102 protein-coding genes and 1 riboswitch (2 of these 103 only partly in view) are annotated in these 115,343 nt (G+C 55.7%); of the genes, 46 read left to right on the forward strand and 56 right to left on the reverse strand.

All coding sequences use genetic code 11. The features are described 5' to 3' along the window. Window positions 1–862, forward strand: the 3' end of a protein-coding gene (kefC, locus tag ACR42C_RS03460) for a glutathione-regulated potassium-efflux system protein KefC (protein WP_192981971.1). The gene continues 1,004 nt to the left of window position 1, outside the view; the window shows 862 of its 1,866 coding nt (coding positions 1,005–1,866); its start codon lies beyond the left edge, outside the window; the stop codon is at window positions 860–862. A gap of 114 nt (window positions 863–976) precedes the next feature. Continuing rightward, on the forward strand, window positions 977–1,456 hold the full coding sequence (gene folA, locus ACR42C_RS03465; protein ID WP_008502023.1) for a type 3 dihydrofolate reductase: 480 nt from the start codon (window positions 977–979) through the stop codon (window positions 1,454–1,456). A gap of 81 nt (window positions 1,457–1,537) precedes the next feature. Here folA and apaH read toward each other — a convergent pair whose 3' ends face one another. Genes apaH through lptD form a run of 6 tightly spaced genes read right to left on the reverse strand, consistent with a single transcriptional unit; the run spans window position 1,538 to window position 8,267 of the window. Then, window positions 1,538–2,386: a bis(5'-nucleosyl)-tetraphosphatase (symmetrical) ApaH gene (gene apaH / locus ACR42C_RS03470; RefSeq protein ID WP_116342444.1), complete on the reverse strand. Its 849-nt coding sequence runs from the start codon at window positions 2,384–2,386 to the stop codon at window positions 1,538–1,540. Window positions 2,387–2,390: 4 nt separating this feature from the next. After that, entirely contained in the window at window positions 2,391–2,768 is a 378-nt protein-coding gene (gene apaG, locus ACR42C_RS03475) for a Co2+/Mg2+ efflux protein ApaG (protein ID WP_014882505.1), read from the reverse strand. Window positions 2,769–2,771: 3 nt separating this feature from the next. Beyond that, the gene (rsmA, locus tag ACR42C_RS03480; protein ID WP_316379708.1) at window positions 2,772–3,593 is read right to left on the reverse strand and encodes a 16S rRNA (adenine(1518)-N(6)/adenine(1519)-N(6))-dimethyltransferase RsmA; all 822 of its coding nucleotides are present in this window, start codon (window positions 3,591–3,593) and stop codon (window positions 2,772–2,774) included. Further along, the gene (gene pdxA / locus ACR42C_RS03485) at window positions 3,590–4,576 is read right to left on the reverse strand and encodes a 4-hydroxythreonine-4-phosphate dehydrogenase PdxA (RefSeq protein ID WP_163330298.1); all 987 of its coding nucleotides are present in this window, start codon (window positions 4,574–4,576) and stop codon (window positions 3,590–3,592) included. The genes rsmA and pdxA overlap by 4 nt, the downstream gene beginning before the upstream one ends. Next, window positions 4,576–5,862, reverse strand: coding sequence for a peptidylprolyl isomerase SurA (gene surA / locus ACR42C_RS03490; protein ID WP_479984761.1), 1,287 nt, complete (start codon window positions 5,860–5,862; stop codon window positions 4,576–4,578). The genes pdxA and surA overlap by 1 nt, the downstream gene beginning before the upstream one ends. Window positions 5,863–5,915: 53 nt before the next feature. Continuing rightward, window positions 5,916–8,267: an LPS assembly protein LptD gene (gene lptD / locus ACR42C_RS03495; RefSeq protein ID WP_316379707.1), complete on the reverse strand. Its 2,352-nt coding sequence runs from the start codon at window positions 8,265–8,267 to the stop codon at window positions 5,916–5,918. Between the two features lie 239 nt (window positions 8,268–8,506). On the opposite strand from lptD, the gene djlA reads away from it, so the two are divergent. After that, window positions 8,507–9,322, forward strand: a complete 816-nt coding sequence (gene djlA, locus ACR42C_RS03500; protein WP_163330299.1) for a co-chaperone DjlA — start codon at window positions 8,507–8,509, stop codon at window positions 9,320–9,322. Window positions 9,323–9,352: 30 nt separating this feature from the next. Here djlA and rluA read toward each other — a convergent pair whose 3' ends face one another. The 6 genes from rluA to araB form a co-directional block, all read right to left on the reverse strand. After that, window positions 9,353–10,012, reverse strand: coding sequence for a bifunctional tRNA pseudouridine(32) synthase/23S rRNA pseudouridine(746) synthase RluA (gene rluA, locus ACR42C_RS03505; protein WP_192981975.1), 660 nt, complete (start codon window positions 10,010–10,012; stop codon window positions 9,353–9,355). A 12-nt stretch (window positions 10,013–10,024) separates the two neighbouring features. Continuing rightward, a complete protein-coding gene (gene rapA, locus ACR42C_RS03510; RefSeq protein WP_166710094.1) occupies window positions 10,025–12,931 on the reverse strand; it encodes an RNA polymerase-associated protein RapA in 2,907 nt (968 codons plus the stop codon). A 128-nt stretch (window positions 12,932–13,059) separates the two neighbouring features. Next, entirely contained in the window at window positions 13,060–15,417 is a 2,358-nt protein-coding gene (polB, locus tag ACR42C_RS03515) for a DNA polymerase II (protein WP_320721032.1), read from the reverse strand. 74 nt (window positions 15,418–15,491) lie between these two features. Beyond that, window positions 15,492–16,187, reverse strand: coding sequence for an L-ribulose-5-phosphate 4-epimerase (gene araD, locus ACR42C_RS03520; protein ID WP_025758012.1), 696 nt, complete (start codon window positions 16,185–16,187; stop codon window positions 15,492–15,494). A 47-nt stretch (window positions 16,188–16,234) separates the two neighbouring features. Further along, on the reverse strand, window positions 16,235–17,737 hold the full coding sequence (gene araA / locus ACR42C_RS03525) for an L-arabinose isomerase (protein WP_479985178.1): 1,503 nt from the start codon (window positions 17,735–17,737) through the stop codon (window positions 16,235–16,237). A gap of 10 nt (window positions 17,738–17,747) precedes the next feature. Then, entirely contained in the window at window positions 17,748–19,457 is a 1,710-nt protein-coding gene (gene araB / locus ACR42C_RS03530; RefSeq protein WP_395313667.1) for a ribulokinase, read from the reverse strand. A 337-nt stretch (window positions 19,458–19,794) separates the two neighbouring features. Here araB and araC point away from each other — a divergent pair, with 337 nt between their 5' ends. Beyond that, complete coding sequence (gene araC, locus ACR42C_RS03535; protein ID WP_116342460.1) at window positions 19,795–20,640, forward strand: arabinose operon transcriptional regulator AraC; 846 nt, start codon at window positions 19,795–19,797, stop codon at window positions 20,638–20,640. A 128-nt stretch (window positions 20,641–20,768) separates the two neighbouring features. Beyond that, window positions 20,769–21,536, forward strand: a complete 768-nt coding sequence (locus ACR42C_RS03540; protein ID WP_163330303.1) for a DedA family protein — start codon at window positions 20,769–20,771, stop codon at window positions 21,534–21,536. A gap of 12 nt (window positions 21,537–21,548) precedes the next feature. Here ACR42C_RS03540 and ACR42C_RS03545 read toward each other — a convergent pair whose 3' ends face one another. From ACR42C_RS03545 to sgrR, 12 genes are all read right to left on the reverse strand, one after another. Further along, on the reverse strand, window positions 21,549–22,931 hold the full coding sequence (locus ACR42C_RS03545) for a hypothetical protein (protein WP_479984762.1): 1,383 nt from the start codon (window positions 22,929–22,931) through the stop codon (window positions 21,549–21,551). After that, window positions 22,928–23,185, reverse strand: coding sequence for a PAAR domain-containing protein (locus tag ACR42C_RS03550; RefSeq protein ID WP_479984763.1), 258 nt, complete (start codon window positions 23,183–23,185; stop codon window positions 22,928–22,930). Before ACR42C_RS03550 ends, ACR42C_RS03545 begins: the two co-directional genes overlap by 4 nt. Window positions 23,186–23,202: 17 nt before the next feature. Continuing rightward, window positions 23,203–23,895 carry a T6SS immunity protein Tli3 family protein gene (locus tag ACR42C_RS03555; RefSeq protein ID WP_479984764.1) on the reverse strand — a complete coding sequence of 231 codons (693 nt, stop codon included), beginning with the start codon at window positions 23,893–23,895 and terminating at the stop codon, window positions 23,203–23,205. Window positions 23,896–23,898: 3 nt separating this feature from the next. Beyond that, on the reverse strand, window positions 23,899–24,594 hold the full coding sequence (locus ACR42C_RS03560) for a T6SS immunity protein Tli3 family protein (protein ID WP_479984765.1): 696 nt from the start codon (window positions 24,592–24,594) through the stop codon (window positions 23,899–23,901). Between the two features lie 3 nt (window positions 24,595–24,597). Continuing rightward, window positions 24,598–25,290 carry a T6SS immunity protein Tli3 family protein gene (locus ACR42C_RS03565; protein WP_479984766.1) on the reverse strand — a complete coding sequence of 231 codons (693 nt, stop codon included), beginning with the start codon at window positions 25,288–25,290 and terminating at the stop codon, window positions 24,598–24,600. A 3-nt stretch (window positions 25,291–25,293) separates the two neighbouring features. After that, window positions 25,294–25,983 carry a T6SS immunity protein Tli3 family protein gene (locus tag ACR42C_RS03570; RefSeq protein ID WP_479984767.1) on the reverse strand — a complete coding sequence of 230 codons (690 nt, stop codon included), beginning with the start codon at window positions 25,981–25,983 and terminating at the stop codon, window positions 25,294–25,296. A 23-nt stretch (window positions 25,984–26,006) separates the two neighbouring features. After that, window positions 26,007–28,187 carry a T6SS effector phospholipase Tle3 domain-containing protein gene (locus tag ACR42C_RS03575; RefSeq protein WP_479984768.1) on the reverse strand — a complete coding sequence of 727 codons (2,181 nt, stop codon included), beginning with the start codon at window positions 28,185–28,187 and terminating at the stop codon, window positions 26,007–26,009. Further along, window positions 28,187–30,697, reverse strand: a complete 2,511-nt coding sequence (locus ACR42C_RS03580) for a type VI secretion system Vgr family protein (protein ID WP_479984769.1) — start codon at window positions 30,695–30,697, stop codon at window positions 28,187–28,189. Before ACR42C_RS03580 ends, ACR42C_RS03575 begins: the two co-directional genes overlap by 1 nt. 336 nt (window positions 30,698–31,033) lie before the next feature. After that, window positions 31,034–31,735, reverse strand: a complete 702-nt coding sequence (thiQ, locus tag ACR42C_RS03585; RefSeq protein ID WP_233002950.1) for a thiamine ABC transporter ATP-binding protein ThiQ — start codon at window positions 31,733–31,735, stop codon at window positions 31,034–31,036. Beyond that, window positions 31,719–33,329, reverse strand: a complete 1,611-nt coding sequence (thiP, locus tag ACR42C_RS03590; protein ID WP_320720961.1) for a thiamine/thiamine pyrophosphate ABC transporter permease ThiP — start codon at window positions 33,327–33,329, stop codon at window positions 31,719–31,721. Before thiP ends, thiQ begins: the two co-directional genes overlap by 17 nt. Next, on the reverse strand, window positions 33,305–34,288 hold the full coding sequence (gene thiB, locus ACR42C_RS03595; RefSeq protein ID WP_479984770.1) for a thiamine ABC transporter substrate binding subunit: 984 nt from the start codon (window positions 34,286–34,288) through the stop codon (window positions 33,305–33,307). The genes thiP and thiB overlap by 25 nt, the downstream gene beginning before the upstream one ends. Before the next feature lie 31 nt (window positions 34,289–34,319). Continuing rightward, window positions 34,320–34,420, reverse strand: a riboswitch (TPP riboswitch). 36 nt (window positions 34,421–34,456) lie between these two features. Further along, window positions 34,457–36,112 (reverse strand): HTH-type transcriptional regulator SgrR, encoded by a 1,656-nt coding sequence (gene sgrR, locus ACR42C_RS03600; protein WP_163330307.1) that lies wholly within the window; start codon window positions 36,110–36,112, stop codon window positions 34,457–34,459. Window positions 36,113–36,200: 88 nt separating this feature from the next. Between sgrR and sgrT the strand changes: the two genes are divergently transcribed. Both sgrT and ACR42C_RS03610 read left to right on the forward strand, forming a co-directional pair. Next, a complete protein-coding gene (sgrT, locus tag ACR42C_RS03605; RefSeq protein WP_116342480.1) occupies window positions 36,201–36,353 on the forward strand; it encodes a glucose uptake inhibitor SgrT in 153 nt (50 codons plus the stop codon). Between the two features lie 120 nt (window positions 36,354–36,473). Then, complete coding sequence (locus ACR42C_RS03610; RefSeq protein WP_116342482.1) at window positions 36,474–37,652, forward strand: sugar efflux transporter; 1,179 nt, start codon at window positions 36,474–36,476, stop codon at window positions 37,650–37,652. A gap of 86 nt (window positions 37,653–37,738) precedes the next feature. Here ACR42C_RS03610 and leuD read toward each other — a convergent pair whose 3' ends face one another. The 5 genes from leuD to leuL form a co-directional block, all read right to left on the reverse strand. Then, window positions 37,739–38,344: a 3-isopropylmalate dehydratase small subunit gene (leuD, locus tag ACR42C_RS03615; protein WP_023345432.1), complete on the reverse strand. Its 606-nt coding sequence runs from the start codon at window positions 38,342–38,344 to the stop codon at window positions 37,739–37,741. A gap of 10 nt (window positions 38,345–38,354) precedes the next feature. Then, a complete protein-coding gene (gene leuC, locus ACR42C_RS03620; protein ID WP_163330309.1) occupies window positions 38,355–39,755 on the reverse strand; it encodes a 3-isopropylmalate dehydratase large subunit in 1,401 nt (466 codons plus the stop codon). Window positions 39,756–39,757: 2 nt separating this feature from the next. Then, window positions 39,758–40,849: a 3-isopropylmalate dehydrogenase gene (gene leuB / locus ACR42C_RS03625; RefSeq protein ID WP_163330310.1), complete on the reverse strand. Its 1,092-nt coding sequence runs from the start codon at window positions 40,847–40,849 to the stop codon at window positions 39,758–39,760. Further along, window positions 40,849–42,420 carry a 2-isopropylmalate synthase gene (gene leuA, locus ACR42C_RS03630; protein ID WP_116342492.1) on the reverse strand — a complete coding sequence of 524 codons (1,572 nt, stop codon included), beginning with the start codon at window positions 42,418–42,420 and terminating at the stop codon, window positions 40,849–40,851. Before leuA ends, leuB begins: the two co-directional genes overlap by 1 nt. Before the next feature lie 91 nt (window positions 42,421–42,511). Continuing rightward, window positions 42,512–42,598 (reverse strand): leu operon leader peptide, encoded by an 87-nt coding sequence (gene leuL, locus ACR42C_RS03635; RefSeq protein ID WP_071786497.1) that lies wholly within the window; start codon window positions 42,596–42,598, stop codon window positions 42,512–42,514. Between the two features lie 608 nt (window positions 42,599–43,206). Between leuL and leuO the strand changes: the two genes are divergently transcribed. The 23 genes from leuO to mutT all read left to right on the forward strand — a co-directional run bounded on the left by leuO (window position 43,207) and on the right by mutT (window position 70,384). Then, complete coding sequence (leuO, locus tag ACR42C_RS03640) at window positions 43,207–44,151, forward strand: transcriptional regulator LeuO (RefSeq protein ID WP_479985179.1); 945 nt, start codon at window positions 43,207–43,209, stop codon at window positions 44,149–44,151. Window positions 44,152–44,531: 380 nt separating this feature from the next. Next, window positions 44,532–46,256: an acetolactate synthase 3 large subunit gene (gene ilvI, locus ACR42C_RS03645; protein ID WP_166710107.1), complete on the forward strand. Its 1,725-nt coding sequence runs from the start codon at window positions 44,532–44,534 to the stop codon at window positions 46,254–46,256. Window position 46,257: 1 nt separating this feature from the next. After that, window positions 46,258–46,749 carry an acetolactate synthase small subunit gene (ilvN, locus tag ACR42C_RS03650; protein ID WP_045259452.1) on the forward strand — a complete coding sequence of 164 codons (492 nt, stop codon included), beginning with the start codon at window positions 46,258–46,260 and terminating at the stop codon, window positions 46,747–46,749. 179 nt (window positions 46,750–46,928) lie between these two features. Continuing rightward, the gene (gene cra, locus ACR42C_RS03655; protein WP_014168621.1) at window positions 46,929–47,936 is read left to right on the forward strand and encodes a catabolite repressor/activator; all 1,008 of its coding nucleotides are present in this window, start codon (window positions 46,929–46,931) and stop codon (window positions 47,934–47,936) included. A gap of 599 nt (window positions 47,937–48,535) precedes the next feature. Further along, a complete protein-coding gene (gene mraZ / locus ACR42C_RS03660) occupies window positions 48,536–48,994 on the forward strand; it encodes a division/cell wall cluster transcriptional repressor MraZ (RefSeq protein WP_014882537.1) in 459 nt (152 codons plus the stop codon). A gap of 2 nt (window positions 48,995–48,996) precedes the next feature. Beyond that, window positions 48,997–49,938, forward strand: coding sequence for a 16S rRNA (cytosine(1402)-N(4))-methyltransferase RsmH (gene rsmH, locus ACR42C_RS03665; RefSeq protein WP_028015503.1), 942 nt, complete (start codon window positions 48,997–48,999; stop codon window positions 49,936–49,938). After that, window positions 49,935–50,300, forward strand: coding sequence for a cell division protein FtsL (ftsL, locus tag ACR42C_RS03670; protein WP_006173860.1), 366 nt, complete (start codon window positions 49,935–49,937; stop codon window positions 50,298–50,300). Before rsmH ends, ftsL begins: the two co-directional genes overlap by 4 nt. A 15-nt stretch (window positions 50,301–50,315) precedes the next feature. Next, a complete protein-coding gene (locus ACR42C_RS03675; RefSeq protein WP_028015504.1) occupies window positions 50,316–52,082 on the forward strand; it encodes a peptidoglycan glycosyltransferase FtsI in 1,767 nt (588 codons plus the stop codon). Continuing rightward, complete coding sequence (gene murE, locus ACR42C_RS03680; RefSeq protein ID WP_163330313.1) at window positions 52,069–53,556, forward strand: UDP-N-acetylmuramoyl-L-alanyl-D-glutamate--2,6-diaminopimelate ligase; 1,488 nt, start codon at window positions 52,069–52,071, stop codon at window positions 53,554–53,556. Before ACR42C_RS03675 ends, murE begins: the two co-directional genes overlap by 14 nt. Then, window positions 53,553–54,911 carry a UDP-N-acetylmuramoyl-tripeptide--D-alanyl-D-alanine ligase gene (gene murF / locus ACR42C_RS03685; protein WP_479984771.1) on the forward strand — a complete coding sequence of 453 codons (1,359 nt, stop codon included), beginning with the start codon at window positions 53,553–53,555 and terminating at the stop codon, window positions 54,909–54,911. The genes murE and murF overlap by 4 nt, the downstream gene beginning before the upstream one ends. After that, a complete protein-coding gene (gene mraY / locus ACR42C_RS03690; protein ID WP_008501985.1) occupies window positions 54,905–55,987 on the forward strand; it encodes a phospho-N-acetylmuramoyl-pentapeptide-transferase in 1,083 nt (360 codons plus the stop codon). Before murF ends, mraY begins: the two co-directional genes overlap by 7 nt. A 2-nt stretch (window positions 55,988–55,989) precedes the next feature. Next, window positions 55,990–57,306 (forward strand): UDP-N-acetylmuramoyl-L-alanine--D-glutamate ligase, encoded by a 1,317-nt coding sequence (gene murD, locus ACR42C_RS03695; protein ID WP_479984772.1) that lies wholly within the window; start codon window positions 55,990–55,992, stop codon window positions 57,304–57,306. Beyond that, complete coding sequence (gene ftsW, locus ACR42C_RS03700; protein WP_028015508.1) at window positions 57,306–58,550, forward strand: cell division protein FtsW; 1,245 nt, start codon at window positions 57,306–57,308, stop codon at window positions 58,548–58,550. Before murD ends, ftsW begins: the two co-directional genes overlap by 1 nt. Beyond that, window positions 58,547–59,611 carry an undecaprenyldiphospho-muramoylpentapeptide beta-N-acetylglucosaminyltransferase gene (gene murG / locus ACR42C_RS03705; RefSeq protein ID WP_116342506.1) on the forward strand — a complete coding sequence of 355 codons (1,065 nt, stop codon included), beginning with the start codon at window positions 58,547–58,549 and terminating at the stop codon, window positions 59,609–59,611. Before ftsW ends, murG begins: the two co-directional genes overlap by 4 nt. Before the next feature lie 56 nt (window positions 59,612–59,667). After that, entirely contained in the window at window positions 59,668–61,143 is a 1,476-nt protein-coding gene (murC, locus tag ACR42C_RS03710; RefSeq protein ID WP_116342508.1) for a UDP-N-acetylmuramate--L-alanine ligase, read from the forward strand. Continuing rightward, window positions 61,136–62,056: a D-alanine--D-alanine ligase gene (locus tag ACR42C_RS03715; RefSeq protein ID WP_192981997.1), complete on the forward strand. Its 921-nt coding sequence runs from the start codon at window positions 61,136–61,138 to the stop codon at window positions 62,054–62,056. Before murC ends, ACR42C_RS03715 begins: the two co-directional genes overlap by 8 nt. A 1-nt stretch (window position 62,057) precedes the next feature. Next, window positions 62,058–62,900 (forward strand): cell division protein FtsQ, encoded by an 843-nt coding sequence (ftsQ, locus tag ACR42C_RS03720; protein WP_116342512.1) that lies wholly within the window; start codon window positions 62,058–62,060, stop codon window positions 62,898–62,900. After that, window positions 62,897–64,153 (forward strand): cell division protein FtsA, encoded by a 1,257-nt coding sequence (gene ftsA, locus ACR42C_RS03725; RefSeq protein ID WP_006173845.1) that lies wholly within the window; start codon window positions 62,897–62,899, stop codon window positions 64,151–64,153. Before ftsQ ends, ftsA begins: the two co-directional genes overlap by 4 nt. A 63-nt stretch (window positions 64,154–64,216) precedes the next feature. Then, window positions 64,217–65,368: a cell division protein FtsZ gene (ftsZ, locus tag ACR42C_RS03730; protein WP_008501978.1), complete on the forward strand. Its 1,152-nt coding sequence runs from the start codon at window positions 64,217–64,219 to the stop codon at window positions 65,366–65,368. Between the two features lie 101 nt (window positions 65,369–65,469). Continuing rightward, the gene (lpxC, locus tag ACR42C_RS03735; protein ID WP_061099229.1) at window positions 65,470–66,387 is read left to right on the forward strand and encodes a UDP-3-O-acyl-N-acetylglucosamine deacetylase; all 918 of its coding nucleotides are present in this window, start codon (window positions 65,470–65,472) and stop codon (window positions 66,385–66,387) included. Between the two features lie 281 nt (window positions 66,388–66,668). Next, a complete protein-coding gene (secM, locus tag ACR42C_RS03740) occupies window positions 66,669–67,172 on the forward strand; it encodes a secA translation cis-regulator SecM (protein WP_163330317.1) in 504 nt (167 codons plus the stop codon). A 57-nt stretch (window positions 67,173–67,229) separates the two neighbouring features. Further along, complete coding sequence (gene secA / locus ACR42C_RS03745) at window positions 67,230–69,935, forward strand: preprotein translocase subunit SecA (RefSeq protein ID WP_116342514.1); 2,706 nt, start codon at window positions 67,230–67,232, stop codon at window positions 69,933–69,935. Window positions 69,936–69,991: 56 nt separating this feature from the next. Beyond that, the gene (mutT, locus tag ACR42C_RS03750) at window positions 69,992–70,384 is read left to right on the forward strand and encodes an 8-oxo-dGTP diphosphatase MutT (RefSeq protein WP_479984773.1); all 393 of its coding nucleotides are present in this window, start codon (window positions 69,992–69,994) and stop codon (window positions 70,382–70,384) included. A gap of 34 nt (window positions 70,385–70,418) precedes the next feature. Here mutT and yacG read toward each other — a convergent pair whose 3' ends face one another. The 3 genes from yacG to coaE are packed head-to-tail and all read right to left on the reverse strand — an operon-like array spanning window position 70,419 to window position 71,986. Then, window positions 70,419–70,613 (reverse strand): DNA gyrase inhibitor YacG, encoded by a 195-nt coding sequence (yacG, locus tag ACR42C_RS03755; RefSeq protein ID WP_028015516.1) that lies wholly within the window; start codon window positions 70,611–70,613, stop codon window positions 70,419–70,421. 9 nt (window positions 70,614–70,622) lie between these two features. Next, window positions 70,623–71,366 (reverse strand): cell division protein ZapD, encoded by a 744-nt coding sequence (gene zapD, locus ACR42C_RS03760; RefSeq protein WP_479984774.1) that lies wholly within the window; start codon window positions 71,364–71,366, stop codon window positions 70,623–70,625. Then, on the reverse strand, window positions 71,366–71,986 hold the full coding sequence (coaE, locus tag ACR42C_RS03765) for a dephospho-CoA kinase (protein ID WP_116342518.1): 621 nt from the start codon (window positions 71,984–71,986) through the stop codon (window positions 71,366–71,368). Before coaE ends, zapD begins: the two co-directional genes overlap by 1 nt. A gap of 228 nt (window positions 71,987–72,214) precedes the next feature. Here coaE and ACR42C_RS03770 point away from each other — a divergent pair, with 228 nt between their 5' ends. Continuing rightward, window positions 72,215–73,258, forward strand: a complete 1,044-nt coding sequence (locus ACR42C_RS03770; protein WP_116342520.1) for a GMP reductase — start codon at window positions 72,215–72,217, stop codon at window positions 73,256–73,258. 41 nt (window positions 73,259–73,299) lie between these two features. On the opposite strand, the gene hofC is transcribed toward ACR42C_RS03770, so the two are convergent. The 4 genes from hofC to nadC all read right to left on the reverse strand — a co-directional run bounded on the left by hofC (window position 73,300) and on the right by nadC (window position 77,372). Next, on the reverse strand, window positions 73,300–74,484 hold the full coding sequence (gene hofC, locus ACR42C_RS03775) for a protein transport protein HofC (RefSeq protein ID WP_192982002.1): 1,185 nt from the start codon (window positions 74,482–74,484) through the stop codon (window positions 73,300–73,302). After that, window positions 74,474–75,856, reverse strand: a complete 1,383-nt coding sequence (gene gspE / locus ACR42C_RS03780; protein WP_479984775.1) for a type II secretion system protein GspE — start codon at window positions 75,854–75,856, stop codon at window positions 74,474–74,476. The genes hofC and gspE overlap by 11 nt, the downstream gene beginning before the upstream one ends. 10 nt (window positions 75,857–75,866) lie before the next feature. Continuing rightward, window positions 75,867–76,304 (reverse strand): prepilin peptidase-dependent pilin, encoded by a 438-nt coding sequence (gene ppdD, locus ACR42C_RS03785; protein WP_116342526.1) that lies wholly within the window; start codon window positions 76,302–76,304, stop codon window positions 75,867–75,869. 174 nt (window positions 76,305–76,478) lie between these two features. Next, entirely contained in the window at window positions 76,479–77,372 is an 894-nt protein-coding gene (nadC, locus tag ACR42C_RS03790) for a carboxylating nicotinate-nucleotide diphosphorylase (RefSeq protein WP_028015523.1), read from the reverse strand. Window positions 77,373–77,459: 87 nt separating this feature from the next. On the opposite strand from nadC, the gene ampD reads away from it, so the two are divergent. Both ampD and ampE read left to right on the forward strand, forming a co-directional pair. Further along, the gene (gene ampD, locus ACR42C_RS03795) at window positions 77,460–78,011 is read left to right on the forward strand and encodes a 1,6-anhydro-N-acetylmuramyl-L-alanine amidase AmpD (RefSeq protein ID WP_479984776.1); all 552 of its coding nucleotides are present in this window, start codon (window positions 77,460–77,462) and stop codon (window positions 78,009–78,011) included. Between the two features lie 9 nt (window positions 78,012–78,020). Beyond that, window positions 78,021–78,875 (forward strand): beta-lactamase regulator AmpE, encoded by an 855-nt coding sequence (gene ampE / locus ACR42C_RS03800; RefSeq protein WP_479984777.1) that lies wholly within the window; start codon window positions 78,021–78,023, stop codon window positions 78,873–78,875. Between the two features lie 18 nt (window positions 78,876–78,893). Here ampE and ACR42C_RS03805 read toward each other — a convergent pair whose 3' ends face one another. The 4 genes from ACR42C_RS03805 to ACR42C_RS03820 all read right to left on the reverse strand — a co-directional run bounded on the left by ACR42C_RS03805 (window position 78,894) and on the right by ACR42C_RS03820 (window position 83,062). Beyond that, a complete protein-coding gene (locus ACR42C_RS03805) occupies window positions 78,894–79,844 on the reverse strand; it encodes a glycoside hydrolase family 43 protein (protein ID WP_479984778.1) in 951 nt (316 codons plus the stop codon). 10 nt (window positions 79,845–79,854) lie between these two features. Then, a complete protein-coding gene (locus ACR42C_RS03810; protein ID WP_233002965.1) occupies window positions 79,855–81,252 on the reverse strand; it encodes a glycoside-pentoside-hexuronide (GPH):cation symporter in 1,398 nt (465 codons plus the stop codon). Window positions 81,253–81,417: 165 nt separating this feature from the next. After that, a complete protein-coding gene (gene aroP / locus ACR42C_RS03815) occupies window positions 81,418–82,788 on the reverse strand; it encodes an aromatic amino acid transporter AroP (protein ID WP_479984779.1) in 1,371 nt (456 codons plus the stop codon). A 46-nt stretch (window positions 82,789–82,834) separates the two neighbouring features. Then, entirely contained in the window at window positions 82,835–83,062 is a 228-nt protein-coding gene (locus ACR42C_RS03820; protein ID WP_116342538.1) for a hypothetical protein, read from the reverse strand. 263 nt (window positions 83,063–83,325) lie between these two features. Here ACR42C_RS03820 and pdhR point away from each other — a divergent pair, with 263 nt between their 5' ends. The 4 genes from pdhR (at window position 83,326) to lpdA (ending at window position 90,387) form a co-directional block, all read left to right on the forward strand. Next, window positions 83,326–84,090: a pyruvate dehydrogenase complex transcriptional repressor PdhR gene (pdhR, locus tag ACR42C_RS03825; protein ID WP_014882565.1), complete on the forward strand. Its 765-nt coding sequence runs from the start codon at window positions 83,326–83,328 to the stop codon at window positions 84,088–84,090. Between the two features lie 123 nt (window positions 84,091–84,213). Continuing rightward, entirely contained in the window at window positions 84,214–86,877 is a 2,664-nt protein-coding gene (gene aceE, locus ACR42C_RS03830; RefSeq protein WP_028015529.1) for a pyruvate dehydrogenase (acetyl-transferring), homodimeric type, read from the forward strand. 14 nt (window positions 86,878–86,891) lie between these two features. After that, entirely contained in the window at window positions 86,892–88,787 is a 1,896-nt protein-coding gene (gene aceF / locus ACR42C_RS03835) for a pyruvate dehydrogenase complex dihydrolipoyllysine-residue acetyltransferase (RefSeq protein ID WP_479984780.1), read from the forward strand. 175 nt (window positions 88,788–88,962) lie between these two features. Beyond that, the gene (lpdA, locus tag ACR42C_RS03840; RefSeq protein ID WP_023332094.1) at window positions 88,963–90,387 is read left to right on the forward strand and encodes a dihydrolipoyl dehydrogenase; all 1,425 of its coding nucleotides are present in this window, start codon (window positions 88,963–88,965) and stop codon (window positions 90,385–90,387) included. A 53-nt stretch (window positions 90,388–90,440) separates the two neighbouring features. Here lpdA and ACR42C_RS03845 read toward each other — a convergent pair whose 3' ends face one another. Continuing rightward, entirely contained in the window at window positions 90,441–91,232 is a 792-nt protein-coding gene (locus ACR42C_RS03845; protein ID WP_116342542.1) for a DUF2950 family protein, read from the reverse strand. Window positions 91,233–91,242: 10 nt separating this feature from the next. Continuing rightward, window positions 91,243–92,766, reverse strand: a complete 1,524-nt coding sequence (locus tag ACR42C_RS03850; RefSeq protein ID WP_479984781.1) for a DUF3300 domain-containing protein — start codon at window positions 92,764–92,766, stop codon at window positions 91,243–91,245. Window positions 92,767–93,450: 684 nt separating this feature from the next. Here ACR42C_RS03850 and acnB point away from each other — a divergent pair. Next, window positions 93,451–96,048: a bifunctional aconitate hydratase 2/2-methylisocitrate dehydratase gene (acnB, locus tag ACR42C_RS03855; RefSeq protein WP_163330331.1), complete on the forward strand. Its 2,598-nt coding sequence runs from the start codon at window positions 93,451–93,453 to the stop codon at window positions 96,046–96,048. Window positions 96,049–96,238: 190 nt separating this feature from the next. Continuing rightward, a complete protein-coding gene (yacL, locus tag ACR42C_RS03860; RefSeq protein ID WP_116342548.1) occupies window positions 96,239–96,601 on the forward strand; it encodes a protein YacL in 363 nt (120 codons plus the stop codon). 30 nt (window positions 96,602–96,631) lie between these two features. On the opposite strand, the gene speD is transcribed toward yacL, so the two are convergent. From speD to ACR42C_RS03875, 3 genes are all read right to left on the reverse strand, one after another. Further along, window positions 96,632–97,426, reverse strand: a complete 795-nt coding sequence (gene speD / locus ACR42C_RS03865; protein ID WP_013095609.1) for an adenosylmethionine decarboxylase — start codon at window positions 97,424–97,426, stop codon at window positions 96,632–96,634. Continuing rightward, entirely contained in the window at window positions 97,427–98,296 is an 870-nt protein-coding gene (gene speE / locus ACR42C_RS03870) for a polyamine aminopropyltransferase (protein WP_028015536.1), read from the reverse strand. It lies immediately after the preceding gene. A 115-nt stretch (window positions 98,297–98,411) separates the two neighbouring features. Next, window positions 98,412–98,759: a YacC family pilotin-like protein gene (locus ACR42C_RS03875; RefSeq protein WP_014882582.1), complete on the reverse strand. Its 348-nt coding sequence runs from the start codon at window positions 98,757–98,759 to the stop codon at window positions 98,412–98,414. Window positions 98,760–98,904: 145 nt separating this feature from the next. On the opposite strand from ACR42C_RS03875, the gene cueO reads away from it, so the two are divergent. After that, window positions 98,905–100,473 carry a multicopper oxidase CueO gene (gene cueO, locus ACR42C_RS03880; protein WP_479984782.1) on the forward strand — a complete coding sequence of 523 codons (1,569 nt, stop codon included), beginning with the start codon at window positions 98,905–98,907 and terminating at the stop codon, window positions 100,471–100,473. A gap of 90 nt (window positions 100,474–100,563) precedes the next feature. Here the strand turns inward: cueO and ACR42C_RS03885 are convergent, their stop codons facing one another. Further along, window positions 100,564–102,954, reverse strand: coding sequence for a glucose/quinate/shikimate family membrane-bound PQQ-dependent dehydrogenase (locus tag ACR42C_RS03885; protein ID WP_116342554.1), 2,391 nt, complete (start codon window positions 102,952–102,954; stop codon window positions 100,564–100,566). 208 nt (window positions 102,955–103,162) lie between these two features. Here ACR42C_RS03885 and hpt point away from each other — a divergent pair, with 208 nt between their 5' ends. Then, complete coding sequence (hpt, locus tag ACR42C_RS03890; RefSeq protein WP_014882585.1) at window positions 103,163–103,699, forward strand: hypoxanthine phosphoribosyltransferase; 537 nt, start codon at window positions 103,163–103,165, stop codon at window positions 103,697–103,699. A 65-nt stretch (window positions 103,700–103,764) separates the two neighbouring features. Here the strand turns inward: hpt and can are convergent, their stop codons facing one another. After that, window positions 103,765–104,427 (reverse strand): carbonate dehydratase, encoded by a 663-nt coding sequence (gene can / locus ACR42C_RS03895; protein ID WP_014882586.1) that lies wholly within the window; start codon window positions 104,425–104,427, stop codon window positions 103,765–103,767. A 107-nt stretch (window positions 104,428–104,534) separates the two neighbouring features. Here can and ACR42C_RS03900 point away from each other — a divergent pair, with 107 nt between their 5' ends. The 4 genes from ACR42C_RS03900 to ACR42C_RS03915 all read left to right on the forward strand — a co-directional run bounded on the left by ACR42C_RS03900 (window position 104,535) and on the right by ACR42C_RS03915 (window position 108,084). Beyond that, a complete protein-coding gene (locus tag ACR42C_RS03900) occupies window positions 104,535–105,461 on the forward strand; it encodes an ABC transporter ATP-binding protein (RefSeq protein ID WP_479984783.1) in 927 nt (308 codons plus the stop codon). Further along, window positions 105,458–106,228: an ABC transporter permease gene (locus ACR42C_RS03905; protein WP_023334536.1), complete on the forward strand. Its 771-nt coding sequence runs from the start codon at window positions 105,458–105,460 to the stop codon at window positions 106,226–106,228. Before ACR42C_RS03900 ends, ACR42C_RS03905 begins: the two co-directional genes overlap by 4 nt. Before the next feature lie 104 nt (window positions 106,229–106,332). Then, window positions 106,333–106,773: a PTS sugar transporter subunit IIA gene (locus ACR42C_RS03910; RefSeq protein ID WP_479984784.1), complete on the forward strand. Its 441-nt coding sequence runs from the start codon at window positions 106,333–106,335 to the stop codon at window positions 106,771–106,773. A gap of 63 nt (window positions 106,774–106,836) precedes the next feature. Then, complete coding sequence (locus ACR42C_RS03915; protein ID WP_320720888.1) at window positions 106,837–108,084, forward strand: polysaccharide deacetylase family protein; 1,248 nt, start codon at window positions 106,837–106,839, stop codon at window positions 108,082–108,084. 3 nt (window positions 108,085–108,087) lie between these two features. Here ACR42C_RS03915 and panD read toward each other — a convergent pair whose 3' ends face one another. The 9 genes from panD to thpR form a co-directional block, all read right to left on the reverse strand. Continuing rightward, window positions 108,088–108,468 carry an aspartate 1-decarboxylase gene (panD, locus tag ACR42C_RS03920; protein ID WP_006810068.1) on the reverse strand — a complete coding sequence of 127 codons (381 nt, stop codon included), beginning with the start codon at window positions 108,466–108,468 and terminating at the stop codon, window positions 108,088–108,090. Window positions 108,469–108,500: 32 nt separating this feature from the next. Next, window positions 108,501–109,352: a pantoate--beta-alanine ligase gene (gene panC, locus ACR42C_RS03925; protein WP_479984785.1), complete on the reverse strand. Its 852-nt coding sequence runs from the start codon at window positions 109,350–109,352 to the stop codon at window positions 108,501–108,503. An 11-nt stretch (window positions 109,353–109,363) separates the two neighbouring features. Continuing rightward, complete coding sequence (gene panB / locus ACR42C_RS03930; protein ID WP_479984786.1) at window positions 109,364–110,155, reverse strand: 3-methyl-2-oxobutanoate hydroxymethyltransferase; 792 nt, start codon at window positions 110,153–110,155, stop codon at window positions 109,364–109,366. Window positions 110,156–110,276: 121 nt separating this feature from the next. Beyond that, window positions 110,277–110,756, reverse strand: a complete 480-nt coding sequence (gene folK / locus ACR42C_RS03935) for a 2-amino-4-hydroxy-6-hydroxymethyldihydropteridine diphosphokinase (RefSeq protein ID WP_316380928.1) — start codon at window positions 110,754–110,756, stop codon at window positions 110,277–110,279. Continuing rightward, entirely contained in the window at window positions 110,753–112,150 is a 1,398-nt protein-coding gene (gene pcnB, locus ACR42C_RS03940) for a polynucleotide adenylyltransferase PcnB (protein ID WP_028015552.1), read from the reverse strand. Before pcnB ends, folK begins: the two co-directional genes overlap by 4 nt. A 42-nt stretch (window positions 112,151–112,192) precedes the next feature. Then, window positions 112,193–113,083, reverse strand: coding sequence for a tRNA glutamyl-Q(34) synthetase GluQRS (gluQRS, locus tag ACR42C_RS03945; protein WP_116342570.1), 891 nt, complete (start codon window positions 113,081–113,083; stop codon window positions 112,193–112,195). 59 nt (window positions 113,084–113,142) lie between these two features. Beyond that, entirely contained in the window at window positions 113,143–113,598 is a 456-nt protein-coding gene (dksA, locus tag ACR42C_RS03950) for an RNA polymerase-binding protein DksA (protein ID WP_013095632.1), read from the reverse strand. 176 nt (window positions 113,599–113,774) lie between these two features. Further along, the gene (gene sfsA / locus ACR42C_RS03955) at window positions 113,775–114,479 is read right to left on the reverse strand and encodes a DNA/RNA nuclease SfsA (protein ID WP_116342572.1); all 705 of its coding nucleotides are present in this window, start codon (window positions 114,477–114,479) and stop codon (window positions 113,775–113,777) included. After that, window positions 114,469–115,023 (reverse strand): RNA 2',3'-cyclic phosphodiesterase, encoded by a 555-nt coding sequence (thpR, locus tag ACR42C_RS03960; protein ID WP_479984787.1) that lies wholly within the window; start codon window positions 115,021–115,023, stop codon window positions 114,469–114,471. The genes sfsA and thpR overlap by 11 nt, the downstream gene beginning before the upstream one ends. A 74-nt stretch (window positions 115,024–115,097) precedes the next feature. Here thpR and hrpB point away from each other — a divergent pair, with 74 nt between their 5' ends. Next, window positions 115,098–115,343, forward strand: partial view of an ATP-dependent helicase HrpB gene (gene hrpB / locus ACR42C_RS03965; protein WP_479984788.1) — the start only. It continues 2,184 nt past the right edge of the window; the window shows 246 of its 2,430 coding nt (coding positions 1–246); its start codon is at window positions 115,098–115,100; its stop codon lies off the right edge, out of view.

A 115,343-nucleotide genomic window follows, 5' to 3' on the forward strand; every position in this document is an offset into this window, starting at 1 on the left:
AAGCGAATTTGCGTTCGTGGTGTTTGGCGCCGCGCAGATGGCAAACGTGCTCGATCCCGAGTGGGCGAAAGCGTTGACGCTGGCGGTCGCGCTGTCGATGGCGGCGACGCCTGTTCTGCTGGTGGTTCTGACGCGCCTTGAAAAATCGGGTAGCGAGCAGGAGCGCGAAGCCGACGAGATCGACGAGGAGCAGCCGCGCGTTATCATCGCCGGATTTGGCCGCTACGGGCAGATCGTGGGGCGTTTACTGCTGTCGAGCGGGGTGAAGATGGTCATCCTCGATCACGACCCCGACCATGTTGATACCCTGCGTAAATTTGATATGAAGGTGTTTTACGGCGATGCGACCCGCGTCGACTTGCTGGAATCCGCCGGGGCGGCAAAAGCAGAGGTGTTGATTAACGCCATTGACGATCCGGAGACCAGCATGCAGATGGTGGAGCTGGTAAAAGAGCATTTCCCTGCGCTGACGATAATTTCCCGCGCGCGCGATGTGGATCATTACATCCGGCTGCGGCAGGCAGGGGTTGAGGCGCCGGAACGTGAGACATTCGAAGGCGCGCTGAAGTCCGGCCGGATGGCGCTGGAAAATCTGGGGCTCGGCGCGTATGAGGCGCGCGAACGTGCGGATCTGTTCCGCCGCTTTAACACCGGGATGGTGGAAGAGATGGCGGCGATGGCAGGCAGCACGGCTACGGAGCGTGCAGCGGTGTTTAAACGCACCAGCGCGATGCTGACGGAAATCATTAACGAGGACCGCAATCACCTGTCGCTGATCCAGCGTCACGGCTGGCAGGGCACGGAAGAGGGCAAGCATACCGGCGATCCGGCTGACGAGCCCGAGAGTAAACCTTCCGCGTGAAGTGGAGTTGCCAGCAATAATAAAAAATTTCTGTATCTTTACTCTGCCGCCAGTCGACGAAAGATTAAGCTTTCCGTATAGTGGCGGCAATTTTTTGCATCCGGGAAATTTTCAATGATCAGTCTGATTGCAGCGCTGGCGGTGGACCGCGTTATCGGTATGGAAAATGCCATGCCGTGGAACCTGCCTGCCGATCTCGCATGGTTTAAACGTACTACGTTAAACAAGCCGGTAGTGATGGGCCGCCTGACCTGGGAGTCGATTGGTCGTCCATTGCCGGGCCGTAAGAATATCGTTATCAGCAGCCAGCCGGGCACTGACGATCGCGTCGAATGGGTAAAATCAGTAGACGAGGCGATTGCTGCATGCGGCAATGCCGAAGAGATCATGGTGATCGGTGGCGGTCGTGTGTATGAACAGTTCCTGCCAAAAGCGCAGAAGCTGTATCTGACCCACATTGATGCAGAAGTGGAAGGGGATACCCATTTCCCGGATTACGATCCGGACGAATGGGAATCTGTGTTCAGCGAATTCCACGACGCCGATGCGCAGAACTCCCACAGCTACTGCTTCGAGATTCTGGAGCGTCGTTAAGTGATTTTCCTACCCCTCTCCCCTCTTCCCAAAGGGGAGAGGGGACTGTTCGGTGCGGTCTTTTGGGGAGGGAGGCAATAGTCAGGAGGCAACGGCCTCACTTTCCCCTAAGTCCAGCTGTCGGTTGGACGGCTGCACAAAGTAAGCTTTATCTTCCCAGCGTAAGCAGGTTAACTCTCCGCCCCAGCAGCATCCGGTATCCAGACCGTAGATCCCGTCCGGCGTGCCTTTTCCTTCCAGCGCAGCCCAGTGACCAAATACCACGCTATACTCGCTTGTCACCGGTCCAGGAATAGCAAACCACGGTTTGAGCGGGGCAGGCGCGCTTTCCGGTGTCTCTTTGGAATACATGTCCAGCTGCCCGTTCGGGAAGCAGAAACGCATGCGGGTGAACGCATTGGTGATAAAGCGCAGGCGGGCCAGACCGCTGAGATCCTCGCTCCAGTGGTTCGGCATATCGCCGTACATGGCATCAAGGAAGAAAGGGTACGAGTCGCTCGCCAGCACCGCCTCTACGTCACGTGCGCAGGTTTTCGCTGTCTCAAGATCCCATTGTGGCGTGATCCCGGCATGGGCCATGACCAGCTTTTTCTCCTCGTCGACCTGAAGTAAGGGCTGACGGCGCAGCCAGTTAATCAGTTCGTCCGCGTCTGGCGCATCCAGCAGGGGAGAGAGGCGATCTTTAGGTTTGTTGCGGCTGATCCCGGCAAATACGGCCAGCAGGTGAAGATCGTGATTGCCCAGCACCATGCGAACGCTGTCGCCCAGCGATTTGACGAAACGTAAAACCTCAAGCGATCCCGGGCCGCGCGCGACTAAATCGCCCGTCAGCCAGAGCGTGTCCTGTCCTGGCGTAAAGTCGACCTGTTTTAACAATGCGATCAGTTCATCGTAGCAACCGTGAACGTCGCCAATCAGATATGTAGACATTAGATTAATGAATGAGTGTGGTTACGGCGAGACGGAACACAGGAATAGCAACGCGGAACACGTTGCCATCGACGTCGACCATTTCGTAATGGCCTTGCATGGTACCCAGCGGCGTTTCAATCACCGCGCCGCTGGTGTACTGGTACTCTTCGCCAGGGGCGATGTGGGGCTGCTCACCGACCACGCCTTCACCCTGAACTTCAATTTCGCGGCCATTGCCGTTAGTGATAAGCCAGTAGCGCCCGCGCAGCTGCACGGGCATCCGCCCCAGATTGCGAATGGTCACGGTGTAGGCAAAGACAAAACGCTCTTCATCCGGCGAGGATTGCGATTCAACATAGACGCTTTGTACATGGACACATACGCGGGGCGAATCAATCATGGCTTAACTCTCCTTCGGCGGCGCATTTTCGCTGATGTAATTAGCCAGCTTGCAGTACTGCTCTACGGAAATGTTTTCCGCACGCATTGCCGGGTCGATCCCCAGCTCTGCTAACACCTCAACGGTAAACGAATTGCTCAGGCTGTTACGGATCGTTTTACGGCGCTGGTTGAACGCTTCTGTTGTGATGCGGCTGAGTACGCGCAGATCTTTAACCGGATAAGGTTTTATTTTGTGCGGCACCAGGCGCACAACCGCAGAATCTACTTTCGGCGGTGGCGTGAACGCGGACGGCGGTACTTCGAGTACCGGGATCACGTTGCAGTAATATTGTGCCATCACGCTTAAACGACCATACGCTTTACTGTTCGGCCCTGCAACCAGACGGTTAACAACCTCTTTTTGCAACATGAAGTGCATGTCGGCAATGGCATCAGTATAGCTAAAGAGGTGGAACATTAGCGGCGTGGAGATGTTATACGGCAGGTTGCCGAACACGCGCAGCGGCTGGCCCATTTTTTCCGACAGTTCGCCAAAGTTCATGGTCATGGCATCCTGCTGGTAGATGGTCAGCTTTGGTCCGAGGAACGGGTGCGTTTGCAGGCGTGCGGCCAGGTCGCGGTCCAGTTCGATAACGGTCAGCTCGTCGAGGCGTTCGCCTACCGGCTCGGTCAGCGCGGCAAGACCCGGGCCGATTTCGACCATAGCCTGACCTTTCTGCGGATTAATAGCAGACACGATGCTGTCGATCACGAACTGATCGTTGAGAAAGTTTTGCCCGAAGCGTTTACGGGCTAAGTGGCCCTGATGGACTCGATTAGTCATTGAGTATTAACAATCATTTTGATGGCGAGATTAAGCGCCGTAATAAAACTGCCGACATCCGCTTTCCCCTGGCCTGCCAGATCCAGCGCAGTGCCGTGGTCAACGGATGTTCGAATAAAGGGTAAACCGAGGGTGATATTCACCCCGCGGCCAAAGCCCTGGTATTTTAGCACGGGCAGGCCCTGATCGTGGTACATCGCGAGCACGGCGTCGGCATTATCCAGGTATTTCGGCTGGAAAAGGGTGTCCGCAGGCAGCGGTCCACTGAGATTCATCCCCTTCGCCCGCATTTCGTTGAGCACCGGAATAATGGTGTCGATCTCTTCGGTGCCCATGTGCCCGCCTTCTCCGGCGTGCGGGTTCAGACCGCAGACCAGCACGTGGGGCTGCGGGATCCCAAATTTTGTCTGCAGATCATGGTGCAAAATCCCGATGATCTCGCGCAGGAGTTCAGGGGTGATCGCATCAGGAATGGCTTTGATCGGCAGATGGGTTGTCACCAGCGCAACGCGCATCGCTTCGGTCGCCAGCATCATCACCACTTTCGGGCTGTGCGAGCGCTCTTCGAAGAACTCCGTATGCCCGGTAAACGGTATGCCCGCTTCGTTGATGACGCCTTTGTGGACGGGGCCGGTGATCAGAGCGGCAAATTCGCCCTTCAGGCAACCGTCGCAGGCGCGAGCAAGGGTGTCAACGACGTAATGGCCGTTTTCCGTGCTGAGCTGGCCTGGAACAACGGGTGTACGAAGGGGGACAGAGAGCAGCGTGAGCGTACCGGCCTGCTGTGGTGCGGGCTGTTGGCCTTCATCGTAAGGGATGAGCGTTAGAGGCAGACCGAGCAGCTTCGCCCGGTCTTGTAACAGTGTTGCATCAGCGCAGACAACCAGTTCTACCGGCCAGCTGCGCTGGGCGAGCTGGACAACGAGGTCAGGCCCAATCCCGGCGGGTTCGCCGGGCGTGATAACAACACGATGCTGTTTCATTAGTTGCTCAGCACTTTCACATAAGCACTGGCGCGTTGTTCCTGCATCCAGGTTGCCGCTTCTTCAGAGAATTTACGGTTAAACAGCATACGGTAGGCTCTGTCTTTCTGCGCCGCATCCGTTTTGTCCACGTTGCGTGTGTCCATCAGTTCGATCAGATGCCAGCCAAATGAAGAGTGAACCGGGGCGCTGAGCTGACCCTTATTCAGCTTCATCAGTGCATCGCGGAAGGCAGGATCGTAAATGTCCGCTGCCGCCCAGCCCAGATCGCCGCCCTGGTTCGCAGAGCCAGGATCCTGAGAGAACTCCTTCGCTGCATTGGCAAACGAGGTTTTACCGCTCTTAATGTCCGCGGCAATCTGCTCCAGCTTCGCACGCGCCTGATCGTCAGTCATAATCGGTGACGGCTTCAGCAGAATGTGGCGAGCGTGAACTTCAGTCACGGAGATGTTCTGGCTCTGACCGCGCAGATCGTTCACTTTCAGAATGTGGAAGCCCACGCCTGAACGGATTGGACCCACAATATCGCCTTTCTTCGCCGTGCTCAGCGCCTGAGCAAAGATGGAAGGCAGCTCCTGAATACGTCCCCAGCCCATCTGGCCGCCTTTCAGCGCCTGCTGGTCAGCGGAGTAGGTGATAGCCAGCTTGCCAAAGTCGCTGCCGTTACGCGCCTGGTCGACAATAGAACGTGCCTGACTTTCTGCTTCCGCAGCCTGATCGGACGTTGGGTTCTCTGGCAGTGGGATCAGAATGTGGCTCAGGTTCAGCTCTGTGCTCGCATCGTTCTGGTTGCCCACCTGCTTTGCCAGCGCGTCCACTTCCTGCGGCAGGATCGTGACGCGGCGGCGCACTTCGTTGTTACGCACTTCCGAAATCAGCATCTCTTTACGGATCTGGTTGCGGTAGGTGGCGTAGCTGATACCGTCATAAGCCAGACGACTGCGCATCTGGTCTGGCGTCATGTTGTTCTGCTTTGCAATGTTAGCGATGGCCTGATCGAGCTGCTCGTCAGTCACCTTCACGCCCATTTTCTGACCCATCTGCAGGATAATCTGATCCATGATCAGACGCTCCAGGATCTGATGGCGCAGCGTAGCATCATCCGGAAGCTGCTGGCCTGCTTCGCCCGAATTGAGCTTCACGGATTTCATCAGACCGTCAACGTCACTTTCGAGCACGACGCCGTTGTTAACGACAACCGCGACCTTATCAACAACCTGGGGGGCCGCGAAGCTGGTATTCGCAACCATAGCGACACCGAGCAGCAGCGTTTTCCAGTTCTTCATACTTTTTCCATTTCAATTAACCGCAAAGCGGATTACGTTGTAAATCAAGCACATTACAAAGAGCTACTGTACGGCAGAATGTTCGAACGTAGCATCTGATGCGTGCCAAGGCCGTAGTTGGAACTCAGGCCGCGCAGTTCGACATTAAAGCCAATCACGTTATCGTATTTGCCCTGATTGTTTTCACTGTCCCAGCCGTTAAGCTTACGCTCGTAACCGACGCGCAGCGCGTAACAGCAGGAGTTATATTGCAGACCCACCATCTGGTCCGCTGGCTTATTCGCGTTAGTGTCAAAGTAGTAAGCGCCTACGATTGACCAGCGGTCGGCGATAGGCCAGCTTGCTGCGCCACCCACCTGCGAGATGCCGTCTTTATACTGTTCATTGCCAGCATAGGAAGGCAATGTTGCCTGAATATATTCCGGGCTGGCGTAACGATACGTCAACTGCATCATCCGGTCTTCATCGCGGCGGTACTCAATAGCCGCGCTACTTGTGGCGATATTATCGAGGCGAGTGTCATACTGCACGCCGCCACGCAGACCCCAGCGGTCAGTCATGCGCCAGTAAGTATCACCCGCCCAAACCAGCGATCCCGTTTTGTTGTCTTTCTCCCAGTTAATGTTGTCATCACCGGTACGTGACTCGGTGAAATAGTAGATTTGACCAACAGAAACGTTAAAACGTTCAACGGCGGCATCATCATAAACGCGCGTAGTGACGCCTGTCGTTAACTGGTTAGCGGATGCGATACGGTCCAGACCGCCATAAGTACGGTCACGGAACAGGCCGCTGTAGTCAGACTGCAGTAAAGAAGAGTCGTAGTTCTGGATATTGCTCTGATCGCGATACGGCACGTACAAATACTGCATACGCGGTTCAAGCGTCTGGGTATAACCATCCGCCAGCAGGCCCATATCACGTTCGAAGATCAACTTGCCGTCCATTTTGAACTGTGGGAGCGTTCGGTTTACCGACTCTTCCAGATGCGCATTTCGGGTGGCATTGTAATTATCAACATTTTTTTGTTGATAGTGAGTCGCCATCAGCTTGGCTTCGGTATTCAGGCTTGCCCAGTCGTTAGACCACGGCAGATTGATCGTCGGCTCAAGGTGAAGACGCGTGGCTTCCGGCATATCCGAATCCGTGTTCACGAAATGTACTGCCTGAGCGTAAACCCGGGTGTCGAATGGACCTACGTTATTCTGATACCAGTTAACGTCCAGCTGCGGCTCTGCGCCATAGGTAGGCGTGGACTGGTCAGAGAATACCTGGAACTGCTTGGTTGAGACGGTGGCATCAAAGTTCTGCACCGCGTAGCCAACGCTGAACTTCTGCGTGGCATAGCCATCCGTGCTCGAACCGTATTTGGACGAGAAATCGTTAAAATAAGATGAGTCGCTAACTTTGGTGTAGTCAATATTAAAGCGCCACACCTGATCCATCACCCCGGCATGCTGCCAGTAGAATAACCAGCGGTGTTTATCACCTTCCGTTGGATGCTCATCCTGGAACACTTTATCTGACGGCAGATAATCCAACTCCATCAGGCCAGCCCCGGCCTGAGTCAGATAGCGGAACTCATTCTCCCACATGATGTTGCCGCGCTTGTGGATATAGTGCGGCGTGATCGTGGCGTCCATGTTGGGCGCGATGTTCCAGTAATACGGCAGGTAGAACTCAAAGTAATTCGAGGTGCTGTATTTGGCATTGGGGATCAGGAAACCTGAGCGACGCTTGTCACCCACGGGAAGCTGCAGGTAAGGGCTGTAGAAAACCGGAACTGGGCCGAGCTTAAAGCGGGCGTTCCAGATTTCCGCGACCTGTTCTTCACGGTCATGGATAACTTCGCTCCCGACCACGCTCCAGGTATTTGAACCCGGCAGACAGGATGTAAAGGAGCCATTCTCCAGAATCGTATAGCGGTTTTCACCGCGCTGCTTCATCAGGTCCGCTTTACCGCGTCCCTGGCGACCCACCATCTGGTAATCACCTTCCCAGACGTTAGTGTCTTTGGTATTCAGGTTTGACCAGGCTTTCGGACCTTTCAGGATGACCTGATTATCGTCATAGTGCACATTACCCAGCGCATCCACCGTTCGTACCGGCTCGGCCGCGCCTTCCGGCTGCTTCTGGTGCAACTGCACTTCATCCGCCTGCAGGCGGCTATTGCCCTGGTTAATATCCACATTACCCGTAAACGTGGCATTGTCAGGATAAGTACCTTTGGAGCTATCGGCAGTAATGGTTACCGGCAAGCTATTTGTATCGCCCTCCACCAGTGGGCGATTATAACTTGGGACGCCAAGCATACACTGCGAGGCGAGATCGGCCGCCAGCCCCTGTTGACTGTAAAGGGCGGAGCCAATCATTGTGGCCAGGAGGGTGGGGATACGTTTTTTCATACGTTATATTTTATTGTTCCGTCATCAGTGGCTACGGCTTACAAACGCTCAGAGACTATCTTACTCATCTGCGCAGTACCAGCGTTAATCCTGCCCGTTTGCGTGCCAGAGTGTTAGGCTCGCTATCGAATGAAGAGTATGATAAAGCAAATTATAGGCGATGTCCTTCAATTGACCGTGACTTGAACACAGTGATGATGACGTTGCGTCGGCCAGGAATATGACTATCCGGGGAGTATATGCAGTATTGGGGTAAAATAATCGGCGTTGCGTTCGCCATCATCATGGGTGCCGGGTTCTGGGGGATTGTGCTTGGGCTTATTATCGGCCACATGTTTGATAAGGCGCGCAGCCGCAAAATGGCCTGGTTTGCCAATCAGCGCGAGCGTCAGTCACTCTTTTTCTCCACCACCTTTGAGGTTATGGGGCACTTAACCAAATCCAAAGGGCGTGTCACAGAAGCCGATATTCAGATTGCCAGCGTATTCATGGATCGCATGAATCTGCACGGTGAATCTCGTGTGGCTGCGCAAAATGCGTTTCGCATCGGTAAATCCGATAACTATCCGCTGCGTGAAAAGATGCGCCAGTTCCGCAGCATCTGCTTCGGACGTTTTGATTTAATTCGGATGTTTCTGGAAATCCAAATCCAGGCGGCATTTGCCGACGGTTCACTTCACCCTAATGAACGTGATGTGCTGTACGTCATTGCGGAAGAGCTGGGCATCTCCCGTATGCAGTTTGACCAGTTCCTGCGCATGATGCAGGGCGGGGCACAGTTTGGCGGCGGCTATCACCAGCAGTCGTCCGGTGGCGGCTGGCAGCAGGCGCAGCGTGGCCCGACGCTGGAAGATGCCTGCAACGTGCTTGGCGTGAAGCCCACGGACGATCAAACCACAATTAAACGTGCCTACCGTAAGCTGATGAGTGAACACCACCCGGACAAACTGGTCGCGAAAGGCTTACCGCCGGAAATGATGGAGATGGCGAAGCAAAAAGCGCAGGAAATCCAGAAAGCGTACGAGCTGATTAAAGAGAAGAAAGGTTTCAAATAAGCAAAAGCCCGACAGCGTCGGGCTTTTTTTTCAGAAGTCCACCGGGGCTTTAAACGTCATCGCGTTACCGAAGGCCGGGTGGGTGATGGTGAGCGTCTGCGCGTGCAGTTGCAGACGTGGCGCTAACGCCAGCGCTTCCGGCGGGGCGTAAAACCGGTCGCCCAGAATCGGATGACCCAGCGCAAGCATATGCACGCGCAGCTGGTGCGAACGTCCGGTAATCGGCTTAAGCAGGACGCGCGCGGTATTATCCGGCGCGTACTCCAGCACTTCATATTCGGTCTGCGCGGCCTTGCCGGTTTCATAACACACCTTCTGCTTTGGCCGGTTCGGCCAGTCGCATATCAGCGGCAAATCCACCAGCCCTTCCGACTGCGCCGGATGGCCCCAGACGCGGGCGACATACTGCTTTTTCGGCTCGCGCTCGCGGAACTGGCGCTTCAACTCACGCTCCGCCGCTTTATTCAGCGCCACCACAATCACGCCGCTGGTGGCCATATCCAGGCGATGGACGGACTCTGCCTGCGGAAAATCGCGCTGAATGCGCGTCATCACGCTGTCCTTGTGCTCGTCCAGGCGCCCCGGCACGGACAACAGGCCGCTCGGCTTGTTGACCACCATGATGTGTTCATCCTGATACAGAATGACCAGCCAGGGATCCTGCGGCGGATTATACGGCTCCATCACCATCTTGCGCTCCGTTTACTGATGCGTCACAACGATAAGACGCAGGGCATCCAGGCGCCAGCCCGCCTGATTCAGGCTTTCCAGCACCTGCTGACGGTTGCTTTCAATCGCCGCCAGCTCGTCGTCACGGATGTTCGGATTGACCGCTTTTAACGCTTCCAGACGGGACAGCTCGGCAGACAGTTTCTCGTCGGCTTCATTGCGCGCAGCGTCAATCAGTTCTCGGGCCGCTTTTTCAATCTGGGTTTCGCCCTGCTGAAGAATAGCGTGCACGTCCTGCTGCACCGCATTGACCAGCTTGCTGCCGGTATGGCGGTTCACCGCGCTCAGCTGACGGTTAAAGCTTTCGAACTCAACCTGTCCTGCGAGATTCGTACCGTTTTTATCCAGCAGCAGACGCACCGGCGTTGGCGGCAGGAAGCGGTTGAGCTGCAGCTGTTTCGGCGCCTGCGCTTCCACAACGTAGATCAGCTCCAGCAGCAGCGTGCCTACGGGCAGCGCCTTGTTTTTCAACAGGGAGATGGTGCTGCTGCCGGTATCGCCGGAGAGGATCAGATCCAGCCCGTTGCGGATCAGCGGGTGCTCCCAGGTAATGAACTGCGCATCTTCGCGGGACAGCGCCACATCACGCTCGAAGGTGATGGTACAGCCGTCTTCCGGCAGGCCCGGGAAATCCGGGACCAGCATGTGGTCTGACGGGGTAAGGACAATCAGATTCTCGCCACGATCGTCCTGGTTAATCCCGACGATGTCGAAGAGGTTCATGGAGAAGCTAATCAGACTAGTGTCGTCATCCTGTTCTTCAATGCTCTCAGCCAGCGCCTGTGCTTTTTCACCGCCGTTGGAGTGGATCTCCAGCAGGCGGTCGCGGCCCTGCTCAAGCTGCGCTTTCAGCGCGTCGTGCTGCTCGCGGCAGGACTTGATCAGATCGTCAAAGCCGTCGGTGTTTTCCGGCGCGGCCAGGAAGCCAATCAGATCGCCGTGCACCCGATCGTAAATGGTGCGGCCGGTTGGACAGGTATGTTCAAACGCATCCAGACCTTCGTGGAACCAGCGCACCAGCACGGACTGGGCGGTTTTTTCCAGATATGGGACGTGGATCTGAATATCATGCGCCTGACCAATACGATCCAGGCGGCCGATACGCTGCTCCAGCAGATCCGGGTTGAACGGCAGATCGAACATCACCAGATTGCTGGCGAACTGGAAGTTACGGCCTTCGGAGCCGATTTCAGAGCACAGCATCACCTGGGCGCCGCTGTCCTCTTCGCCAAACCAGGCCGCCGCGCGGTCGCGCTCGACGATGGACATCCCTTCGTGGAACACGGCGGCGCGAATGCCTTCGCGCTCGCGCAGGACCTGCTCCAGCTGCAGCGCGGTGGCCGCTTTGGCGCAGATCACCAGCACTTTCTGGGAGCGGTGCGCGGTCAGGTAGCCCATCAGCCACTCTACGCGCGGATCGAAGTTCCACCAGGTGCCGGTATCGCCTTCAAATTCCTGGTAAATCTGTTCCGGGTAGAGCATATCGCGGGCGCGCTCTTCCTGGGTTTTGCGCGCGCCCATAATGCCGGAGACTTTAATCGCCGTTTGATACTGGGTTGGCAGCGGCAGCTTGATGGTGTGCAGCTCGCGTTTCGGGAACCCTTTCACGCCGTTACGGGTGTTACGGAACAGCACGCGGCTGGTGCCGTGGCGGTCCATCAGCATGTCGATCAGCTCTTTGCGCGCGGATTCCGCGTTCTCGCTGTCGCTGTTCGCGGCCTGCAGCAGCGGTTCAATATCCTGCTCGCCAATCAGATCGCTCAGGGTGTTGAGCTCGTCGTTTGAGAGACGTTTTCCCGCCAGCAGCAGCGCGACGGCATCCGCAACCGGACGGTAGTTATTCTGCTCTTCCACAAACTGCGCGAAGTCGTGGAAACGGTTTGGATCGAGCAGGCGCAAGCGGGCGAAGTGGCTTTCCAGACCGAGCTGCTCCGGCGTTGCGGTCAGCAGCAGGACGCCGGGCACGCGCTCGGCAAGCTGTTCAATCGCCATATATTCGCGGCTCGGCGCGTCTTCGCTCCAGACCAGATGGTGCGCTTCATCGACCACCATCAGATCCCACTCGGCGTCACACAGGTGTTCAAGACGCTGCTTGCTGCGGCGCACGAAGTCCAGGGAGCAGATCACCAGCTGTTCGGTTTCAAACGGATTGTCGGCATCGTGCTGCGCTTCGGCATAGCGCTCGTCGTCGAACAGGGAGAAGCGCAGGTTAAAGCGGCGCAGCATCTCGACCAGCCACTGGTGCTGCAGGGTTTCTGGCACCACGATCAGCACGCGCTCGGCTGCGCCGGAAAGCAGCTGTTGATGCAGGATCATGCCAGCTTCAATGGTTTTACCCAGGCCCACTTCATCAGCCAGTAGCACGCGCGGCGCGTGGCGACGGCCCACGTCATGGGCGATATTCAGCTGGTGGGGGATCAGGCTGGTGCGCTGGCCGCGCAGGCCGCTCCACGGCATACGGTACTGCTCGCTCTGGAACTTGCGCGCGCGGTAGCGCAGGGAGAAACGATCCATGCGGTCAATTTGCCCGGCAAACAGGCGGTCCTGCGGCTTACTGAACACCAGTTTGCTGTCGAGCAGCACTTCACGCAGGATGACATTCGTCTCGTCGGTATCAAGACGCGTCCCGATGTAGGCGAGCAGTCCATTCTCTTCTTTTACGTCTTCAACCTTCAGTTGCCAGCCGTCGTGGCTGGTCACGGTGTCACCCGGATTAAACATCACGCGGGTTACAGGGGAGTCATTGCGGGCGTACAGGCGGTTTTCACCGGTGGCAGGGAAGAGGAGGGTAACCATGCGCGCATCAACGGCAACGACGGTTCCTAATCCAAGTTCGCTTTCTGTATCGCTGATCCAGCGTTGACCAAGTGTAAAAGGCATAGTTGTTCGGCTCTAATCTTTAATTGCAGGCAATAGTTCGACCCCCGTCAAAAAAGACGGTCATCGAAAAATGGGTCCGGGAATGGAAAGGGCGCTATGGTACTGGATGGCAGCCATTTCGTCACGCGTCAAAATAGGCCAAGTTGCCCTGTCACTAGTGTAGCAAAATCGTCGTCAATGAAGGGCAAAATTCCGTCGGCGACGGGCTGAAGCTGACGCGTAAGATAGTGATCGTAATCGAGCGGAGACTGCTGGTAATCAACGGGTTCCGGGCCGTTAATCGTCCAGACGTACTTAATGGTACCCCGATTTTGATACTGTGGCGCACGTCCGCGGCGCACGTTTTCTTCATCCGCCAGACGCGCGGCGCGCACGTGTGGAGGAACGTTACGCTGGTACTCCGCCAGCGGGCGGCGCAGGCGTTTGCGGTAGACCAGCTGGTTATCCAGTTCGCCCGCCATCAGGCTGGCGATGGTTTCACGCACGTAATCCTGATACGGCTCGTTGCGAAACACCCGCAGGTAAAGGGTTTGCTGAAACTGCTGTGCCAGCGGCGTCCAGTCGGTGCGCACCGTTTCCAGGCCTTTAAAGACCATACGCTGCTTATCTCCTTCCTGAATCAGCCCGGCGTAGCGCTTCTTGCTGCCCTGATCGGTACCGCGAATGGTGGGCATTAAAAAGCGGGCAAAATGGGTTTCAAATTCCAGTTCTAATGCGCTGGTTAACCGCTCTTTTTGCAAATGTTCCTGCCACCAGGCGTTCACGAAAGCGACCAGTTCTTTGCCGATTCGCGAGGCATCCTCTTCTGTACGTGCGCTCTTAAGCCACACAAAGGTGGAATCCGTGTCGCCGTAGATAACGTCATAGCCCCGCGATTCAATCAGCGCTTTGGTCTGGCGCATGATGTCGTGCCCGCGCATAGTGATGGACGAGGCCAGACGGGGATCAAAGAAGCGGCAGGCGCTGGTCCCCAGCACGCCGTAAAAGGCGTTCATAATGATTTTCAGCGCCTGCGAGAGCGGCTTGTTGCCGTGGCGCTTGGCCTCATCGCGGCCGTGCCAGATGTTCCCCACGATTTCAGGCAGGCAGTGCTTTTCCCGCGAGAAACGGGCGCCGAGGAAACCGTCGGTGCTGTGGGCGTCGTCCGGCTGCGCCATGCCTTCTACCAGCCCGACGGGATCGATCAGGAAGGTGCGGATAATCGACGGGTAGAGGCTTTTGTAGTCCAGCACCAGAACCGAGTCATACAGTCCAGGCCGGGAGTCCATCACGTAGCCGCCGGGGCTGGCCTGCGGCGGCACGTCTCCGAGGTTGGGCGCAACATAGCCCGCACGGTGCATTCGTGGGAAATAGAGGTGGCTAAAGGCCGCTACCGAGCCGCCGTGCCTGTCTGCCGCCAGGCCGTTTACCGTCGCCCGCTCCAGCAGGAACGGCATGATCTCGGTTTTATGGAAAATCTGCGTCACCAGCTCGCAGTCTTTCAGGTTATAGGTAGCGAGCGCGGGTTTGTCTTCGTTGAAGCGCCGGTCGATCTCGTCCATGCGGTCCCACGGATTGTCGATGGATTTGCCTTCACCGAGCAATTCCTGCGCTACCGCTTCCAGAGAGAAGGAGGAGAAATTCCAGAAAGCGGATTTCAGCGCCTCGATGCCGTCGATAATCAGTCGACCGTTGGCCTGCGCAAAGAACACGCCGTTCTTAAAGCCGTGCTCGCGCCACTCCAGCTCCGTATTTCCGCGCCCGAGCATCAGCGGGATGCGATACCGCTCGGCGTGTTTTTGCAGCACGCGCAGGTCAAACTGCACCACGTTCCAGCCGATCAGCACGTCCGGGTCGTGCTCGGCAAACCACTGGTTAAGTTTCTCCAGCAGCTGCGGGCGGCTGCTGACGTACTCAAGCTGAAAATCCAGCGCGGACGCATCGCCGTTCGGCGGCCCGAGCATATACACAACCCGCTGCCCGCAGCCTTCAAGACCGATGCAGTACAGTTCGCCATGACGGGTGGTTTCTATATCCAGGGAGACCCACTTCAGCGGTGGACGATAATGCGGATTCGGCTTCAGGCGAGCGTTGATGAGGGTGCCGTTTTGCTCTGCGCCGTCTACCCAGACGGGCGCGGTTATAAACCGCTCCATCAGAAAGCGTTCCGGCGGGCGGATATCCGCTTCGTAGAGCGTCACGCCCGCTTCGCGCAGCAGCTTTTCATAGCGCATCAGCTGACGATGGGCGCGGCAGTAAAGGCCGTAAACCGGCTGGCGGTGGAAATCTTTCAGTTCAAGCGGGGTAATGCGCCAGCCGCTTTCGTCGCGCAGCAGCTGCTTCACCTTTTCGACGTGCGTTTCAGGGATAAATGCCACGGACTCCTGCGGCGGCAGCGCAACGTGCAGCGGGCCGTTGTCCGTCGCCAGCCAGAACGCGACCTCGGTGCCCTGAGGGGTATCCCGCCAGTGTCGGGTCAGTAAAAAGCCTTGTTGCGCCTGTGCCACGCCGCTATCCCATAAAACAAAACCAGGCCTGATTATAGCCTGGTTGAATGTTTTATGCTGGAGATATATACAGTTTATTGTCCGTAATAGGCCTTCGCGCCGTGCTTGCGCAGGTAGTGTTTATCCAGCAGGGTTTGCTGCATATCCGGCAGCTGCGGCGCGAGCTGGCGACAGAAGATCCCCATATAGGCCACCTCTTCGAGCACGATCGCGTTATGCACCGCATCTTCCGCGTTTTTACCCCAGGCAAACGGGCCGTGGGAGTGCACCAGCACGCCGGGCATCTGTGCCGCGTCGATTCCCTGTTTTTCGAAGGTTTCGACAATTACGTTACCCGTTTCCCACTCGTACTCACCGTTGATCTCTGCATCGGTCATCAGACGCGTGCAGGGAATGGTGCCGTAAAAGTAGTCCGCGTGGGTGGTGCCGGTCGCCGGGATCGACTGGCCCGCCTGCGCCCAGATGGTCGCGTGACGAGAATGGGTATGCACAATGCCGCCGATGGTCGGGAATGACCGGTACAGCAGGCGGTGAGTGGGCGTATCGGATGACGGTTTTTTGTTACCTTCCACCACTTCACCCGTCTCGATGCTGACCACCACCATATCGTCCGCGGTCATCACCGTGTAATCCACGCCGGAAGGCTTGATCACGAACACGCCTTTTTCCCGGTCAACGGCGCTGACGTTGCCCCAGGTCAGGGTCACCAGGTTATGTTTCGGCAGCGCCAGGTTGGCTTCGAGCACCTGACGTTTGAGATCGTCTAACATTGTTGTCTCCCTGCCCGGTGGGCGTAGCGCCACCGGGCATTCCGTACTTAGCGTTTTGAACCGTAATAGACTTCGTTCCAGCGCAGCGCGTCCTTAAAGGCAGGCAGGCGGGTATCGTTATCAATGACGGTCAGCTCGATATCGTGCAGCTCGGCGAACTGACGCATGTCGTTCAGATCCAGCGCGTGGCTGAACACCGTGTGGTGCGCGCCGCCGGCCAGGATCCACGCCTCTGACGCGGTCGGCAGGTCCGGCTGCGCTTTCCACAGGGCGTTGGCGACAGGCAGTTTCGGCAGCGAATGTGGCGTTTCAACCGCATCGACGCAGTTCACCAGCAGGCGGAAACGATCGCCCAGATCGATCAGGCTGGCGTTGATGGCCGGGCTGGTGCGGGTGTTGAAGATCAGACGCGCCGGATCGGCTTTGCCGCCGATGCCGAGATACTGCACGTCGAGGATCGGTTTCTCTTCGACGGCGATAGAAGGGCACACTTCCAGCATGTGGGAGCCGAGCACCAGGTCGTTGCCGTTTTCGAAGTGGTAGGTGTAGTCCTCCATAAAGGAGGTGCCGCCCTGCAGACCGGTCGACATCACCTTCATGATGCGAAGCAGAGCGGCAGTTTTCCAGTCGCCTTCGCCTGCAAAGCCGTAGCCCTGCTGCATCAGACGTTGTACCGCCAGGCCCGGCAGCTGTTTCAGGCCGTGAAGGTCTTCAAAAGTGGTAGTAAAAGCGTGGAAGTCGCCCTGTTCCAGGAAGCGCTTCATGCCCAGCTCAATGCGCGCTGCATCCAGCACGTTCTGGCGCTTGTCGCCGTTGATTTGTGCCGCAGGGGTCAGGCGGTAGCTGCTTTCGTATTCATCCACCAGCGCGCTCACGTCGCCATCGCTAATGTCGTTTACCACCTGCACCAGGTCGCCCACTGCCCAGGTATTTACGGAGAAGCCGAATTTAATCTGCGCAGCGACTTTATCGCCGTCGGTGACCGCCACTTCACGCATGTTGTCGCCGAAACGCACCACTTTCAGGTGGCGGGTATCCTGCTTAGAGACCGCCTGTCGCATCCAGGAGCCGATACGTTGTTGCGCCTTGCCATCCTGCCAGTGGCCGGTGACCACCGCGTGCTGCTGGCGCATGCGCGCGCCGATGAAGCCAAACTCACGGCCGCCGTGCGCGGTCTGGTTCAGGTTCATGAAGTCCATGTCGATGCTGTCCCACGGCAGGGAGGCATTGAACTGGGTATGGAACTGCAGCAGCGGTTTGTTGAGGATAGACAGACCGTTGATCCACATTTTGGCCGGAGAGAAGGTATGCAGCCACACCACCAGACCTGCGCATTTATCGTCGTAGTTCGCGTCGCGGCAGATGTGGGTAATTTCGTCCGGCGTGGTGCCCAGCGGTTTCAGTACCAGTTTGCACGGTAGTTTGGCTTCCGCGTTCAGCGCATTAACCACGTGCTCCGCGTGTTTCGTCACCTGCTGCAGCGCTTCCGGTCCGTACAGATGCTGGCTGCCAATCACAAACCACACTTCATAGTTATTAAAAATGGTCATCATCGTGTCCTTAATGGGTCAGGGTTGCCGTAGTGTCCGCGGTGCTTTTGGCCGGGGCGGCGACAGGGAGATAGTGAAGTTCGGCGCTTTTTGCCCATTGCTGGTAGCGCTGATAAAGCTGTTCAAAGCGTTGTGCCTGCCGGGCACGCGGCTGGAGCGTGTTTTCGACGGCGCTCGCCATATGCCGCTGTGCGGCCGGGATATCGGAATGCACGCCTGCGGCCACGGCAGCGAAAATCGCCGCGCCCAGCGCGCAGCACTGATCGGAAGCCACAATCTGCAGCGGACGGTTCAGCACGTCGCAGCAGGCCTGCATAATCACCGGGTTTTTACGGGCGATGCCGCCCAGCGCCATCACGTTGTTCACGTCGATGCCCTGCTCGGTGAAGCACTCCATAATGGCGCGGGCACCGAAGGCCGTTGCGGCAATCAGGCCGCCGAACAGCGCTGGAGCGTCGGTCGCCAGGTTGAGATCGGTAATCACTCCTTTCAGACGCTGGTTGGCAAACGGCGTGCGGCGACCGTTAAACCAGTCCAGCACCACCGGGAGGTGATCGAGAGACGGATTTTTGGCCCAGGCTTCGGTGAGCTGCGGCAGGAGCTGCTTTTTGCTGTCGGCAATCTGGGTTTTCAGCTCTGGATGCGCCGCTGCCAGCTGGTCCAGAGGCCAGCCCAGCACGCGGCCAAACCAGGCGTAAATATCGCCAAACGCGGACTGACCGGCTTCCAGGCCGATAAAGTCCGGCACCACGCTGCCGTCAACCTGGCCGCAGATGCCTTTCACCGCGCGGTCGCCGACGCTGGCTTTATCTGCCGTCAGAATGTCGCAGGTCGAAGTACCGATAACTTTTACCAGGGTGTTGGGCTGCGCGCCCGCGCCCACGGCGCCCATATGACAGTCAAACGCGCCGCCGGAGATGGTCACGTTCTGCGGCAGGCCGAGACGCGTCGCCCACTCTTCACAAAGCGTGCCGACCGGAATATCGGCGGTGAAGGTGTCGGTAAACAGCGGGTATTTGAGATTCTTGTTGATGATTGGGTCGAGTTCATCAAAGAACGCGGCCGGAGGCAGGCCGCCCCAGCTTTCATGCCACAGGGATTTATGCCCGGCGCTGCAACGCCCGCGGCGAATATCCTGTGGCCGGGTGGTGCCGGAGAGCAGGGCAGGCACCCAGTCGCACAACTCAATCCAGGACGCTGCGGCCTGCGCAACGGTTGCGTCGGCGCGGGTGACGTGGAGGATTTTGGCCCAGAACCATTCGCTGGAGTAAATCCCGCCGATGTAGCGCGAGTAGTCTGTTTTACCCGGCTGATGGCACAGGCGCGTGATGGCTTCGGCCTCTTCCACGGCAGTATGGTCTTTCCACAGCACGAACATGGCGTTCGGGTTGTCGGCAAACTCCGGGCGCAGTGCCAGCACGCGGCCTTCGGCATCCACCGGGGCAGGCGTGGAGCCGGTGCTGTCGACGCCAATCCCCACGACCTCGGCCCGCTGGGCGTCCGTCAGTTCGGCCAGTACGGTTTTGATTGCCGCTTCCATCGACTCAATGTAGTCCCGCGGGTGATGACGGAACTGGTTGTTCGCCGCATCGCAGTAGCGCCCTTCCTGCCAGCGCGGGTACCACTCAACGCTGGTTGCTATCTCCTGGCCGGACGTACAGTCCACTGCCAGCGCGCGAACCGAGTCGCTGCCAAAATCGAGGCCAATTGCAATTGCCATGGTGTTGCTCCATCCAAAAAACAGGTATGGAAGAACATTAGAGACTGGGGGCGAAAATCGTCAGGCAGGATCCGCTAATCTTATGGACTAAATTGCTGTTACGACGGAAAGTGTGACGCCGTGCAAATATTCAATGTGGACATTTCTGCCGCACTTATAGACACTTTTGTTACTGCTTATCTGCCTGTACTGGCGGAGAAATCAGGGGGAAAGGCTGAAACATGGCGGACGTAAAAGAGGCGTGATGCTTTTTGGATCTTTTCGCAGGCCATTTTTATACTGCTTTTAGTGATATGGACAATTGGTTTCCTTCAGGACCCTTGGGAGAACTGAATCTATGGCCGAAACGCAAAACGATCCCCTGTTGCCGGGATACTCGTTTAACGCGCACCTTGTGGCGGGACTGACCCCTATCGAGGCTGAGGGATATCTCGATTTTTACGTCGACCGACCGCTCGGGATGAAAGGGTATATTCTCAACCTGACCGTGCGGGGGGAAGGGATCATCAAGAACGGTGACCAGCAGTTTGTCTGCCGTCCCGGCGATATCCTGCTGTTCCCGCCGGGAGAGATCCACCACTACGGGCGTCATCCGGATGCTAAAGAGTGGTATCACCAGTGGGTCTATTTCCGCCCGCGCGCCTACTGGCAGGAGTGGCTTTCGTGGCCGGCTATTTTTGCGCATACCGGCTTTTATCGCCCGGATGAGGTTCATCTGGCGCAGTTTCGCGAACTGTTCGCGCAGATTATTGAGGCGGGGCAGGCCGGCGGGCGCTATGCCGAACTGCTGGCGATAAACCTGCTTGAGCAGGTGCTGCTGCGCCGCATGGAGGCCATCAACGAATCGCTTAACCCACCGCTGGATAACCGCGTCCGCGACGCCTGCCAGTACATTAGCGACCATCTGGCCGACAGCCAGTTTGATATCGCCAGCGTCGCCCAACACGTCTGTCTGTCGCCGTCGCGGCTGTCGCATCTGTTCCGCCAGCAGCTGGGCGTCAGCGTTCTGAGCTGGCGTGAGGATCAGCGCATCAGTCAGGCGAAGCTGCTGCTCAGCACCACCCGAATGCCGATTGCTACCGTTGGGCGCAACGTGGGATTTGAAGATCAGCTCTATTTCTCTCGCGTGTTTAAGAAATGCACCGGCGCGAGCCCGAGCGAATTCCGCGCGGGATGTGAATAAACGGTAAAAAAAGATAAACAAGCAGGTGAATGCGGAAAGCAACCTGTAAACTATTCAGACAATTGTTGCCTTGACGCGGTGCGGGGCGCTAAGCAGAATCGCTGATTCGTTTTCTGACCGGAATAGTTATGCAGGCATTGCTGGAACACTTTATTACCCAGTCCGTTATGTACTCGCTCATCGCCGTGGCGCTGGTGGCGTTTCTGGAATCGCTGGCGCTTGTTGGGTTGATCCTGCCCGGAACCGTGATGATGGCGGGGCTTGGCGCGCTGATCGGCAGCGGCGAGGTTAATTTCTGGCAGGCGTGGCTGGCCGGGATTATCGGTTGCCTGATGGGGGACTGGATCTCCTTCTGGCTGGGCTGGCGCTTTAAGAAGCCGCTGCACCGCTGGTCTTTTATGAAAAAGAACAAAGCGCTGCTGGATAAAACCGAGCATGCCCTGCATCAGCACAGCATGTTTACCATTCTGGTAGGCCGCTTCGTTGGGCCAACGCGTCCGCTGGTGCCGATGGTGGCGGGGATGTTGGACCTGCCGGTCGCGAAGTTCGTGGTGCCGAACATCATCGGCTGCGTCTTCTGGCCGCCGTTTTACTTCCTGCCGGGGATCCTCGCCGGCGCGGCGATTGATATCCCTGACGGCATGCAAAGCGGTGAGTTTAAGTGGCTGCTGCTGGGCACGGCTGTGCTGCTGTGGCTGGCGGCCTGGCTCTGCTGGCGGCTATGGCGCAGCGCGAAAGCCAGCGTCGATCGCCTGACGCGCTATCTTCCGCGCTCTCGTCTTTTGTGGCTGGCCCCGCTGACGCTGGGCGTTGCGGTGGTGGCCCTGGTGGTGCTGATTCGTCACCCGCTGATGCCGGTGTACGGCGAGATTCTGTTGAAGGTGGTAAGCCGTTAATCTGTTTCCGCTCTAGAACCCCATATCTCTGTAAGCCCGGTTTGAGCTGGTGATAGACAGGAAAGCGCCTGTCACCGCTGGAACCAGAACAGAGAGTATTATGCTTGCCGCTAATACCAGTATGGAAGGCATCTCACCGGGCTTATTTGTTATCATCATAATGAAAAATAACGAGAATAATAAAAATAGCCCCGTCATTACCCCATTAACAAAAGGAAGCAGCCAAACGTCCCATCGGCAGATTTCGGGTACATGAGCTTCCTGCGAGGAAAGGGCGGTGACGGAGAATTTATTCATTGCTGAATTCGCCACCAGCTGAGTTCCCTGCGCATACTTTACCGCATCGGCAGCAAGCGCCAGCGCCAGCCATCTGTACCCCTCGCTCTTTTCCCCGAGCGAGGATTCCATTTCCAGCCTTTCCATAACAGCGTTTTTAGCATCCAACGCCTGCATCAAAGGATATTTTTCCGTACGGGATAATCCGCTGTACCAGAGCGCTTTTGGGGCCGTCACAGGGCCAACATCCAGATAAACCGGCATCGTTTCTTCTACGTCCGTGATCTTACTCATCGGTTGGTACAGATAAACCGGCTTCTCTCCCTCTGTATGCACGTATTGGTTAGTGAAGAGAAAAGCGCAGGCGTTTTCCATTCGCTTACTGTCACCGTCTTCACCATGCATATCGACGACGATCAGCAGCCTGTTAACGATGAATTTGTCGCTTGCCGCTATCCAGTCCCCGATGAGCGAGTAGTCAGGGCACTCGCTGATAAACTGAATTTTGCCGCCGTGCGCACTGTGTAACTTCAGATTTTCCAGCGCTCGTCTCAGATCCTCAACACAGTTCGCATCGCCCCCGCGAACCCAGACGTATGTATCCCTTCGCTGATACGCACTCATTTTGAGCTTATCGGCCATCGGCGCGAGCAGGCGCGAAAAGACGGCTTCGTCCGGAGTCTGGTCAAACGCTTCGGTTGCCTCAATTTTTAGCGGCGTTTTGGGCGCCAGCGGAAACTCACCTTCAAGCTTTAGCATATTCAGCGCCAGTTGATCGACCGGAGAGAGGGCCGACCAGGCTGCTATGGTGATGTTCTGACGCGCAAAACGTTTAAGCCTGATAGCCCTCTCTTTTGCAATATATTTGCGAGTTTCTGCATAGTTTACAGAGGTACTTATTATCATTTTCAGCGCAAATACCAGACACGTTACCAGGCTGAGCGGTAGCAGTACGGACGGCAAGAAAAAAAAGAGCGTCACATGTTTATTCTGAGGCCAGGTAAAAATCTCAAGAATGATCCCCATGACAACAGCGACGATATACACAGCAACGATCGCTAACGTCGGCATTTTTACGTCAGCATCTTTCTGCTTCGAATATAACCACCACTCCATCATATAGCCCCCCCCGTTGACAGCGTTGTTCTTATTTCACACCCGCACGCCGCTTTACACCGGTCGACAACCACGCCTCGTCCGAGCATCGTCCAGCGTGGATGGCACTCTGTAATCGGGTATTTCCCTTTGTGCAGCAGGCATTCAACGATGTCATCTTTTAGCGCCACGGGTTTACCCATGAAATTGGCCCCTGAAGCTGAAGTCACTTTTCCACCGTTCGCCAGCGGATCGTCTAAGCGAATTACGCCGTTCATTGTTTATCCTTAGTCGTTTATCGCGCATCCATGTCACAGCGCATATGGTCCCAACCGGTGTAGTTTTTCACTTCAGGGACCTTATCGGGTTGGTCTTCCCAATTAGTCTGCAATGACTGTACGGTGTCCTTGAGGCCTTGCTTCGTCATATAAACCATTCCCCACGACCAGCCACCCGTTCCTGCTGTAATATCGCCCTGCACCCCATCCTGAAGTTCGTAATGAATACCCTTACCACCGGGCAATAGACGGGGGTCATCAAACGGCCTGGAAGACATATAAAGGCGGTGCTTTGTCTGCAGAAAGCCCTGGTCATTCACTACTGTGAAAGAAAGAATGTCGTCATAGGGAGGTGCATTGTCTCCATTAGGTTCATTTTCGCCGGGCGAGAATGAGGACGGGTACCAGGTTTTGCCATAATCCTTTGATACCATAGAGCCAGGGGAATGCCATGTCGGAATCGCTATATAGCGCTCCGACGGATGGACGTATTTTTTAGTAAAAATACGATAGAACTGACTGACCGCCTCTGAATGAATCCCCCGCTGCGTATCGGTGTACCAGAGCTCGCCTTCACAGTCCCAGCCTTTCAGTTCCAGATAACGATGGTCATCAAAACGATAGACTACCTGCGTCGGCGGCTCTTTCGCCTGACAGCCTGAAGCCATCAGTACAGCAGCAACAGCCATGCCTGAGCATAATGCTTTCATCAGTTAGCGCCCCGCATCCATGTCACATTGCATATGGTCCCAGCCGGTGTAACCTTTCACTTCAGGGACCTTATCGGGTAAATTTTGATAATTGGATTCACGCCTGACGACTTTTCCCTTCAGCCATCCTTTTGTGAAATACACCATCCCCCATTTCCAGCCAGGTGCATCTGAAGTTATTTCGTCCACCTCACCATTTTCAAGCTGGTACTTAATTCCAGAACCACCTGGCAATACGCGCGGATCGTCAAATGGTCTGGATGACATATAAAGGCGATGCTTTGTCAGTAGAAAGCCCTGATCGTTTATTACCGTCAGAGAAAGCACCTCATCATAAGCTGGTGAGGAATCACCATTCGGCTCGTTTTCTCCGGGAGAAAACTGCGCTAACTGCCAGGTCTTTCCGAAATCTTTTGATACGGTAAAGGCACCACCACCCCATGATGTGAGGACAATATATCGCTCTGAAGGGTGAATAAATTTTTTGGTAAAAATGCGATAAAATTGTGAATACGGCTGCGAATGAATCCCCCGCTGCGTATCGGTGTACCAGAGCTCACCTTCACAGTCCCAGCCTTTCAGTTCCAGATAACGATGGTCATCAAAGCGGTAAACCACCTGCGTCGGCGGCTCATTGGCCTGACAGCCTGAAGCCATCAGTACAGCAGCAACAGCCATGCCTGAGCATAATGCTTTCATCAGTTAGCGCCCCGCATCCATGTCACATTGCATGTGGTCCCAGCCGGTGTAACCTTTCACTTCAGGGACCTTATCGGGTAAATTCTGATAATTGGTATGGAATTTTGCCGTATCGTTCTCCAGTGCCTCCTTAGTGATGTAATCGAGCCCCCACGCAGGCCCTGGTGATTGTGGTTTAATTCTGTGAGTTACGCCTTCAACTACATAATTAATTCCTGGCCCACCAGTTGCCAGGCGTGGGTCATCAAACGGCCTGGAGGACATATAAAGGCGGTGCTTTGTCTGCAGAAAGCCCTGGTCATTCACCACTGTGAAAGAAACAACATCATCTCGCGGAGGTGAGTTCATTCCATCCGGTTCGTTTCCTCCGGGAGAGAATTGTGCAACCTGCCACGTTTTCCCGTAGTCCTTAGAGACACGAAAACCACCGACTCCCCAGCCTGTAATAGCGATGTATCGTTCTGAGGGATGGACAAACTTTTTAGTAAATATTCTGTAAAACTGGCTTACAGGTTCAGAATGAATCCCCCGCTGCGTATCGGTGTACCAGAGCTCGCCTTCACAGTCCCAGCCCTTCAGTTCGAGATAACGATGGTCATCGAAACGATAGACCACCTGCGTCGGCGGCTCGTTGGCCTGACAGCCTGAAGCCATCAGTACAGCAGCGGCAGCCATGCCTGAGCATAATGCTTTCATTGGTTAGCGCCCCGCATCCATGTCACATTGCATATGGTCCCAGCCGGTGTAACCTTTCACTTCAGGGACCTTATCGGGTAAATTCTGATAATTGGTATGGAATTTTGCCGTATCGTTCTCCAGTGCCTCTTTAGTGATGTAATCGAGCCCCCACGCAGGCCCTGGTGATTGTGGTTTAATTCTGTGAGTTACGCCTTCAACTACATAATTAATTCCTGGCCCACCAGTTGCCAGGCGTGGGTCATCAAACGGTCGGGATGACATATAAAGCCGGCGCTTTGTCAGCAGAAAGCCTTGATCGTTTATTACCGTCAGAGATAGCACCTCATCATAAGCTGGTGAGGAATCACCATTCGGCTCGTTTTCTCCGGGAGAAAACTGCGCTAACTGCCAGGTCTTTCCGAAATCTTTTGATACGGTAAAGGCACCACCACCCCATGATGTGAGGACAATATATCGCTCTGAAGGGTGAATAAATTTTTTGGTAAAAATGCGATAAAATTGTGAATACGGCTGCGAATGAATCCCCCGCTGCGTATCGGTGTACCAGAGTTCGCCTTCACAGTCCCAGCCTTTCAGTTCCAGATAACGATGGTCATCAAAACGATAGACTACCTGCGTCGGCGGCTCATTGGCCTGACAGCCTGAAGCCATCAGTATTACAGCCAAGGCTGTACCTATTCTATTTTTCATTTCCCTTTACTTCCCTGTTTTGTTCAATAAGGGCGAAGATCGAGCGCCGATATCTGATTTTGTAATCCCAGTTCACGGTCACTTTTTGCTTTGGGCATATCCCATTGCAAATTTGCGACTTCCTGGTTACCAGCTGCCAAATCTCGCGATGGCTTTACCGTCGTGGCATTCTGAAATTCATTTACCACCCCAAACTGCCCTGTCGGTAAAATGTCATTTGGCTTATTCATAAATTTTTTTGTGGCATCGACATTCAGTCGACCTGAACGATAGTATTCTCTTGCCAGCAGATTATTGTTCAGCGGATCCCGCCAGTCCGCACGGTGCAGTAGGTCTTCCCAGAATTTGCCTGCCTTATAATCAAAGGACCGGCACTGGCCGATGGCCAGGTCAAAAGCCATCGCATGGGACGGGGCATATTCACTCATCACGATTGACGAGTGCTGGCTGTAACTTACCGGGTCGGACTTCGCCCATTCCTTTTCCAGCTCTTCGCGCGGGCGAAGCCAGGTTAATGTCACGGTCGGAAAATCCTTTGAACCTGCCACCACGCCGTTAATCACCTGGACACCGCGCTCATAGCTTTCCATTTTCAGCTCATCGGGCGTCAAGACATGGCCGGGATGCCAGCTTAGGCTTTGGTATCTGCTAACACCGTATGTGGCGCTTTGCGTCCGTTTGATGGCGTAGGCTTTTGCTGAGTAGGAAATATAGGCGTCCGGGCTGTCCGGATCGATGGAGGCGGTATACGGCTTATCTCTCGTTTTTGGATCGTCGCCTTTATAATTATTTGCCCCCTGCAATGTGAATATAAACTTCACCGGTAGCTCTTCACCGTTCACCATCACGTCATGCGCGGTGTAAGAGGCGTTACCGACTGAACCGTAATCCGCATCACCCGTTCTCACGGGCGGCAGGCTAAACGGTTTCCCGTCCGGCGTCGTTCCCACCTCTCCATGTTGATAAAATACCCGCTGATACAGGTTTGGAATATGGCTGGCAATATCTTCAGGAATACCGCGCCAGCCGAACCCCTGTATGTTCTTGAGGGAGACCGTGCCGTCATTCGGACAAAAATAGTTATAGACCCGGCCGTTATTATCACGTCTGTATCTTGTATCCGTCCTTAACGGGTTGTCGGACGGTTTACGCAGCGTGCAGGCCGCTTCCATTGCCAGAATATCGGCTTCTGTTATCTCACCGCCGTTGTAATGCGTCGCCATCAGTGCGCAAAAGTTCTTAAACGTCTGCACCCGCGCATCGGATGTCTGATGATGACCCGGTTGAATATCTTCAGCCAGCCGACTTTCGAGCGAGTAAGGGGAGTGATTGAGAATGACGCAGTTAACCGGTTCATATCCCGCCTGCTTTACCAGCATGTTTGCCAGCATGGTGATAATCGTCCCCTGACTGTGGGCCACGATATTTATGACATCATTTTCTGTTACCGGCTCACGCCGGATTGTGAGGATCAAATCCGCCAGGCGCTGTGCGGCAAAGAACTGGTAAATCCGGTGAGGATTAGAAAAAATAGGATGGGTAAAATCACCATCATTCGCATGCAATGTTATAATCCCTGCTGCGGACGTTGCTAAACCCCCCGCGCCTGGCCCCAGCATATCCGGAATATTGGTTGTCGCATTCGCAAAGGTGCCGCCGCCCTTGGCATAGTTCACATCAAGCGCGTTACCAAAATTGTCGTTCTGGTATTTAAACGCCCCCTGGCCGTCATTACCCAAATCCGCTTTTTTCTTCGCATCATCCTCCTGGTAAGCGTCGAACGGCAGATGTGCCTCCGCCTTGAGCTTGCTGACTTCATTGCGATAGCGCTGCTGATCTGCGCGGTATTCTTCATGCGTTACGGGCTTATAGCCCCAGTAAAACGGGATAACCGGCGAGCGGCCCGGCGCCGCGATTTTCTTTTGCGCTTCTTCATTGTGCGTCATGATGAAGTGATTCCATTCATGCGCGTACATATCTGTCCGGTTAAGCCGTTTATTTAACCCGGCGATAATGCCTTTCTCCTGATTCTGATAGGCTTCACCCACATCGTTTACCCCATGAACCAGAATCACGATCCCCGGCATCGGACGAGGAATGCCCACCCTGCATGTCTGCGCCGTCAGGCTTAATGATTTGGGGACGGGGATATCGTTCTCAGAGACCACGCGCGGGCAATACGGGCTTTTCTTCTCATCAGCCATCAGAGTACCTCCAGTTTGTACGAATCAAGGTCGGCCGCATCCAGCAGCGGGGAACAGCCATTGCTGTCGGTCACGCCTTCAATCATTTGGCCCGCCGAGCTTTTAAGGCGGAACGCGCGGTTAGCGAGGATCTGCTCCGGGTCGTCAGACGCATGCAGCTGATAGCGCTGTGCAAACGCGCCCTTGTTAAATGCAGGCGGTTGCGTTTGCACGCTTTCCGCCCCTTTATAGGCAAAATTCGGCGCTTTAATGTCCACGCCGGTTGGCGAGAAAATTTCAACCAGCCCGCTGGGACTAATACGGATGCCACCACCACCGCATACCAGCTGTATTCCCTGCTTCGCACTGCCGTTAATTTTGCCTGCCGTGCTCGTGACGGTGAAATCATCCTGAGAAAGCATGTGCAGGGCTCCGCGCTGCGCCTCCGTTTTGATATCACCGGCACTGGCAATCAGCTGTATGCCAAGTTTGCGGGCGAACAGAGAGAGCCTTTCCCCTACGGCCAGCGAGAACTTTTTCACCACGTTTACGCTGCCGTTGCGGCCAGCGGTTGCAATCAGATCCTGACCTGCCGAAAGCTGCAGGCTTTGCGGCGTGACGTGGGCCTGTCCTTCTCCGGCATAGGTCAGCAGGCCGGCGCCCGAAAGCTTATTCAGCGTCTTAAGCAGGGCATTTTGTCGTTCGGTATCCACCTCATCGGCACCGGCCGTCATTGCGCACTGCTGCAGCGTTATGGCCAGCGAGAGTGCTTTTTCGAGCTGCGCGATGGCCGCCGTCATATCCAGCTGTTGTCCCTGGGCGCGCGGTTGCGCTTCAGTGCTAATCATTACGCCTTTTGCCGCTCGCAGCGCCATCCAGTCATCTGTTCGCGCTTCAAGACCTTCCCCGCGTGGCTTTCCTTCCGCATCGACAAGATGGCCCACGCTGAGCTGTCCCTTTCCGCGCTCTGTTGAAATCTTGATATGTTCCTGGCCCCGCTTGTCTTCCAGACGGATTTTATTCAGGCCTGCAGTACGGATGATGTTGCGGGTATCATTGCGGTTTGTGACTAAATCAGTGTGCGCGCCGTTATGCATGGCATGGGCGATGAACGGGCGATCCGGATCGCCGCCTTCAAACGCAATGGCGACCTCCGTGCCTTCGAGCAGTGGAAAATGAAAACCGTAAACATCTCCGGCGTACGGTCTGGCAAGGCGCACCAGCGCACTTTCAAAGCCTGAACGTTTCTCATCGAGATCAAAATCGAACTTCACCCGGTAGCGTCCGGTGGCATCAATCCCCGCATAGATTTTATTGCTGCCTATCGCCATTACCCGTGCGGGAACGGTACCTGCAATTTGTGGTCGGGGAAGAAATTCTGGCCTGAAACTATACTCATGCCGGCAAGGGATGCCTGACAGCAGGGCTTGATAATGCTCTGCGCGACTGCCCGTTATCGTCATTGACGTAACGAAAAAACCTTTCTTAAAGCCATCAGGAATTTGACCGGTTATATCGAATTTTATTCCCGGCTGCAGTTCCGCTGCGCCGGTTGTGGCACCGAGTACACACTGGGTATTTAGCAGGCGCTCATAGCGCAAACGTGCATAGAACGCAGCGGTTTCGCTTTCTTTTCCATAAAAATCCCCGCCCTCAAGAAAATGATCTGAATGGTGATACTCTCTGCCTGCCGTCATGCCACCGGGAATGTCGGTACTTACAATAGTTTTGTCCGCCTGTGGAGAGAGGGGAGCGCGGTAGTTATAGGCCCTCACCATTATATTTTCGGGTATTAACGCATGTCGTTCTTCGAGTTTTGTCACGTACTCATCATGACTGGTCACCCCGGAGCGACGAACAAAGGGGAATTTCTTTTCGCTAATGATATAGCGACTGGCAGAGTCGCCAAATATAACCACTGTTTCCGTCGGCGTGGTGCTGTGATTTTCAAGACGGAACCATATTCCTACTTCGGCCAACAGGCGGCGAATAAACTGCAGGTCGGTCTCTTTCCACTGAATAATCATTTCCCTGCGGGGATAGCTACAGCTGAGGTTGTCGAAATCAATATTGAAGCCTTCAAAATAACGGCTCTCTTTCATCAACTGCGTGACGACCTCCGGCACGGAGACATCGGTGTACACTGCCGAACGGAAGTTTCTGTTCAGTAACGCAAGTTCATGTTCAAGCACGCATTCATAGAGCGCTTCATCTGAAGATGACTTAAGGCGGGAAAACGCAGTAATGGTTCCATTGATCTGGCGCACTGGCAGCCAGGTTGGCTGACCATGCCATGACGCCTCAGGGTTAGGAGCGCGAAGAAGAAATTCCGCCTTCTGATTCAAAACGGCGTCAGGTGAAATATTTGCATTGGGGCTGGTAAATCGGATGGTATAGCGATAGGGCTGGCTGAGTGCTTCTTCGCCTGTAAAGGAATGTACGTCGTTTAACGCGTTAGCGTTACGTGGGAAAAAAAGTAAATAGCGATTTAGCGTGTCATTTTGCTGAAAGTTTCCTGGGCGCACTGCCATGACAATATCCCTTTCAAGAGCAGTAAAATCATAAAATAATACTCTCTTAGCAAAGAAACGTAAGGGTAAAAATCATGTTGATGTATTTATTTTTGCCTGATGTATTTATTTTTCGTATATATAAAAGATATTAATTCATAAATAAAATGTGATTTAAAATAATAATGAAAAAGTTCGATTTATTATTTTTCAGGATCGTCGGTTGCCAAACAGGGTTATATGCGCTCTGACTTTTCATTCAGAGCGACATTCGGCTATGGACTTGCAGTAGGGGTTTTCATCACTTTTGAAAAAATGGCGGAGGATTTATTCGTCCTCTGAGTGAAGGGGAGGGCATCAGACTGCCCTGATGCCCAGCAGTGAAGACGCGGTAGCTTTCCCCTTCAGCAATTCTTCTGTCTTCCCATCCCACGCAATTCGCCCTTCGGCAATCACCACCGATCGCGGCGCAATCCGTGCGGCATCCTCAATACTGTGCGACACCATCAGCATCGTCAGTTGCTGGCGCTGACAGACGTCCTGCACCAGCGCCAGCATCTCCTGGCGAAGCGCGGGATCGAGCGCAGAGAAGGGCTCATCCAGCAGCAGTACTGGCTGCTCTCGCACCAGACAACGCGCCAGCGCCACGCGCTGACGCTGGCCGCCGGAAAGCTCGCCCGGCAGCCTGTCGATGAACCCGGTGATCCCCATCTGTGCGGCAATGATCTCCAGCTTCTGGCGCTGGGCGTCGTTCAGCCTGAGCCCCGGATGCATTCCCAGAGCGATGTTTTGCCGCACCGTCAGATGGGTAAACAGGTTGTTTTCCTGGAACAGCATTGAGACCGGACGTTTTGCGGGCGGCGTGTGGGTATGATCGTGATTTTCAATGACGATCGCGCCGCTTGCCGGCTGAAGAAAACCCGCAATCAAATTAAGCAGCGTGCTTTTTCCCGCGCCGCTTGGGCCAAGTACGGCGATCATCTCCCCCTGGCGCACGGAGAGCGTGAAGCGCATCGGCAGATGCTGGTAAAGCCAGGTTACATCAGTCAGTGTTAACATCGCGCCCCGGAAGTTTTTCGATAACGGTAAATAAGGCAAAGCACAGCAGCAGCAGTAACAGTGCTGTGACCGCGCCATCATGACTGCGATAAGAGCCGATTTGCTGATAGAGCCAGAACGGCAGCGTGCGGAAATCTTCGTTGCCAAAGAGGGCTACCACGCCAAAATCGCCAATCGACAGCACGCAAGCAAACGCCAGCGCCTGGGCGAGCGGCCGTTTTAGCGCGCGGAGTTCGACCACCTTCAGTCGCTGCCAGCCCTGCATGCCCAGCGACTGGCACAGTAAACCGTAACGGCTGTTGACGTCGCGCATCGGGTTTTCCAGCACCTTAAGCGCGTAAGGGATGGCCATTAAGGCGTTGGTAAAAATGACGATGCCGTCGGCGCTTTCCGGCAGGCCGATGGTGCTATTGAACAGTAAAAAGAAGCCCGTCGCCAGCACGATGCCCGGCATCGCCAGAATCAGCATGCCCGTCAGCTCCAGCGCCTGTCCGGTTTTACGAGCATGACGCGCGTAGAGTTCACGGCTGCTCCAGAGCAGCATCATGGTCAGAAGTACACAGACCAGCCCGGCAGCCAGCGCGATGCGCAGCGAGGTCCACGTTGCTTCCCAGAGCACGGGCTGCTGCAGGACGGACGTGAGATTGAGGTTCAGTCCGTCAACGATAACGGCCAGCAGCGGCGGCAGCAGCAGCATGAGCGCCAGCGTAATCAGGATAAAATCGGCGACGCGGCTGTGCAGGCTGTCCTGCGGGTCGCGCCAGCCGGTTATTTGATTACTGCCAGCGGGAATGGCTTTACTCAGTCGCTGGCTCAGCAGCACCAGCACCAGACAGCACGCCATCTGCACCATCGCCAGCAGCGCGGCGCGGCCCGGATCGTAGTCGTAACTTAAGGCCTGATAAATCGCCAGCTCAATGGTGGTGGCCTGCGGCCCACCGCCGAGCGAAAGCACGGTGGCAAAGCTGGCGAAGCAGAGCATAAAGATTAGCGCGGCCACCGGGGCAATCTGACGTCGCAGCCACGGCCATTCGACAAAGCGGAAGAACGACCAGCCGCGCATGCCGAGCTGAGCCGCAATCTGGCGCTGTTCGCCGGGAATGTTTTCCAGCGCCTGTAAAAAGAGGCGCGTCGCCATCGGCATATTGAAGAAAATGTGCGCCAGCAGAATGCCTTTCAGCCCGTAAGGGGAAAAGGTCCACTCCAGCCCCAAAGATGCAAAGAGCGAAGCCAGCCAGCCCTGACGACCGTAGACGCTCAGAATGCCAAAAACGGCCACCAGAACTGGCAGGATCAGCGTCATGGCGCACAGGCGCAGCAGAGCCTGCCTGCCGGGAAAACGCCGGCGGTACAGCGCTCGCGCGAGGAAAATGGCCGGGATCGCTGACAGCAGCGCAGAAAGAAACGCCTGCCAGAAAGAGAACCGGATAACGTGCCAGAGATAGCTGTCGTGCCAGAGCGCGAGCAGATCGCTCTCTGGCGCATTAAACCACAACGCAAGGAATGCCCCCAGGCTGACCACCACCATCAGCATGGCGGCGAGCAGGCCGGGGATTAACCAGCCGGGAATTAACGGCTGACGGCGCGTTGCCATTCACTTACCCATGCTGCACGCTGCGCGGCGACCTGCTGCGGCGTAAATTCCAGCGAGGTTGTTGGTTTGGTCAACTGCTCGAAACCTGCGGGCAGCGCAACGCTGGTGACCGGATACATCCAGTTGCCTGCGGGAATCGCATTCTGGAACGCCGGTGAAACCATGAACTTCAGGAACTTCTCGGCCAGCTCCGGCTGTTTGCTGGCGGCGGTACGCGCTGCCACTTCCACCTGCAGATAGTGCCCTTCAGCAAAATTCGCGGCGGCGTAGTTGTCTTTCTTCTCGGCGATGATGTGGTAGGCCGGAGAGGTGGTGTAGCTCAGCACCAGGTCGCTTTCCCCTTTCAGGAACAGGCCGTAGGCTTCGCTCCAGCCCTTGGTCACGGTGACGGTTTTGGCGGCCAGTTTCTGCCACGCTTCCGGCGCTTTATCTCCATAGACTTTCTGCATCCACAGCATCAGGCCCAGACCCGGCGTGCTGGTACGCGGATCTTCATAGATCACGCGCCACTTCTGGTCACTTTCCACCAGCTCTTTCAAGCTTTTCGGCGGGTTTTTCAGCTTATTTTTGTCGTAAACAAAAGCAAAATAGCCGTAATCGAACGGCACAAAGGTGTCGTTTTTCCAGCCGCCCGGCACGTTGACGGCATCTGCCGCCACGCCGCTTTTGGCAAACAGTTTGGTTTGCGTCGCGGCTTCCAGCAGGTTGTTATCCAGCCCGAGCACCACGTCGGCCTTGCTGTTTTTCCCTTCCATGCGCAGACGGTTGAGCAGCGACACGCCATCTTCCAGCGCCACGAACTTCAGCTCGCAGTTGCAGTCGGCTTCAAAGGCTTTTTTTACCACCGGGCCAGGGCCCCAGTCGGCGGAGAAGGAGTCGTAGGTGTAGACCGTCAGGACGGGTTTCGCGAAAGCAGGCAGCGCAAACAGCGCCAGCAGGGGGAAAACTTTTTTTAACACTTTGCACCTCAGAGTTGAGTGGCAAAGGATTTTGAGCGACAGCCTCAAATCCCTTCGCCGGCGTTATCCGGATCAGGTTCGACGGGTATTATCTCAGCGCACATCTGTGATGCAGCACCCCGTTGAGAACGGCGCTATTGTAATGATTTGGTGAATATTACGAAAGCGTTATGGTTCCGGCGGCGCAAACCAGGCGGATTTAAAATCAAACCAGCCCAGGGTGTTCATCCGCAGGCCGCGCATGCTGCGCTGTCCCTGGATCAGCAGCCAGTGGTGGATCAACGGTACGATCGTCTGCCCGGCCAGCAGCTCCTGACACCATGCGGCCAGATCCATTTCGCCTGCCCGCCATTTCGCGGCGTCCTGCTGCCAGTCCCGGTTGATACAGTGCTGAATGAGGGGCACTTCATACAGGTGAGAAAAGAGCGAGAAATCAAGCGGCAGCGTGAAGTTGGCGCTATTGAGCCAGATATCGCTGACGACATCCCCGCGGTGCCATTCATCATAATCGACTTCCTGTATCGCCAGCGTCACGCCTTCGGCCGCCAGCAGCTTGCTCATAATCTTCGCGATAAAACGGTGCTCAATGTGATCGCGATAGTAGCTGAGGGTGATGGTCTCCAGCCCGGCAGGTTTTCCACTGCGCACCGGCTGAGCATGGTGCCAGCGCGGAAGCAGGCCATATGCCGGGAACCACCAGGTCTGGTATTGCTCCTCTGCGTGATAAATCAGGTTAGCCGGGGCCAGAACATGGCTGATCCACGTGCGGACGTCGTGGTTTGCTCCGCGGTGGCTGCGGCTGTCAAAGAGCAGGTAGTAACAGCCCTCCTCCAGGCGACTTTCGAACGCCTTTTCGCTTGTTGTGGGGCCTTCCAGCGTCAGGCCTGCGCTCAGCTCTTCGTTGAGATCCGGTAATACCCAGACGTTCACTTCGTCGATCAGCGCCCGATAGCCAAAATAGTCATCAAAGGCGCGGATCTTGAGCTGGTTGTTGGTATTGCGCGTCACGGAGTAGGGGCCCGTGCCAATCGGCAGGCTGGCAAAATTGTTCAGCGATCGCCATTCGCCGGGCAGGATCATTGAGGGCACATAGCCCAGCAGCCACGGCAGCCATCTGTCCGGCTGCGACAATTCAATGTCCAGCGTCCAGGCCGTGGGGGAGTGGATCCGCGAGACGTGCGAATAGAGCGGAAGCGTGCGGGCGCGTTCCAGAGAGGCGATGACGTCACTCATCTCCAGCTCGCGTCCGTGGTGGAAGTGAATGCCCGGGCGTAAAAAGAAACGCCAGTGCAGGGGGGAAAGCTGCTGCCAGTGGTGCGCGATGTCCGCTTCCAGTTCCCCGTTTTCCTCATTTATTTTCGTCAGGCCGCTGAATATCTGCCGGGCCATATGGGTTTCAGAACGACGCAACGCCGTGCCGGGCAACAGGTTTTTCATTGGCCGATAGTAGAGCACCCGCATAATGTGGCGGCCCTGACGAAAGCTGCGCCCCAGATGCGAGACCAGCATCTGGCGCACGGCGGCCTTGTCGCCCACCAGCTGGACCAGCTGATCGATGCGATCCTGCTCCAGCAGATCCTCCGCCCGCTGTTGTTGCAGCGCCAGACCGGTATAGAGGAAGGTCAAGCGTGAGCGCTTACCGCGTCCGGCCTCGGCCTCCCAGCTTAGCCAGCCCTGCTGCTGCATGGTGTTGAGCAACGTGCGCATATGGCGGCGAGAGCAGTTGAGGAGTTCTGCCAGCTCGTTAAGCGTGGTCTCCTGCGATTGACCCTCGCAGCACTGCCACAGGCGGATAAATTGTTGTTGCAGTCGACCGGATGGCATAAAAGAGGAACTCCTGACAAAAAATCAGCAATTTATTAATCCCTATATTAGGCCAATAATGCTTTCCGATGAAGTGAGGAGGTAAATTATGAAGAGGTCTACCGCACGTCAGTTTTATCAGCAGTACTTTTCAGCGACAAAAGGATCGTCCTGGCTGGCCCGCCAGTGTGCAGAGCAACGGCTGAAAATATTGGAAGAACTGATGCAGTGGGACGTTACGAAACCGACCTCTTCCCGCTAACTCGCCTCGATCATGTGTGACTGAGTATTGGTGTTTATCACCCGCCAGCAAAATGTTTTTGCTGGCTTTTTTCGTTTATTCTTTCACCCAATTTCGATTCGCTTTCACAAGGACTTGCGCATGCTGTGGTTGATGACGATGGGGCGCCGCCTGAATGGCGTATATGCCGCTTTTATGCTGGTGGCCTTTATGATGGGCGTGGCGGGGGCCCTACAGGCGCCGACGCTGAGCCTGTTCCTCAGCCGCGAGGTGGGCGCACAGCCGTTTTGGGTTGGCCTGTTTTATACCGTTAACGCCATTGCCGGGATCCTCGTTAGCCTGGGACTGGCGAAACGATCGGACAGCCAGGGCGATCGCCGCAGGCTGATCCTCTTTTGCTGCGCGATGGCCGTGGGCAACGCGCTGCTTTTTGCCTTTAACCGGCACTACCTGACGCTCATTACCTGCGGCGTGCTGCTGGCCTCTCTTGCCAATACCGCCATGCCGCAGCTGTTCGCGCTGGCCCGTGAATACGCCGACAGCTCGGCGCGGGAGGTGGTGATGTTCAGCTCGGTGATGCGTGCGCAGCTCTCTCTTGCATGGGTCATCGGCCCGCCGCTGGCCTTCATGCTGGCGCTGAACTATGGCTTCACGGTCATGTTTTCTATCGCGGCAGGCATTTTTATTATTAGCCTGGCGCTGATTGCCTTTGCGCTGCCGTCCGTCGCTCGGATTGAGCAGACGACGGATAAGCCCATCACGCAGGTGAGCGGCTGGCAGGATAAAAACGTCCGCATGCTGTTTATTGCCTCCACGCTGATGTGGACCTGCAACACCATGTACATCATTGATATGCCGCTGTGGATCAGCAGCGATCTGGGCCTGCCGGACAAGCTTGCCGGGATCTTAATGGGCACAGCTGCCGGGCTGGAAATTCCAGCGATGATTCTGGCGGGGTATTACGTGAAGCGCTTCGGAAAGCGTCGGATGATGATCGTCGCCGTGGCGGCCGGGGTGCTGTTTTACGCGGGACTGATCCTTTTCCATTCGCGTGAAGCGCTGCTTGCGCTGCAGCTGTTTAACGCTGTGTTTATTGGCATCGTTGCCGGGATCGGCATGCTCTGGTTCCAGGATCTTATGCCCGGACGCGCAGGCTCTGCGACCACGCTTTTTACCAACAGCATTTCGACGGGCGTTATTCTGGCGGGGGTGATTCAGGGGGCGCTGGCGCAAAGCTATGGCCATGCCTCGGTTTACTGGGTGATTGCGGCGATTTCGGTGGTTACGCTTGGGCTGACCTGCCGGGTCAAGGATGTTTGATTCCGGGAGGTGGCTTCACGAAATGAAACGATTGTCTGACAGGTATCGGAGGGAAGCAATGGCCCGCGTGCAGCGGGCCACTGCTTTTAGCCCATAAACGCAGGCTGTTTTTTCTCGTACGCGGAGATGGCGTCCTCGTGCTGGAGCGTCAGGCCAATGCTGTCCAGACCGTTCAGCATGCAGTGGCGACGGAAGGCATCGATGCTGAAGCTGTAGGTCTTATCCCCGGCTTTCACCACTTCCCCTTCCAGATCCACCTCAAACGCCATGCCCGGGTTCGCCTTAACCAGCGCGAACAATTCATCGACCTGCTCGTCGCTCAGCGTCACCGGCAGCAGCTGATTGTTGAAGCTGTTGCCGTAAAAGATATCCGCGAAGCTCGGGGCGATAACTACCTTAAAGCCGTAGTCGGTCAACGCCCATGGCGCATGCTCACGCGATGAGCCGCAGCCGAAGTTTTCCCGCGCCAGCAGAATGGAGGCACCTTTGTATTCCGGGAAGTTCAGGACGAATTCCGGGTTCGGCACTTCGCCTTTGTCGTCCAGAAAACGCCAGTCGTTAAACAGGTGTGCGCCAAAACCGGTGCGGGTCACTTTCTGCAAAAACTGCTTAGGAATGATCGCGTCCGTATCGACGTTAGCGGCGTCCAGCGGGACAACACGGCCCGTATGTTGGGTAAATTTTTCTGCCATGATTGTCTCCTTATTTCAGGCTGCGAATATCGGCGAAATGGCCGGTAACTGCCGCGGCGGCGGCCATTGCCGGGCTGACCAGATGGGTGCGTCCACCGCGGCCCTGACGGCCTTCAAAGTTACGGTTGCTGGTAGAGGCGCAGCGCTCGCCCGGATTCAGGCGGTCGTTGTTCATCGCCAGACACATTGAGCAGCCCGGCAGGCGCCACTCGAAGCCTGCTTCGATGAAGATCTTATCCAGACCTTCCGCTTCCGCCTGGGCTTTCACCGGACCGGAGCCTGGAACCACCAGCGCCTGCACGCCCGGCGCCACTTTACGGCCTTTGGCAATCTCTGCCGCCGCGCGTAAATCCTCGATACGTGAGTTGGTGCAGGAACCGATAAAGACTTTATCAATGGCGACATCGGTCAACGGTACGCCTGGCTTCAGTCCCATATAGGCCAGCGCTTTTTCCGCACTGGCGCGCTCGACCGGATCGGCGAAGGACGCCGGGTCCGGGATGCTGTCGTTGACGGAAATCACCTGGCCCGGATTGGTGCCCCAGGTCACCTGAGGGGCGATCTCTTCCGCCTGCAGCGTGACAACGGTATCGAAGGTCGCGCCGTCGTCGGTTTTCAGGGTTTTCCAGTACGCCACCGCGTCGTCAAAATCCTGACCCTTCGGCGCATGCAGACGGCCTTTCACATAGTTGAAGGTGGTTTCGTCCGGCGCGACCAGGCCAGCTTTTGCGCCCATCTCAATAGCCATGTTGCACAGGGTCATACGACCTTCCATGCTCAGCGCCTGAATCGCGTCGCCGCAAAATTCCACAACGTGGCCGGTACCGCCCGCGCTGCCGGTTTTACCGATGATGGCCAGCACGATGTCCTTCGCGGTAATGCCCGGCGCGGCTTTACCCTTTACTTCAATTTTCATGGTTTTGGCGCGCCCCTGCTTCAGGGTCTGGGTCGCCAGAACGTGTTCCACTTCAGACGTGCCGATCCCGAAGGCCAGCGCGCCAAACGCGCCGTGGGTTGCGGTATGGGAGTCGCCGCAGACGATGGTCATGCCCGGCAGGGTAATACCCTGCTCAGGCCCCATCACGTGGACGATGCCCTGATACGGATGGTTCAGGTCATACAGCTCAACGCCAAACTCGTTGCAGTTCTTGATCAGCTCCTGCATCTGGATACGCGCCATCTCACCCGAGGCATTAATGTCTTTGGTCTGGGTGGAGACGTTGTGATCCATAGTCGCGAAGGTTTTACCCGGCTGACGTACCGGGCGCTTGTGCGCGCGCAGGCCGTCAAATGCCTGCGGAGAGGTCACTTCGTGTACCAGATGACGGTCAATGTACAGCAGCGGGGTTTCGTTTGGTGCCTCGTAAACAACGTGCGCATCAAACAACTTTTCATATAACGTCTTAGCCATGATTACACCCCTTCAGCGACATAGCGGGCAATAATGTCGCCCATTTCATCGGTACTGACTGCTGCCGTGCCGCGCGCTAAGTCACCGGTACGGACGCCTTCTTCTAACGCCCGGTTAATGGCGTTTTCAATTGCGGTTGCTGCGTCGCCTGCATCGAGGCTATAGCGCAGCAGCAGGGCCAGGGAGAGGATCTGCGCAATCGGATTAGCAATGTTTTTGCCGGCGATATCCGGTGCGGAGCCGCCCGCCGGTTCGTACAGTCCAAAGCCTTCTTCATTCAGGCTGGCGGATGGCAGCATGCCCATAGAACCGGTGATCATCGCGCACTCGTCAGACAAGATATCGCCGAACAGGTTGGAGCAGAGCAGCACGTCAAACTGGGACGGATCCTTAATCAGCTGCATCGTTGCGTTGTCGATGTACATGTGCGACAGCTCAACGTCCGGGTACTGCTTAGCGACTTCACTGACGATCTCGCGCCATAAAATGGACGACTGCAGCACGTTCGCTTTATCAATGGAGGTCACCTTATGGCGGCGCTTACGTGCTGACTCAAACGCGATATGGGCGATACGTTCAATTTCGAAACGGTGATACACCTCGGTATCAAACGCTTTCTCATGCTGGCCGCTGCCTTCGCGACCTTTTGGCTGACCAAAGTAGATTCCACCCGTCAGCTCGCGCACGCAGAGAATGTCGAATCCGTTGGCCGCGATGTCCGCGCGCAGCGGGCAGAACTCTTCCAGCCCCTGATACAGCTTCGCCGGACGCAGGTTGCTGAACAGCTTAAAATGTTTACGCAGCGGCAGCAGCGCGCCGCGCTCTGGTTGCTCTGCCGGCGGGAGATGTTCCCATTTTGGGCCACCGACGGAGCCAAACAGCACGGCATCGGCATTTTCGCAGCCTTCAACGGTGGCTTTCGGCAATGGCGTTCCGTGATTATCAATCGCAATCCCGCCCACGTCGTAGTGGCTGGTGGTAATTTTCATCGCAAAACGCGTGCGAACGGCTTCCAGTACTTTCAGCGCCTGTGCCATTACTTCCGGGCCAATACCGTCACCCGGCAACACAGCAATATGGTAATTCTTCGACATTACACGGTTTCCTTGTTGTTCTCTTTATTCTGAGCTTTGCGTTGCAACTCTTTTTCGACTTCAGCGGCGCGCCAGATGTTGTTCAGGACATGCACCATCGCTTTCGCGGAGGATTCGACAATATCCGTCGCCAGGCCCACACCGTGGAAACGGCGGCCGTTGTAGTTGACGACGATATCCACCTGACCCAGCGCATCTTTACCATGTCCTTTCGCCGTCAGGTCATACTTCACTAACTCAACGTCGTACTCGGTGACGCGGTTGATCGCCTGATAGATAGCGTCGACAGGGCCGTTGCCGTTTGCCGCTTCCGCTTTAATTTCATCACCGCAGGCCAGTTTGACCGAGGCGGTGGCGATGTCGCTGGAGCCGGACTGCACGTTGAAGTAATCCAGACGGAAGTGCTCTGGCTCTTCCTGCTGCTTGTTGATGAAGGCCAGCGCTTCCAGGTCGTAATCGAACACCTGGCCTTTCTTGTCGGCCAGCTTCAGGAACGCGTCGTACAGCTGATCCATGTTGTAATCGCTGTCCTGATAGCCCATCTCTTCCATACGGTGTTTCACCGCCGCACGGCCGGAACGGGAGGTCAGGTTCAACTGCACCTGGTTCAGGCCGATAGATTCCGGGGTCATGATTTCGTAGTTTTCACGGTTCTTCAGCACGCCGTCCTGGTGAATGCCGGAGGAGTGTGCGAAGGCGCCGGTGCCGACAATCGCCTTGTTGGCCGGAATCGGCATGTTGCAAATCTGGCTGACGGTCTGGCTGGTGCGCCAGATTTCGTTGTGATTGATGCGGGTGTGCACGTCCATGATGTCCTTGCGCACCTTGATTGCCATAATCACTTCTTCCAGCGAACAGTTGCCCGCGCGCTCGCCGATACCGTTCATCGCGCCTTCTACCTGACGCGCGCCGGCGTGCACCGCGGCGATGGCATTGCCTACGGCCAGGCCCAAATCATCATGGGTATGCACTGAGATGATCGCTTTATCAATATTCGGTACGCGCTCATACAGGCCGGTGATGATGTTGGAGAACTCAAACGGCATGGTGTAGCCGACGGTGTCCGGGATGTTGATGGTTTTCGCGCCCGCGTTGATGGCGGCTTCCACTACGCGTGCCAGGTCTTCGATTGGCGTGCGGCCCGCATCTTCACATGAGAATTCAACGTCATCGGTGTAGTTGCGTGCGCGCTTAACCATATATACCGCGCGTTCAATGACCTCATCCAGCGTGCTGCGCAACTTGGTTGCGATATGCATGGGGGAGGTGGCAATAAAGGTGTGAATACGGAAGGCTTCGGCCACTTTCAGCGACTCAGCAGCTACGTCGATGTCTTTCTCTACGCAGCGCGCCAGACCGCACACGCGGCTGTTTTTAATGGTGCGGGCGATAGTCTGGACGGATTCGAAATCACCCGGAGACGAGACCGGGAAGCCGACCTCCATCACGTCGACGCCCATACGTTCGAGAGCCAGCGCAATCTGCAGTTTCTCTTTTACACTCAGGCTTGCCTGTAATGCCTGTTCACCGTCACGTAAAGTTGTATCGAAAATAATGACTTGCTGGCTCATGGGTTAGGTCCTTGTCAGTCTTAGGGCGCCTTGCTACGAGCATAAAAAAACCCGCGCAGTGGCGCGGGTTTTTAGTCTTACTGGTGACGATTCAACGCTGAATTTCGCCCGCCAGTCTACCGCGCACAGTGGATGCGTTTAGTAGTAGTAGACCGGTGAAACGAATGGTGCGTGTCATGAATCGTGCTCCGTTAAATTCAATATGCTTTTAGTGGTACTGGATACGACTGTGCATGTCAACCCCTGATGGTAAAAACGGCCCCGGAAGGTCGAGCAGGGAGGATGTGTGCTTTAGCTTATTGTGCTGGATTTTTCTTGTCTGGCTTTACAAATTGTCTAAATTTGGACTTAAAAAACATTTGCAGAAACAAATAAAATTAATAGGTATTTTTCAGGCGATCGTTTTGTTATGTAGGTGTCCTTTTAAAAATTCTTTAATATCACTTATTTATCATTCTGGTAAGTGTGTTTTGACTTCATTGAAATGAAAGGTGATAACAGATTATTAACTCAGTGCTGAGCAACAGCGATAACAGTTTAATTATACTTAAGTCATCCTTAACTGGATGGTTGTTGTATATTGATTCGGTTTATGGTTTCATTCCAGCACTAAAGTTAAACATATCTTTTGCGTCTATTTTTATTTTAACGTTATTACGTGATCTTTATATATTCCGATTTTTAAACAATTTTCTTTCGCTGGTCGTATTTGCATGGTAAATCATATTTTCTGAAATTATTACAGTGCGTTGGCGAAGGGAGTGTAGCGTGACAGTGGAGTCAGAAGTGCCAGAAAATAATATTAAACAACCACAAGTTACTGATGGGATTAAACCGCAGTTGCGCACGGTGGATCTTAATCTATTGACGGTGTTTGATGCCGTCATGCAGGAGCAGAATATCACCCGGGCGGCACAAACGTTGGGAATGTCACAACCTGCGGTAAGCAACGCGGTTGCCAGGCTTAAAGTGATGTTCAACGACGAATTATTCGTTCGTTATGGCAGAGGGATCCAGCCGACAGCGCGGGCTTTCCAGCTTTTCGGCTCCATCCGCCAGGCGCTGCAACTGGTGCAAAATGAGCTGCCAGGCTCGGGCTTTGAACCCTTAAGCAGTGAGAGAGTATTCCATCTCTGCGTCTGCAGCCCCTTAGATAATTATCTGACATCAATTATTTATAATAAAGTTGAAGAGATCGCACCTAATATTAATCTTGTCTTTAAATCGTCCTTAAATCAAAACACTGAACACCAGTTACGTTACCAGGAAACCGAATTCGTCCTGGGTTATGAAGAATTCCGCCGACCTGAATTTTCCTGCGTACCGCTGTTTAAAGATGAAATGGTGCTGGTTGCCAGCAAAAAACATCCACGACTGAATGCTCCGCTACGTGAAAGTGACGTTTATAGCGAACAGCATGCCGTTGTCGCGCTCGACAGATATGCCTCCTTTAGCCTGCCGTGGTACGACACTGCGGAGAAACAGGCGAGCGTGGCTTATCAGGGGATGGCCATGGTCAGTGTATTAAACGTCGTTTCCCAGACGCAGCTGGTGGCAATTGCGCCACGCTGGCTGGCAGAAGAGTTCTCTGGCGCATTAAATCTGCAAATTCTGCCCCTGCCACTCAAGCTAAATAGCCGTACCTGCTATCTCTCCTGGCATGAAGCCGCTGGACGGGATAAAGGACATCAGTGGATGGAAGAGCTACTTATTAGGATCTGCCGTCGATAATCGAGTCAGGATAAATTGCATCTCTGCATGTGATTTATCCTGGTTTTATTTCATTTATTGATATTTTGTTCTGTTGTGTATTTTGTCTGGCGGCTGCCAGGCCTGTAAAAATAGATGATTTTCTGAATCGCCGCGCTTTTCAGCGATGATTTATCATTTCGTCCTCTAATTTCAGATGAATTAACCATATCCTCTGACAATGTCTGTTTTTTCTGCTTTCACGGCCTCTTCTCTCTCCTGGTTTGCGAATTGCCTGCCTCATAACGAGCGGTTAAGGTAAGTATCACTCTGCAAAATAGAAGACGGGTTCATCCCGATCGCAAGACGGTGCGGAAATGAATTCGGCGGTCCGTCTATAACAAAATGCCTGGAGGCAAAGCATGGAGATGTTGTCTGGCGCGGAAATGGTCGTCCGGTCGCTGATCGATCAGGGCGTAAAGCAAGTGTTCGGCTATCCTGGCGGTGCGGTTCTTGATATTTATGATGCGCTGCATACGGTAGGGGGCATTGACCATGTGCTGGTACGCCATGAGCAGGCGGCGGTGCACATGGCCGATGGCCTGGCGCGTGCGACGGGTGAAGTAGGCGTGGTCCTGGTCACGTCGGGGCCCGGTGCGACAAACGCCATTACCGGCATTGCGACTGCGTACATGGACTCTATTCCGCTGGTGATCCTTTCCGGACAGGTCGCGACATCACTGATTGGCTATGACGCGTTTCAGGAGTGCGACATGGTCGGGATTTCGCGTCCCGTTGTGAAGCACAGCTTCCTGGTCAAGCAAACCGAAGACATTCCTGGCGTGCTGAAGAAGGCGTTCTGGTTGGCGGCAAGCGGGCGCCCGGGGCCGGTGGTGGTCGATCTCCCTAAAGATATCCTGAACCCGGCAAACAAGCTGCCTTATGTCTGGCCGGAATCGGTGAGCATGCGCTCTTACAACCCAACAACGCAGGGCCACAAAGGTCAGATCAAACGCGCGCTGCAAACGCTGCTGGCCGCAAAAAAACCGGTGGTCTATGTCGGTGGCGGGGCTGTCAATTCAGCGTGTGAGGCACAGCTTCGTGAACTGGTTGAAAAGCTCAATCTTCCTGTTGCGTCATCGCTGATGGGGCTTGGAGCATTTCCCGCCACCCACCGTCAGGCGCTCGGCATGTTAGGGATGCACGGTACCTATGAAGCCAACATGACAATGCATCATTCTGACGTGATCTTTGCCGTCGGCGTGCGTTTTGACGATCGTACTACCAACAACCTGGCGAAGTACTGCCCGAATGCCACCGTGCTGCACATTGATATTGATCCAACCTCAATTTCAAAAACGGTGTCGGCTGATGTACCTATCGTCGGTGACGCTCGTCAGGTCCTTGAACAAATGCTGGATCTGCTGGCCCTGGAGAACACAGCTCAGCCGCTGGATGAGATCCGCGACTGGTGGCAGCAAATTGAGCAGTGGCGCGCGCGGCAGTGTCTGAAATATGACACCCAAAGCGAGCATATTAAGCCGCAGGCGGTCATCGAAGCGGTCTGGCGACTGACGAAAGGCGATGCATATGTAACCTCTGACGTGGGCCAGCATCAAATGTTTGCCGCCCTCTATTATCCGTTTGATAAACCTCGTCACTGGATCAACTCGGGTGGTTTAGGCACGATGGGCTTTGGCCTGCCTGCCGCGCTGGGCGTTAAGCTGGCGCTGCCAAATGAAACTGTTGTCTGCGTGACCGGTGACGGCAGTATCCAGATGAACATTCAGGAGCTCTCCACCGCGCTGCAATATGAGCTGCCGGTGCTGGTGCTCAACCTCAACAACGGCTATCTCGGCATGGTGAAGCAGTGGCAGGATATGATCTACTCGGGCCGCCACTCTCAGTCGTACATGGAATCGCTGCCGGATTTTGTTCGTCTTGCTGAAGCTTACGGTCATGTGGGGATGCGGGTGACCGATCCGGCTGAACTGGAAACGAAACTCGCAGAAGCGCTTGAGCACGTTAAAAACAACCGCCTTGTCTTTATGGATGTCATCGTTGATGGGACCGAGCACGTTTATCCGATGCATATTCGCGGCGGCGGAATGGATGAGATGTGGTTAAGTAAAACGGAGAGAACCTGATATGCGCCGGATATTATCGGTATTACTGGAAAACGAGTCTGGCGCACTGTCGCGCGTCATTGGGCTTTTTGCGCAGCGCGGCTATAACATTGAAAGCCTGACCGTAGCGCCAACGGACGATCCGACGCTGTCGCGTATGACGATTCAGACCGTTGGCGACGCCAAGGTGATTGAGCAGATCGAGAAACAGCTGCATAAGCTGGTCGACGTGCTGCGCGTGAGCGAGCTGGGGCAGGGCGCTTACGTTGAGCGTGAGGTCATGCTGGTAAAAATTCAGGCCAGCGGTTACGGGCGGGAAGAGGTCAAACGCAATGCGGATATCTTCCGCGGGCAGATCATCGACGTCACGCCTTCTCTTTATACGGTTCAGCTGGTCGGAACCAGTGACAAGCTGGACGCTTTCCTGGCGTCCGTGCGGGATGTAGCAAAAATTGTTGAGGTGGCGAGATCGGGGATCGTTGGTCTGTCACGCGGCGAGAAAATCATGCGGTAGTTGTTAAAAAGGTTCGCCTCTTTCAGCCCGGTCACCAAAGCCGGGCTTTTTTTTGCGTAATCAGCCGACAACGCAGATAAAAGCGGTTGCCGCGAAGGCTTTTCTGCGTTTAGATGTTAAAAGATTTAACCATAACCTTGACAGGGCCATGGACTCTTTTCTTTTTTTAAGGGGCAATTGTGAAACTGGATGAAATCGCCCGGCTAGCCGGCGTGTCACGAACAACGGCCAGCTATGTGATTAACGGCAAAGCAAAGCAGTACCGTGTCAGCGATAAGACCGTTGAAAAAGTTATGGCGGTGGTTCGTGAGCATAACTACCATCCGAATGCTGTCGCTGCCGGCCTGCGTGCCGGGCGCACCCGCTCTATTGGTCTGGTGATCCCGGATCTGGAAAACACCAGCTATACCCGTATCGCCAACTATCTTGAACGTCAGGCTCGTCAGCGCGGTTACCAGTTGCTGATCGCCTGTTCTGAAGACCAGCCCGATAACGAGATGCGCTGCATTGAGCATCTGCTCCAGCGTCAGGTTGATGCCATCATCGTCTCGACCTCCTTACCGCCGGAGCATCCGTTCTACCAGCGCTGGGCGAACGATCCTTTCCCCATCGTTGCGCTGGACCGCGCACTCGATCGTGAGCATTTCACAAGCGTAGTGGGTGCCGATCAGGATGACGCGGAAATGCTGGCCGCTGAGCTGAGAACTTTCCCCGCTGAAACGGTGCTGTATCTTGGCGCGCTGCCTGAGCTTTCCGTGAGCTTCCTGCGTGAGCAGGGGTTCAGAACCGCCTGGAAAGACGATCCGCGTGAAGTCCACTATCTCTATGCCAACAGCTATGAACGCGAAGCCGCTGCGCAGCTGTTCGAAAAATGGCTGGAGACGCACCCGATGCCCCAGGCGCTGTTCACCACGTCGTTTGCTCTTCTGCAGGGGGTGATGGATGTCACCTTACGTCGTGAAGGCAAGCTTCCCTCCGACCTGGCGATCGCCACGTTTGGGGATAACGAGCTTCTCGATTTCCTTCAGTGCCCGGTGCTGGCGGTGGCTCAGCGTCACCGCGATGTAGCTGAACGCGTTCTGGAGATTGTTCTGGCGAGCCTGGATGAGCCGCGAAAACCGAAGCCGGGTCTGACGCGTATCAAACGTAATCTCTATCATCGCGGAATTTTGAGCCGCCATAAATGAAATGACGGGGCGGCGAAAACCGCCCCTTTTTACTGAAATAATTTGCCGAGTTAATTCCCGCAATGAAATTAGGATAATTCTTGAGAGATCATAATCTACTATTTTTCCTAATTCATTTTGTCGTTTTAAATGGTCCTTAAAGAATCACGAAGCCATTTTAAAAGCCTATCTTTGTATTATTTTGTTACAAACCCTCTTCGGTCGATGAATATTCAGCCGTTTTTCCTTCCCCCTTGACCGGCCAGCAACGCAGCCGCTGCCTTCACCGTCCGCTTGCGTGAATCTGGCGCTGTTATCCCCAAAGAATCTGTCATAAAATGCTGCCCGCGTCGCAAACTGACACTTTATATTTATCTGCGATGATATTGAGTGAGCCTTAACGCTAGTGTGCATATTCGGTTTTTTTCTTACAAATATTCATAACGTTAATTTTGCCTCGCCAGTTGTGCAGTTATTAGCCAGGTCTGTTTATCTCTGTAAATAGCGGCCTTTCGGGTCCTTATAGGGAGAGTCCTGGCTTGACAAGCTTTTCCCTCGCTCCGTAAACTCCTTTAGGTGGGAATTTGTGGGTTAAAGTGGTGAGGAGGGGTGAGACTGGCATGTTCCGTGGAGCTACGTTAGTCAATCTCGACAGCAAAGGGCGTTTATCGGTCCCAACCCGATATCGCGACCAGCTGATTGAGAACGCTTCGGGTCAAATGGTTTGCACCATTGACATCAACTCCCCCTGCCTGCTGCTTTACCCCTTACCTGAATGGGAAATTATTGAGCAAAAGCTGTCGCGACTGTCGAGCATGAACCCGCAAGAGCGCCGCGTGCAGCGGCTGTTATTGGGACATGCCAGTGAGTGTCAGATGGATAGCGCCGGGCGATTACTGATTGCGCCCGTGCTGCGGCAACATGCCGGTCTGACCAAAGAAGTGATGCTGGTCGGACAGTTCAACAAGTTTGAACTGTGGGACGAAACGACCTGGTATCAACAGGTCAAGGAAGATATCGACGCTGAGCAGTCTGATTCCGCAACTTTATCGGAACGGCTGCAGGACTTGTCTCTATAAATATGATGGAAAATTATAAACACAAAACGGTGCTGCTGGACGAGGCCGTAAACGGCCTGAACATTCGTCCGGATGGCATCTACATTGATGGCACGTTTGGTCGCGGTGGTCACTCGCGTTTGATCCTCTCCCAGCTTGGAGAGGAAGGGCGTCTGCTGGCAATCGATCGCGATCCGCAGGCGATTGCCGTTGCACAGACCATCAATGACCCACGCTTTTCCATCGTGCATGGACCTTTCTCTGCGCTCGCGGATTACGTTGCCGAGCGCGATCTTACGGGCAAGATCGACGGGATTCTTCTCGATCTTGGCGTCTCTTCACCCCAGCTTGATGATGCAGAACGCGGCTTCTCCTTTATGCGCGACGGTCCGCTGGACATGCGTATGGACCCGACGCGTGGCCAGTCTGCCGCCGAATGGCTGCAGACCGCTGACGAAGCGGATATTGCATGGGTGATCAAAACCTTTGGCGAAGAACGTTTTGGCAAGCGCATTGCGCGCGCCATCGTTGAGCGCAACCGCGTTGAGCCAATGACCCGCACCAAAGAGCTGGCTGAAGTGATTGCGGCGGCGACGCCGGTGAAGGATAAACACAAACATCCCGCGACCCGTACCTTCCAGGCGGTTCGCATCTGGGTAAACAGTGAACTGGAGGAAATAGAGCTGGCGCTAAAAAGCTCGCTCGACGTGCTGGCCCCGGGTGGGCGGTTATCCATCATCAGCTTCCATTCGCTGGAAGACCGCATTGTGAAACGCTTCATGCGTGAACAGAGCCGCGGTCCACAAGTGCCAGCGGGGCTGCCGATGACGGAAGAACAACTCAGGAAGCTGGGTGGCCGTCAGTTGCGAGCATTAGGCAAGTTGATGCCGGGCGAAGAAGAGGTGGCAGAGAATCCACGCGCCCGTAGTTCAGTGCTGCGAGTTGCAGAGAGGACGAACGCATGATCGGCAGAGTGACAGAGACCCTAAGCAAAGTTAAGGGATCGTTAGGAAGCAACGAGCGCCATGCTTTGCCTGGCGTGATCGGCGACGATCTTTTGCGGTTTGGGAAGCTGCCACTCTGCCTGTTCATTTGCATCATTGTCACGGCAGTTACGGTGGTGACCACGGCTCACCATACACGTTTATTGACTGCGCAGCGCGAGCAGCTGGTGCTGGAACGCGATGCGCTGGATATTGAATGGCGAAATCTGATCCTTGAAGAAAACGCGCTCGGCGATCACAGCCGGGTTGAACGGATCGCAACGGAAAAGCTGCAACTGCAGCATGTTGATCCTTCCCAGGAAAATATCGTAGTACAAAAATAAGGGAAAACGCGACGCATGAAAGCAGCGGCAAAAACGCTAAAACCAAAACGTCAGGAAGAACAGGCCAACTTTATCAGTTGGCGTTTTGCGTTGCTTTGCGGCTGCATTTTACTGGCGCTGGGTTTCCTGCTGGGGCGCGTGGCGTGGCTGCAAATCATCGCCCCTGACATGCTGGTACGCCAGGGGGATATGCGCTCCCTTCGCGTTCAGGAAGTGTCGACTTCTCGCGGAATGATAACCGACCGTTCAGGCCGCCCGCTGGCGGTGAGCGTGCCGGTGAAAGCGATCTGGGCCGACCCGAAAGAGCTGCACGATGCCGGTGGCATCACGCTTGATAACCGCTGGAAAGCGCTGTCAGATGCGCTCAAAATGCCGCTGGATCAGCTTGCCTCCCGCGTCAACGCGAACCCGAAAGGGCGTTTTATCTATCTGGCGCGCCAGGTTAACCCTGACATGGCGGACTACATTCGAAAACTGAAGCTGCCGGGCATTCATCTGCGCGAAGAATCCCGTCGTTACTATCCGTCCGGTGAAGTAACCGCTCACCTCATTGGCTTCACCAACGTCGACAGCCAGGGGATTGAGGGCGTTGAAAAAAGTTTCGATAAGTGGCTCACCGGCCAGCCGGGCGAGCGAATTGTGCGTAAGGACCGCTACGGGCGCGTCATCGAAGATATCTCCTCTACGGACAGCCAGGCGGCGCACAACCTGGCCCTGAGTATTGACGAGCGCCTGCAGGCGCTGGTCTACCGCGAGCTCAACAACGCCGTGGCGTTTAACAAGGCCGAGTCAGGTAGCGCCGTGCTGGTGGATGTCAGCACTGGCGAAGTGCTGGCCATGGCCAACAGTCCGTCCTACAACCCGAACAACTTTACCGGCACCGCAAAAGATGCGATGCGTAACCGGGCGATTACTGACGTGTTCGAACCCGGCTCCACGGTGAAACCGATGGTGGTGATGACGGCGCTTCAGCGCGGTATAGTCAATGAAAACACGGTCCTGAACACGATCCCTTACCGTATTAACGGCCACGAGATTAAAGACGTGGCGCGCTACAGCGAATTGACCCTGACCGGGGTGTTACAGAAGTCGAGTAACGTCGGTGTTTCAAAGCTGGCGTTAGCGATGCCGTCCTCAGCGTTAGTAGAGACTTACTCACGTTTTGGACTGGGAAAGGCGACCAATTTGGGGTTGGTCGGAGAACGCAGTGGCTTATATCCTCAAAAACAACGGTGGTCTGACATAGAGAGGGCCACCTTCTCTTTCGGCTACGGGCTAATGGTAACCCCGTTACAGTTAGCGCGAGTCTACGCAACGATTGGCAGCTATGGCGTCTATCGCCCGCTGTCCATCACCAAAGTTGATCCACCGGTTCCGGGCGAGCGTATCTTCCCGGAATCCATCGTTCGTACCGTTGTGCACATGATGGAAAGCGTGGCGCTGCCGGGTGGCGGCGGCGTGAAGGCGGCCATTAAAGGCTACCGCATCGCCATTAAAACCGGTACGGCGAAAAAGGTGGGGCCAGACGGTCGCTACATCAACAAATACATTGCCTATACCGCAGGCGTTGCGCCTGCAAGCAATCCGCGTTTTGCGCTTGTGGTCGTCATTAACGATCCACAGGCGGGTAAATACTACGGCGGCGCCGTTTCTGCGCCTGTGTTTGGCGCCATCATGGGCGGCGTGTTACGCACCATGAACGTTGAACCGGATGCGCTGGCGACGGGTGAAAAAAGTGAATTTGTAATTAATCAAGGCGAGGGTACAGGTGGCAGATCGTAATTTGCGCGACCTTCTCGCTCCGTGGGTGCCTATGCTACCTGCGCGAGCACTACGAGAGATGGTACTGGACAGCCGCGTGGCTGCTTCTGGCGATCTTTTTGTGGCGGTGGTCGGTCATCAGGCGGACGGGCGTCGTTATATCCCGCAGGCGATTGCGCAAGGTGTTGCTGCCATTATTGCTGAGGCCAAAGACGAGGCAACCGACGGTGAGATCCGTGAAATTCACGGGGTGCCGGTTGTCTATCTCAGCCAGTTGAATGAGCGTCTCTCTGCACTGGCAGGACGTTTTTATCACGAACCTTCCGACCAGCTGCGTCTGGTTGGCGTGACGGGCACGAACGGAAAAACCACCACCACACAGCTGATGGCGCAGTGGGCTCAGCTGCTGGGTGAAACGGGGGCCGTGATGGGCACCGTAGGCAACGGCCTGCTGGGCAAAGTGAGCCCGACGGAAAACACCACCGGCTCGGCGGTTGACGTACAGCATGTGCTTGCCGGTCTGGCAGGTCAGGGGGCAACCTTTGCCGCGATGGAAGTCTCTTCGCACGGTCTGGTTCAGCACCGCGTTGCGGCGCTGAAATTTGCTGCTTCAGTGTTCACGAACCTGAGCCGCGATCACCTTGATTACCATGGTGATATGGAGCACTACGAAGCCGCGAAATGGCTGCTGTTCTCTACTCACCATTACGGCCAGGCTATCATCAACGCCGATGACGAAGTGGGCCGCCGCTGGCTTGCGAAGCTGCCGGACGCGGTTGCGGTGTCGATGGAAGACCATATCAATCCGAACTGCCACGGCCGCTGGCTGAAGGCCGTTGACGTTAACTATCACGACAGCGGCGCGACGATCCGCTTTGCCTCTTCCTGGGGGGAAGGTGAAATTGAAAGCCGCCTGATGGGGGCGTTTAACGTCAGCAATCTGCTGCTGGCGCTGGCGACGTTGCTGGCGCTGGGTTATCCGATGGCGGAGCTGCTGGAAACGTCAACGCGTTTGCAGCCGGTCTGCGGCCGTATGGAAGTGTTCAGCGCGCCGGGTAAACCGACCGTAGTGGTTGATTATGCCCACACCCCGGACGCGCTGGAAAAAGCACTGGAAGCAGCGCGCCTGCACTGCACCGGTAAGCTCTGGTGCGTGTTTGGCTGCGGCGGCGATCGCGATAAAGGCAAACGCCCGCTGATGGGGGCTATTGCCGAGCAGTTCGCGGATATTCCGGTTGTGACCGATGACAACCCGCGTACCGAAGAGCCGCGCGCCATCATCAACGACATTCTGGCGGGAATGCTGGACGCCGGTCGTGCCCGCGTGGTGGAAGGCCGTGCGGAAGCCGTGACCAACACCATTATGCAGGCGCAGGAGAATGATGTTGTTCTGCTGGCGGGCAAAGGGCATGAAGATTATCAGATTGTTGGCAATCGCCGTCTGGACTACTCGGACCGCGTAACGGCAGCACGCCTGCTGGGAGTAGTGGCATGATTAGCATCACGTTACGTCAGGCCGCTGCCATCCTGCAGGGCGACCTGCACGGGCAAGACCTGACCATTGATGCCGTGACGACGGACACCCGCAAAATTACTGCGGGCTGTCTGTTTGTGGCGCTGAAAGGCGAGCGTTTTGACGCGCATGATTTTGCAGAACAGGCCAAAGAGAACGGCGCCGGTGCGCTGCTCGTCAGCCGCAGGCTCGATATCGATCTGCCGCAGATTGTGGTGAACGATACGCGTCTCGCGTTCGGCGAGCTGGCCGCCTGGGTGCGTCAGCAGGTGCCTGCTCGCGTTGTCGCACTGACCGGGTCATCAGGCAAAACGTCGGTGAAAGAGATGACGGCGGCGATCCTCAGCCAGTGCGGCAATACGCTCTATACCGCGGGCAACCTCAATAATGACATCGGCGTGCCGATGACATTACTTCGCCTGACTAAAGAACATGAATTTGCGGTGATTGAGTTAGGGGCAAACCACCAGGGCGAAATCGCCTGGACCGTAAGCCTGACTCGCCCGGAAGCGGCGCTGGTGAATAACCTGGCGGCGGCGCATCTTGAAGGCTTCGGCTCGCTGGAAGGCGTGGCGAAAGCGAAAGGTGAGATTTACACCGGCCTGCCGGATGACGGTATTGCCATTCTTAACGCCGATAACAACGACTGGCTGAACTGGCAAAGCATCATTGGTTCGCGTAAAACCTGGCGCTTCTCGCCGAATGCGGCCAACAGTGACTTTACCGCGACCAATATCCATGTGACGTCGCACGGTACGGAGTTCACCCTCACCACCCCGACGGGTGGCGTAGACGTGCTGCTGCCGCTGCCGGGACGCCATAACATCGCCAATGCGCTTGCGGCAGCGGCGTTATCGACGGCGGTGGGCGCGTCGCATGAGGCGATCAAAGCGGGGCTGGCGAACCTGAAAGCCGTGCCGGGACGTCTGTTCCCGATTCAGCTTTCGGAAAACAAGCTGCTGCTGGATGACTCCTACAACGCGAACGTCGGCTCGATGACGGCGGCGGTGCAGGTATTATCTGAAATGCCGGGCTACCGCATCATGGTGGTTGGCGATATGGCCGAGCTGGGCGATGAAAGCGAAGCCTGTCATACCCAGGTCGGTGAAGCGGCAAAAGCGGCGGGGCTGGACTGCGTGCTGAGCGCAGGAAAACTGAGCCAGGCGATTAGCCGTGCCAGCGGCGTTGGCGAACATTTTGCCGATAAAGCCGCCTTAATTGAGTGCCTTAAGGCATTAATTACAGAAAAACAAATTGTGACAGTGTTAGTGAAAGGTTCACGTAGTGCCGCCATGGAAGAGGTTGTGCACGCATTACAGGAGAACGGGACATGTTAGTTTGGCTGGCCGAACATTTGGTCAAATATTATTCTGGCTTTAACGTCTTTTCGTATCTGACGTTTCGCGCCATCGTCAGCCTGCTGACTGCGCTGTTCATCTCGTTGTGGATGGGCCCGCGCATGATTGCCCGTCTGCAAAAACTCTCTTTCGGCCAGGTCGTACGTAACGACGGTCCGGAGTCGCACTTCAGCAAGCGCGGTACGCCGACGATGGGCGGGATCATGATCCTTACCGCGATCGTTGTTTCCGTGCTGCTGTGGGCCTACCCGTCCAACCCGTACGTATGGTGCGTGCTGACCGTGCTGGTGGGCTACGGCATCATCGGATTTGTGGATGATTACCGCAAAGTCGTTCGTAAAGACACGAAGGGCCTGATCGCCCGCTGGAAGTATTTCTGGATGTCAGTGATTGCGCTGGGCGTGGCCTTCGCGCTGTATCTGGCCGGGAAAGACACGCCTGCCACCGAGCTGGTGGTGCCGTTCTTTAAAGACGTGATGCCGCAACTGGGGCTGTTCTACATCCTGCTGGCCTACTTTGTGATTGTTGGCACCGGCAACGCCGTTAACCTGACCGACGGTCTGGATGGCCTGGCCATTATGCCAACCGTCTTTGTGGCCGCCGGTTTCGCGCTGGTGGCGTGGGCGACCGGTAACATGAACTTTGCGAACTACCTGCACATCCCTTATCTGCGCCACGCGGGTGAGCTGGTGATCGTCTGTACGGCGATTGTCGGCGCGGGGCTGGGCTTCCTGTGGTTCAACACCTACCCGGCGCAGGTCTTTATGGGCGACGTCGGTTCTCTGGCTTTAGGCGGTGCGCTCGGCATTATCGCCGTACTGCTGCGTCAGGAGTTCCTGCTGGTGATCATGGGCGGCGTGTTTGTGGTTGAGACCCTGTCGGTGATTTTGCAGGTTGGCTCCTTCAAGCTGCGCGGTCAGCGCATCTTCCGTATGGCGCCGATCCACCACCACTATGAACTGAAAGGCTGGCCGGAGCCGCGCGTGATTGTGCGCTTCTGGATTATTTCGCTGATGCTGGTGCTGATTGGCCTGGCAACGCTGAAGGTACGTTAATCATGGCAGATTACCAGGGCAAAAAAGTCGTTATCATCGGGTTAGGCCTCACAGGCCTCTCCTGCGTGGACTTTTTCCTTGCGCGCGGCGTTACGCCGCACGTGATGGATACGCGTGTCTCTCCGCCGGGTCTGGACAAGCTGCCGGAACAGGTTGAACGCCACCTTGGTGGTCTGAATGATGACTGGCTGCTGGCAGCCGATCTGATTGTCGCCAGCCCGGGAATGGCGCTGGCGCACCCTTCATTGAGCGCTGCCGCGGATGCGGGCGTTGAGATTGTCGGCGATATCGAACTGTTCTGCCGCGAAGCGCAGGCGCCGGTTATCGCGATCACCGGTTCTAACGGCAAAAGCACCGTTACCACCCTGGTGGGTGAAATGGCAAAAGCCGCAGGCATGAACGTAGGGGTAGGCGGCAATATCGGTCTGCCCGCGCTGATGCTGCTGGACAAAGGCTGCGAGCTGTACGTTCTGGAACTTTCCAGCTTCCAGCTTGAAACCACCTCCAGCCTGCATGCGGCGGCGGCAACAATCCTCAACGTGACTGAAGATCATATGGACCGGTATCCATTTGGTCTGCAGCAGTACCGCGCGGCCAAGCTGCGCGTATACGAAAACGCCAAAGTCTGCGTGGTTAACGCCGATGACGCGCTGACCATGCCCGTGCGTGGCGCGGACGAGCGCTGTATCAGCTTTGGTATCACCATGGGTGATTATCATCTGAACCGTCAGTTGGGAGAAACCTGGCTGCGCGTGAAAGGCGAGAAAGTGCTGAACGTGAAAGAGATGAAGCTTTCCGGCCAGCACAACTACACCAATGCCCTGGCGGCGCTGGCGCTTGCGGATGCCGTAGGGCTGCCGCGCTCTTCCAGCCTGAAAGCGTTGACCACGTTTTCCGGCCTGGCGCACCGTTTCCAACTGGCGCTGGAGCATAACGGCGTGCGCTGGATTAACGACTCCAAAGCGACCAACGTGGGAAGCACGGAGGCCGCGCTGAACGGTCTGCACGTTGACGGTACCCTGCATCTGCTATTGGGGGGAGACGGCAAATCCGCAGATTTCTCCTCCCTGAAGCCGTATCTCACCGGCGATAACATCCGCCTGTACTGCTTTGGCCGCGACGGCAGCGAGCTGGCTGAACTACGCCCGGAAATTGCCGAGCAAACTGAAACGATGGAACAGGCGATGCGGCTGATCGCCCCGCGCGTACAGCCTGGCGACATGGTTCTGCTCTCCCCGGCGTGCGCCAGCCTCGATCAGTTTAAGAATTTCGAACAGCGTGGCGATGTCTTTACCCGCCTTGCGAAGGAGTTAGGCTGATGCGTTTATCTCTCCCTCGCCTGAAAATGCCGCGCCTGCCAGGATTTGGGATCCTGGTGTGGCTGTTTGCGGCGCTGAAAGGCTGGGTGATGGCTTCACGGGATAAAGATTCCGATAGCCTGATTATGTACGACCGCACCCTGTTCTGGCTGACGCTGGGGCTGGCGGCGATCGGCTTTATCATGGTGACCTCGGCTTCCATGCCCGTCGGGCAGCGTCTGGCGAACGATCCCTTCCTGTTCGCCAAGCGTGACGGGCTGTACATCATTCTGGCGTTTTGCCTGGCGCTGGTGACGCTTCGTCTGCCGATGGCGTTCTGGCAGCGGCACAGTACCGCGATGCTGATCGCTTCTATCATCATGCTGTTGATCGTGCTGGTTGTCGGGAGCTCCGTTAACGGGGCATCGCGCTGGATCGCCTTCGGCCCGCTGCGTATTCAGCCGGCGGAATTTACCAAGCTTTCATTGTTCTGCTATCTGGCGAACTACCTGGTCCGTAAGGTCGATGAGGTGCGTAATAACCTTCGCGGGTTCTTAAAGCCGATGGGCGTGATTCTGGTGCTGGCGATTCTGCTGCTGGCGCAGCCTGACCTCGGTACTGTGGTGGTGCTGTTCGTGACGACGCTGGCGATGCTGTTCCTGGCAGGGGCTAAGCTGTGGCAGTTCATTGCCATTATCGGAATGGGGATATCAGCGGTGGTGCTGCTGATCCTCGCTGAGCCTTACCGTATCCGCCGCGTTACTTCATTCTGGAACCCCTGGGAAGATCCGTTCGGCAGCGGTTATCAGCTGACGCAGTCTCTGATGGCGTTTGGCCGCGGTGAAGTCTGGGGGCAAGGCCTGGGCAATTCGGTTCAGAAACTGGAGTATTTACCGGAAGCGCATACTGACTTCATCTTCTCCATTATTGGGGAAGAACTGGGTTATATCGGTGTGGTATTAGCGCTATTAATGGTATTCTTCGTCGCTTTCCGTGCTATGTCCATCGGCCGGAAAGCGCTGGAGATCGATCACCGCTTCTCAGGCTTCTTAGCCTGCTCAATTGGTATCTGGTTTAGCTTCCAGGCGCTGGTTAACGTCGGGGCCGCAGCGGGTATGCTGCCGACCAAAGGTCTGACGTTGCCGCTGATCAGCTATGGTGGTTCGAGTCTGTTGATCATGTCGACGGCCATTATGTTTTTGTTACGCATAGATTATGAGACGCGTCTGGAGAAAGCCCAGGCGTTTACACGAGGTTCACGATGAATCAACCGAAGCGGTTAATGGTGATGGCGGGCGGTACCGGCGGACACGTGTTCCCGGGACTGGCGGTTGCGCACCATTTAATGGATCAGGGCTGGCAGGTACGCTGGCTGGGAACCGCAGACCGCATGGAGGCCGACCTGGTACCGAAGCACGGTATCGAGATCGACTTTATTCGAATTTCTGGCCTGCGGGGAAAAGGCCTCAAGGCCATGCTGCTGGCACCGGTGCGTATTTTCAACGCCTGGCGTCAGGCGCGCACCATCATGAAGCGCTTTAAGCCCGATGTGGTGTTGGGCATGGGCGGCTATGTCTCTGGTCCCGGCGGGCTGGCCGCATGGTCATTGGGTATTCCCGTTGTGCTGCATGAGCAGAACGGTATTGCCGGCCTGACCAACAAGTGGCTGGCGAAAATCGCGACCAAAGTGATGCAGGCGTTTCCCGGCGCGTTCCCGAAAGCGGACGTGGTGGGCAACCCGGTGCGCGTGGACGTGCTGGCGCTACCGCTGCCGGATGCCCGCCTGGCGGGACGTGAAGGTCCGGTTCGTGTGCTGGTTGTCGGTGGGTCTCAGGGGGCGCGTATTTTAAACCAGACGATGCCGCAGGTGGCGGCAAAGCTGGGGGATGCCGTGACGATCTGGCACCAGAGCGGAAAAGGCGCTCAGCAGACCGTTGAGCAGGCTTATGCCGAAGCGGGAAAACCGCAGCATAAAGTGACGGAATTTATTGACGATATGGCCGCAGCCTATGCCTGGGCCGATGTCGTGGTCTGCCGCTCGGGGGCGCTGACGGTGAGCGAAATTGCCGCCGCCGGTTTACCCGCGCTGTTCGTGCCGTTCCAGCACAAAGACCGACAGCAGTACTGGAATGCGCTGCCGCTTGAGAAAGCCGGCGCGGCGAAAATTTTTGAACAGCCACAATTTACCGCCGATGCGGTCGCCACCACCCTGGCGGGCTGGAACAGAGACGCACTGCTGGAGATGGCACAACGCGCGCGCGCGGTTGCTATCCCGGATGCGACAGAACGGGTGGCAAAAGAAGTGAGCCTGGCAGCCCAGGCTTAACCCTCGCAGCGCGTGAAGCGCGGCACGAATTTTAAGTAGTCGATGGCGTTTAGAGAATGAATACACAACAACTGGCAAAACTGCGTTCAATCGTGCCCGAGATGCGTCGCGTCCGGCACATTCACTTTGTTGGCATCGGTGGTGCTGGCATGGGCGGTATTGCCGAAGTGTTAGCTAACGAAGGCTATCAGATCAGCGGGTCTGACCTGGCGCCAAACCCTGTAACGCAGCAGCTGGCGTCGCTTGGGGCGACTATCTATTTCAACCATCGCCCGGAAAACGTGCGCGATGCGAGCGTGGTGGTGGTCTCAAGCGCCATCTCCTCTGACAACCCGGAAATCGTTGCCGCGCATGAAGCGCGCATTCCCGTGATCCGCCGTGCTGAAATGCTGGCGGAACTGATGCGTTTCCGTCACGGCATCGCGATTGCCGGCACCCACGGTAAAACCACGACCACGGCGATGGTCTCCAGTATTTATGCGGAAGCCGGGCTCGATCCGACGTTCGTCAACGGCGGTCTGGTGAAAGCGGCAGGCGTGCATGCGCGTCTGGGCCACAGCCGTTATCTGATTGCGGAAGCGGATGAGAGTGACGCGTCGTTCCTGCATCTGCAGCCGATGGTGGCGATTGTCACGAACATCGAAGCTGACCATATGGATACCTACCAGGGCGACTTCGAGAACTTAAAGCAGACCTTTATCAACTTCCTGCACAACCTGCCGTTTTATGGGCGTGCGGTAATGTGCGTCGACGACCCGGTGATCCGCGAGCTGCTGCCGCGCGTCGGTCGTCAAATCACCACCTATGGTTTCAGCGAAGACGCTGACGTCCGCGTGGAAGCGTACAAACAGATTGGTGCGCAGGGCCATTTCACTCTGGCGCGTCAGGACAAAGAGCTGTTGCACGTCACGCTGAATGCGCCTGGGCGCCATAACGCGCTCAACGCCGCTGCGGCAGTGGCTGTTGCGACGGAAGAAGGCATTGACGATGAAGCGATCCTGCGCGCGCTGGAAAGCTTCCAGGGCACGGGGCGTCGCTTCGACTTCCTCGGTGAATTCCCGCTGGATGCGGTGAATGGTAAGCCAGGCACCGCGATGCTGGTAGACGACTACGGTCACCATCCGACCGAAGTGGACGCGACCATCAAAGCCGCACGCGCGGGCTGGCCGGAGAAGAATCTGGTGATGATCTTCCAGCCGCACCGCTTCACGCGTACCCGCGATCTGTATGACGATTTCGCCAGCGTCCTGTCGCAGGTGGATACCCTGCTGATGCTGGATGTTTACGCCGCAGGCGAAACGCCGATTCCGGGCGCGGACAGTCGTTCCCTGTGTCGTACCATTCGCGGGCGCGGTAAAGTTGACCCTATTCTGGTATCTGATCCGGCGCAGGTGGCGGAAATTCTGGCACCGGTCCTGACCGGTAACGATCTGATCCTGATTCAGGGTGCGGGAAATATCGGCAAAATCGCCCGTACTTTAGCCGAAATCAAACTGAAGCCGCAAACCCAGGAGGATGAGCATCATGGCTGATAAGATTGCAGTCCTCTCTGGCGGCACCTCCGCCGAGCGCGAGGTTTCCCTGAATTCCGGGGCTGCCGTGCTGGCGGGCCTGCGTGAAGGCGGCGTAAACGCGCACCTGGTCGATCCAAAAGAGGTCGACGTGACGCAATTAAAAGCGATGGGCTTCGATAAGGTCTTTATCGCGCTACATGGTCGTGGCGGTGAAGACGGAACCCTGCAGGGGCTTCTGGATCTGATCGGCATGCCTTACACCGGCAGCGGCGTGATGGCTTCCGCCATCTCTATGGATAAACTGCGCAGTAAGTTACTCTGGCAGGGCGCGGGGCTACCTGTTGCACCTTGGGTGGCGCTGACCCGTCGCGAATTTGAATTGGGCCTGTCGGACAGCGTTAATACACGCATTGCGTCACTGGGCTTACCGGTTATTGTAAAGCCGAGCCGGGAAGGGTCGAGCGTCGGGATGTCAAAGGTCGATAAAGCTGAAGATTTGTCATCTGCTTTAGCGCTGGCATTTCAACATGATGAAGAAGTTCTGATTGAAAAATGGCTCAGCGGGCCGGAATTTACCGTCGCGATGCTTGGCGAAGAAATTTTACCGTCAATTCGCATCCAACCCGCCGGAGTCTTCTATGATTATGAGGCGAAGTATCTCTCTGATGAGACGCAATATTTCTGCCCTTGTGGTCTTGAAGGTGAGCGTGAAGCCGAATTACAGTCCCTGGTGGTAAAAGCCTGGAATGTTCTCGGGTGTCGCGGCTGGGGACGCATTGATGTGATGCAGGACAATGACGGGCAGTTTTATCTGTTGGAAGCCAATACCTCGCCGGGAATGACCAGCCACAGCCTTGTGCCGATGGCGGCGCGTCAGGCGGGAATGAGCTTCTCACAGTTAGTCGTACGTATTCTGGACCAGGCGGGCTGATATGTCTCAGGCTGCATTGAACACGCGCAACCGCGATGACGAAGAAGAATATACTTCTTCACGCCGGAGTAATGGAACGCGTCTTGCAGGGATTATTTTCCTGCTCGGGGTGCTGTGCACCGTGTTTATCAGCGGCTGGATGGTGCTGGGCTGGATGGAAGATGCGCAGCGGCTGCCGCTGTCGAAGCTGGTGGTGACCGGTGAGCGTCACTACACGCGTAACGATGATATTCGCCAGTCAATTTTGGCGCTGGGATCGCCCGGCACCTTTATGACGCAGGACGTCAATATTATTCAGAGCCAGATTGAACGTCTGCCATGGATAAAACAGGCGAGCGTCAGAAAACAATGGCCTGATGAATTGAAGATTCATCTGGTTGAATATGTGCCCATTGCGCGTTGGAATGATCAGCACATGGTTGACGTAGATGGAAATTCCTTCAGCGTCCCGAGCGATCGTGTCAACAAGCAAAATTTACCGATGTTGTATGGCCCGGAAGGCAGCGAAAACGAAGTATTGCAAGGTTTTCGTGAAATGGGCCAGGTGCTGGCGAAGGACAGGTTTACGTTAAAAGATGCTGCGATGACGGCGCGCCGCTCCTGGCAGCTGACGTTGACGAACGGCATTAAGCTCAACCTGGGACGCGGCGACACAATGAAACGTCTGGCGCGTTTTGTAGAACTTTACCCGGTTTTACAGCAGCAGGCGCAGACGGACGGCAAACGGATAAGCTACGTTGATTTGCGCTATGACTCAGGCGCAGCAGTCGGTTGGGAGCCGGCTCCGGTCGAGGAACCTAATCAGCAACAGAATCAGGCACAGGTACAGGCAGAACAACAATGATCAAGGCGACGGACAGAAAACTGGTAGTTGGACTGGAGATTGGCACCGCGAAGGTTGCCGCTTTAGTAGGGGAAGTTCTGCCCGACGGTATGGTCAATATCATTGGCGTGGGCAGTTGCCCGTCCCGTGGTATGGATAAAGGTGGGGTAAACGACCTTGAGTCGGTGGTGAAGTGCGTACAGCGCGCCATCGATCAGGCTGAATTAATGGCAGATTGCCAGATTTCTTCTGTCTATCTGGCCCTTTCTGGCAAGCACATCAGCTGCCAGAACGAAATTGGTATGGTGCCTATTTCCGAAGAAGAAGTGACGCAGGAAGACGTTGAAAACGTTGTGCATACGGCGAAGTCCGTGCGCGTTCGCGATGAGCATCGCGTGCTGCACGTGATCCCGCAGGAGTATGCGATCGACTACCAGGAAGGGATCAAGAACCCGGTTGGTCTGTCTGGCGTGCGTATGCAGGCAAAAGTGCACCTGATCACATGTCACAACGATATGGCGAAGAACATTGTAAAAGCCGTTGAACGTTGTGGCCTGAAAGTTGACCAACTTATTTTCGCCGGTCTGGCGGCAAGTTATTCCGTGCTGACCGAAGACGAACGTGAACTGGGTGTCTGTGTGGTCGATATTGGTGGTGGTACAATGGATATGGCCGTGTATACCGGCGGTGCGCTGCGCCACACCAAAGTGATCCCATACGCAGGGAACGTTGTGACCAGCGATATTGCTTACGCTTTTGGTACGCCACCGAGCGATGCAGAAGCGATTAAAGTACGCCACGGCTGTGCGCTGGGGTCTATTGTTGGCAAAGATGAGAGCGTTGAAGTGCCGAGCGTGGGCGGTCGTCCGCCGCGTAGCCTGCAGCGCCAGACGTTGGCAGAGGTGATTGAGCCACGCTATACCGAGCTGCTCAACCTGGTCAACGAAGAGATTTTACAGTTACAGGAACAGCTTCGTCAGCAGGGCGTGAAACATCATCTTGCGGCGGGGATTGTATTAACCGGCGGTGCAGCGCAAATTGAAGGTCTTGCGGCCTGCGCTCAGCGCGTGTTCCATACGCAGGTGCGTATTGGTGCGCCGCTGAATATTACCGGTTTAACGGATTATGCCCAGGAGCCGTACTATTCAACGGCAGTGGGCCTGCTCCACTACGGGAAGGAATCTCATCTCAGTGGTGAAGCAGAAGTGGAAAAACGCGTTTCAGTGGGGTCGTGGGTCAAACGACTGAACAACTGGCTGCGAAAAGAGTTTTAATTTTTTAAAGAGACCGGAGAGAATTAGCGGTCTCGGGCGACAGGCACAACGGAGAGAGAAATTATGTTTGAACCTATGGAACTGACCAACGACGCGGTGATTAAAGTCATCGGCGTCGGTGGCGGCGGCGGTAACGCCGTAGAGCATATGGTGCGTGAACGCATTGAAGGTGTTGAATTCTTTGCAGTTAACACCGATGCGCAAGCACTGCGTAAGACGGCAGTTGGCCAGACTATCCAGATCGGCGGTGGTATCACCAAAGGCCTGGGGGCTGGAGCTAACCCGGAAGTTGGCCGTAACGCGGCTGAAGAAGATCGTGAAGCCCTGCGTGCTGCACTGGAAGGTGCGGACATGGTCTTCATCGCAGCAGGCATGGGCGGCGGTACTGGTACCGGTGCAGCACCTGTTGTGGCTGAAGTGGCAAAAGATTTAGGTATCCTGACCGTTGCTGTCGTGACCAAGCCTTTCAACTTCGAAGGCAAAAAGCGTATGGCCTTCGCGGAGCAGGGCATCACCGAGCTGTCCAAGCATGTGGACTCGCTGATCACTATCCCGAACGACAAGCTGTTGAAAGTGCTGGGTCGCGGTATCTCCCTGCTGGACGCCTTCGGCGCAGCAAACGACGTGCTGAAAGGCGCGGTTCAGGGTATCGCTGAACTGATTACCCGTCCTGGCCTGATGAACGTTGACTTTGCAGACGTTCGCACCGTGATGTCCGAAATGGGCTACGCGATGATGGGCTCTGGCGTGGCGAGCGGTGAAGACCGTGCTGAAGAAGCGGCTGAAATGGCTATCTCTTCTCCACTGCTGGAAGATATCGATCTGTCTGGTGCGCGCGGCGTGCTGGTCAACATTACCGCTGGCTTTGACCTGCGTCTGGATGAGTTCGAAACCGTGGGTAACACCATCCGTGCGTTCGCCTCTGACAACGCGACCGTGGTAATCGGTACGTCTCTTGACCCGGAAATGAACGACGAGCTGCGTGTTACCGTTGTTGCGACCGGTATCGGTATGGACAAGCGTCCTGAGATCACCCTGGTGACCAACAAGCAGACTCAGCAACCGGTAATGGATCGTTACCAGCAGCACGGTATGTCTCCTCTGACTCAGGAGCAAAAACCGGCCGCGAAAGTGGTGAACGACCCAACGCCGCAAACGGCAAAAGAGCCAGATTATCTGGACATCCCGGCGTTCCTGCGTAAGCAAGCTGACTAAGAATTGGCTGGAATTTGGGGATTTGCGCTCTTTGTGCTAAACTGGCCCACCGTTAGTGATATACACTCTCGGTTGGATAGTTAATTTGGCGAGATTATACGATGATCAAACAAAGGACACTTAAACGTATCGTTCAGGCGACGGGTGTCGGTTTACATACCGGCAAGAAAGTCACACTGACGTTACGCCCTGCGCCGGCCAATACCGGGGTCATCTATCGTCGCACCGACTTGAATCCACCGGTAGATTTTCCGGCCGATGCCAAATCTGTGCGTGATACTATGCTCTGTACTTGTCTGGTGAACGAGCATGACGTGCGGATTTCTACCGTAGAGCACCTGAACGCCGCCCTGGCGGGTCTGGGTATCGACAACATTATTGTTGAAGTCGATGCGCCAGAAATCCCGATTATGGATGGTAGTGCTGCGCCGTTCGTTTATCTGTTGCTGGATGCCGGCATCGAAGAACTGAACTGTGCGAAGAAATTTGTTCGCATTAAAGAGACCGTTCGCGTCGAAGATGGCGACAAGTGGGCTGAATTCAAACCGTACAATGGTTTCTCGTTGGACTTTACCATCGACTTTAACCATCCGGCGATTGATGCCAGCACCCAACGCTATGCGATGAACTTCTCTGCTGATGCGTTTATGCGCCAGATCAGCCGCGCACGTACGTTTGGCTTCATGCGTGATATCGAATATCTGCAGTCCCGCGGCCTGTGCCTGGGCGGCAGCTTCGATTGTGCCATCGTTGTTGACGATTATCGCGTACTGAACGAAGACGGCCTGCGTTTTGAAGATGAATTCGTTCGTCACAAAATGCTGGACGCGATCGGCGACCTCTTCATGTGTGGCCACAACATCATTGGTGCATTTACCGCGTTTAAATCCGGTCATGCACTGAACAACAAACTGTTGCAGGCCGTCCTGGCAAAACAGGAAGCCTGGGAATATGTGACCTTCGAAGACGAAGCTGAGCTGCCGCTGGCGTTCAAAGCACCGACTATGGTCCTGGCGTAACGGTTAACGCCGTTTCGTAAGAAAAGCGACTGGTTCACCTGGTACTCTCTCCGACCAGGGAAGCCAGTCGTTTTTATTTCTGCCCTTCTGTGATTTGTCCCTCTATTCCCTGGCCTTTGTCGGGTGCCGAATAACGGTGTGTTCGCTGCATTATTGACCGTTTTTACCTGCTACAAGGTGTCATTCCTGCTGCTGTGTAGTGGCTTTAGTGGTAATATCTGGGCGCTAAAAAAAGAATAACTGAACTCAGCCTGCACTGGCGGGCGAATGTGGTGGAGCAAGTGAGCGGAATACTGACGCGCTGGCGACAATTTGGCAGACGTTACTTCTGGCCGCATCTCTTATTAGGGATGGTCGCGGCGAGTTTCGGCTTGCCTGCGCTCAGCAACAGTGCGGAAGCGGCGACACCAGCACGTTCCACTACGACTAAACACGATCTCTCGACGCGGGTTAATTTTACTAATCTCGCGTGGCTAGAAGCCAGCCGTCGTCCTAATTTCTCCGTTGATTACTGGCAGCAGCACGCCATCCGCACGGTTATCCGTCATCTGTCGTTCGCGATGGCGCCGCAGACGATGCCTGTTGCTGAAGAAACGCTGCCGGTTCAGGCTCAGCATCTTGCCCTGCTCGATACGCTTAATGCGCTTCTGACGCAGGACAACCAGCCGCCTGTGAACGTGAGTCAGACGGCGCAAACCGGGTTTGTCTCCCCTGTATCATTCTCCGTTTCGACATGGATTAGCCAGGTTCACGGCATCCGCGCCGGGCCACAACGCCTCAGCTAAATTAACTTTTTCAATACCTTAATTTATCTGCCCGTCTGGGGCGTTTGAGAATTTATTATGCTAATCAAATTATTAACCAAAGTTTTCGGTAGTCGTAACGATCGTACCCTGCGCCGTATGCGCAAAGCTGTAAACGTCATCAACGGTATGGAACCGGCGATGGAGAAGCTCTCTGATGATGAGCTCAAAGCGAAAACGGCGGAATTCCGCGCGCGCCTGGAAAAAGGCGAAACCCTGGAGAGCCTTATTCCGGAAGCTTTCGCGGTTGTGCGTGAAGCGAGTAAACGCGTATTTGGCATGCGTCACTTCGACGTTCAGCTGCTGGGTGGTATGGTGCTTAACGAGCGCTGCATCGCGGAAATGCGTACCGGTGAAGGTAAAACACTGACCGCAACGCTGCCGGCTTACCTGAATGCACTGACCGGTAAGGGCGTTCACGTCGTTACCGTCAACGATTATCTGGCCCAGCGTGATGCCGAAAACAACCGTCCGCTGTTCGAATTCCTCGGCATGACCGTCGGCATCAACATGTCCGGCCTGCCGGCGCCCGCCAAGCGTGAAGCGTATAACGCTGATATCACCTACGGTACCAACAACGAATACGGCTTCGACTACCTGCGTGACAACATGGCGTTCAGCCCGGAAGAGCGCGTCCAGCGCAAGCTGCACTATGCGCTGGTGGATGAGGTTGACTCCATTCTTATCGATGAGGCGCGTACCCCGCTGATCATCTCCGGCCCGGCCGAAGACAGTTCTGACATGTACCGTAAAGTCGACAAAATCATTCCACACCTGCTGCGCCAGGAGAAAGAAGACTCCGATACCTTCCAGGGTGAAGGCCACTTCTCCGTTGATGAGAAAGCGCGCCAGGTGAACCTGACCGAACGTGGTCTGGTGAAAATTGAAGAGCTGCTGGTGGCTGAAGGCATTATGGAAGAGGGCGAGTCTCTGTACTCTCCGAGCAACATTATGCTGATGCACCACGTAACCGCCGCGCTGCGTGCGCACGCGCTGTTCACCCGCGACGTCGACTACATCGTCAAAGACGGTGAAGTCATCATCGTCGATGAACACACCGGTCGTACCATGCAGGGCCGTCGCTGGTCTGACGGTCTGCACCAGGCCGTTGAGGCGAAAGAAGGCGTGGATATCCAGAACGAAAACCAGACGCTGGCGTCTATTACCTTCCAGAACTACTTCCGTCTGTACGAGAAGCTGGCGGGGATGACCGGTACTGCAGATACCGAAGCGTTTGAATTCAGCTCCATCTACAAGCTGGATACCGTGGTTGTGCCAACCAACCGTCCGATGATCCGTAAGGATATGCCGGACCTGGTGTACATGACCGAAGCGGAAAAAATTCAGGCGATCATCGAAGATATTCGTGACCGTACTGCCAATGGTCAGCCGGTTCTGGTGGGGACCATCTCCATCGAGAAATCTGAAGTGGTTTCTAACGAACTGACCAAAGCTGGCATCAAGCACAACGTTCTGAACGCCAAGTTCCACGCTAAAGAAGCAGACATTGTTGCTCAGGCTGGCTATCCGGCAGCCGTGACCATCGCCACCAACATGGCGGGTCGTGGTACCGATATTATGCTGGGCGGTAGCTGGCAGGCTGAAGTTGCAGAGCTGGAAAACCCAACGCCAGAGCAGATCGCGCAGATCAAAGCCGACTGGCAGGTGCGCCACGACGCGGTGCTGGCATCCGGTGGCCTGCACATCATTGGTACCGAGCGTCACGAATCTCGTCGTATCGACAACCAGCTGCGTGGCCGTGCGGGTCGTCAGGGGGACGCCGGTTCTTCCCGCTTCTATCTGTCTATGGAAGATGCGCTGATGCGTATTTTCGCCTCCGACCGCGTGTCCGGCATGATGCGTAAGCTGGGCATGAAGCCAGGCGAAGCCATTGAGCACCCGTGGGTGACTAAAGCGATCGCTAACGCCCAGCGTAAAGTGGAAAGCCGCAACTTCGATATTCGTAAGCAACTGCTGGAATACGATGACGTTGCCAACGATCAGCGTCGTGCAATCTACACCCAGCGTAACGAACTGCTGGACGTGTCCGACGTGAGCGAAACCATCAACAGCATCCGCGAGGATGTGTTCAAAGCCACCATCGACGCGCATATTCCACCGCAGTCTCTGGAAGAGATGTGGGATGTTGAAGGCCTGCAGGAACGCCTGAAAAACGACTTCGATCTCGATCTGCCAATCAAAGAGTGGCTGGACAAAGAGCCTGAGCTTCATGAAGAGACCCTGCGCGAACGTATCTTTGAAACCGCGCTGGAGGTTTACAAGCGTAAGGAAGAAGTGGTTGGCGCTGAGATGATGCGTCACTTCGAAAAAGGCGTGATGCTGCAGACGCTGGACTCCCTGTGGAAAGAGCACCTGGCGGCGATGGACTACCTGCGTCAGGGTATCCACCTGCGTGGCTATGCACAGAAAGATCCGAAGCAGGAGTACAAGCGCGAATCCTTCTCCATGTTTGCCTCTATGCTGGAGTCGCTGAAGTATGAAGTGATCAGCACCCTGAGTAAGGTTCAGGTGCGTATGCCGGAAGAAGTGGAAGCGATGGAGCAGCAGCGTCGTGAAGAAGCTGAGCGTCTGGCGCAGATGCAGCAGCTGAGCCACCAGACCGACGAAAGCGAAGCCGCAGCAGCGATCGCCGCGCAGACCGGCGATCGTAAAGTGGGTCGTAACGATCCATGCCCATGTGGTTCTGGTAAAAAATACAAGGCCTGCCACGGCCGTCTGAACTAAGTTCATAAAAAAAGAAAAGGCGCAGACATCTGCGCCTTTTTTATGGAAGTGAAACTATGAAAATACTGCAAATTGCCGTCGGGATTATTCGCAACCCGCAAAACCAAATCTTCATCACCCAGCGCGCTGCCGACGCCCATATGGCGAACAAGTGGGAGTTTCCTGGTGGGAAAATCGAATCAGGAGAAACGCCGGAAGAGGCGCTGGTGCGTGAGCTGCAGGAAGAGGTGGGGATTACCCCGCTTGACGCCACGCTGTTTGATAAGCTGGAATACCAGTTTCCCGACAGGCACATCACGCTGTGGTTCTGGCTGGTGGAAAGCTGGGAAGGTGACCCATGGGGAAAAGAAGGACAGCCGGGTAACTGGGTGGAACTTCAGGCCAGTGATGCCGATAAATTCCCGCCAGCCAATGAGCCTGTGATCCGCCGCTTAGCGGCAAATATGTAGGCCTGCCGGACGAAGCGCCAGCAGGCTTTGAACGTTACTGCTGGCTTTCGCTCCAGTCATCGCTATCCGAGAGGTCCCCTTCGCTCGGAATACGTTTCTCTTCCGCCGCCCATTCGCCCAGGTCAATGAGCTGACAGCGCTTGCAGCAGAATGGGCGAAATGGACTCACTTCGCCCCAGACAACGGTTTTGCCACAGGTTGGGCAGTTTACGGTGGTGACGTCAGACATTGGCACTCCTTAACAACAGGCCAGTTCAAAATCGAGGCGTTCCGGCACGGTGCCATTTTCACTGTCCAGCGGCATAAAGCGGATCGCGAAACGGCTTTTATGCCCGGAAATTTGTGGATAAAGCTGCTCGCCAAGAGACAGATTTAGACGCAGAAGATCGGCGTCGTCGCCGTTGTCCTGATAAAAACCGTTGAGACTGGTTTGCTTGCGGAATGGGGCAGAGTTACGCACAAGATCGAGGATCAGCGATAACGTCTGATTCATCGGCTCCAGGCTGCCCAGCCAGCTGTTTACCTGACGATCGCGCTGTTCCTGCGGCATATGCAGCCACATATGCAGCGTTGGCAGGTCAAAGCTACAGCAACCGCCCGGTATGCTCAGGCGCTGGCGCACCAGCGCAATCAAACGGTCTTCTCGTAAATATTGCCCAACGCGCGGCGCTGCCATCAGCGTTGTGCTGCTGTTTTTCAATTGCTGACGTAAGGCGTCAATCCGGCTTTGATCCACGCCCGGCACTTCGGCCCAGACCTGTAATTTACGCTGCTGGCGCTCCAGCTCTTTCAACAGTTCCGTACGGACATCGCCACGCTCAATCACATCCAGCAGATCGCCTACGTTGCGAAAGAAGTGCAACGCCGTGGCATGATCGTTAACAGGAAGATGTTGTGAAAGCTGTTGGATAAGAAATTCAATGCGCAGCCAGGTACGCATTTTTTCATTAAGCGGGTGCTCAAAAAGAATGTGAGTGGACATTATGGTTTTTCCTGTGCAACGGCCTGCGCGGCGAACGTCAGATACTGCGCGTGCAGACGGGCAACATCCGATGCAATGGCATCTGGTGCGCCGTTATTATCAATAACATCATCCGCAACGGCAAGGCGCTGAGCGCGCGTGGCCTGAGCGGCAAGAATTTGTTCAGCATGTTCACGCGAGACGTGATCGCGCGTCATGGTTCGCTGGATTTGCGTTTCGGGTGTGACATCAATCACCAGTACCCGATTGGCTTTCTTATACAGCTGATTTTCCACCAGGAGCGGAACCACCCACAGGACATAGGGCGAGCGGGCTGCGGCTATCTGACGCTGAGTTTCCTGGTGGATAATGGGGTGGAGCAGGGCATTAAGCCAGGCTTTTTCCGCAGAATCAGAAAAAATATATTCGCGAAGCTGACGGCGGTTCAGCGTGCCGTCGGCATTGATGATTGCCTGACCGAAATGGTCTGCGATGGCCTTTAGCGCGGGTGTATCGGGCTCTACCACCTGACGGGCAATAATATCGGCATCAATAATCGCGATGCCGAGACGAGAAAACGCGTCCGCAACGGTACTTTTGCCACTACCGATGCCGCCGGTTACTGCGACGATATACCCCATTAAATCAAATCCTGGGAATTATTCATTATGAAAATCAGTTGCTTAAAAAACAAACGTGCGACAGTAATTGTTTGATTCTCTTTACCCGCTTTTTACCAGGTAAATTTATAGGATTGTAGCGTAAAAAAAGAGAATTTCGCAGTCTTGCGGAGCAGGTATTAGTGCGTATGATAGCGTCACTGGAGTTGTGCTTTTAACATATTTGCCTCTAACCCCAGGAATCCGCACATGCGTATCGAAGAAGATCTGAAGTTAGGTTTCAAAGACGTTCTTATCCGCCCTAAACGCTCTACACTGAAAAGTCGCTCAGACGTTGAACTCGAACGTCAATTCACCTTTAAACACTCCGGTCAGACCTGGTCTGGCGTGCCAATCATTGCTGCCAACATGGATACGGTCGGTACCTTTGAGATGGCAACGGCGCTGGCTGAGTTCGATATTCTTACTGCAGTCCACAAGCACTACACTCCTGAAGAGTGGAACGCGTTTGTTGCGTCCGCCTCTGCTGATGTGGTGAAGCACGTGATGGTCTCCACGGGTACCTCCGATGCAGATTTCGAAAAGACCAAACAGATCCTGAATGCCAACCCGGCGCTTAGCTTCGTTTGTATTGATGTGGCGAACGGTTACTCCGAGCACTTCGTACAGTTCGTCAGCAAGGCGCGCGAAGCCTGGCCGAACAAAACTATCATCGCGGGCAACGTGGTGACCGGTGAAATGTGTGAAGAGCTGATCCTTTCCGGTGCCGACATCGTGAAAGTGGGCATTGGCCCGGGCTCCGTATGCACCACGCGCGTTAAGACCGGAGTTGGTTATCCGCAGCTTTCCGCGGTCATTGAATGTGCCGATGCGGCGCACGGCCTGGGCGGCCAGATTATCAGCGACGGCGGTTGCACCATGCCGGGCGATGTCGCAAAGGCCTTTGGCGGCGGCGCGGACTTCGTGATGCTCGGCGGTATGCTGGCAGGTCACGAAGAGAGCGGCGGCACCGTAGTGGAAGAGAACGGCGAGAAATTCATGCTGTTCTACGGTATGAGCTCTGAGTCCGCGATGACCCGTCACGTCGGTGGCGTGGCTAAATACCGTGCGGCAGAAGGCAAAACCGTGAAGCTGCCACTGCGCGGTCCGGTTGAAAACACCGCGCGCGATATTCTCGGTGGCCTGCGCTCAGCCTGCACCTACGTAGGTGCATCCCGCCTGAAAGAGCTGACGAAACGCACGACGTTTATTCGCGTTCAGGAGCAGGAAAACCGCGTTTTCAATAGCCTGTAATGGCTTTCGCTGGCGCATGCCCGTGCGCCAGCGCTGTTGCACTACCCCGCGCTCATCGCATCTCCCAGATGGAAAATCGGCAGATACATTGCCACCACCAGCGTGCCGATGATGACTCCAGTAACAACCAGCAGCAGCGGCTCCAGAAGCGCCGCCAGGTTGTCTGCCCGTTGAAAGGTCTGTTCCGTGTGATGGCGGGCAAGGTTTGCCAGCATGACGTCCAGCGAACCTGACATCTCGCCGGTTCGTAAGAGCTGGATGCAGAGCGGGGTAAACATCGCCGCTTTCTGGAAGGAAGACCAGACGGGGAGACCTTTTTCGATGTCCTCCCTTATGCTGCTGAGTATCCCTTGCCAGTACCGGCTTTCAGCGGTCTCTTCTGCGCTCTCAAGACCCTGTAAGAAGGCAATGCCCGCCTGCTGCGTAAGTGACAGCACGGTGAAGATCTGCCCCAGCTTTTGCCCTTTCGCCAGCGCTCCCATTACGGGAAAACTCAGCAGAATACGCTGCCAGCGAGGATGGTGACGCAGAGCCCAGGCAGCGGTTACGGGAACAAGTAGCATCGCGAACAGCACGAGGGCATATGACTGCATAAACGCGGCTATCCCCATCACTATTCGCGTCAGTGCCGGAAGCGGGGTGTTAAACGTTTTGTAAATCGCGGCAAACTCGGGCAAAACCAGGGTGACCATTGCCAGCACGACGAGCACCGCCAGCGTCAGGACGATCGCCGGGTAGCGCAGCGCTTTTTTCACTTTCGCGTTGAGTTGCTGCTGCGCTTTTTGCTGCTCTGCAAGCTCCCGGCAGCACGCTTCAAGCTTCCCTGTTAGCTCTCCGGTTTTCACCATTGAGATATGCAGTGGGCTAAAGACTGCTGGCCACCGTTTAAGCGCCTCAGAAAAAGGACGCCCTTCGCTGAGTTCATCGGCAACGCTTTGCAGTAGCCCCCGCCACGGTTCTACTGGATGCTGGTCTGCCAGCATTTGCAGACTATGTGCGAGCGTCAGGCCTGCCTGCAGAAGCGTTGCGAGCTGACGAAACATCTCGTAGCAGTGATGTGGACGCCAGCGGTGTCTTTGAGCGCATCGGGTCAGGGCCAGAGGATGGAGGTCGTTACGCATCAGCCTGGTGAAGGCCGCGCTGCGGTCTGTGGCCCAGAGAACCCCGCTTCGGGGTTCTCCTTCAGCGGAGATTGCTCGCCAGCGCCAGAGTTGATTAGCGGCCATCGGGCATTCCCAGAACACGCACTAACTCTTCAAGCGTAGTGAGCCCTTGCTCGACGGCCATGCAGCCGTGTTCAAACAGCGAGATGAGTCCCGCCTGCCGTGCACTGGCTTCTATCACCTCAATGCCTGCCCCGCTGGCAATCGCCTGGCGCAGGGGATTATCGATCGCAAGCGCTTCAAAAATGGCCACGCGGCCGTAAAAACCGTGATAACAACGATCGCAGCCTGCGGGCTGCCAGCGAGGAAGTTGCCGCGTCCAGGCCGAGCGCGGTAAGTCCGTATGCTCCCCTGTTTTCTGTCGGCAGTGCGGGCAAAGGCGTCGAACCAGCCGCTGGGCAATCACCATCGAGAGCGCGGAAGAGATCATCCAGCGTGCAATGCCCATCTGCTCCAGACGAATGAGGGTTTCCATCGTCGAGTTGGTGTGCAGCGTCGACAGCACCAGGTGTCCGGTCTGTGCGGCTTTGATGGCAATTTCTGCCGTTTCACAATCACGAATTTCCCCGACCATAATGATGTCCGGATCCTGACGGAGCAGCGCCCTAAGTACGCTCTGGAATGTTAAGCCCGCGCGGGGGTTAATCTGAGTCTGATTTAACCCTACAAGCGGGATCTCAATGGGATCCTCCACGCTGCAGATGTTGACGTCAGGGGTGTTACGCGCCTGCAGCGCGCTGTAGAGCGTTACGGTTTTGCCGCTGCCCGTTGGGCCGGTGACCAGAATTAGCCCCTGAGGCTGGTGGAGTACCTCATTAAAACAGGCCAGCTGTTTAGCGCTCATGCCAAGCGCGTTCGGTTCCAGCGCCTGCTGAACCTGGTGCAGCAGGCGCAGCACAATTTTTTCCCCGCAGCTGCAGGGAAGCGTGGAGATACGAAACGAGACCGGCTCGTTTGTCAGCTCAATCGTAAACTGACCGTCCTGCGGTAAGCGGCGTTCTGCAATATCCAGATTACCCAGCACTTTTAACCGGGCGCTGAGCATCGTCGTCAGCGCGGCGGAAAGGGGAGGCTGCGGGTAAAGTACCCCGTCGATACGCAAGCGGATCTGGCACGCGTGCTCCATCGGTTCGATATGAATGTCAGATGCGCGCTGGTTTATTGCCTGCTGCAGCGTGTGGTTGAGTATATCCACCGCGGAGTGGGGTTGTGAAACGACAGGCAGATGCGATTGCGCGGTTAACTGCCGGTGCTTTTCCATGCGTTCAGCGCTCCAGCATTCGATATCAATCCGCTTCTGGGTCGCGAAGCGCAGGGCCTCCATCAGTTCAGGCGCGGGGTTTCCCACGACGGCGATGCTAATCATGTCGCTGTCGCTGGTGAGCAGCAGCGCATGGTGGCGAAGACAAAGTGCCACGAGTTGATCGGTGTTCATTATCCGCTCCTCAGTAAGTGTCGAAGCGGAAGACGTCTTCGCAGGCCTGCTTAAGCGCGCTGTCAGCACTGATGTTGCAGTCACGCGTCCAGCCCGTCATACCGTTGCCGTTGTTCCACTGTGGCGTCATGGTTACCGTCAGCCCGTTCAGGCTTTCCTGGCCCGTTAAGGCCACGACCCCTTTCGCCACGCTCATTCCTGAAACGTAACGCGTCGTGGCAGGAGAGGGTATACCGTTACTGCCGGCATCGCAGCTTTCCACGCCGCCGCGATCGAGCGCGCAAAGCTCAATGGCGGTACGGTAAGGCACGAAAGTTTGCAGCATATCGGTGAGGGCTGCTTTACGCAGGTAGTTCTGATAGGCGGGAACGCCGATGGCGCTCAGAATCGCGATAATGCCAATGACCACCATCAGCTCAATGAGCGTGAATCCTTGTTGTCTGTCCATATCTGCTCCTTGTGCAAAGTGGCGCTACTTTGTCAGCGGGACAGGGCAGAAACGAGGGGCAAATAAGGGAACGGGAAAGAGGCTTCAGAGAATTCATTCCGTGTTGCAGGAAGAGACAATGGATTTGCGAGCAGAGCTGAAATTCCCCTCTCCGGGCAGAGAGGGGAGCGCGCTTTATTTGAAGCGCATTGAGAGGTCGAGGGCGCGAACGTGCTTGGTCAGCGCGCCGACGGAGATGTAATCCACGCCGGTTTCAGCGAACTCACGGATCGTGTCGAAAGTGACGTTTCCGGAGACTTCAAGCTGGGCCCGGCCGTTGGTCAGTTTCACCGCCTCGCGCATCTGCTCCGTTTCGAAGTTATCGAGCATGATGATATCGGCCCCGGCCTTAATCGCCTGCTCCAGCTCTTCCAGGCTTTCAACTTCCACCTCAACCGGCACATCCGGGTGCAGCCAGAAGGCTTTCTCCACCGCCTGACGCACGGAGCCAGAAGCAATTATGTGGTTCTCTTTAATCAGGAAGGCATCGGATAAACCGAGACGATGGTTTGCGCCGCCGCCGCACAGTACCGCATACTTCAGGGCGGTGCGCAGGCCCGGCAGCGTTTTACGGGTATCCAGCAGCTGGGTTCGGGTGCCGGCCAGCAGGTCAACGTAGCGGCGAACTTCACTGGCGACGCCAGAGAGCGTTTGGACAAAATTGAGCGCGGTACGCTCGCCGGTCAGCAATACGCGGGATGGCCCGTCCAGCTCGAACAGTGGCTGATTGGCGGTCACCGCATCACCATCATCAACGTGCCATGTCACCTGCACATCGTCGCCCGCCAGCTGAGTAAAGACCTCTTCAACCCAACGCTTGCCGCAAAAAACGCCCTCCTCACGGGTGATAATGACCGCGTGCGAGCGTGTCTCTTTTGGCAACAATTGTGCGGTAATGTCTTTATCGGCGTTAACGTCACCCCCCAGGTCTTCTTTCAACGCATGGGCGACGCTTGCTGGAATATCCATATTAATACGTTCCAGAAGCGCTTCACGTCGGTGGTCGGGGTTGTAGCGGCGAGGCGGCATGATAAAACTCCAAATTGGTAACGAATCATAATATTGAAACATGCTACTCTGAACCGAGTCATTGCACCATACAGAAGGAGTTCCAGCATGTTGTTAGAAAACGGATGGCTGGTGGATGCGCGGCATGTGCCCTCGCCGCACCACGACTGCCGCCCGGAGGATGAAAAGCCCACACTGCTGGTGGTTCATAATATTAGCCTCCCGCCGGGTGAGTTTGGCGGCCCGTGGATCGATGCGTTATTCACGGGAACGATAGATCCCAATGCCCATCCTTTCTTCGCTGAGATTGCGCATTTGCGTGTGTCGGCTCACTGCCTGATTCGCCGTGATGGTGAGGTGGTTCAGTATGTTCCTTTTGATAAGCGTGCCTGGCATGCCGGTGTGTCGATGTATCACGGGCGCGAACGGTGCAACGATTTCTCAATAGGGATCGAGCTGGAAGGCACGGACACGCCCCCCTACACCGATGCTCAGTATCAGCAGCTGGTTGCTATTACCCACACGCTTATCGGACTCTACCCGGCAATCGCCGACAATATTACCGGGCACAGCGATATCGCTCCGGCGAGAAAAACCGATCCCGGCCCGGCATTTGACTGGTCACGGTTTCGCGCCATGCTTGCCGCGTCGTCAGAATAAGGAGATACCATGACGTTGTTTACCATGCTGCTGGTTATCATCGCTGAACGCCTGTTCAAGCTCGGCGAACACTGGCAACTGGATCACCGGCTGGAAGTGTTATTCCGCCGCATCAAGCACTTTTCCATGCTGCGTACGCTGTTGATGACGGCGGGCGTCATGCTTATTACCTTCCTGCTGCTGCGCTCGCTGTACGGGCTGTTTTTCAACGTGCCGCTGCTGGTGGTGTGGATCCTGCTTGGGGTGCTGTGCATTGGTGCGGGCAAAGTGCGTATGCACTATCACGCTTATCTTAAAGCCGCCTCCCGTGACGACGCCCATGCGCGCGGCGCCATGGCGAGCGAGCTGACGATGATCCACGGCGTGCCGCCGGACTGCGACGAGCGCGAGTTTCTGCGCGAGCTGCAAAACGCGCTGCTGTGGATTAACTTCCGCTACTACCTGGCACCGCTGTTCTGGTTTGTGGTGGGCGGCCCGTGGGGGCCGGTACTGCTGATGGGCTATGCGTTTCTGCGCGCCTGGCAGACCTGGCTTGCCCGTTATCTGACGCCGCATGAGCGTTTGCTGTCCGGCATTGATGCCATCCTGCACGTGCTCGACTGGCTTCCGGTGCGTCTGGTGGGCGTGGTGTACGCGTTAATTGGCCACGGTGAAAAAGCGCTGCCCGCATGGTTCGCTTCGCTTGGCGACCGCCATACGTCGCAGTACCAGGTGTTAACGCGCCTGGCGCAGTTCTCACTGGCGCGCGAGCCGCATACCGACAAGATTGAAACGCCAAAAGCCGCCGTTTCAATGGCGAAGAAAACGTCGTTTGCGGTGGTCGTTATTGTGGCGCTGTTGACCATTTACGGCACGCTGGTGTAACCCAGCGCGCCGCAAACGCTACAGCGTATCCGCAGGCGGGATGCCGAAATCAGGCATCCCGTTTTCGTCCCAGCGGACAAGCTTCAGGCGGGTATGACGGTTCGGATCGTACAGCGGATCGCCCTCAATTTCGGTGTAATTACGCGCGTGATACACCAGTACATCTTCCCCTTCCGGCGTTTGCGTAAAGCTGTTGTGTCCTGGCCCGTACTGGCGGTTCTCAAAGCTGGTGACGAAAACCGGGCGAGGGGATTTGTGCCAGTTTGCCGGGTTTTGCGGATCGGCGTTCATATCTATCCAAAGTAATCCCATGCAGTAGTTCTCATCGGTGGCGCTGGCAGAGTAGCTGATAAACAGCTTATCGTCATGGAACAGCACCGCAGGGCCTTCGTTGACCCAGAAACCGCGGCATTCCCAGTCGTATTCCGGTTTGCTGAGCATCACCGGCTCGCCTTTCAGCGTCCACGGGTTCGCCATTTCGCACAGATAAAGATTGGAGTTGCCGGTGATATCCGGCGCTTTTTGCGCCCACAGATACCAGCGTTTCCCCTGATGAACAAAGGTGGTGGCGTCCAGGGCGAAGGTGTCGAACTGCGTTTTTATCTGACCTTTTTCCGTCCACGTACCGGTGAGCGGATCGCCGTCAGCACATTCAATGGCGAACATGCGGTGCTGGAACATCCCGAGCGCGTCGAGCGCCTGGGTGTGCGTCGCGGCAAAATAGATGTACCACTTGCCGTCGACGTGGTGCAGTTCGGGCGCCCAGATTAGCTGGCTCATCGGGCCGGTGTCGGGTTTGCGCCAGACCACCACCTCTTCAGCGTCGCGTAGCCCTTCCAGCGAGTCTGCGCGGCGGAGCGCCAGCCTGTCGTACTCCGGCACGGAGGCAATAAAACAGTACTGCCCCTCATGGCGTAAAATGTACGGGTCGGCGCGTTGTTCGATAAACGGATTTGGCCAGGTTTGCATTCGGCTTTCCTTATTTAGTCTCAGCGGCTTTAAGTTCCTGATAATCATTCAGCTCGCGGTAGTTGGTGCGGCGCTTCTCCAGATCGGCCTGGATCTGCTTCATGGTTTCGCGATCCACTTTCAGCAGACGTACCACGCCCGCGGTAATTAAGTATCCAATGCCGGGAATAACGGTAAAGAGCAGCACGATCCCGTTAATGGCGTCCGCGCTTTGCGCTTTCGCGCCCGCGTCATAACCGTACCAGGAGAGCAGGAAGCCGACCATCGCTCCGGCAATCGCCAGGCCCAGCTTCAGGAAGAAGATGTTGCCGGAGAAGCTGATGCCCGTGATGCGCTTCCCGGTCTTCCACTCGCCGTAGTCGTCCACGTCGGCCATCAGCGACCAGTGCAACGGAGACGGGATCTGGTGCAGGATGTTCAGCAGGAAGTAGAGCACTACGATGGTGACGGTGGCTTTCGGGTCGAAGAAATAGAAGGCGCAGGAGAATACCGCCAGCACGATGTTGGTCCAGAAGAAGACCTTCAGCTTGCACCAGCGGTCAGTCAGCACTTTTGCCAGCACGCTGCCGAGCATCATGCCGACAACGCCCAGGCTGATAAACAGGGTGGCGAAGTGGGTGCTCTGGCCCATCACCCAGGTGACGTAATACATGGTCGCCGCCATGCGGATAAAGCCCGGACAGACGTTGCACAGCGTCAGCAGCAGAATGCGTACCCACTGGTCGTTCTTCCACACGTCTTTCAGGTCATTTTTCAGCTCGTCGTTGGTCTGTACCGCCGGGCGTACGCGCTCGCGCACGGTGGCGAAGCAGAACAGGAACATACAGGTACCTGTCAGCGCCAGGACGGTCATTGCCATCTGGTAGCCCTTGGCTTTGTTATCCCCGCCAAACCAGTCGGCCATCGGCAGCAGCGTTAATGAGAGCAGCAGCGTGGCGATGCCGACCAGCACGAAGCGATACGACTGGCAGGCCACGCGCTCTTTTGGATCGTTGGTGATCACCCCACCTAACGAGCAGTAGGGGATGTTGATGGCGGTATAGGTGAGCGACAGCAGGAAGTAGGTGACAAACGCATAGATAACTTTGCTGTTATAGCTCCACTCCGGGGTGGTGAACATCAGGATGCTGAACAACGCGTAGGGGAAGGCAATCCACAGCAGCCATGGACGAAACCGGCCATATTTACTGCGGGTACGGTCGGCAATCGCCCCCATGATCGGGTCCGTTACGGCGTCAATCACGCGGACGGAAAGCAGCAGTACGCCGACCAGCGCAGGCGCCAGGCCAAAAATATCCGTGTAGAAATAGTTAACAAACAACATGATGGCGCCGAAGATAATGTTGCATCCCGCGTCGCCCATCCCATAGCCGATCTTTTCTTTTACTGACAGTTTGTTGTTATCCATCGACAGCTCTCCGGTTTACGGTATGGAGAGAATTATTTGCTGGCAAAGGAATATATGCGTTGCAGTATCAGGGCGGTGATATGGATAAATGCGCTATGGGCGTGAAAGTGTGAGGGAGGTAACAACGCGCGGCACCCGCAAAAGCAAGGTGCCGCGGTGGGAGGCTTAGTGCGCCTTCATGGCATTACGGCTTTTCTGGCTGAAGAGATAGCCAACGCCAAGGATCGCAATCCAGACCGGGATCAGGTAGACGGAAATCGCCATACCCGGCGTGATCAGCATGATCACCAGCACGGCCGCCATAAACAGCAGGCAGATCCAGTTACCCAGCGGATACAGCAGGGCAGGGAAGCGCGTAGTGACGCCCTGCTGCTGCCTCGCGCGGCGGAACTTCATATGCGCCAGGCTGATCATTGCCCAGTTGATGACCAGCGCAGAGACCACCAGCGCCATCAGCAGGCCAAACGCCGATTCCGGTGCCATATAGTTAATCAGCACGCACAGCGCGGTCACGATGGCTGAAACAATGATGGTATTGACCGGCACGCCGCGTTTATCAACGTTGAGCAGCATCTTAGGCGCGTTGCCCTGCTGGGCAAGGCCGAACAGCATGCGGCTGTTGCAGTATACGCAGCTGTTGTAAACGGAGAGCGCTGCAGTCAGCACCACGATGTTAAGGGCGTTTGCGACGAAGGTGTCGCCCAGCTCATGGAAGATGAGAACAAACGGGCTGGTGTCAGCGGTCACGCGCGTCCACGGCAACAGGGAGAGCAGCACGGCCAGCGAGCCCACATAGAAGATCAGGATGCGGTAGATAACCTGGTTAGTGGCTTTCGGAATGCTCTGCTCCGGATTGTCGGCTTCTGCGGCGGTGATGCCCACCAGCTCCAGGCCGCCGAAGGAGAACATAATGATCGCCATCATCATCACCAGACCGGTCATGCCGTGAGGCAGGAAGCCGCCCTGTTCCCAGAGATTACGCACGGTAGCCTGCGGGCCGCCGTTGCCGCTGAACAGCAGCCAGCCGCCAAAGATGATCATCGCCACAACGGCAATCACTTTGATGATGGCAAACCAGAACTCCATCTCGCCGAACACTTTCACGTTGGTCAGGTTAATGGCGTTGATAATCACGAAGAATGCCGCTGCGGAGGCCCAGGTGGGGATCTCGGGGTACCAGAACTGAATGTACTTCCCGACGGCGGTCAGTTCTGCCATTGCAACCAGAACGTACAGCACCCAGTAGTTCCAGCCGGAGGCAAAACCCGCGAAGCTGCCCCAGTATTTATAGGCAAAATGGCTGAATGAGCCTGCTACCGGCTCTTCAACGACCATTTCTCCCAGCTGGCGCATAATCAGAAAGGCAATAAAACCGGCAATCGCGTAACCCAAAATAATGCCGGGACCGGCTGACTGGATAACGGATGCGCTGCCCAGAAACAGGCCGGTACCAATCGCACCGCCCAGTGCGATGAGCTGTATATGGCGGTTTTTAAGCCCGCGCTTTAGCTGATCGCCGTGCTGTTGAGCTTCCATTTGAAACCTCGTGTGTGGTTGTTATGTTCACGCTGAGCGTGTGTAATTATGAAAGTCCATATTCTGTATTTATTTCTTTACGGTTAAACAAACCGAAAAAAGCGGTGATGACTTCCGTACGCGCCAGAATAGTGGTAAGCGCCTGCGAATGCACCTGCTTTATGAAGGGATGCTGACGACTTGAATAAAAAGAAAGCATTTGTAAATCGGCCCGCTTATTCTTCCTAACCCAACCTATAGAATAGAAATGCTTATTAAGTGGACGAATTTTCATTATTTGCCCTGTTGAATCGCTTCAGATTGCAAAAACCCTCGTTTCATTATGGTTAAAACTCCCTCTTTGGGAGTAATCAACTCATTTGTGCAAAGTTACATTTCTGAAACGTTATTTCTGTAAGGTTGTTAAAATGTGCAGGGTTTACTGATTTCAATCAAAACCAATATGGACAGAAGGTGAATACTTTGTTACTTTAGCGATACGAACCAGAAATTGGTAAGACCAATTGACTCCGGGCAAAAAGGCGTAAGACAGGGAATATGGCCTACAGCAAAATTCGCCAACCAAAACTATCTGATGTGATTGAGCAGCAGCTGGAGTTTTTAATCCTCGAAGGGACTCTGCGCCCGGGTGAGAAACTTCCGCCAGAACGCGAGCTGGCAAAACAGTTCGACGTTTCACGCCCCTCTCTGCGTGAGGCGATTCAACGCCTCGAAGCAAAGGGCTTGCTGCTTCGTCGCCAGGGCGGCGGAACCTTTGTGCAAAACAGCCTGTGGCAGAGCTTCAGCGATCCGCTGGTAGAACTTCTCTCTGACCACCCAGAATCCCAGTTTGATCTGCTTGAGACCCGTCACGCGCTGGAAGGTATTGCGGCCTATTACGCCGCCCTTCGCAGCACTGATGAAGATCGCGTGCGTATCCGCGAACTGCATCAGGCCATTGAACGGGCACAGCAGTCCGGCGATTTAGACGCCGAGTCCAGCGCCGTCGTCCAGTATCAAATCGCCGTCACCGAAGCGGCACACAACGTGGTGCTCCTCCATCTGCTACGCTGCATGGAGCCGATGCTGGCCCAGAACGTTCGTCAGAATTTTGAATTGTTGTATGCCCGTCGGGAGATGCTCCCACTGGTAAGCAACCATCGCACCCGAATATTCGAGGCGATAATGGCCGGGGAGCCGGAGCAGGCGCGCGAAGCGTCGCACCGTCACCTGGCTTTCATTGAGGAAATCTTGCTGGACCGCAGCCGTGAACAATCGCGTCGCGAACGTTCATTACGCCGCATACAGCAACGAAAGGATTAAGCGCCAGGTACTTTTAGAGCGCGGCAACTAAACGCAGAACCTGTCTTATTGTGTTTTCTGACGAAAATACAATGGGACAGGTTCCAGACAAATCAACGTATTAGATAGATAAGGAATACCCCCATGTCAGAACGTCTCCAAAATGACGTGGATCCGATCGAAACTCGCGACTGGCTACAGGCGATCGAATCGGTCATCCGTGAAGAAGGTGTTGAGCGCGCTCAGTATCTGATTGATCAGCTGCTTTCTGAAGCCCGCAAAGGCGGCGTGAAGGTTGCTTCAGGTGCAGGGGCTAGCAACTACGTAAACACGATTGCCGTTGAAGACGAACCGGAATACCCGGGCAATCTGGATCTGGAACGTCGTATCCGTTCTGCAATCCGCTGGAACGCCATCATGACCGTTCTGCGCGCGTCCAAGAAAGACCTGGAGCTGGGTGGCCACATGGCGTCCTTCCAGTCTTCTGCAACCGTTTACGAAGTGTGCTTCAACCACTTCTTCCGTGCAGCGAACGAGAAAGACGGCGGCGATCTGGTGTACTTCCAGGGCCACATCTCTCCGGGCATCTATGCACGTGCATTCCTGGAAGGTCGTCTGACCGAAGAGCAGATGAACAACTTCCGTCAGGAAGTTCACGGTAAAGGTCTGTCTTCTTACCCGCACCCTAAACTGATGCCTGAATTCTGGCAGTTCCCAACCGTATCAATGGGTCTGGGCCCAATCGGTGCGATCTACCAGGCGAAATTCCTGAAGTATCTGGAACACCGTGGTCTGAAAGACACCTCCGAGCAGACCGTTTACGCCTTCCTGGGCGACGGCGAAATGGATGAGCCAGAATCTAAAGGCGCGATCACCATCGCAACCCGTGAGAAGCTGGACAACCTGTGCTTCATCATCAACTGTAACCTGCAGCGTCTGGATGGTCCGGTAACCGGTAACGGCAAGATCATCAACGAACTGGAAGGCATCTTCGCAGGTGCTGGCTGGAACGTGATTAAAGTGATGTGGGGTTCCCGTTGGGACGAACTGCTGCGTAAAGATACCAGCGGTAAACTGATCCAGCTGATGAACGAAACCGTTGACGGCGACTACCAGACCTTCAAATCCAAAGACGGTGCCTACGTGCGTGAGCACTTCTTCGGCAAATATCCTGAAACCGCCGCACTGGTTGCAGACTGGACTGATGAGCAGATCTGGGCGCTGAACCGCGGTGGTCACGATCCGAAGAAAATCTACGCTGCACTGAAAAAAGCGCGCGAAACCAAAGGTAAAGCGACTGTAATCCTGGCCCACACCATTAAAGGTTACGGCATGGGTGATACCGCAGAAGGTAAAAACATCGCTCACCAGGTTAAGAAAATGAACATGGACGGCGTGCGTTACATCCGCGACCGTTTCAACGTTCCAGTGACCGATGAGCAGGTAGAAAACCTGTCTTACATCACCTTCCCGGAAGGTTCAGAAGAGCACAAGTACCTGCACGAACGTCGTCAGGCGCTGAAAGGCTACCTGCCTGCTCGTCAGCCTAACTTCACCGAGAAGCTGGAACTGCCGGCGCTGGAAGACTTCTCTCAGCTGCTGGAAGAGCAGAACAAAGAGATCTCTACCACCATCGCTTTCGTTCGTGCCCTGAACGTGATGCTGAAGAACAAGTCGATCAAAGATCGTCTGGTTCCAATCATCGCCGACGAAGCGCGTACTTTCGGTATGGAAGGTCTGTTCCGTCAGATCGGTATCTACAGCCCGAACGGCCAGCAGTACACCCCGCAGGACCGTGAGCAGGTTGCTTACTACAAAGAAGACGAGAAAGGTCAGATCCTGCAGGAAGGTATCAACGAGCTGGGCGCAGGCGCATCCTGGCTGGCTGCTGCGACCTCTTACAGCACCAACAACCTGCCGATGATCCCGTTCTACATTTACTACTCCATGTTCGGGTTCCAGCGTATCGGTGACCTGTGCTGGCAGGCAGGCGACCAGCAGGCTCGCGGCTTCCTGATCGGTGGTACTTCCGGTCGTACGACCCTGAACGGTGAAGGTCTGCAGCACGAAGATGGCCACAGCCACATTCAGTCTCTGACTATCCCTAACTGTATCTCTTACGATCCGTCTTACGCGTACGAAGTGGCAGTCATCATGCATGACGGTCTGCAGCGCATGTACGGTGAAGCGCAAGAGAACATTTACTACTACATCACCACCCTGAACGAAAACTACCACATGCCGGCAATGCCAGCAGGTGCCGAGGAAGGGATCCGTAAAGGTATCTACAAACTCGAAACCATCGAAGGTAGCAAAGGTAAAGTTCAGCTGCTGGGCTCCGGCTCTATCCTGCGTCACGTGCGTGAAGCAGCGCAGATCCTGGCGAAAGACTACGGCGTGGGTTCCGACGTGTACTCTGTAACTTCCTTCACTGAACTGGCGCGTGATGGCCAGGATTGTGAGCGCTGGAACATGCTGCACCCAATGGAAACCCCACGCGTTCCGTACATCGCTCAGGTGATGAACGACGCGCCAGCGGTGGCATCTACTGACTACATGAAACTGTTCGCTGAGCAGGTTCGTACTTACGTTCCGGCTGATGATTATCGCGTACTGGGTACTGACGGCTTCGGTCGTTCTGACAGCCGCGAAAACCTGCGTCACCACTTCGAAGTTGATGCTTCTTACGTGGTTGTAGCAGCACTGGGCGAACTGGCTAAACGTGGCGAAATCGATAAGAAAGTGGTTGCGGACGCAATTACCAAATTCAACATCGATGCAGAAAAAGTTAACCCGCGTCTGGCGTAAGAGGTAAAAGAATAATGGCTATCGAAATCAATGTACCGGACATCGGGGCTGATGAAGTTGAAATCACCGAGATCCTGGTCAAAGTTGGCGACAAAGTTGAAGCTGAACAGTCGCTGATCACCGTAGAAGGCGACAAAGCCTCTATGGAAGTCCCGTCTCCTCAGGCTGGCATCGTTAAAGAGATCAAAGTCTCTGTTGGCGATAAAACCGAGACCGGCAAACTGATCATGATTTTCGATTCCGCCGACGGTGCAGCAGCTGCTGCACCTGCGCAGGAAGAGAAGAAAGCCGCTCCGGCCGCCGCTGCTCCAGCAGCTGCCGCGAGCGCGAAAGAAGTGAACGTGCCTGACATCGGCGGTGACGAAGTTGAAGTCACTGAGATCCTGGTAAAAGTGGGCGATACCGTTGCGGCCGAGCAGTCACTGATCACCGTAGAAGGCGATAAAGCCTCTATGGAAGTGCCGGCGCCGTTCGCCGGTACCGTTAAAGAGATCAAGATCAACACCGGTGATAAAGTGTCTACCGGCTCCCTGATTATGGTCTTCGAAGTGGCGGGTGCTGCACCTTCTGCCGCGCCTGCACAGGCTGCTGCTCCGGCTCCGGCGGCTGCACCAGCGGCTGCTGGCGGCGCGAAAGACGTTAACGTACCGGACATCGGCGGTGACGAAGTTGAAGTGACCGAAGTGATGGTAAAAGTGGGCGACAAAGTTGCCGCTGAACAGTCACTGATCACCGTTGAAGGCGACAAGGCTTCTATGGAAGTCCCTGCGCCGTTCGCCGGTACCGTTAAAGAGATCAAAATCAGCACCGGCGACAAAGTGTCTACCGGCTCTCTGATCATGATCTTCGAAGTGGAAGGCGCTGCGCCTGCAGCAGCTCCAGCTGCCGCGGCTGCTCCAGCACCGGCTGCTGCACCGGCTCAGGCTGCTAAACCCGCTGCAGCTCCTGCTGCTAAAGCAGAAAAATCTGAGTTCGCTGAAAACGACGCGTACGTCCACGCTACCCCGCTGATTCGCCGCCTGGCGCGCGAGTTCGGCGTGAACCTGGCGAAAGTGAAAGGAACCGGCCGTAAGGGTCGTATCCTGCGCGAAGACGTGCAGACCTACGTGAAAGACGCGGTGAAACGCGCCGAAGCTGCACCAGCTGCAGCCGCTGGCGGCGGTATCCCGGGCATGCTGCCATGGCCGAAAGTGGACTTCAGCAAGTTCGGCGAAATCGAAGAAGTGGAGCTGGGCCGCATTCAGAAAATCTCTGGTGCGAACCTGAGCCGTAACTGGGTGATGATCCCGCACGTTACGCACTTCGACAAAACCGATATCACCGATCTGGAAGCGTTCCGTAAACAGCAGAACGCCGAAGCTGAGAAGCGTAAGCTGGACGTGAAATTCACCCCAGTGGTCTTCATCATGAAAGCCGTTGCCGCTGCCCTTGAGCAGATGCCACGCTTCAACAGCTCCCTGTCCGAAGACGGTCAGAAGCTGACGCTGAAGAAATACATCAACATCGGTGTTGCGGTTGATACGCCAAATGGTCTGGTTGTTCCGGTCTTCAAAGACGTGAACAAGAAGAGCATCACTGAGCTGTCCCGTGAACTGACCACCATCTCCAAAAAAGCGCGTGATGGTAAGCTGACTGCCGGCGAAATGCAGGGCGGCTGCTTCACTATCTCCAGCATCGGCGGCCTGGGTACCACCCACTTCGCGCCGATTGTTAACGCGCCGGAAGTGGCTATCCTCGGTGTGTCCAAGTCCGCGATGGAGCCGGTGTGGAACGGCAAAGAGTTCGTGCCGCGTCTGATGATGCCAATCTCTCTGTCCTTCGACCACCGCGTGATCGACGGTGCTGATGGTGCACGTTTCATCACCATCATCAACAACACCCTGAGCGACATTCGCCGCCTGGTGATGTAATCGAAAAGCCGGCCGCTCGGCCGGCTTTTTTCTGATAACCTCATGGGGTTTATGAGGTTATGGGTGAAAGCGATAATTCGTGAGCCGTTTGTTGTTTCAAAATTGTTAACAATTTTGTAAAATACGGGCGGATAGAACGACCCGGTGGACGACGGGTATAAATTAAGAGGTCATGATGAGCACAGAAATCAAAACTCAGGTCGTAGTACTTGGGGCAGGCCCAGCAGGTTACTCCGCAGCATTCCGCGCAGCGGATTTAGGTCTGGAAACCGTCATCGTAGAACGTTACAGCACCCTCGGCGGTGTTTGTCTGAACGTCGGCTGTATCCCTTCGAAAGCGCTGCTGCACGTAGCGAAAGTTATCGAAGAAGCCAAAGCGCTGGCTGAACACGGTATCGTCTTCGGCGAGCCGAAAACCGATATCGACAAAATTCGTACCTGGAAAGAGAAAGTTATCACTCAGCTGACCGGCGGTCTGGCGGGTATGGCCAAAGGCCGTAAGGTGAAAGTGGTAAACGGTCTGGGTAAATTCACCGGTGCGAACACCCTGGAAGTTGAAGGCGAAAACGGCAAAACCGTGATCAACTTCGACAACGCGATCATCGCGGCAGGCTCTCGCCCAATTGAACTGCCATTCATTCCGCATGAAGATCCACGCGTGTGGGATTCCACCGATGCTCTGGAGCTGAAAACCGTTCCTAAGCGCCTGCTGGTCATGGGCGGCGGTATCATCGGTCTGGAAATGGGTACCGTGTACCATGCGCTGGGTTCAGACATTGACGTGGTTGAAATGTTCGACCAGGTTATCCCGGCTGCCGACAAAGACATCGTTAAAGTCTTCACCAAACGCATCAGCAAGAAATTCAACCTGATGCTGGAAACCAAAGTGACTGCCGTTGAAGCGAAAGAAGACGGTATTTACGTTTCCATGGAAGGCAAAAAAGCCCCATCCGAACCACAGCGTTACGACGCCGTGCTGGTGGCTATCGGTCGTGTGCCGAACGGTAAAAACCTCGACGCGGGCAAAGCTGGCGTGGAAGTGGACGACCGTGGCTTCATCCGCGTTGACAAGCAGCTGCGCACTAACGTGCCGCACATCTTTGCTATCGGCGATATCGTCGGTCAGCCAATGCTGGCGCACAAAGGTGTTCACGAAGGTCACGTTGCCGCTGAAGTTATCGCCGGCATGAAGCACTACTTCGATCCGAAAGTCATCCCATCTATCGCGTACACCGAGCCAGAAGTTGCATGGGTCGGTCTGACCGAGAAAGAAGCGAAAGAGAAAGGCATCAGCTACGAAACCGCCACCTTCCCGTGGGCTGCTTCTGGCCGTGCTATCGCGTCTGACTGTGCTGACGGTATGACCAAACTGATCTTCGACAAAGAGACTCACCGCGTGATCGGTGGTGCGATTGTCGGCACCAACGGCGGCGAGCTGCTGGGTGAAATCGGTCTGGCTATCGAAATGGGCTGCGATGCGGAAGACATCGCGCTGACCATCCACGCTCACCCAACTCTGCACGAGTCCGTGGGCCTGGCGGCTGAAGTGTTTGAAGGCAGCATCACCGACCTGCCAAACGCGAAAGCGAAGAAGAAATAAGTTTCTTCAGATGAAAAAAAGCGGCCAATGGCCGCTTTTTTTATGCGCTGCGTTTAGGGCGCCACCGGCTGCCAGGTTTTATCAGGGCTGTAGGCGGCTAGCGCACGGGCTTTCTGCTCTGAATCACTGCCGAGATCGGACTGGTACACCTTGTCGTCCTGGTTAATCACAAAGCTCATTACGCCCGTCTGACCATAGCTGACCGGCCAGGCCACCATCGCAAAACCGTGATTATCCGGCAGGATGCGGAAGCGATAGCCGTGGTAACCCGCCCCCGGCTCTTTCGGACTGAACGCAGGGCCAAGCGGGCTCGGCGTTTCTCCGGGCGAGACGGGCCAGTACAGACCGTCCTTTTTCCCTTCAGAGCTGACAATCTTCTGCGCGTATTTCTGGTTCATCGCAAAATAGCTCTGCTGGGCATCTACGTAGGCATGCAGGGCTTCGATGGCGGCGAGCTCGTTACGCCCAATTTCGCGGGTCAGGATCTCCTCGGCCCCTTCTTTGATGTCAAACTGCCAGCCGGAGGCGGTTTTGATCACCGGGATGGGAAGCTGCCAGCCGCTGTTTCCGACCACAAGATGCGCCGTATCCCCTTCGACAACGGTGCTATGACGGACGTTCCAGTCGCGCAGGAAGCGATCGACCGCATCCGGATCAACGCCTTCAGGCGGCAGAAAATCGCGCCAGTTTTCGCCGAGCAGATTGTTCATCGCACTTTCGTTTTGCTCGCTGATGGCGCTTGCCAGCGCATTGGTTGCCTGTTCTGGCGAACTGAAGGATTGCTGCGCCATAACGGTCGCCGAAGCCATGAATAATACTATTCCACTGAGTAATTTACTTTTCATGTCGGCTCCCTTAACGATGACGGAATTCACGGCGTTCTACACGTTCGCCAGAAACCTGGCGCGATTGCTGTTGACGAGCAGCGAGCTGCCGACTCTGTGCACCTCGCTGCTGCTGCGCCTGCCAGTTGGCGGAGCGGCTGTCGTTGCCGCTCAGCGCATTGGCACGATGCTGCCTGGCTGGCTGCTGTACCGTCTGTGAAGCCCGCTTCCCCTGTCTGTGCACGGCAGTCTGGTGATTTTCACGCTGCGGTGTACTCGCGCGTTTTACAGTCTGCGGCCTGGCGTCATACCCGCGATAGTTATTGCGCTGCGAAATCTGCGCTAACTGTTGCGTCGAGGCCAGACGCTGAGCATCCCGCGTGCCGGTGTGCGGGAAGGTTTTTCCCGTTGATTTTTCCATCTGGCTGAGCGCGGCCTGGCGCTGGCTGTCGCGATTAACCGGCTTTTGCTGCGTTGCGCTTAGCCCTGTGGCTGTATTGGTGGAGTGGAAACGGTTAGCCAACTGATTATTCGGGTAGGGAACGCCCTCACGATAGGCCGGATTGTGCTGCCATGTGCGGTTGATATCGGTGAGATGCTGCCCGCTGATTCTGTTGAAATTATCAACGTTAATATTGATGTTGTTATCACCGTTGTGGCTATAGCCGCCGTGATTTTCCCAGTCGTCGTGGTGATGATCCCAGTCATCGTCATCATCCCAGTCGATATTGCTGAAGATGGCGTAGGTTGTTGCGACCCCGAGACTGAAACCCAAACCTTTGACCAGGCTGTCGGTGAATTGCTCGCCGGGGGAGGGCGGGAGATACACCGGCGGGTAAGTGGTGTTGGGCCATGTACCGTAAACCGTATTCGGGTTATAGGTGGGAACGTAAACCACCTGCGGATCGGCGGATTCAATTTTAATGACCGTCGGATTGCTGGTTGTTTCCGTTGCCGTTGTTGATGTTGTTTTTGCCGGTGCGGGCTTCGTGACGGTGGTGACCGTCTGCTGCGGCGTGGATTGCAGCACACCCGCTTGTTGCGCCAGCAGGCGCAACCGTTGCACCGAATCCATCACGTCTTTCGGCTGCGCGAGAAACGCATCCCCCAGATTTTGTACCCACGGCGGATTTTCACCCATTAGCGACATCAGCTGAGGAAACGCGACCAGCGATTTCACGCTGGGATCCCACGGCTGATTGGCCACCGCCTGAATGGCGGCATCACCCTGCATTTTAGGATTGTCCTTTGACCACTGCGCCGCCTGGATAACGTTAGACGGATAGGTTGACGCCATTAAAATCTGCGACAGCAGGGCATCCGGATAGAGCGCAATGGGGGCAACCCACTGGTCGATTTGCGCGGCAGTGTAGGTTGGCGCGACAACCGGAGCAGGCTGGGCTGCGGCAGGCGCCGGTGCAGCTGGCTGTTGTGCGACGGGGGCAGGCGCAGCGGGCTCCGTTGCGCGGCCTTTGACAAACATCACGCCCGAGGCGGCAAACAGCCCGGCACTGCACAGAAGGACGAGCAGGTGAGGCTTAAAAGGCAACTTCATAAAATGACTCCGATGAGACAAGCGCTGTGCCGTGAGGCGTTACGGTTGGCGTGAGTATCAATTACACGTCTTTTACTTTTTTGACTTTTATTGGGAAGCGTTCGGTGTGTCCGGATAAAGAGTGTGAGTATTTATTACGCAATTATATGCGATGCGGGAAAAACCGGAGGGAATTCAGAAGGCCGCTCTTGCGAGCGGCCAGCAGCTAGTTCATGGCCCGGTGACTGGTTGCTACACCAGCGAAGCAGGCCGGGGGCAACAGTATTACAGCCGAAATGGACTGAAAATAGGTGAAATGCAGTTTCATCCTTTTTCATTCGAAACTGGATGGCAGCTCGTAAACATAAAATATGTGCTTGCGGATCTGCATACTCAGGAACATTATTCATGCCGAGTGCATTGCCGCAAATCTGCCAGCCCGGTGTGCTACCACCGCAAGGCAACAAAATAACCGCTACCAGGCGGTTTTTTTGTACCCAAAATTCATCTCGACCCCCCGCTACACCATGCTTAACGATTCAGCAAATTTTTTAATGTTGCTTTTTTGTAAACGGATTAACACTGTGCAGAAATCCTGCTATGCTGCCCGACGCGGTATCGGGCATTTACCCTACAAACTGCTGTCTCACAGGAGCGTGAAGAGAACGCCCGCCGCATATGACAATGAGAGCGAGGAGAACCGTCGTGCTAGAAGAATACCGTAAGCACGTAGCAGAACGTGCCGCCGAGGGAATTGTACCCAAACCTTTAGATGCAACCCAAATGGCCGCGCTCGTCGAGCTGCTGAAGAACCCGCCTGAGGGCGAAGAAGAATTCCTGTTAGATCTGCTGATCAACCGCGTACCGCCTGGCGTAGATGAAGCTGCCTACGTAAAAGCCGGATTCCTTGCTGCTATCGCCAAAGGCGAAGCCACCTCCCCACTGGTTACTCCTGAAAAAGCCATTGAACTGCTCGGCACCATGCAGGGTGGTTACAACATTCATCCGCTGATTGACGCGCTGGATAACGACAAGCTGGCACCGATTGCCGCTAAAGCGCTCTCTTCCACGCTGCTGATGTTCGATAACTTCTACGACGTAGAAGAAAAAGCCAAAGCGGGCAACGTCTATGCGAAGCAGGTGATGCAGTCCTGGGCTGATGCCGAATGGTTCCTGAACCGTCCAGCGCTCGCTGAAAAAATCACCGTCACCGTCTTTAAAGTGACCGGTGAAACCAACACCGATGACCTCTCTCCGGCGCCGGATGCGTGGTCTCGCCCGGATATTCCTCTGCACGCCCTGGCGATGCTGAAAAACGCCCGTGAAGGCATTGAGCCGGATCAGCCAGGCGTTGTTGGGCCGATCAAACAGATCGAAGCGCTTCAGAAGAAAGGTTTCCCGCTGGCCTATGTCGGTGACGTTGTCGGTACCGGCTCTTCCCGTAAGTCCGCCACCAACTCCGTGCTGTGGTTCATGGGCGACGACATTCCGCACGTGCCAAACAAGCGCGGCGGCGGCCTGTGCCTCGGCGGCAAAATTGCGCCAATCTTCTTCAACACCATGGAAGATGCGGGCGCGCTGCCGATCGAAGTGGATGTGAGCAACCTGAACATGGGCGACGTGATTGACGTCTATCCGTTCAAAGGCGAAGTGCGTAACCACGAGACCAACGAGCTGCTGGCAAGCTTCGAGCTGAAAACTGACGTGCTGATCGACGAAGTGCGCGCCGGTGGCCGTATCCCGCTGATCATTGGTCGTGGCCTGACCACCAAAGCGCGTGAAGCGCTGGGTCTGCCGCACTCGGACGTTTTCCGCCACGCGAAAGACGTTGCGGAAAGCAACCGCGGCTTCTCGCTGGCACAGAAAATGGTGGGTCGCGCGTGCGGCGTTGCCGGTATCCGTCCTGGCGCGTACTGCGAGCCGAAGATGACCTCCGTGGGCTCTCAGGACACCACGGGCCCAATGACCCGTGATGAACTGAAAGACCTGGCGTGCCTGGGCTTCTCGTCTGACCTGGTAATGCAGTCATTCTGCCACACGGCGGCCTATCCGAAGCCGGTTGACGTAACCACGCACCACACGCTGCCTGACTTCATCATGAACCGTGGTGGTGTCTCCCTGCGTCCGGGTGACGGCGTGATCCACTCCTGGCTGAACCGCATGCTTCTGCCGGATACCGTCGGTACCGGCGGTGACTCCCACACCCGTTTCCCAATCGGTATCTCCTTCCCGGCGGGCTCCGGTCTGGTGGCGTTTGCTGCGGCGACCGGCGTAATGCCGCTGGACATGCCTGAGTCGGTGCTGGTGCGCTTCAAAGGTAAAATGCAGCCGGGCATCACCCTGCGCGACCTGGTTCACGCGATCCCGCTGTATGCGATTAAACAGGGCCTGCTGACCGTTGAGAAGAAAGGGAAGAAAAACATCTTCTCCGGCCGTATCCTGGAAATTGAAGGTCTGCCGGATCTGAAAGTGGAGCAGGCGTTCGAGCTGACCGATGCCTCCGCAGAGCGTTCTGCGGCGGGCTGTACCATCAAGCTGAACAAAGAGCCGATTGTTGAGTATCTGACCTCCAACATCGTGCTGCTGAAGTGGATGATTGCGGAAGGCTACGGCGACCGTCGTACGCTGGAGCGTCGTATTCAGGGCATGGAAAAATGGCTGGCGGATCCGCAGCTGCTGGAAGCCGACGCTGACGCAGAATACGCGGCGGTGATCGACATCGATCTGGCGGATATCAAAGAGCCAATCCTGTGTGCACCGAACGATCCGGACGACGCACGTCCGCTGTCTGAGGTTCAGGGCGAGAAGATCGACGAAGTGTTCATCGGCTCCTGCATGACCAACATCGGCCACTTCCGTGCTGCCGGTAAGCTGCTGGATACCCATAAAGGCCAGCTGCCGACCCGTCTGTGGGTGGCTCCGCCAACCCGTATGGATGCGGCGCAGCTGACCGAAGAGGGCTACTACAGCGTGTTTGGTAAGAGCGGCGCGCGTATCGAAATCCCTGGCTGTTCCCTGTGTATGGGTAACCAGGCGCGCGTGGCCGACGGTGCGACGGTGGTCTCCACCTCAACCCGTAACTTCCCGAACCGTTTAGGTACCGGTGCGAACGTCTACCTGGCCTCTGCGGAGCTGGCGGCGGTTGCGGCGCTGATTGGCAAACTGCCAACGCCGGAAGAGTACCAGACCTTCGTGGCTCAGGTTGATAAGACGGCGGTGGATACCTACCGCTATCTGAACTTCGACCAGCTCTCTCAGTACACCGAGAAGGCCGACGGGGTTATCTTCCAGACGGCAGTATAAACAGCAAAACCGTCTCTACGAGACGGTTTTTAGTGTTTGCACCCTCTCCCACGGGAGAGGGACGGGGTGAGGGCATCAGGCCGCAGGATCTTGCTCTCACCTTTTTATTTTCATTCCTCCCACCTCTCCCGCTTTTTTTCTTCCTCTCTGCTGCGATAATTACCCTAATGGCTTTGCAGAGGAAAATGCTATGGATTACGAATTTCTGCGCGACATCACCGGCGTGGTGAAAGTGCGTATGTCGATGGGGCACGAAGCCGTTGGACACTGGTTTAACGAAGAGGTGAAAGAGAACCTCGCGCTGCTGGATGAAGTCGAACAGGCGGCGAAGACGGTAAAAGGCAGTGAACGCTCCTGGCAACGCGCCGGACATGAATACACGCTGTGGATGGATGGCGAAGAGGTGATGGTGCGCGCTAACCAGCTCGAGTTTTCAGGTGACGAGATGGAAGAGGGGATGAGCTACTACGACGAAGAGAGCCTTTCGCTGTGCGGCGTGGAAGACTTCCTGCAGGTCGTGAATGCCTACCGTGAGTTCATGAAACAGAAGTAACTCCCGAAGCATCCCTGCTCCGGGCAACACTTACACGGCCGGAATATTGCGGCCGTAGTAGATTTCGCGCATCTCTTTCCAGAGCAGGTCGGTGATGACCTTGCGCTCTTCTTCGCTTAAATCTTCCGGCTTTGTGTGGAACATGTAGTGCTTAAGGTCGAACTCTTTAAGCAACATTTTGGTATGGAAGATGTTTTCCTGATACACGTTCACGTCCATCATGTCGTACAGCGATTTCATGTCCTCGGACATAAAGTTCTGAATGGAGTTGATCTCGTGGTCGATGAAGTGCTTCATGCCGTTGATATCGCGGGTGAAACCGCGCACGCGATAATCAATCGTGACGATGTCCGATTCCAGCTGGTGGATTAAATAGTTCAGCGCGTTCAGCGGGGAAATCACGCCGCAGGTCGACACCTCAATATCCGCGCGGAACGTGCACAGCCCGCCTTCCGGGTGGCTTTCCGGGTAGGTGTGCACGCAGATATGGCTTTTGTCCAGATGGGCGACGACCACTTCCGGCAGCGGGCCCGGGTGTTCAGTTTTGTCGATAAGCTTTGGGTCGACCGGCTCTTCGCTGACCAGAATGGTCACGCTGGCACCCTGAGGTTCATAATCCTGTCGGGCGATATTCAGGATGTTCGCACCGATGATCGAGCAGGTTTCTGACAGGATCTCGGTCAGACGGTTGGCGTTGTAGAGTTCGTCGATATAGGCGATGTAACCATCGCGTTCTTCCGCTGTTTTGGCATAGCAGATATCGTAAATACAAAAACTCAGGCTTTTGGTCAGGTTGTTAAAGCCATGCAGTTTAAGCTTTTTCAATTAGCTCACCCCCTTAGTGGATAATGCGTCTTGCAGGTACTGCGGCAGAGCAAACGCTGCGGTATGAATGGCCGGGTTGTAGTACCGACACGTGAGACCGGCCTGATGGAAGCGGGCCTGAATAATTTCGGTGGAGAGATGGCGCAGCACGTCGTTATCCGTCGCCCAGGCAAAGGTCATGATCCCGCCGTAGTACGTCGGAATGGCCGCCTGATAGAAGCTGACGTCGCCGAAATAGGTGCTCAGCTTACGATGGCTGTCGAGGGCTTCATCCTGCTGCAGGAAGCAGACGCCATTTTGCGCGACGAAGATACCGCCAGGGTTCAGGCAGCGCTTGCAGCCTTCGTAGAACGAGGAGGTAAACAGCGACGCGCCGGGGCCGATGGGGTCGGTACAGTCGGAGATAATGACGTCGAAGGTCTGCGTGGTCTGGTTAACGAAGTTAACGCCGTCGTCAATGACCAGATTAAAACGCGGGTCGTCATAGCTGCCGGCATTGTGGTTGGGCAGATACTGACGGCAGAACGAGACCACGCCCGCATCGATCTCCACCATGGTGATGGTTTCAATGGACCGATGACGGGAAACCTCGCGCAGCATTGCGCCGTCGCCGCCGCCGATAATCAGGACATGCTTCGCGTGACCGTGGGCCAGCAGCGGAACGTGGGTCATCATTTCATGATAGATAAACTCGTCGCGCTCGGTCGTTTGCACGACGCCGTCCAGCGCCATCACGCGGCCAAAGGCGGCATTTTCGAAAATGATGAGATCCTGGTGATCGGTTTTCTCATGATAGAGCACGTTATCAACGGCAAAGTACTGACCAAACTGGTCATGCAGTGTTTCATGCCACAACGTGTGGTCGGCCATACGCGGACTCCTCCTTTGTTAACTTCCGTAACACTCATAAAAAATGAGCGAAACATGATAGCTAACTATAACCGTGGTTGCACGGTTATAGGTTCAACAGGGGGCGTTGGGAAGGTTATTTCACGTAGGCGAGCAGGCTGAGCGAATCGCGAGCCAGCGCTTTGCATTTTTTAGCCGTGGGAATGCCAATACCGCTCAAGTCGCGGTAGCTGTCTTCACCGAGCGCCTTCATGTCAAAGCTGTCGTAGTTGCTGAGATCCCACTGGTTTTGCTGGGCGAAAAAGACCAGCGCGCGGCGAATTTGCCCGTTGGGTAAATTCTGGTAGCCACAATCATTTTTCAGGAATACAAAAACCGCCGTTAAATCGGCCATATCTTCCGCTTCATTTTCACTGAGCGCATAGCTGTTCGCACACATTGCCATCAGGCTTCCGAACAAAATTGTCCTGAAAAACGTCTTCATTGCTTCTACCACTTCTTCACGGAAAATTAACGTTAGCATACTTGATGCCAGTGCGACGATCTTTATTATTGCCGCTTTACTTGACCTTCCGGTAAGGGGAGGGTTTATGCTCAAAAGATCGCCTGCTGGAAATAAGGAAATGAACATGCAACGTCGTGATTTTTTAAAATATTCCGCTGTGCTGGGGGCTGCCAGCGCATTACCACTCTGGAGCCGCGCGGTTTTTGCGGCTGACAGGCCTGCCTTACCCATCCCTGACTTACTGACCGCAGACGCCCGCAGCCGTATCCAGCTTGTTGTTCAGGCCGGTAAAACGACGTTCGGCGAGAACAACGCTACGACGTGGGGCTATAACGGCAATTTGCTCGGTCCGGCGCTTCAGTTACGTAAAGGGAAGGCGGTGACGGTGGATATCCACAATACGCTCGCTGAAGAGACCACTCTGCACTGGCACGGGCTCGAAGTCCCGGGCGAAGTAGACGGTGGACCGCAGGGGGTTATCAAGGCCGGTGGCAAACGTAGCGTCACCTTTACGCCTGACCAGCGCGCGGCGACCTGCTGGTTCCACCCGCATCAGCATGGAAAAACGGGCCATCAGGTAGCGATGGGGCTGGCGGGGCTGGTGCTGATTGAAGACGACGATAGCCGCCTGCTGCGCCTGCCGAAACAGTGGGGCATCGACGACGTGCCGGTGATTGTGCAGGACAAAAAATTCACCGCGGACGGCCAGATTGACTATCAGCTGGACGTGATGAGCGCGGCGGTCGGCTGGTTCGGCGATACGCTGCTGGCCAACGGCGCGATCTATCCGCAGCATGCCGCGCCGAAAGGCTGGCTGCGTTTACGTCTGCTTAACGGCTGTAACGCGCGTTCGCTGAATTTTGCTGCCAGCGATAAGCGCCCGCTGTATGTCGTGGCGAGCGACGGCGGCCTGCTGCCGGAGCCGGTGAAGGTGAGCGAGCTGCCGATGCTCATGGGCGAACGCTTCGAAGTGCTGGTGGACATCAGCAACGGCAAGCCGTTCGACCTGGTAACGCTGCCGGTCAGCCAGATGGGGATGGCGGTTGCGCCGTTTGATAAACCGCATCCGGTGCTGCGCATTCAGCCGCTACAGGTCACGGCCTCTGGTACGCTGCCGGACACCTTAGCCACGCTGCCTGCTCTCCCGTCGTTGGATGGCCTTACGCAGCGCAAGCTTCAGCTTGCCATGGATCCGATGCTGGACATGATGGGCATGCAGGCGCTGATGAAGAAGTATGGCAATCAGGCGATGGCGGGGATGCACCACGGGCAGATGATGGGCCATATGAATATGGATCACGGCAAAATGGGCGGCATGGGGAACATGGATCACGGTGGTCACGGGTTCGATTTCCACAACGCCAACACGATCAACGGCAAAGCGTTCGACATGAACGCGCCGATGTTTGGTGCCACTAAAGGTCAGTTTGAGCGCTGGGTGATTTCAGGCGAAGGCGACATGATGCTGCACCCGTTCCACATCCACGGTACCCAGTTCCGCATTCTTTCTGAGAACGGCAAAGCGCCGGATGCGCATCGCGCAGGCTGGAAAGATACGGTGAGAGTAGAAGGCGGCGTCAGCGAGGTGCTGGTGAAGTTTGACCACGACGCGCCGAAAGAGTTTGCCTATATGGCCCACTGTCATCTGCTGGAGCACGAAGATACGGGGATGATGCTGGGGTTCACGGTTTAAAGCAGAGCGGCCTGATGCCCTTACCTTGACCCTCTCCCACAGGGAGAGGGAACAAACACAAAAACGGCAACCGAAGTTGCCGTTTTGCTTTTATTTGCCTTCGTCCGGCAATGCGTACGCGACGATATAATCGCCCATCTTAGTGCCAAACGAGCCGTGACCACCCGCAGAGATGACAACGTACTGCTTGCCATTCACTTCATAGGTCATCGGCGTTGCCTGTCCACCGGCCGGCAGACGGCCCTGCCACAGTTTTTCACCGTTGGTCATGTTGTACGCGCGCAGATAGTTATCTGCGGTTGCCGCGATGAACAGCACGTTACCGGCGGTGGAGATAGGGCCACCCAGCATTGGCATACCCATATTGAACGGCACCGGAACCGGCATCGGGAACGGCATGCTGTCCTGTGGCGTACCAATACGTTTTTTCCAGACGATCTGGTTGGTTTTCAGATCCAGACCGGAGATGTAACCCCAGGCCGGCTGTTTACACGGCAGACCAAACGGAGACAGGAACGGGTTCAGGGTCACGCCAAACGGCACGCCATACTGCGGCTGAATACCGGCTTCGGTACCGCTGCCTTTCGCGTCTTTCGGCTGCTCCATCGGATTGCCCGGACCGCGTGGGATCAGACGAGAAACGAACGGCAGCGCCATTGGGTTGGCAATCGCCACCTGACGGTTCGGGTCAACGGAGATACCGCCCCACTCGAACATCCCCAGGTTACCCGGGAAGACCAGCGTGCCCTGCTCAGACGGCGGCGTGAAGATGCCTTCATAGCGCAGCTGATGGAACATCACGCGGCACACCAGCTGGTCAAACATGGTGGCACCCCACATGTCTGCACCGCTGAGGTCTTTCTTCGGACGGAAGCTCAGGTCAGAGAACGGCTGGGTTTTGCTGACGTAGTCGCCTTTTGCGGCACCCTGTGGAACCGGTTTTTCCGGTGCCGGCACAACCAGCTTACCGTTGCTGCGATCCAGGACGAAGATGTTGCCCGTCTTGGCCGGAGCGTAAATGACCGGCACGGTTTTGCCGTTTACGGTAATGTCGGCCAGCGTCGGCTGGGACGGCATATCCATATCCCACAGATCGTGGTGAACGGTCTGGTAGCTCCACGCCAGCTTACCGGTGGTCGCGTTCAGCGCCACGATAGCGCTCGCATAACGTTCCTGCTCCGGCGTACGGTTACCGCCCCAGATATCCGGCGTGGTCACGCCCATTGGCAGATAGACCAGGTCCAGCTTCGCGTCATACGCGGCTGGCGCCCAGGAGTTTGGCGAGTTGAAGGTAAAGGTGTGCTCGTCCGACGGGATCGCGTTTGGATCTTTCGCGCCCGGGTCGAAGGCCCACAGCAGTTTACCGGTGTTCACGTCGAAACCGCGGATAACGCCGGAGGTTTCACGCGTGGAGAAGTTATCCGTTACCGAACCGGCAATCACGATGGTTTTATCGGTGATGATTGGCGGCGAGGTTGGCTCATACAGACCCGGCGTGGTGTCCGGCATGTTGGTCTGCAGATTCAGGATGCCTTTGTTGGCAAAGGTTTCACACAGCTTGCCCGTTTCTGCGTTGATGGCGAACAGACGGCCATCGTTCACCGGCAGCATAATGCGGCGCGGGCAGTCGGCAATCACTTCCGGGCTGGCATTATCGGCACGCGCTTCGTGGTAAGAAACGCCACGGCAGGTGACATGCTGGAAGGACGGGTTGGAGTTTAGCTGCGGATCGAAGTGCCATTTCTCTTTACCGGTGGCCGCGTCGAGCGCGAACAGACGCTGGTGCGCCGTACACAGGTAGAGCATATTGCCCACTTTAATCGGGGTCACTTCATTGGTCAGCTCGCCCGGATCGTTTGGCATCTTCAGGTCGCCGGTACGGAATACCCAGGCTTCCTTCAGGTTTTTAACGTTGTCCGCGTTGATCTGCTTCAGCGGGGAGTAGCGTTGACCTTCCTGGTTACGACCATAGGCCGGCCAGTCGCCGTCCGCCACCTGAGAGATAGCTGCCGCAGGCGTGGATTCCGCGTTCAGCGTGCCGTTGATCTCCTGTGGGTCGTTAAAACCTGCCCATGTCAGGATGCCGCCGCTGATTAACAGCGCTACCACCAGCGCCGCAACGGCACCGCTGGAAGGGACAATCAGACGACGCCAGACAAACGGCAGGATCAGCCAGATACCGAAGAAGACCAGGATGTCGCTGCGCGGGGTCAGTGCCCAGAAGTCGAAGCCGACTTCCCAGACGCCCCAGATCATCGTGGCGAGGAGCAGTGCGGCATAGAGCCACAGTGCGGATTGTTTTCTACGCCAGAGCAGGACGGTTACGCCAAGCATAACCAGGCCCGCAATCGGGTAGTACCAGGAGCCGCCGATCGCGACCAGCCAGACGCCACCGATTAACAGGTACAGGCCGCAGAAGGCGGCGAATAGCGCTGTTAGTGTCACCAGTAGACGCGGCTGTTTAGAGTTTGTTTCAGCCATAGAAAGTGTACTCGTCAGTTTTTGTTAATAATTTGCTAGCAACTAATTATAGGTATTAACAAGTGTGATCGGAATCACAATATTTGCTTTTTATAACTCATGCGCCAGGGTTATCCATTTGCTGGTATAATGGCTGGCTTGCGTATCGATGCCGGAAATACATTCACCTGCATTGAGAGATTTTCATTAAAATCATATGGTTAGTAATATGAAACATACTGTTGAAGTGATGATCCCGGAAGCCGAGATCAAAGCGCGTATCGCCGAACTGGGTCGTCAAATCACCGAACATTACAAGGACAGCGGCAGCGAAATGGTGCTGGTGGGCCTGTTGCGTGGCTCTTTCATGTTCATGGCAGACCTGTGCCGTGAAGTGCAGGTGCCGCACGAGGTCGATTTTATGACCGCCTCCAGCTACGGCAGCGGCATGTCCACAACCCGTGATGTGAAAATCCTGAAAGATCTGGATGAAGATATTCGTGGCAAAGATGTGTTGATCGTTGAAGACATTATTGACTCCGGCAACACGCTGTCAAAAGTGCGCGAGATCCTGAGCCTGCGTGAGCCAAAATCTCTGGCGATTTGTACTCTGCTGGATAAACCTGACCGCCGTGAAGTGCAGGTGCCGGTGGAGTTTGTCGGTTTCTCGATTCCGGACGAATTCGTCGTCGGTTACGGCATTGACTACGCGCAGCGTTATCGTCATCTGCCGTATGTCGGGAAAGTGGTATTGCTGGACGAGTAATAGCGGGCTGATGCCCTCATCCCTGCCCTCTCCCACGGGGAGAGGGTGAAAACCCCCGGCTTTGTTTATTTATGGTTCACATGCTTAAGCTTGAGGTTGGCAATCCCAGAACGGTAACGCTGCTCCAGCGTTTCGCGGTTGGTGGCGGTGACTTCCAGATTGCGCAGCAGGCCATCGTGAATACCGTACGCCCAGCCGTGGATTGAAACCTTCTGCCCGCGTTTCCACGCCGACTGCATGATGGTCGAATGCCCAAGGTTATATACCTGCTCCATCACGTTGAGCTCGCACAGGGTGTCCATGCGTCGCTCCTGCGGCATTTCGCCGAGCAGTGAACTATGTTTGAACCAGATATCGCGGATGTGCAGCAGCCAGTTATCAATCAACCCCAGTTCCGGATTTTCAACCGCCGCCTGCACGCCGCCGCAGCCGTAGTGGCCGCAAATAATGATGTGCTCGACTTCCAGAACGTCAACGGCATACTGAACCACGGAAAGACAGTTGAGATCGGTATGAATCACCAGGTTGGCGACGTTGCGGTGAACAAACAGTTCGCCGGGCTCAAGGCCGGTCAGGCGTTCCGCAGGTACGCGGCTGTCGGAACAGCCAATCCAGAGAAAGCGCGGGTTTTGGGCTTGCGCCAGTTTTCCAAAAAATCCGGGGTCTTCCTCCACCAGCATTTTTGACCATAGTGCATTGTTGCTAATGAGTGTATCTATGTCGTTCATGGAGGTTAGCGACCTGTAACCAAGTAATTGCGTTGCGCTACTATAGGGTAACCCGACTTTTAATGAAACCACACAACGTGTGTAAGAACTGAAGGTAAGTTAAATTCATGGCAATTGCACTGGAGCTTGAGCAGCTTAAAAAAACCTATCCGGGTGGCGTTCAGGCGCTACGCGGGATAGATCTAAAAGTAGAGGCCGGTGATTTTTACGCGCTTCTGGGGCCGAACGGGGCGGGGAAATCCACCACCATCGGGATCATCAGCTCGCTGGTGAACAAAACCTCCGGCCGCGTCAGCGTGTTCGGATACGATCTGCAAAAAGATGTGGTCAACGCCAAGCGTCAGCTGGGGCTGGTACCGCAGGAGTTTAACTTCAACCCGTTTGAGACGGTGCAGCAGATTGTCGTTAACCAGGCGGGTTATTACGGCGTTGAGCGTAAAGAAGCGCTGGAGCGCAGCGAAAAATACCTCAGGCAGCTCGATCTCTGGGAAAAACGTAACGAGCGTGCGCGGATGTTGTCCGGCGGGATGAAGCGCCGCCTGATGATTGCCCGTGCGCTGATGCACGAGCCAAAGCTGCTGATCCTCGATGAACCGACTGCGGGTGTCGATATCGAACTTCGTCGTTCCATGTGGGGCTTCCTGAAAGATCTCAACGACAAGGGCACTACCATCATTCTGACCACCCACTATCTGGAAGAGGCTGAAATGCTGTGCCGCAACATCGGCATCATTCAGCACGGCGAGCTGGTGGAAAACACCTCGATGAAGGATCTGCTCTCCAAGCTGAAATCAGAAACCTTTATTCTCGATCTGGCGGCAAAAAGCCCGCTACCGAAGCTTGAAGGGTACCAGTATCGCCTGGTAGATACCTCGACGCTGGAAGTGGAAGTGCTGCGTGAGCAGGGGATCAACAGCGTGTTCTCGCAGCTGAGCGCGCAGGGGATTCAGGTATTAAGTATGCGTAATAAAGCGAACCGACTGGAAGAGCTGTTTGTCTCTCTGGTGCAGGATAAACAAGGAGACAAGCCATGACGCATCTTTACTGGGTCGCGCTGAAGAGCATCTGGGCGAAAGAGATTAACCGCTTTATGCGTATCTGGGTGCAAACCCTGGTGCCGCCGGTCATTACTATGACGCTCTATTTCATTATCTTTGGTAACCTGATTGGCTCCCGCATTGGTGAAATGCACGGCTTTACCTACATGCAGTTTATCGTGCCGGGTCTGATCATGATGGCGGTGATCACCAACGCCTACGCCAACGTGGCGTCGTCGTTCTTTAGCGCCAAATTCCAGCGCAACATTGAAGAACTGCTGGTGGCACCGGTGCCGACGCACGTCATCATCGCCGGTTACGTGGGGGGCGGCGTGGCGCGCGGGCTGTGCGTAGGGATCCTGGTCACGGCGATTTCGCTGTTCTTCGTCCCGTTCCAGGTGCACTCGTGGCTGTTCGTGGCGCTCACGCTGCTCCTGACGGCGATCCTGTTTTCGCTGGCCGGTCTGCTGAACGCAGTATTCGCCAAAACGTTTGACGACATCAGCCTGATCCCGACCTTCGTGCTGACGCCGCTGACCTATCTCGGCGGGGTGTTCTACTCCCTGACGCTGCTGCCACCGTTCTGGCAGGCGCTGTCGCACCTGAACCCGATTGTCTACATGATCAGCGGTTTCCGCTTTGGCTTCCTCGGCATTACCGATGTGCCGCTGTTTACCACGGTGGCGGTGCTGGTGGTGTTCATCATCGCCTTCTACCTGCTGTGCTGGTATCTGATCCAGCGCGGGCGCGGTCTGCGCAGTTAGCCTCCTGCCCGGCGACGTTCTGGTTGCCGGGCACTTTCTTTGACAGTTATCACCGTAAGCAAACCTTCACTTCGCTAAACTACTTGCCTGCTAAGGAGAGAGTTATGCTGGGATGGGTTATTACCTGCCACGATGAACAGGCGCAGGAAATGCTGGACAAGCTTGAGGCCAGATTTGGCCCGCTGGCGCAATGCCGGGCGGTAAATTACTGGCGCGGGTTGAGCACCAACATGCTCAGCCGGATGATGTGCGATGCCCTGCATGAAACGGACACCGGTGATGGGGTCATTTTTCTTACCGATAAATCCGGGGCCGCGCCTTACCGGGCCGCGGCGTTACTGAGCCACAAGCATGATAACTGTGAAGTGATCTCCGGTATCAGCCTGCCTTTACTCGAAACCGTGTATCCGCTTCGTGCCTCGTTAAGCAGCGCCGCGTTTCGTCACGCCATCGTGGCAGAGGGGCTGCCGGAAGTGAGCAGCCTGTGGCACCAGCAGCAGAAGAACCCGCCTTTCGTTCTGCTTCACGATCTGTATAAGCATTAAACATTGGTATTGATGTCGCTTTTGCTACAATGGCGACTGATTTCCTGTGTCGATTAATATCCTATGTTCATGCGCGTTATCTTTCTCCTTTTGCTGCTGGTTTCCGGCGGAGCGTCTGCCAGCCTGATAAGTCAGCAAGGGCTTCCTGCTCAATATATGCAAACCACTGAGGATGCGGCCATCTGGTCCCAGGTGGGGAATGAGGTGGTTAACGTAGGCAATATTCGCGCCGGGCAGATCCTCGCGGTCTTTCCCGCTGCGGCGGATTATTATGAATTTCGCTTCGGATTCGGCACGGGGTTTATCGATAAAGATCACCTTGAGAAAGTGCAGGGCAAACAGCGCGTTGAGGACAGCCTGGGCGATCTGAACAAGCCGCTCAGTAACCAGAACCTCATCACCTGGAAAGATACGCCCGTCTATAACGCGCCCAGCAGCGGAAGTGCGCCTTTTGGCACCCTTAGCGCCAACCTGCGTTATCCCATTCTGAACAAACTTAAAGACCGTCTGAATCAGACCTGGTTTCAGATCCGCATTGGCAATCGTCTGGCGTGGATCAGCAGCCTGGATGCGCAGGAAGATAACGGCATTCCGGTTCTGACCTACCACCATATTCTGCGCGATGAGGAGAACACCCGTTTTCGTCATACTTCCACGACCACCAGCGTACGCGCGTTCAGCAACCAGATGACCTGGCTTCGCGACCAGGGGTACACCACGCTGACGATGTACCAGCTGGAAGGCTACGTGCGTAACAGGATGAACCTGCCAGCAAAGGCGGTGGTGATTACCTTTGACGACGGTCTGAAGTCGGTGAGCCGCTACGCGTATCCGGTTCTGAAACAATATGGCTTCAACGCGACGGCGTTTATCATTTCCTCACGAATTAAAGGCCATCCGCAGAAGTGGGACCCGAAATCGCTGCAGTTTATGAGCGTTCAGGAAATTAAGGGCATTCAGGACGTGTTCGACATTCAGTCTCATACTCACTTCCTGCACCGCGTCGACGGGTATAAACACCCGATCTTGCTGAGCCGCAGCTATCACGTGATCCTGTTTGATTTTGAACGTTCTCGTCGCGCGTTGTCGCAGTTTAATCCGCGCGTGCTGTACCTTTCCTATCCGTTTGGTGGCTACGACAATAAAGCGATCAAGGCGGCGAACGACGCCGGTTTTCATCTTGCGGTGACCACAGTGAAAGGGAAGGTGAAGCCGGGGGATAATCCGTTCTTACTGAAGCGTTTGTATATATTAAGAACGGATTCTCTGGAGACCATGTCGCGGCTGATCAGCAATCAGCCGCAGGGGTAACGATCAGGCAACCTGAACAGGAATCGCCTTCGCGGTACGCTTCATGTCGTTGTCGCCTTCAAAATAGGCCACTTTTGGCTGCCAGCGGCGCGCTTCTTCGTCAGACATCATCACGAAGCTGGCGATGATCACGATATCGCCCACGTCCGCGCAGTGCGCTGCTGCGCCGTTAACGGAGATGATTTTGGAGCCGCGCTCGGCGGCAATGGCGTAGGTGGAGAAGCGTTTGCCGTTGTTCACGTTCCAGATATCAATCGCTTCGTTTTCAAGAATACCCGCCGCGTCGAGGAAATCCTGGTCAATGGCGCAGGAGCCTTCATAGTGCAGGTCGGCCTGGGTGACTTTCACACGGTGAAGCTTACCTTGCAGCATTTTGCGAATCATTACGTTTACCTTTAATTATCCAGGGTGAAGAACTACGCCAGCTCAACCACTTTATTGTCGATAAGGCGTGCCTGGCCGAGCCATGCCGCCACCAGAATTACCGCGCGTTTGCTGGTCTGCGTCAGTTCAAGCAGGGTATCAGCATCGCGGATTTGAATATCATCAGCGCGGAAGCCTTTGTCGTTCAGCGCCTGCTCTGCAAGGGCGACGATCTCTTCTGCGGCCAGCTCTTTCGCCAGCAGCTGTTCCGCCATGGTGTTCATGATCTTGCTCAAGCCCGGTGCGAGCTTACGCTGGTCAGCGGTCAGGTAGCCGTTGCGCGAGCTGAGCGCCAGACCGTCTTTCGCACGCACAATCGGCACCCCGACAATCTCAATATCGTATCCCATATCGGCAACCATCTTGCGGATCAGCGCCAACTGCTGGAAATCTTTCTCACCGAAGCAGGCAACGTCCGGCTGCACCAGGTTGAACAGCTTACTGACGATGGTGGAGACGCCGCGGAAGTGTCCAGGGCGGCTGGCGCCTTCCAGCATGGTGGAAATGCCGGGGACATCAACGTACGTCGCCTCGTCGGTACCCTGCGGGTAGATATCTGCCGGGGCCGGTGAGAAGACGATGTCTGCGTGGCGCTTTTTAAGCTTCTCGCAATCTTCCTGCAGGGTGCGCGGATAGCGTGCCAGGTCATCGGCGCGGTCAAACTGCATTGGGTTAACGAAGATACTGACCACCACGATATCTGCGCGGGCTTTTGCTTCGTCCACCAGCTTCATGTGGCCGTCATGCAGGTTGCCCATCGTTGGGACCAGTGCGATACGTTTACCTTCCTGACGCGCGCGACGAATATGCTGGCGAAGCAGCGGCAGGGTTTCAATGATTAGCACAACGAGACTCCTTAATGGAAACTGTGTTCTTCACCCGGGTAAACACCGGATTCAACGTCGGCAATATACTGCCTGACCGCAGCGCGCATGTCGCCCGCTTCGGTAAGGAAATTTTTGGCAAACTTCGGAATATGCCCGCCGGTAATGCCAAAGGCGTCGTGCATTACCAGAATCTGACCATCGGTCACGTTGCCTGCGCCAATACCAATCACCGGAATGGTTAGCGCGTCGGTGATGCGTTTCGCCAGCTCAACCGGCACGCACTCCAGCACCAGCAGCTGCGCGCCAGCGGCTTCCAGCGCCTGGGCATCATCAAACAGCGTCTGGGCTGCGTCGCCGCGGCCCTGCACTTTATACCCGCCAAAGATGTTGACGGACTGCGGCGTCAGGCCCAAATGACCGCACACCGGTACCGCGCGTTCGGTGAGCATTTTCACCGTATCGACCAGCCAGGCGCCGCCTTCAATTTTGACCATGTTAGCGCCCGCGCGCATTACCGCCGCCGCGTTTTCAAATGCCTGCTCTGGCGTGGCGTAGGCCATAAACGGCAGGTCGGAAAGCAGCAGGCAGGCAGGGGCTCCACGGCGCACGGCGCGGGTATGGTAAGCGATATCCTCAACCGTGACCGGCAGGGTGGAATCATGTCCTTGTACCGTCATCCCTAACGAATCTCCGACCAGCATAACGTTGATACCCTCTTCGGCAAACAGTTTGGCGAAGCTGTAGTCATACGCGGTGATGGTGGCGAAGCGTTTTTTTTCCTGTTTGCATTTCTGCAGTAAGGAGATGGTGGTTGGTTTCATACTGTTTCCTGATAGCCCAAAGCGAATCTTTGCGCATTCTAACAGTAACATTCGAGGGAACAATGATTTTAGGTAACCGATTAACCACAATTATTTTGCGGTCAATCGGTGGGGGAGAGGATCACCAGCGAGCGGGTCTTTCCGCGTTGAGGTTGCTCAGAACGGTCTTTAATGCGGTACCGTCCGGGAAGGTGAGATCGGGTGCCACTTCGAAGAGCGGCCAGAGCATAAAGCCACGGTTTTTCATGTCGTAATGCGGTACGGTGAGGCGCTCGGTATTAATTACTTCATGGCCGTACAGCATAATATCGAGGTCGAGCGTGCGCGGCCCCCAGCGTTCGGCTTTACGCACGCGCCCCTGCTGTAGCTCGATGCGCTGGGTATTGTCCAGCAGCGTTTCGGCATCGAGGGCCGTTTCCAGCACCACGGCGGCGTTCAGATAATCAGGCTGATCCTGCGGGCCGAGCGGCGGGGTGCGGTAAAACGAGGAGACCGCCACGATACGGCTTTGCGGGATCTCACCCAGGGCCTGTACGGCAGCGTTAACCTGCTCCAGCGGAGAGGCTAAATTACTGCCGATGGCGATATACGCGAGGGTCATGCTGTCCCTTCACGACGCGGCGCGCGTTTGCGCGGCCGACGATGACGGCGACGCGGCGCAGGCTCTTCATCCAGCCCGGTCAGCATATCTTTCTGCTCCGGCGGGGCGGAAACCTGGAACTCAGCCCACCACTGCGCCAGACGCTGCAGCTCCTGATTACGTTCAGTTTCCGCACGCAGCGACAGCAGATCGAAGGCCGCGCGGAATTTTGGATGCTCCATCAGCTTCCAGGCGCGCTTGCCCTGACGGCGGGACATGCGCAGCTGTAGCTGCCAGATATCGCGCACCAGCGTGGTAATACGTTTCGGGATTGCCAGCGTGCGGCACCCTTCGTCCAGCACGTCGTTCGCGGCGAGCGCGAAGGCATCGTAATAGGCGAGGCCGCTCTCCTGGGTGATTCTTTGAGCCGTTTCCAGCAGGGGATACCAGAACATCGCCGCAAACAGGAACGCCGGGTTCACGCGCATATCATTATGGATGCGGGTGTCGGTATTTTTCAGCACCTGCGCAATCATGCGCTCCATTGGACTGTCACCGTTTTCGGTGAAGTAGCGGGTAATGGTCGGGAACAGCGGCTGGAACAGGTTGTATTCGCGCAGCAGATTGTAGGTTTCAAACCCGTAGCCAGCCTGCAGCAGCTTCAGCGCCTCTTCAAACAGGCGGGCAGGTGGTACGTCGTTAATCAGCGTTGCCAGACGCGGGATAGGCTCTGCGGTTTCCGGGCTGATGCGCATGTTCAGCTTGGCGGCAAAACGCACGGCGCGCAGCATGCGCACCGGATCTTCGCGATAGCGCGTTTCCGGCGTGCCGATCAGACGGATCAGACCCTCTTTCAGGTCCTGCATGCCGCCGACGTAATCGCGCACTGTGAAATCCGCCACGCTGTAATAAAGGCTGTTGATAGTGAAGTCGCGGCGCTGGGCATCTTCTTCGATAGAACCGAAGATATTGTCGCGCAGCAGCATGCCGTTCTGGCCGCGCTGTGACGTGGTGCGATCGGATGCGCCTGCTTCGTGGTGGCCGCGGAAGGTCGCCACTTCGATAATTTCTGGCCCAAACATCACGTGAGCGAGACGGAAACGGCGGCCAACGAGACGACAGTTACGGAATAATTTGCGCACCTGCTCAGGCGTGGCGCTGGTCGTCACGTCGAAATCTTTCGGTTTTTTGCCCAGCAGTAAATCACGCACCCCACCGCCAACGAGATAGGCCTCGTAGCCCGCTTTATTCAGACGATAGAGTACCTTGAGGGCATTTTCACTGATATCTTTGCGGGAAATATTGTGCTGCTCACGCGGAATAACCGACATGTGTGGCTGTGCAATAGCGTCGTTCGCCATGCTCTCTTCGCGGCTTAGCACTTTACGGCAAAAATTAGCGACTCGGGTAAAAATGGTACACCTCGTAGTGTGTTTTGTTATGAAAAAAGCGGCTAATCATAGCTCAGCGCAACGCATTTGAGAATGCTGGATTTTTGGCACCGCCGTGAGCGTCCAGTTGGCAATGGCTATTTTCAGCAGTTCGTCAATGCACAGATCCTGCCATTCGTTGGTTACATTCTGGTTGAGAAATCGCAGCGCGTCGATCAAAACAGGACGCGGATCGCCGTCTGGCAGGGCCGGGGCGTGGTTTTGCTTGGACAGCTTAACGCCCTGCGCATTGACCGCCAGCGGCAGATGAATGTAATCCGGCGCTGTCCAGCCAAACTGATGATACAACGATATTTGTCGCACCGTCGGTTCGACCAGATCTGCCCCGCGCACAATTTCCGTGACGCCCTGGAAACGATCGTCGACGACCACGGCCAGGTTATAGGCGAAAAGGCCGTCGCGGCGGTGAATAATAAAATCCTCGCGCGCGAGGCGCTCATCAGCATGGATTTCGCCGGAGAGTAAATCGTTAAAGCACGTCACCGGGAAGCGCTGCTTTATCCGTACGGCGGCATTTTCCGGGGGAAGATTCAGCGTGCGGCAGTGGCCGTCATAAACCCCTCCCACGCTCTGGATACGCGCGCGGGTGCAGGTGCAGTTATAGGAAAGCCCCTGAGCGCTAAGCCAGGCCAGACGTTCCCGGTAGGCTTCATGACGGTTTGACTGCCAGAGGACGTCGCCGTCCCAGTGAAGACCGTAATGTTCCAGCTGACGCAGAATGGTGTCTGCAGCACCGGGAACTTCACGCGGAGGGTCAATATCTTCAATGCGTACGAGCCATTTGCCCTGGCGGGCGCGAGCCTGCAGGTAGCTGCCGAGCGCGGCAATTAATGAGCCGAAGTGTAATTCACCGGAAGGAGATGGCGCGAAGCGCCCAATATAGTGTGATTCAGACATATCAACAGTAACAAGGCGGGAGAGACTCCCGCCTTTGGAGTGTGTAAACAGCGCTGGCGTTAGCCGGCCATCTGTTTTTCGCGGATTTCGGCCAGCGTTTTACAGTCGATGCACAGATCGGCGGTTGGACGCGCTTCCAGGCGACGAATACCGATTTCAACACCGCAGGATTCGCAGTAGCCAAAATCTTCGTCTTCGACTTTTTTCAGCGTTTTCTCGATCTTTTTGATCAGCTTGCGTTCGCGGTCACGGTTACGCAGTTCGAGGCTGAACTCTTCTTCCTGAGCGGCACGGTCTACCGGATCAGGGAAGTTAGCCGCTTCATCCTGCATATGCGAAACGGTGCGATCCACTTCATCCCTGAGTTGATTACGCCATGCTTCAAGAATACGCTTGAAGTGCGACAGCTGGGCTTCGTTCATATACTCTTCGCCCGGCTTCTCTTGATACGGCTCCACCCCAGCGATGGCGAGAATACTCAGGGACGATGTTTTACGGTTTTGCCCTTCTTGCATGTTGCTTCTCCTTAACACGCACTATCGATCCCCGTGTTGGGGGAAAAATCAGGTCGCTATAAATAGCAGATGCTTTTCCGTATGGCAATTATCTAAACGTAACACTTGACAAGCCTGTGAGGAAAAGCGTATTTGCGCACGCGGCCAGAACACTTATTCATCAATCGTCTAATCCCTTATAAGACAATGGGAAGAGACGATCTCAGAGTCATATTATCGGCAGAAAGTTCCGCTTTATAAGCTAAAACCTCTACCCCCTGCTTTTGTGCCTCATTCAACAGTTGTGCGTATTTAGGATCGATATGGCGGGCAGGGGAAAACCGTTCAATGGCTGAATGCAAAACCGCAAACAGCAATACGGCGCGTTTGCCCGCCGCCGCAACACTCATTAGCTCTCGCAGATGCTTCTGCCCGCGTAGCGTTACCGCATCCGGAAAGAAGCCATTTTCCTGTTCCGCTAACGTCACTGATTTTACTTCAATATAGCACTCAGGCCGGTCTTCCGCCTGTAACATGAAGTCAATTCTGCTGCCTTCATCGCCATATTTCACTTCACTTTTATGCGTACCGTAACCCACCAGTTCGGGAATGGCGCCATTAGTCAGCGCTTCCTTAACGAGCTGATTTGCGCGCAGGGTGTTAACGCAAATAAATGCCCCGTTTTGCGTCTCGGTTATTTCCCAGGTATGGGCATATTTGCGTTTAGTATTCTCTGACGTGGAATACCAGACCGTGTCACCCGGCGCGGCACAACCGGTCATGGCGCCGGTATTGGGGCAGTGCAGGGTGAGTGCTTCGCCTTCCGGCGTCACCACGTCCGCGAGGAAGCGTTTGTAGCGTTGGATCAGCGTGGCGGACTGGAGTGCAGGACTAAACTTCATCAGAATTCCTTGTGGTGTCGCCCAGCGTCCAGCGCTGTAGCGGCGTATAGCGGGTGCGTCCCTGTGCAAAGACGGATTCATAAAGCGCGAATTCATTGACCGGAAAAGTCCAATGAAAGCCCGGGGGCGGGATGGCAACGGCCTGACCGGCATCGCGCAATAACGTGATGTGCGGGTGAAACGGCTGCGGGCTTTGATAACAGCCACTTCGCGCCGCCTGCGAGCGCAGCATATTGGCAAGCTGTAACAACCCGCGCGGCGGCTGGCGCGTCCCCAGCCAGACCACGCGCGAACGCAGCCACTGGCCCGCGTCGTCAAGGTGCAGCGTAAACGGTGGCTGAGAAATTCGCCCGGCCATGGCGGCCAACGCCCGCTGTTTTTCGGCGCTCACGTCACCCAGAAACGCCAGCGTAAGGTGCAGGTTGGCTGCCGCAACGGGTCGGCCCGCTTCCGGCGGAAAATGTTCCGCGCGCCAGCGAACGATGTGCCGCTGTACGGTGGTGGGCAATTCAATGGCAAAAAACAGCCGTTTCGACTCAGACATTCGGGGGGACTCGGTAATGATATGCGCCGATGCTACAATGTACGCCGACTAATGTTAACCCTCTGGAGCTGTTAGTGTCCTCATTGCCGGTCGCCGTCGTCCTTCCTGAGCTTCTCGCTGCCTTACAACATGCCCCGCAGGTTTTGCTTAACGCGCCTACGGGGGCGGGTAAATCTACCTGGCTGCCGTTGCAGATCCTCAAAGAGGGGAAGATTGCCGGAAAAATCATCCTGCTCGAGCCGCGCAGGCTGGCCGCGCGCAACGTGGCGCAGCGGCTGGCGGAACTGCTGAATGAAAAACCGGGTGAAACGGTGGGCTAC

Source organism: Enterobacter sp. MG-EB028, assembly GCF_056673305.1.

Excerpts from the sequence above, each read along its gene's own strand:
- folA (WP_008502023.1), top strand. The coding sequence starts at position 977 with ATGATCAGTCTGATTGCAGCGCTGGCGGTGGACCGCGTTATCGGTATG.
- apaH (WP_116342444.1), bottom strand. The coding sequence starts at position 2,386 with ATGTCTACATATCTGATTGGCGACGTTCACGGTTGCTACGATGAACTG.
- apaG (WP_014882505.1), bottom strand. The coding sequence starts at position 2,768 with ATGATTGATTCGCCCCGCGTATGTGTCCATGTACAAAGCGTCTATGTT.
- rsmA (WP_316379708.1), bottom strand. The coding sequence starts at position 3,593 with ATGACTAATCGAGTCCATCAGGGCCACTTAGCCCGTAAACGCTTCGGG.
- pdxA (WP_163330298.1), bottom strand. The coding sequence starts at position 4,576 with ATGAAACAGCATCGTGTTGTTATCACGCCCGGCGAACCCGCCGGGATT.
- surA (WP_479984761.1), bottom strand. The coding sequence starts at position 5,862 with ATGAAGAACTGGAAAACGCTGCTGCTCGGTGTCGCTATGGTTGCGAAT.
- lptD (WP_316379707.1), bottom strand. The coding sequence starts at position 8,267 with ATGAAAAAACGTATCCCCACCCTCCTGGCCACAATGATTGGCTCCGCC.
- djlA (WP_163330299.1), top strand. The coding sequence starts at position 8,507 with ATGCAGTATTGGGGTAAAATAATCGGCGTTGCGTTCGCCATCATCATG.
- rluA (WP_192981975.1), bottom strand. The coding sequence starts at position 10,012 with ATGGTGATGGAGCCGTATAATCCGCCGCAGGATCCCTGGCTGGTCATT.
- rapA (WP_166710094.1), bottom strand. The coding sequence starts at position 12,931 with ATGCCTTTTACACTTGGTCAACGCTGGATCAGCGATACAGAAAGCGAA.
- araD (WP_025758012.1), bottom strand. The coding sequence starts at position 16,187 with ATGTTAGACGATCTCAAACGTCAGGTGCTCGAAGCCAACCTGGCGCTG.
- araA (WP_479985178.1), bottom strand. The coding sequence starts at position 17,737 with ATGACCATTTTTAATAACTATGAAGTGTGGTTTGTGATTGGCAGCCAG.
- araB (WP_395313667.1), bottom strand. The coding sequence starts at position 19,457 with ATGGCAATTGCAATTGGCCTCGATTTTGGCAGCGACTCGGTTCGCGCG.
- araC (WP_116342460.1), top strand. The coding sequence starts at position 19,795 with ATGGCCGAAACGCAAAACGATCCCCTGTTGCCGGGATACTCGTTTAAC.
- ACR42C_RS03540 (WP_163330303.1), top strand. The coding sequence starts at position 20,769 with ATGCAGGCATTGCTGGAACACTTTATTACCCAGTCCGTTATGTACTCG.
- ACR42C_RS03545 (WP_479984762.1), bottom strand. The coding sequence starts at position 22,931 with ATGATGGAGTGGTGGTTATATTCGAAGCAGAAAGATGCTGACGTAAAA.
- ACR42C_RS03550 (WP_479984763.1), bottom strand. The coding sequence starts at position 23,185 with ATGAACGGCGTAATTCGCTTAGACGATCCGCTGGCGAACGGTGGAAAA.
- ACR42C_RS03555 (WP_479984764.1), bottom strand. The coding sequence starts at position 23,895 with ATGAAAGCATTATGCTCAGGCATGGCTGTTGCTGCTGTACTGATGGCT.
- ACR42C_RS03560 (WP_479984765.1), bottom strand. The coding sequence starts at position 24,594 with ATGAAAGCATTATGCTCAGGCATGGCTGTTGCTGCTGTACTGATGGCT.
- ACR42C_RS03565 (WP_479984766.1), bottom strand. The coding sequence starts at position 25,290 with ATGAAAGCATTATGCTCAGGCATGGCTGCCGCTGCTGTACTGATGGCT.
- ACR42C_RS03570 (WP_479984767.1), bottom strand. The coding sequence starts at position 25,983 with ATGAAAAATAGAATAGGTACAGCCTTGGCTGTAATACTGATGGCTTCA.
- ACR42C_RS03575 (WP_479984768.1), bottom strand. The coding sequence starts at position 28,187 with ATGGCTGATGAGAAGAAAAGCCCGTATTGCCCGCGCGTGGTCTCTGAG.
- ACR42C_RS03580 (WP_479984769.1), bottom strand. The coding sequence starts at position 30,697 with ATGGCAGTGCGCCCAGGAAACTTTCAGCAAAATGACACGCTAAATCGC.
- thiQ (WP_233002950.1), bottom strand. The coding sequence starts at position 31,735 with ATGTTAACACTGACTGATGTAACCTGGCTTTACCAGCATCTGCCGATG.
- thiP (WP_320720961.1), bottom strand. The coding sequence starts at position 33,329 with ATGGCAACGCGCCGTCAGCCGTTAATTCCCGGCTGGTTAATCCCCGGC.
- sgrR (WP_163330307.1), bottom strand. The coding sequence starts at position 36,112 with ATGCCATCCGGTCGACTGCAACAACAATTTATCCGCCTGTGGCAGTGC.
- sgrT (WP_116342480.1), top strand. The coding sequence starts at position 36,201 with ATGAAGAGGTCTACCGCACGTCAGTTTTATCAGCAGTACTTTTCAGCG.
- ACR42C_RS03610 (WP_116342482.1), top strand. The coding sequence starts at position 36,474 with ATGCTGTGGTTGATGACGATGGGGCGCCGCCTGAATGGCGTATATGCC.
- leuD (WP_023345432.1), bottom strand. The coding sequence starts at position 38,344 with ATGGCAGAAAAATTTACCCAACATACGGGCCGTGTTGTCCCGCTGGAC.
- leuC (WP_163330309.1), bottom strand. The coding sequence starts at position 39,755 with ATGGCTAAGACGTTATATGAAAAGTTGTTTGATGCGCACGTTGTTTAC.
- leuB (WP_163330310.1), bottom strand. The coding sequence starts at position 40,849 with ATGTCGAAGAATTACCATATTGCTGTGTTGCCGGGTGACGGTATTGGC.
- leuA (WP_116342492.1), bottom strand. The coding sequence starts at position 42,420 with ATGAGCCAGCAAGTCATTATTTTCGATACAACTTTACGTGACGGTGAA.
- leuL (WP_071786497.1), bottom strand. The coding sequence starts at position 42,598 with ATGACACGCACCATTCGTTTCACCGGTCTACTACTACTAAACGCATCC.
- ilvI (WP_166710107.1), top strand. The coding sequence starts at position 44,532 with ATGGAGATGTTGTCTGGCGCGGAAATGGTCGTCCGGTCGCTGATCGAT.
- ilvN (WP_045259452.1), top strand. The coding sequence starts at position 46,258 with ATGCGCCGGATATTATCGGTATTACTGGAAAACGAGTCTGGCGCACTG.
- mraZ (WP_014882537.1), top strand. The coding sequence starts at position 48,536 with ATGTTCCGTGGAGCTACGTTAGTCAATCTCGACAGCAAAGGGCGTTTA.
- rsmH (WP_028015503.1), top strand. The coding sequence starts at position 48,997 with ATGATGGAAAATTATAAACACAAAACGGTGCTGCTGGACGAGGCCGTA.
- ftsL (WP_006173860.1), top strand. The coding sequence starts at position 49,935 with ATGATCGGCAGAGTGACAGAGACCCTAAGCAAAGTTAAGGGATCGTTA.
- ACR42C_RS03675 (WP_028015504.1), top strand. The coding sequence starts at position 50,316 with ATGAAAGCAGCGGCAAAAACGCTAAAACCAAAACGTCAGGAAGAACAG.
- murF (WP_479984771.1), top strand. The coding sequence starts at position 53,553 with ATGATTAGCATCACGTTACGTCAGGCCGCTGCCATCCTGCAGGGCGAC.
- mraY (WP_008501985.1), top strand. The coding sequence starts at position 54,905 with ATGTTAGTTTGGCTGGCCGAACATTTGGTCAAATATTATTCTGGCTTT.
- murD (WP_479984772.1), top strand. The coding sequence starts at position 55,990 with ATGGCAGATTACCAGGGCAAAAAAGTCGTTATCATCGGGTTAGGCCTC.
- ftsW (WP_028015508.1), top strand. The coding sequence starts at position 57,306 with ATGCGTTTATCTCTCCCTCGCCTGAAAATGCCGCGCCTGCCAGGATTT.
- murG (WP_116342506.1), top strand. The coding sequence starts at position 58,547 with ATGAATCAACCGAAGCGGTTAATGGTGATGGCGGGCGGTACCGGCGGA.
- murC (WP_116342508.1), top strand. The coding sequence starts at position 59,668 with ATGAATACACAACAACTGGCAAAACTGCGTTCAATCGTGCCCGAGATG.
- ACR42C_RS03715 (WP_192981997.1), top strand. The coding sequence starts at position 61,136 with ATGGCTGATAAGATTGCAGTCCTCTCTGGCGGCACCTCCGCCGAGCGC.
- ftsQ (WP_116342512.1), top strand. The coding sequence starts at position 62,058 with ATGTCTCAGGCTGCATTGAACACGCGCAACCGCGATGACGAAGAAGAA.
- ftsA (WP_006173845.1), top strand. The coding sequence starts at position 62,897 with ATGATCAAGGCGACGGACAGAAAACTGGTAGTTGGACTGGAGATTGGC.
- ftsZ (WP_008501978.1), top strand. The coding sequence starts at position 64,217 with ATGTTTGAACCTATGGAACTGACCAACGACGCGGTGATTAAAGTCATC.
- lpxC (WP_061099229.1), top strand. The coding sequence starts at position 65,470 with ATGATCAAACAAAGGACACTTAAACGTATCGTTCAGGCGACGGGTGTC.
- secA (WP_116342514.1), top strand. The coding sequence starts at position 67,230 with ATGCTAATCAAATTATTAACCAAAGTTTTCGGTAGTCGTAACGATCGT.
- mutT (WP_479984773.1), top strand. The coding sequence starts at position 69,992 with ATGAAAATACTGCAAATTGCCGTCGGGATTATTCGCAACCCGCAAAAC.
- yacG (WP_028015516.1), bottom strand. The coding sequence starts at position 70,613 with ATGTCTGACGTCACCACCGTAAACTGCCCAACCTGTGGCAAAACCGTT.
- zapD (WP_479984774.1), bottom strand. The coding sequence starts at position 71,366 with ATGTCCACTCACATTCTTTTTGAGCACCCGCTTAATGAAAAAATGCGT.
- coaE (WP_116342518.1), bottom strand. The coding sequence starts at position 71,986 with ATGGGGTATATCGTCGCAGTAACCGGCGGCATCGGTAGTGGCAAAAGT.
- ACR42C_RS03770 (WP_116342520.1), top strand. The coding sequence starts at position 72,215 with ATGCGTATCGAAGAAGATCTGAAGTTAGGTTTCAAAGACGTTCTTATC.
- hofC (WP_192982002.1), bottom strand. The coding sequence starts at position 74,484 with ATGGCCGCTAATCAACTCTGGCGCTGGCGAGCAATCTCCGCTGAAGGA.
- gspE (WP_479984775.1), bottom strand. The coding sequence starts at position 75,856 with ATGAACACCGATCAACTCGTGGCACTTTGTCTTCGCCACCATGCGCTG.
- ppdD (WP_116342526.1), bottom strand. The coding sequence starts at position 76,304 with ATGGACAGACAACAAGGATTCACGCTCATTGAGCTGATGGTGGTCATT.
- nadC (WP_028015523.1), bottom strand. The coding sequence starts at position 77,372 with ATGCCGCCTCGCCGCTACAACCCCGACCACCGACGTGAAGCGCTTCTG.
- ampD (WP_479984776.1), top strand. The coding sequence starts at position 77,460 with ATGTTGTTAGAAAACGGATGGCTGGTGGATGCGCGGCATGTGCCCTCG.
- ampE (WP_479984777.1), top strand. The coding sequence starts at position 78,021 with ATGACGTTGTTTACCATGCTGCTGGTTATCATCGCTGAACGCCTGTTC.
- ACR42C_RS03805 (WP_479984778.1), bottom strand. The coding sequence starts at position 79,844 with ATGCAAACCTGGCCAAATCCGTTTATCGAACAACGCGCCGACCCGTAC.
- ACR42C_RS03810 (WP_233002965.1), bottom strand. The coding sequence starts at position 81,252 with ATGGATAACAACAAACTGTCAGTAAAAGAAAAGATCGGCTATGGGATG.
- aroP (WP_479984779.1), bottom strand. The coding sequence starts at position 82,788 with ATGGAAGCTCAACAGCACGGCGATCAGCTAAAGCGCGGGCTTAAAAAC.
- ACR42C_RS03820 (WP_116342538.1), bottom strand. The coding sequence starts at position 83,062 with ATGAAAATTCGTCCACTTAATAAGCATTTCTATTCTATAGGTTGGGTT.
- pdhR (WP_014882565.1), top strand. The coding sequence starts at position 83,326 with ATGGCCTACAGCAAAATTCGCCAACCAAAACTATCTGATGTGATTGAG.
- aceE (WP_028015529.1), top strand. The coding sequence starts at position 84,214 with ATGTCAGAACGTCTCCAAAATGACGTGGATCCGATCGAAACTCGCGAC.
- aceF (WP_479984780.1), top strand. The coding sequence starts at position 86,892 with ATGGCTATCGAAATCAATGTACCGGACATCGGGGCTGATGAAGTTGAA.
- lpdA (WP_023332094.1), top strand. The coding sequence starts at position 88,963 with ATGAGCACAGAAATCAAAACTCAGGTCGTAGTACTTGGGGCAGGCCCA.
- ACR42C_RS03845 (WP_116342542.1), bottom strand. The coding sequence starts at position 91,232 with ATGAAAAGTAAATTACTCAGTGGAATAGTATTATTCATGGCTTCGGCG.
- ACR42C_RS03850 (WP_479984781.1), bottom strand. The coding sequence starts at position 92,766 with ATGAAGTTGCCTTTTAAGCCTCACCTGCTCGTCCTTCTGTGCAGTGCC.
- yacL (WP_116342548.1), top strand. The coding sequence starts at position 96,239 with ATGGATTACGAATTTCTGCGCGACATCACCGGCGTGGTGAAAGTGCGT.
- speE (WP_028015536.1), bottom strand. The coding sequence starts at position 98,296 with ATGGCCGACCACACGTTGTGGCATGAAACACTGCATGACCAGTTTGGT.
- ACR42C_RS03875 (WP_014882582.1), bottom strand. The coding sequence starts at position 98,759 with ATGAAGACGTTTTTCAGGACAATTTTGTTCGGAAGCCTGATGGCAATG.
- cueO (WP_479984782.1), top strand. The coding sequence starts at position 98,905 with ATGCAACGTCGTGATTTTTTAAAATATTCCGCTGTGCTGGGGGCTGCC.
- ACR42C_RS03885 (WP_116342554.1), bottom strand. The coding sequence starts at position 102,954 with ATGGCTGAAACAAACTCTAAACAGCCGCGTCTACTGGTGACACTAACA.
- hpt (WP_014882585.1), top strand. The coding sequence starts at position 103,163 with ATGAAACATACTGTTGAAGTGATGATCCCGGAAGCCGAGATCAAAGCG.
- can (WP_014882586.1), bottom strand. The coding sequence starts at position 104,427 with ATGAACGACATAGATACACTCATTAGCAACAATGCACTATGGTCAAAA.
- ACR42C_RS03900 (WP_479984783.1), top strand. The coding sequence starts at position 104,535 with ATGGCAATTGCACTGGAGCTTGAGCAGCTTAAAAAAACCTATCCGGGT.
- ACR42C_RS03905 (WP_023334536.1), top strand. The coding sequence starts at position 105,458 with ATGACGCATCTTTACTGGGTCGCGCTGAAGAGCATCTGGGCGAAAGAG.
- ACR42C_RS03910 (WP_479984784.1), top strand. The coding sequence starts at position 106,333 with ATGCTGGGATGGGTTATTACCTGCCACGATGAACAGGCGCAGGAAATG.
- ACR42C_RS03915 (WP_320720888.1), top strand. The coding sequence starts at position 106,837 with ATGTTCATGCGCGTTATCTTTCTCCTTTTGCTGCTGGTTTCCGGCGGA.
- panD (WP_006810068.1), bottom strand. The coding sequence starts at position 108,468 with ATGATTCGCAAAATGCTGCAAGGTAAGCTTCACCGTGTGAAAGTCACC.
- panB (WP_479984786.1), bottom strand. The coding sequence starts at position 110,155 with ATGAAACCAACCACCATCTCCTTACTGCAGAAATGCAAACAGGAAAAA.
- folK (WP_316380928.1), bottom strand. The coding sequence starts at position 110,756 with ATGACCCTCGCGTATATCGCCATCGGCAGTAATTTAGCCTCTCCGCTG.
- gluQRS (WP_116342570.1), bottom strand. The coding sequence starts at position 113,083 with ATGTCTGAATCACACTATATTGGGCGCTTCGCGCCATCTCCTTCCGGT.
- dksA (WP_013095632.1), bottom strand. The coding sequence starts at position 113,598 with ATGCAAGAAGGGCAAAACCGTAAAACATCGTCCCTGAGTATTCTCGCC.
- sfsA (WP_116342572.1), bottom strand. The coding sequence starts at position 114,479 with ATGAAGTTTAGTCCTGCACTCCAGTCCGCCACGCTGATCCAACGCTAC.
- thpR (WP_479984787.1), bottom strand. The coding sequence starts at position 115,023 with ATGTCTGAGTCGAAACGGCTGTTTTTTGCCATTGAATTGCCCACCACC.